Consider the following 90,950-nt stretch of genomic DNA (forward strand, 5'->3'; position numbering starts at 1 on the left):
CTGCTGCTGAAATTACTGGCGCAGTGGCTATCCACCCGGGATACGGCTTCCTGTCCGAAAACGCTGACTTCGCTGAGCAAGTTGAGCGTTCCGGCTTTATCTTCATCGGCCCGAGAGCCGAAACTATTCGCCTGATGGGTGACAAAGTTTCTGCAATCAACGCGATGAAAAAAGCAGGCGTACCTTGCGTACCTGGCTCCGACGGTCCGTTGACCGATGACATGGATAAGAACCGCGCTTTCGGTAAGCGCATCGGTTATCCGGTTATCATCAAAGCGTCCGGCGGCGGCGGCGGTCGCGGTATGCGCGTTGTTCGCGCAGAAAAAGACCTGGAACAGTCCATCAACATGACGCGTGCTGAAGCCAAAGCGGCTTTCAACAACGACATGGTTTACATGGAAAAATACCTGGAAAACCCACGCCATATCGAAATTCAGGTATTGGCTGACGGTCAGGGCAACGCCATCTATCTGGCTGAACGTGACTGCTCAATGCAGCGTCGTCACCAGAAAGTCGTTGAAGAAGCGCCAGCACCAGGCATCACTGCCGAAATGCGTCGCTACATCGGCGAACGTTGTTCTAAAGCCTGCGTAGACATCGGCTATCGCGGCGCGGGTACTTTCGAGTTCCTGTATGAAAACGGCGAGTTCTATTTCATCGAAATGAACACCCGTATTCAGGTTGAGCATCCGGTTACCGAGATGATTACCGGCGTTGACTTGATCAAAGAGCAGCTGCGCATCGCCGCTGGCCAACCTTTGTCAATCAAGCAGGACGAAGTGCGTATTCAGGGGCACGCGGTTGAATGTCGTATCAACGCCGAAGACCCGAATACCTTCCTGCCGAGCCCGGGCAAAATCACCCGCTTCCATGCGCCTGGTGGTTTCGGGGTTCGCTGGGAGTCTCATATCTACGCGGGCTACACTGTGCCTCCGTACTATGACTCCATGATCGGTAAGCTTATCACTTACGGTGAAAATCGCGATGTGGCGATTGCCCGTATGAAAAATGCTCTGGCTGAGCTGATTATCGATGGCATCAAAACCAACGTTGATCTGCAACTGCGCATCATGAACGACGAGAACTTCCAGAACGGTGGCACCAACATCCACTACCTGGAGAAGAAACTCGGACTTCAGGACTAATAAGTCCTTGTAATGCAAGAGCTTACAATAAGGCCGGATATTCCGGCCTTTTTTCGTTTTTGAGGATTGCGCGTGGATAAACGCTTTTTACAGGCTAACCGCGAGGCACGCTGGGCTTTTGGCCTGACGATAGCCTACATGCTGGCCTGGGCGCTGGCCGCCTATCTGCCGAACGATGCCCAGGGGATAACCGGCCTTCCCCACTGGTTTGAAATGTCCTGCCTGCTGATCCCGCTTATCTTTGTGCTGCTGAGCTGGCTGATGGTGCGCGTCATCTATCGTGATATCCCGCTGGAGGACCCGCATGCAGACTGAAGTCCTGCTCCCGCTTATCGCCTATCTGCTGGTGGTGTTTGGCCTGTCGGTTTTTGCCTACACCCGCCGTCAGCAGGGCAGCTTTTTGACCGAGTATTTCCTCGGTAACCGTTCGATGGGCGGCTTTGTATTGGCCATGACCCTTACTGCGACCTACATCAGCGCCAGCTCGTTTATCGGCGGGCCGGGTGCAGCCTATAAATACGGGTTGGGCTGGGTGCTGCTGGCGATGATTCAACTGCCTGCGATGTGGCTGTCGCTTGGCGTATTGGGCAAGAAATTTGCGATTCTGGCGCGCCGTTACAATGCGGTCACGCTTAACGACATGCTTTACGCTCGCTATCAGAGCCGCCTGCTGGTGTGGTTTGCCAGCCTGAGTCTGCTGGTCGCCTTTTTGGGGGCGATGACCGTGCAGTTTGTGGGCGGCGCGCGCCTGCTCGAGACGGTTGCAGGCATTCCCTACGACAGCGGCCTGCTGATTTTTGGCGTCACTATCGCGCTCTACACCTCGTTTGGAGGATTTCGTGCCAGCGTTTTAAACGATGCAATGCAGGGGCTGGTCATGCTACTGGGCACCGTCCTGCTGCTGGTCGCGGTGATTCATGCGGCGGGCGGCTTGCACGGCGCCGTGGACAAGCTGCGGCACATCGATCCCAACCTGGTGTCGGTGCACGGCGCAGACAATGTCCTTTCGCTGCCGTTTATGACCTCGTTCTGGATTTTGGTCTGCTTCGGAGTCATTGGTCTGCCGCACACGGCGGTACGCTGCATTTCTTATCGCGACAGCAAGGCGGTGCATCGGGGTATCGTGCTTGGCACGCTGGTAGTGGCCATCCTGATGTTCGGCATGCATCTTTCCGGCGCGTTGGGTCGGGCTATCCTGCCCGATCTCAAGGTGCCGGATCAGGTCATCCCCACGCTGATGATCACCGTGCTGCCGCCGTTTGCCGCCGGAATCTTCCTGGCTGCGCCAATGGCCGCCATTATGTCGACGATAAACGCGCAGCTGCTACAGTCTTCGGCTACCATCGTTAAAGATCTCTATCTCGGCGTGCGTCCTGCCCAATTGCGCAACGAACGTATGCTGAAACGCTTTTCGAGTCTGGCGACGCTGGTGATTGGGCTGCTGGTGGTACTGACCGCCTGGCATCCTCCGCAGATGATAATCTGGCTCAACCTACTGGCCTTCGGCGGCCTTGAGGCCGTGTTCCTGTGGCCACTGGTGCTCGGACTCTACTGGGAGCGCGCTAACGCAACGGGCGCACTGTGTTCGATGATCGTCGGCGCAGTTTGTTATACCCTATTGGCCACTATCGATCTGCATATTGCAGGTTTGCACCCGATTGTTCCGTCACTGCTGCTCAGCCTGCTGGCTTTTTGCATCGGCAACAAAATGGGTGAGCAACGCCGCGAAAACGCACTGACGTCTTCCTGAGACGCCAGACAAAACACCTTGTTAGAAGAGAATGGTTATGCCTTGGATCCAACTGAAAATTAACACTAACGCTCAGGATGCTGAAACGCTGAGCGATGCGCTGATCGAGAGCGGCGCGGTCTCTGTGACCTTCCAGGATACCCATGATAATCCGGTATTTGAGCCGCAGCCGGGCGAGACTCTGCTGTGGGGCGATACCGACGCGATTGGCCTGTATGACGCCGAAACCGACATGGAGACGGTGGTCGCTATTCTGGAAAACGAGCCGCTGCTGGGTCAGGGTTTTGCCCATAAAATCGAGCAGCTCGAAGACAAGGACTGGGAGCGCGAGTGGATGGATAACTTCCACCCGATGCGATTCGGCCAACGTCTGTGGATCTGCCCGAGCTGGCGCGACGTGCCGGACCCAACGGCGGTTAACGTGATGCTCGACCCGGGTCTGGCGTTCGGCACCGGCACGCATCCCACGACGGCAATGTGTCTGGAATGGCTCGACGGCCTGGACCTCGAAGGTAAAACGGTTATCGACTTCGGCTGTGGCTCTGGCATCCTGGCCATCGCTGCGCTGAAACTGGGCGCGGCTAAAGCTATCGGTATCGACATCGACCCACAGGCAATTCTGGCAAGCCGCGATAATGCGCAGCGTAACGGGGTCTCAGAGCGTCTGTCGCTCTACCTGCCTAAGGACCAGCCTGATAACCTTTCTGCCGACGTGGTGGTTGCCAACATCCTTGCTGGCCCTTTGCGCGAGCTCGCGCCGCTCATCAGCGTGCTGCCGGTTACAGGCGGTCATCTCGGTCTGTCCGGCGTGTTGGCGAGCCAGGCGGCGGGCGTGGCGGAGGCCTATCAGGATCTGTTCTTGCTTGACCCGGTTGCCGAGAAAGAAGAATGGTGCCGCATTACCGGTGTCAAAAAAGGCTAATCCCCAGCGGTCTCTTAAGGGGGATTAGTTCCCCCTATGACCTCTTGCCTGATTATTTCCCAGCACCGTTCTTTTTTTGAGCCACAGTTTGTTATCAAATTTTACTTAAATTTGTTCATTTTTTAACAAAACTGACGGTTGCATCACGGAAATGGTGCGGTTATTGCTACTTAAAACCGCAATTTTCGCCTTAGAATCGCCTGTTATTCGCCTGATAACTAGCGATAAGTAAGTAAATTATACAAGCGCACAATTTGAGCATTTGCAATTAACCTTCTGTTTTAAATAAAAAAAATTAATTTTAGCGATGTAATCTTATCGTAAAGGCCATTTTTCTTGAGCAATTGCTCAAAGTTTGGCCTTTCATATCCTGCAAAAAATGCGTAATATACGCGCCCTTGCGGACTTCAGTATGGTCTTTCCTAGCATGCGCATTGGACACCACCAGCTTACAAATTGCCTGATTGCCGCCCCGATGGCCGGTATAACAGACCGACCGTTTCGAGCCTTATGTCATTCAATGGGGGCTGGAATGGCAGTATCCGAAATGCTCTCCTCTAATCCAGAGGTGTGGCGCACGGATAAGTCGCGTTTGCGTATGGTACATAGTGATGAATCAGGGATACGCGCCGTGCAGATTGCCGGCTGTGACCCTGAAGATATGGCCGCCGCCGCACGTATTAACGTGGAGGCAGGTGCTCAGATCATTGACATTAATATGGGTTGCCCAGCCAAGAAAGTGAACCGCAAACTGGCAGGCTCTGCGTTGCTTCAGTACCCGGATCTGGTCGAACAGATTTTGCGGTCAGTGGTTAATGCAGTTGATGTGCCAGTCACGTTGAAAATTCGTACTGGTTGGGCTCCGGAACACCGTAATTGTGTACAAATTGCCCAATTGGCTGAAGACTGTGGTATTCAGGCCCTGACGATTCATGGCCGAACCCGTGCCTGCCTCTTCAATGGAGAAGCAGAGTACAACAGTATTCGGACAGTTAAGCAGAGTGTCTCTATTCCGATTATCGCGAATGGCGACATAACTGACCCGCATAAAGCCAGAGCGGTGCTCGACTACACTGGAGCTGATGCTCTGATGATAGGCCGTGCCGCTCAGGGGAGACCCTGGATCTTCCGGGAAATCCAGCATTATCTGGACACAGGGGAGCTGTTACCGCCGCCAACACTTGGGGAAGTACAGCGCTTGATGATAGGGCACGTACGGGAACTGCACGACTTTTATGGTCAAGGCAAGGGATTCCGTATCGCTCGTAAGCACGTCTCCTGGTATTTACAGGAACATGCCCCGAATGACCAGTTTCGGCGCTCCTTCAACGCCATAGAGGATGCCAGCGAACAGCTGGAGGCGTTGGAAGCATATTTCGAAAATCTTGCGTAACAAAAAAGAGCTGACAGAACTATGTTCGAACAACGCGTGAATTCTGATGTACTGACCGTTTCTACCGTTAATTCTCAGGATCAGGTAACCCAAAAACCCCTGCGTGACTCGGTAAAACAAGCACTTAAGGGCTATTTTGCTCAACTGAATGGTCAGGACGTCAATGACCTGTATGAGCTGGTACTGGCTGAAGTTGAACAGCCACTGCTGGACATGGTGATGCAGTACACCCGTGGCAACCAGACTCGTGCAGCCCTGATGATGGGTATCAACCGCGGTACTCTGCGTAAGAAATTGAAAAAATACGGCATGAACTGATACTAGTCAGTTAATGCATTGAAAAAAGGCGCCTTTATCGAAAGATAAGGCGCCTTTTTCTTTGGCGTGAAATCAGGACTGCGTTTTTCGCCATATTGTATGACGTTGATTAACCGTGGCGAATCGGCTCGTGACGCAGCGGTTCATGGTGACGTGGCAGTGGATGATGCACAACGCGGTGTACTGGGTGGTGTACCACGTGGTGGCGCGGTGGAACCGGGTGGTGAATTGGGCCTTCCGCATGCGCGGTGGCTAATACGGCGTTGCTTGCCAGAACGGTGAACATGATTGCGAGCGCTGTCTTTTTCATAATATTATCCTTCGAGTTATTTGCTGTGGCAGGTGCACACCACGAATATCTGCCACAGCATGCAGAACTAACATCATGAAATATCCTAAAAAACTTCGCCTTACGCTATTTTTACACTAAGCAAACGGATCCATTACTCGACAGAAAAACCTGTTACAGGACGTCTATATAAAGAATGACTCTGGTTAAGGTAATGAAAGTCGGAACATTTACAATCGGACATAAACGGTGCGTAAACTTTGCACGATTCGGATGAATCCTTCCACATTATGATTTGTTGAACGTGATACAATGTACGCATAGAGTCGAATTCGCCCCGCCAATCGCCTACGGAAAGCCTTTTAGCCCCGCGATGCCCGCCTTTAAATGTAAAGATTCGAGAAGATTGTGATTTCTCACAACTAAATCCCAAAACGGGAGTCCGAATAATTGCAAACCAAGCCTGTATCGCGATTGAGCTACTCCTTACGCGCTACGCAAAATTCACTCACTTTGATGATTGAAATTACATGACCGCACCCACTCAATGCTTTAAGAAGTCTTTTTTACACCCTCGTTATTGGCTGACCTGGTTTGGCCTTGGCGTCCTCTTCCTGCTGGTCCAACTGCCTTATCCGGTCCTGTATCGTCTTGGCGTTTGGCTCGGTCGCACCTCAATGCGTTTTCTAAAGCGTCGTGTTTCTATCACGCGTCGCAATCTCCAGCTGTGCTTCCCCGATATGGACAGCGATCAGCTCGAGCGCAGAATCGTCGGCAATTTTGAATCTCTCGGCATGGGTCTGCTGGAAACCGGCATGGCCTGGTTCTGGTCCGACGCACGGGTCAAACGTTGGTTCGACGTCAGCGGTCTTAACTACCTCAAACTCGCGCAGCAAAATAAACAGGGCGTGCTGATCATCGGCGTTCACTTTATGTCGCTCGAACTCGGTGGCCGTGCCATGGGTCTGTGTCAACCGATGATGGCGATGTATCGCCCGCACAACAACAAGGTGATGGAGTTTGTACAGACTTGGGGTCGCATGCGCTCCAACAAGGCGATGCTTGACCGTAAAGATCTGCGCGGCATGGTACACGCCCTGAAGCGTGGTGAAGCCGTATGGTTCGCCCCGGATCAGGACTACGGCCCACGTGGCAGCGTATTCGCGCCGCTGTTTGCCGTCGATCAGGCTGCGACCACCAGCGGAACCTATATGCTGGCCCGTCTGGCTAAACCGGCGCTGGTTTCCGTGGTTCTGGTGCGCAAAGATAAAGGTAAAGGCTATGACCTGGTTATCCAGCCTGAGCTGCGTGACTACCCTATCGATGACGAACTCGCCGCTGCCGCCTATATGAACCGCGTAGTCGAGAAAGAAATCATGCGTGCGCCAGAGCAATATCTTTGGCTGCACCGCCGCTTCAAAACCCGCCCAGAGGGTGCTCCTTCCCTCTATCTTTAGCGGCGTTTGATAGCGATAAACCCGGCCTTTGCGCCGGGTTTTTTATTTCCCTTTTCATAGAAACGATAAAAAGTTAGCGACAGAAAAACGGTTTTTCTATAACCTCTTTTTTTACCTGCCCAGGAGAGAAGTGATGAAAACCACCGTTCGTCTGGCGCTGGTCGGGGATTACCATCCCTCGATAACAGCCCACCAGGCTATCCCCAAAGCCGTAGAACTCGCCGCACAACGCTTCAACATCAGCATCCACGCCGACTGGCTCGCCACAGAAACCATTACCGACGATCCCGCTTCGCTGTCGCATTTTGACGCCTTCTGGTGTACTCCGGGCAGCCCCTATCGTTCAACCGAAGGAGCGATACGCGCTATCCGTTTTGCCCGTGAACAAAACAAACCATTCCTGGGTACCTGCGGTGGATTCCAACATGCAATCATCGAGTACGCCCGTAACGTGATGGATTGGCAGGACGCAGGCCACGGCGAAACGGATACCGAAGGACGCCTGGTTATCGCCGCACTGGCCTGTGAAATGGTCGAGAAACAGGGCAGCGTCACGCTCCTTGAGGGCAGCATCCCTGCCAAGGCCTACGCAAGGCTGGAGATTGAGGAGGGTTACCGCTGCCGCTATGGGATTAACACTGAATTCCAATCGGCACTGGCCGGGCAGTCGCTTAAGATGGTCGGTCATGATGCCGCAGGGGAAGTGAGGGCTATCGAGCTGCCGGGACATCCTTTCTATGTCGCCACCCTTTTCCAGCCTGAACGTGCCGCGCTGAAGGGTGAGCTTCCTCCGTTGGTCGCTGCCCTGATTCAGGCGGCAAGTATTTAAAAACTTTTCATAATGTCTCTCGGTCCTTCGGGGCCGAGAAATCCCGTCATATTCTCAATTCATTTATCGTCTGAATATTACCGAATGTTATAAAAATCACTAAACCGGTAAACATCCCTCACCAAAATCCGAATACTGCGCACCATTTTAAAGCAATGCCGTTTGCCCCGCCCCAAAACAGGTCAATAAATCTACATCATCTCATTATTGTTACTGGTCAATCCCCCCCCGGTATTTGATTACTAAGCATTTTCAATGTTGGCATTCCCTTTGCTTTAGCCGTTTTGCTCGCATGTTTTTGAGCTGCGGGCTTTGCCCCATAAACAGACAGGGTGCTCCGGCACTCACAAAATAATAATGTTCGCTCTCGCCTCACAGGACGATTTATGAAAAAAATACTGCTCTCAACGCTGATTGCCGCGGCAAGTTTTGTCACCCTGATTGGACAAGCTCACGCGGGCACGACTCTGGACGCAATTAAGAAAAACGGCTTTATCAAATGCGGGATCAGCGATGGCTTACCTGGCTTCTCGTCCAAAGATGACAAGGGAAACATCACCGGACTCGACGTTGACGTGTGCCGCGCGATTGCCGCAGCCGTCTTCGGCGATGCAACCAAAGTAAAATACACCCCGCTGACGGCGAAAGAGCGTTTCACGGCACTGCAATCGGGTGAAGTCGATATCCTGTCGCGCAACACGACCTGGACTTCATCCCGCGATGGCGGCATGGGGATGATCTTCGCTGGCGTCAACTATTACGACGGCATCGGCTTCCTGACCCACAAGAAAGCCGGTCTGAAAAGTGCTAAAGAGCTCGACGGCGCGACCGTCTGTCTGCAGGCCGGTACCGACACCGAGCTAAACGTGGCCGACTATTTTAAAGCCAACAAAATGTCCTTCACGCCGGTCACCTTTGACCGTTCAAGCGACAGCGCCAAGGCGTTAGAGTCAGGCCGCTGCGACACCCTTTCTTCCGACCAGTCTCAGCTTTACGCCCTGCGCCAGTCACTGGGCAAACCGGATGACTATGTCGTTCTGCCTGAAGTTATCTCCAAAGAGCCGCTGGGCCCGGTAGTACGTCGCGGTGACGAAGACTGGCTGGAAATCGTGCGCTGGTCGCTTTTCGCCATGCTGAACGCCGAAGAGATGGGCGTGACCTCTAAAAACGTTGATGCGATGGCTGCTAACCCGACCACGCCTGATATGAGCAATCTGTTGGGTAAAACTGGCAAGTACGGTGAAGATCTGAAATTGCCGAATGATTTCGTAGTGAAAATCGTTAAACAGGTCGGTAACTACGGCGAAAGCTTTGACCGCAATGTCGGTGAAGGCAGCCCGCTGAAAATCGCGCGCGGCCAGAATGCACTGTGGAACAAAGGCGGCATCCAGTACGCACCACCCGTTCGTTAATTCCTGCCGCATGGCGACACGTCAGTCCAGGGCGTGTCGCCTCAACCAAGACCTGTAACACTCGAATTACCGCATACTGAGGCTGTCTCTTATGTCGCAACGCCCAACCGAAAAAGTCGCGTTCTCTCTGCGTAACCCTGCGGTTCGCGCCTGGCTGTATCAAATTTTCGCGGTGGTGTTGCTGGTTGCCTGTCTGGGCTACCTGTTACACAACACCATTACCAATCTAACGACGCGAGGGATCACCTCGGGATTTGATTTCTTGAGCCGCGGTGCCGGATTTGGCATCGTCCAACACCTGATTAGTTACGATGAAGGCGACACCTACGCCCGCGTCTTCTTCATTGGGCTGCTAAATACCCTGCTGGTCTCGGCACTGTGCATCGTCTTTGCGTCGATTCTTGGCTTCGTGGTCGGATTAGGGAGACTCTCCGACAACTGGCTTATCCGCAAGCTGTGCACCGTCTACATCGAGACCTTCCGTAATATTCCGCCGTTGCTGCAAATCTTCTTCTGGTACTTTGCCGTTTTGCGCAACCTGCCGGGTCCAAGACAGAGCCTGAACGCCTTCGACACGGTCTTTGCCAGCAACCGCGGTCTCTACCTGCCGTCTCCAGAGATGTCGTCAGGATTCTGGGCCGCGCTGGTTGCCCTGCTGTTGGCGGTCGGTGGCATTCTGTTTTTGAAACGCTATAACCATTTTCGTCAGATTCATACCGGTCTGGTGTGGCGCATCTGGCCGTGGTGCGTCGCGATGCTCATTCTGTTCCCGGCTTTGGCGCAGCTGATTTTCGGCCCGGCATTGCATTGGGACATTCCAAAGCTGAAAGGATTTAACTTCGGCGGCGGCGTGGTGCTTATCCCCGAGCTAGGGGCGCTGACGCTGGCGCTGTCGGTCTATACCTCAACCTTTATTGCCGAAGTCATTCGCTCCGGCATTCAGTCAGTATCTTATGGACAGCACGAAGCGGCGCGATCGCTTGGACTGCCGAATCCGGTCACGCTGCGTCAGGTTATTTTGCCGCAGGCGATGCGCGTCATTATTCCGCCGCTGACCAGCCAGTATCTCAACATCGTCAAAAACTCCTCCCTGGCAGCGGCCATCGGGTATCCAGACATGGTGTCTCTGTTTGCCGGCACGGTACTCAATCAGACCGGACAGGCGATTGAGACGATTGCCATGACGATGTCAGTTTATCTGGTTATCAGCCTGGTAATTTCGTTCTTGATGAACATTTATAACCGCCGCATCGCGCTGGTTGAGCGTTAAGGGAAGCGAATGACGATGACAACACTCCCGCACTCTGTAAGGGGCGCCAAGCCCGGCACCCCCTTCGGCAACGCCGTACTTTGGGCGCGTAAAAATCTGTTCTCCAGCGGGTTCAACAGCCTGCTGACCCTGCTGTTCCTCTGGCTGCTGTGGGAACTGGTCCCGCCGCTGCTGAACTGGGTTATTTTTCAGGCCAACTGGGTCGGCACCACCCGAGCAGACTGTACAAAACAGGGAGCCTGCTGGGTGTTTATCCACGCCCGCTTCGGCCAGTTTATGTATGGGCTTTATCCAACCGACCAGCGCTGGCGCATCAATACCACGCTGATTGTCTGTCTGCTTTCGCTGGTGCCGATGTTTACCGCGAAGATGCCGCGCCGTGGGCTGTACGTCGCATGCTGGGCCGTGGCCTTCCCGGTCTTTACCTGGTTCATGCTCTACGGGGGATTCTTCGGCCTGAGTCGCGTCGAGACCTATCAGTGGGGCGGGCTGACCTTGACGCTAGTCATTGCCGCCGTCGGTATCGCGGGTGCGCTGCCGCTGGGCATTCTGCTGGCGCTGGCTCGACGATCTTCTCTACCGATCGTGCGCGTGCTGTCGGTGATTTTCATCGAATTCTGGCGCGGCGTGCCGCTCATTACCGTGCTGTTCATGTCCTCGGTCATGCTGCCGCTGTTTATGAGCGAAGGCACCAGCATTGACAAGCTGGTCCGCGCGTTGGTCGGCGTGGTGCTGTTCCAGTCGGCCTATGTCGCGGAAGTGGTGCGCGGCGGCCTGCAGGCGCTGCCGAAAGGGCAGACCGAGGCGGCACAATCGCTGGCGCTTGGCTACTGGAGAACGCAGATGCTGGTCATTCTGCCGCAGGCGCTGAAGATGGTGATACCGGGTCTGGTCAACACCATCATTGCGCTGTTCAAAGACACCAGCCTGGTGATCATCATCGGTTTGATGGACTTTTTCAGCAGCGTGCAGCAGGCGACCGTCGCTCCCGAATGGCTAGGCATGTCGACCGAAGGCTATGTCTTCGCCGCCGCCGTTTATTGGATTTTCTGTTTTAGCATGTCGCGTTATAGCCAGCATTTGGAAAAACGCTTCCACACCGGGCATTCAGGACACTGAGGTAAACAATGAGCGACTATAACGTCACCGAAACTAAAAAAATGATGATTACGCTGGAAGACGTTAACAAGTGGTACGGGCAGTTCCACGTGTTGAAAGGCATCAATCTGAACGTAACGTCAGGCGAACGAATCGTTTTATGCGGGCCATCCGGCTCGGGTAAATCGACCACCATTCGCTGCATCAACCATCTTGAAGAGCACCAGCAGGGACGTATCGTCGTGGACGGCACCGAACTGAACGACGATTTGCGCAACATTGAGCGCATTCGTACCGAGGTCGGCATGGTGTTCCAGCACTTCAACTTGTTCCCGCATCTGACGGTGCTTCAGAACTGCACGCTGGCACCTTGCTGGGTGCGCAAGATGCCGAAGAAGGACGCGGAAGAGCTGGCGATGAAATACCTCAAGCGCGTGCGCATCGCCGAGCATGCCCACAAGTTCCCGGGACAGCTTTCAGGCGGTCAGCAGCAGCGCGTTGCCATCGCCCGTTCGCTGTGTATGAAACCGAAAATCATGCTGTTTGACGAGCCTACCTCGGCCCTTGACCCAGAGATGGTCAAAGAGGTGCTGGATACCATGATTGGTCTCGCCGAAGAAGGGATGACGATGCTTTGCGTGACCCACGAGATGGGCTTTGCACGCACCGTGGCGGACAGGGTTATCTTTATGGACAGGGGGGAGATTGTAGAGCAGGCACCGCCGGAAGAGTTCTTCGCGAATCCTAAGTCAGCCAGGACGCGCGAGTTCCTGGCGCAAATTATTCACTAACTTACCGGCCAACCGGCGCACCTCACGGGTTGCGCCGGTTGGCCGCAGTATCACCACATATAGCGGCCAATCAAGGGCGCGATCAGTACCGTCATCACCCCCGCTAGCATCATCACCAGACTCGAGACCACGCCCTCTTCGGCGCCCATTTGGTAGGCCTTGGCCGTCCCCGCACCGTGTGATGCCGCACCCAGCCCGGCCCCTTTCGCCAGCGCGCTGCGCACCGCGAGACGCAGGAACAGCAGGTCGCCAACCGCCATGCCGAATACACCGGTTATCACCACAAACAGCGCCACCAGATCAGGCTGACCGCCCTCCTGTTTCGCCGCCGCCAACGCAAACGGTGTGGTGATCGAACGCACGGCAAGACTGCGCTGTATTTCTTCCGGCAGCATCAGCACCCGCGCCAACCACACCGAGCTAAACACCGCGACGGTAATTGCCGTCACCACGCCCGCGCTCAGGGAAATCCAGTGACGACGAATAATAGCCATGTTCTCATACACCGGCACCGCGAAAGCGATAGTCGACGGTCCCAGCAACCACAGCAGCCAGTGGGTTTCGCCGATATAGTCTTTATAGGAGACGCGCGTCACCACCAGCAGCACCACCAGTACCACCGGGGTAAACACCAACGGCATAAACAGCAAGCTTCGACGCCAGCGATAGAGCCTTTTGTTGGCGTAATACAGCACCAGCGTGATGGCGAAACAGAGAATACTGATCGATAAATCAATCATGTTCGGCCTTCTGCAACGCTTGTGCGTTTTTTCTCTCCGCCATCCTCAGTTCCAGCTTATAGACTTTATCGACCACCACCGCCGTCGCCCCCAGTGTCAAAATAGTGCTAATACCAATCACCAGAAAAATCTTCCATCCCTCGACCATCAACAGCTGGGCGTAGTTGACTACCGCGACCACAGCAGGCACGAAAAACAGCAGCATTTCGGCCAGCAGCCAGCGAGAACCGGCCTTTACCCAACTCAGTGGCAGTACGCGAAAGGCGATAAGCAGCAACATCATCAGCATACCGACAATATTGGCGGGCAGCGGCAGATGCAGCGCACCGACCAAGCGGTCTGCGACCATAAAAAGTAACGCGTACAGCACAACCTGAATCGGTACCTGAAAGCGCGTGAGCAACGACGGCGCTTTCAGGCGCAACGCCAACATCATGGGGTCTGACCTCGGGGGACGAATAATTAGAGATTTCAGTATACGGCGAGGAGAAACCCGTTAAGAAATGAATTAAAATTATCCAAATGATTCCAAATTGGAATGTTAGGTCACTGGAGCCTTATGGACGTTCGCACCCTGCGCTATTTCGTTGAAGTCGTTCGCCAGCAGAGTTTTACCCGCGCGGCGGAAAAACTGTTTGTCACTCAGCCGACCATCAGCAAGATGCTACGCAATCTGGAGGAGGAGCTGGAGTGTACGCTGCTCATCCGCGAAGGGCGTCGCCTGCGGTTGACCGACAGCGGACAAGCGCTTTACCAGCGCGGCCTGAATATCCTGGAGGAGTTTCGTCAGCTTGAGGCCGAGTTGGAAGACATTAATGACGTCAAACGTGGCCTGCTGCGGCTCGGCGTACCGCCGATGGTGGGCACGCAGATGGCTCCCCTGATTGGTGAGTTTCGTCAGCATTATCCTGGTATCGAACTGATTATTTCAGAGTTTGGCGGCCTGACCGTGCAACAGGCAGTGCTTTCAGGCGAGCTGGATCTGGCGCTCACTGCCCTACCCATCGACCCCGCGCTGCCGATTACCTCACAGCTGCTGTTTAGCCATCCTTTATGCGTGGTGGTGCCGAAAACCGCCTGTTGGCTCAACCGCAGCAGCGTGACGCTCAGCGAACTGAGCGATGAAAGCATATTGATTTATAACGAAGATTTTGCGCTTTATCGACAGTTGCTGGACGCCTTTAGCGCCCACGGTTTCACGCCGAAGATAGCCGCACGCAGCGGCCAATGGGATTTTCTTGCCGCGATGGTACAGGCCGGAATGGGTATTGCCATCCTGCCCGAGCCAGTGTGCCAGCGTCTGGACGGCGAGAAGCTACTTTGGCTGCCGCTGACCCCAACCCTGCTGTGGCAGTTAGGTCTCATCTGGCGGCAGGGCAGCTATCTGTCGCAGAGCGCACAGGCGTGGATAGCACGCAGCCGAGAGTTTTGGCCAGAGAGCCTTATTCCTGAGCCAAGACCATAAAAAAGGCCCACGGGCGTTAACCGGCGGGCCTTTCAAGCGGTTCAAAGGCAGGGATTACACCTCTTTTTCGACCAGCAGCGCCTCCAGTAAATCGAGGTCATGAAGCAGTTTTTGCAGCGTCTCGTTGCTAATACGCTGGGTGGCACGCAGGTGATAAAGCTCGCCCCGCTCCGCACGCAGCGCCGTCAGGCGGAAACGTCGCTCAAGGTTTTCCAGCATCAGCGCGTGTTCGATGTCGTCTTTACCGACCGTGCGTCGGCGCAGATTTCCCACCACCCGCGAACTGATTTCCTTCAGCGTTTGCTCGTCAATATTCTCTTCCGAATCGGCGGCAAGACGCTCTTCCATCTTGTGCAGGCTCTCAATCGCGACCTCAGCAGCCACGGCGCGAGCCATACGTTCTTCTTCGCGGTAGGAGGACTTGTCCACAACCACGCCGCGCAGCAGGAAAGGCAACGCCACCACACCGGCAATCAGCGAGAACAAGATCACCCCAGCGGCCAAAAAGACCAGCTGATAGCGCGACGGGAAGGCCGAACCATCGGCCAGGAACAGGGGAATCGACAGCACACCGGCCAGCGTAATCGCGCCACGAACGCCCGCAAACGAGGCAACCCACAGCTCACGCGTCGAGAAACTGCCAAAGGTCAGCGGACGCTTCTTCAGCAGGCGGTTGCTGAAGTTCTTCATCAGCCACAGCCAGGCGAAACGCAGCAGCAACAGGGCGAAGTAGATGACGGCAACGTCGGCGAACAGGTGCCAGGTGACGATGCTCGGGTCATGCGTTGCCTGGTCCAGCGAGCTCTCGAGAATGCCCGGCAGCTGCAGGCCCAACATGATAAACACCATGCCGTTAAACACAAATTCGAGCATCGCCCAGACGCTGTTTGCGCGCAGGCGCATCGCCAGCGGTGCATTGCGAATAATGCCCGACTGACTGATGGTCATACCGGCGGCCACGGCGGCCAGAATGCCTGAAACGCCAATGTGTTCGGCAATCAGATAGGAGGCAAACGGCAGCAGGAGCAGCAGAACGATTTGCGTCGCCGGGTCGTCGCCGCTCCAGCGGCTCATGATGCGCAGCGACTTACTGTACAGCCAGGTCACGGCGACGCCGGCCAACAGACCGCCGATGGCCACTTTGAGGAACTCGACCGTCGCACCCGGCACAGTGAAGACCATAGTCCCCATCGCCACCGCGATGGCGAACTTCAACGATACCAGGCCCGACGCGTCATTCATCAGCGCCTCGCCTTCGAGGATACCCATGATCGATTTCGGAATACGCCCCTTACCGACGATACCCGACAGGGCCACGGCGTCCGTCGGTGACAGTACGGCGGCCAGCGCGAAGGCGGCGACCAAGGGAATATTCGGCACCATCATGTAAATCAGATACCCCACCCCAACTACGGTGACCAGCACCAATGCGAGCGCCAGCCCAAGGATCTCTCGCCCTTTGTGCAGGAATTCGCGCATCGGCGTCTTCCAGCCATCGGCGAACAGCAACGGCGGAATGAACAGCACGAGGAACAAGTCAGGATCGAAATCGACGTGTAAACCAAAGTTGGGCCACGCGAGCAATGCCCCCACGGCGATTTGCATAAGAGGAAGTGGAACCTGGAACGGCAACATCCTGGTAACGACACCGGAGAGCGACACCACCAGAATCAAAATAAGGATGGTAAAAAATATTTCCATGCTTTCCTTAGACTCTTGTTATTAGGTTAATGCTTAAAGCTGGACGCAGGCCGGGCCTGCACGACAATTTGATAGTAAAACATTTTAACAATGGATAAAAATTGCAGACGTCTGAAAGTGAAGTGTAAATGTTGTTAACAAACTTTGTTGGTTTATGAATGCGGGGGAAGAAGAAACAAGCGACTTTCCCCCGCGACAGGCGCGGGGGAAGCGTGAGAGAGGACGTTAAAGCGCCCAGCCGCCGGCGTAGAACACCACCAGCGCAACGGCGATAACTACCGTGCCAAGGTTCAGCTTGCGCCACTCGCCTGAGCAAATACGACCCACGACCAGCGAGCTAAAGCCCAGCATAATGCCGGTCACGATGTTACAGGTCAGCACGATAAATACCGCACACAGCAGCCCCGACATGGCGTCAACAAAGTCGGTGAAGTCCAGCTTGGTCACGTTGCTGAGCATCAGCAGGCCAACGTACATCAGCGCAGGCGCGGTCGCATAGGACGGCACCAGATAGGACAGAGGAGAAAGGAACAGCATCAGCAGGAACAGCACCCCGACCACCGTGGCGGTTAGACCGGTTTTGCCGCCCGCTGCCGTACCTGCCGCAGACTCAATGTACACCGCAGCGGGTGCCGCACCGACCAGACCGGCGAAAATGCTGCTGACCGAGTCCGCCGTCAGTGCCCTGCCAGCGTTGATAATCTGGCCGTCTTTATCCAACAGGTTAGCCTGCCCCGCTACTGCGCGAATGGTGCCCGTGGCGTCGAACACCGCGGTCATCACCAGCGCCAGCACGCTCGGTAACACGGCGGCTTTCAGCGCGTCTTTAATATCAAGATTAAAGAACAACGAATGACCGCTCGCGTCAGACAGTGAAGGCATCGCAAACAGGCCGTGATATTTCACCGCCGGATCGAAAATCAGGCCAATCACGGAAATGGCGATAATCACCAGCAAAATGCCACCCGGCACACGCAGTTTCTCCAGACCAAAAATCACCGCCAGCCCGAGCAGCGTCATCACCACCGGGAAGGAGGTAAAAGCGCCGAGCGCGACAGGCAGGCCGTCGAGCGGATTCTTGATAACCAGCCCCACGCCGTTAGCCGCCACCAGCAGTAGGAACAGGCCGATGCCTATCCCCGTACCGTGCGCAACACCGGTCGGCAGATTGCGCAAAATCCAGGAGCGAATGCCGGTCACCGAGATAACGGTAAACAGCACGCCCATCAGGAATACCGCCCCGAGCGCCACCGGCACGGGGATGTGCTGACCAATAACCAGGCTAAACGCGGTAAACGCCGTCAGGGAGATAGCACAACCAATCGCCAGCGGCAGGTTTGCCCACAGCCCCATCAGCAGAGAGCCAAATCCGGCCACCAGGCAGGTTGCAACGAACACCGCCGCCGCAGAAAAACCGGCTTTGCCGAGCATCGAAGGCACGACTATCACGGAATAGACCATGGCTAAAAAGGTGGTGAGACCGGCGATCACTTCCTGGCGAACGTTACTGCCACGCGCAGAAATAGAAAAGAAAGCATCAAGCGATCCTTTAGGCGTCACGCTGCCGCCCGCTTGAGACTGTGGTTGAGACATGGTGGATCCTCTGAGTGTGCTACTGAAATGCCTGCGTGGTCATTATGAAATCGTTTCGTGTTGTTCGCTTCCCTACCCGGCTAAAGGATGTGCGCCGACGTTCAACGATGATAAACACCGTTGAATTATCGGCAAAAAGCCAGGGCAAACGTTTAACTCACATCGCGTACGGCGGTTCTAAAAGTCGTAGGTACGGCTAAGCAAACGATTATCCAGCTATTAATACTCTGGTTTCAACTCCGTTTAGCGATGTTTTTGTCATTTTTGTACATTTTAAAGACATTTAATCTAAAAAAAGCGAGTCGATCAATTTTTACTCAGGATCCTATTTGATAAGGCCCACCCTGTTTTAACGCCTGTTGATAGGCCGGTCTTGCCTGAATCTTAGCCAGCCACTGTTTCAGGTGCGGGGTTTTATCGGTGGGAAAACGCGAGGCCAGCGCCTCGATTGGAAAGCTCATCTGAATATCTGCGGCGCTGAAGGTTTCACCGGCAAACCAGGCATTTTTAGTCAAGTGATCTTCAATGTAGGCGGCATGCGTCGCCAGCTGTTTGTCGATGTAATTCTGCTGCACGCCTTTACCTATCGCCCCGGCTATCGGGCGGATCAACCACGGCATGGGCGGTTTGCCAAGACGCCCGAAGATAAGTTTCATTACCAGCAGCGGCATCAGCGATCCTTCGGCATAGTGCATCCAGTAACGATACTGCAAACGCGACGAAGGATCCGCTGGCTTGAGAAGACCCTGAAGATCGTAGGTTTCCTGTAAATATTCGAGGATAGCACCCGATTCAGCGATGATAAGATCGCCATCCTGCAACACCGGCGACTTGCCCAGCGGATGGATCTTCTTAAGCGATGCCGGGGCCAGCATCGTTTTTTCGTCACGCTGATAGCGTTCGATGGTGTACGGCAGTTGCAGTTCTTCAAGCATCCACAAAATGCGTTGGGAACGCGAGTTATTGAGGTGGTGAAGGATTATCATGCATACACTCCAGAGTAGTCATACTAATTGATTGTTAACTATAGACTACTGAAGAGACGCTAACCTGCGGTAATAAAAGATTACATCAACGATTGACAAGTTTCGGACAATGCCTCATGTTTGAATTTAAATTCATTAAATGTGAATTTAAATTCAAATTATAAACACGCGTTTTATTCGCAATCTAAAAGGGATTAACACCATGTCCGACGTTTTAGCCGCAGTAGAACAACAATTTTACGCTTACAATCAGCACGACCTGGAAAAATTCGTTTCCTGTTTTAGCGAAACCTTTATTGCGTATCGTATGCCTGCCACCGCGCCTTCCATGCAGGGCAAACAGCAGCTGCGCGAGTTTTACGCCCAAAACCGATTTAACAACCCCGCACTGAAAGCCGAACTCATATCGCGTAGCGTATTGGGTAACAAGGTCTTTGATCTGGAAAGGATCCACGGTCTGAACGAACAACCTATCGAAAGCATGGCGGTATTCGAGGTGAAAGACGGTCTCATTGAGACCGCCTGGTTTTACTTCGCTTAACGAGGTGACAGGTCGGGCCAAAGTGGCCTGACCGCGTCCATGAGCGCGGGTGTCCCCGTCGCCACCGACAGGTGACGAATCCCTTCCCCACCGAAATTTACCACCGTTTCCAGCCCGGCTTCCTGACACAGCACCGCGCCACCAGCGATGTCCCACAGCGTGGTGCGGCGTTGCAGGTGGCCGTCGAGAATACCTTTCGCCGCAAACACCATACCCACGGTGGTACAGCGATAGCAGTGTACCGACCAGTCTGCCTCACGCAGACCCCGATAAAATGCCGACGCCTCACCAAGCTGATCGTCTGCGCTATCGCCCAGAGAAACGACCTGAACGTCAGAGAAACGGTTATCGCGCGTAAAAGGTTTGCCGTTAAGGAAGATGCCCTTGCCGGTCTCTGCGGCAAAAAGTTCGTTAAGCACCGGCAGCGCGACTATCCCAATCACCGGACGATGCCGCTCGACCAGTCCTAATGAAACGCCCCAAAGCGGCGAACCGCGTAAAAAGTTAGACGTGCCGTCGATCGGGTCAATCACCCAGCACGCGCCTTCGCTCAGCTGGCCGCCCATCTCTTCACCAATAATCGGGTCGTTGGGGAAATGCTGTTGCAGCTGCTGGCGGATAAAGTTTTCAACCGCGACATCGGCTTCTGAAACAAAGTCCTGGGTGCGTTTGCTGCTGACATCAATCTCGCTGCGTCGCGCAAAGAAGCTCAGCGCCAGTTCGGCGGCCTGTGCAGCAATTTGGCTGGCGATGCGCAGCCTGTCGGAAATCTCGTTTTTCATTGTTAGCGTCCTTTGTCCTTTAACCAACGGCGCAGTTGACTGACGTTATCAGTCTGAATTGCGCCAAATCCAGCGTCAACCAACGTGCCCCAGACCTGCGTCGGATGCTGATGGGCGTGGCTATCACAGTAGTCCAGCGAGTGAGAGACATCCAGCGTGTTCACCCATAGGCGAATGCCCAACCGTTGCAGCTCCTCTCGCGCCTCGATGACGTCGTGCAAATCGCTAAAATAAAGCGCCATCATCTGCGCGCCAAAGTCTTCTATCTTGCGCAAATCTTCGGCAAACTTTCCGGGTCTGGCGTGCACAATCGGCATGTAGGGAATACGTCGCCGGGCGTCAGTCATGTCCAGCGGGAAGGACTGTGCATTGAGCTCAATCTTGCTTTTAAGCAGCACGCCGTCGGCCATGTTCATGTTGAGCACCAGGTCTATCACGCGCTGGCGATCGCGGGCAAATTTGATATCAATATTCACCACGATCCGGCCACGTGCCTCCTCGAGAAAAGCTTCCAGAGAAGGCACACGATCTTCAGTCACCACCATGCCGGGGCGTCCGTCGCTGCCCTTGAGTCGCGCACGGCGCACTTCAGAGAAGGGCATACGCTGAATTTCGCCCTGATGGTCAGAGGTTCGGTCCAGCCTTGCGTCGTGCACGACCACCAGCTGAGAGTCCGCAGTACTCTGGGTATCAATTTCGATGATGTCAGCGCCTGCGGCAATCGCGTCTTCGAGCGCAGACAGCGAGTTTTCCGGTGCGCGGGTCCATACGCCCCGGTGGGCCACAATCAGCACTGACGGGTTTTGCAGTGAAATCAGTTTTCGGGTATCGACGTACATGTCCTCTCCGGTAAAGGTTTAACTCACACGGAAAGTAACATTGCACGGGTTTATGACTGTTTGACCCAAAAGCCGTGAACAAAATATGACAACCCCTTGCTTAATAACCCTTAAAAGCTCTATATCTTGTAGGAGATTTTTTCGTCAATCATACTCGGAGAATGTCATGCCTGATGCCGCTCATTTGCTGCCTTTTATGTTAATCGCCCTCGGAATGGTGCTCACCCCCGGGCCGAACATGATTTACCTGATTTCGCGCTCTCTCTGTCAAGGCCCAAGGGCCGGACTTATCTCACTCGGCGGCGTCGTGGTCGGCTTCCTGTTTTATATGGTTTTCTCCGCACTCGGTATCACTGCCCTGTTAATGGCCGTGCCGTTTGCCTATGACACCCTGCGATTCTGCGGCGCACTTTATCTGCTGTATATGGCGTGGCAGGCTATCCGCCCCGGCGGTCGTTCGCCGTTTCAGGTGCGTGAACTCGCCAAAGACAGCCCGCGTAAACTCTTCACCATGGGGCTTTTTACTAACCTACTTAACCCCAAGGCCGCCGTGCTGTATCTCTCTCTTTTACCGCAGTTTATCGTGCCTGCGCAGGGTCACGTTCTGATGCAGTCGATGGTGCTGGGCAGCACGCAGATTGCCGTGAGTTTCTGCGTCAATGCGCTGATTGCACTCTCGGCCGGTTATATCGCGGCATTCCTGGCAGGGCGTCCGTTTTGGACCCTGGTGCAACGCTGGCTGATGGCGACCGTACTCAGCGGCCTTGCGGTGCGCATGCTGATTGAAGGGCGTAAATAATCGTCGAGATGTTCAGTTAAGGCACACCGCTATATACTGGGAAATACAACGTATAACGAGGTTTTCCCTGTGCACACTTTTCTAAAATTTTCGCTATCCAGGTCGAATACTTTCAACATCCTGATGCTCGGCGCGGTGCTGAGCATGTCATCCTTTGGCGCGATCGCCTCACGACAAATCACCGACCAGCTTGGCCGTCAGATAACGATTCCCGATCAGGTCGACAGAGTTGTCGTACTTCAGCATCAGACGCTTAATCTTCTCGTGCAGCTCGACGCCAGCAGCAAGATTGTTGGCGTGCTGGCAAACTGGAAACAACAGTTGGGCGACAGCTATGTGCGCCTCGCACCGCAGCTGCTAACAACACCTGCGCTGGGCGATTTGACGCACGTCGATGTGGAGAGTCTGGTTGCGCTGCATCCGCAGGTCGTCTTCGTCACAAACTATGCGCCAAAGGAGATGATTGACCAGATTAGCAACGCAGGCATCGCGGTAGTGGCTATTTCGCTGCGCGACGACAGGCCTGGAGAAGCGGGCAAAATGAATCCGCAGATTAACGACGAGGAGCAGGCCTACAACGACGGGCTAAAAACCGGTATCAGGCTGATTGGTGAGGTGGTGAATCGCCAGAAGCAGGCTGACGCGCTTATCGATTACACCTTTGCCCAGCGAACTCTGGTGAGCAGCCGCCTGAAGGACGTTGCACCCGACCAACGCGTCCGCGTTTATATGGCAAACCCTGACCTCACGACCTATGGCTCCGGCAAATACACTGGCATGATGATGAATCACGCGGGCGCACTTAACGTGGCTGAATCCACGGTGAAAGGCTTTAAACAGGTGAGTATGGAGCAGGTCATCGCCTGGAACCCGCAGGTGATTTTTGTACAGGACCGCTATCCGCAGGTGGTGGGTGATATCGAACGCGACCCTAACTGGCAGGTCATTGACGCCGTAAAGCATCACCGCGTTTATCTGATGCCGGAATATGCCAAGGCCTGGGGTTATCCAATGCCCGAAGCGCTGGCCATCGGTGAGCTGTGGATGGCGAAAAAACTCTATCCGCAAAAATTCAGCGATATCGATATGCAGAAACAGGCCAATGCCTACTATCAGCGTTTCTATCGCACTGACTATGTCGCGCCTAAACCCGCGCCAGCCGAGCCTAAAGCCTGATGACCCGGCAGCTCAACGTTCTGGCTGCGGGCAGCCTGAGAGCCGTTTGGCCGCCTTTAATGGCACATTTTACCCGACAGAGCGGGATAGGGGTCTCGACGCAGTTTGGCCCCGCCGGGCTGCTGCGCCAGCGCATTGAAGCGGGAGAACAGCCTGATCTGTTCGCCTCAGCCAACGTATCACATCCGCAGCGCCTGCTGGCGCTCGGCCGTGCTCAGCGCGTTGAGACCTTTACCGGCAACAGGCTTTGTCTGACGGTGCATGAAAATCGGGTAACCGAACACCCCTCATGGTTAGCGTTGCTGAATGACCCCGGGCTGCGGCTCGGCACCTCGACGCCGCTTGCCGACCCTTCGGGTGACTACACCTGGCAGCTGTTTGAAAAGATAGAGAGGCGTCACCCCGGCATGGGCGAAAGGCTGCGTCAGTCGGCTTTGCCACTGGTCGGCGGCGCCGAGAGCCAGCCCGTACCAGCGGGCGAGCTGGCCGCGGCGTGGCTTATCCGCACCGGACAGTGCGAGCTTTTCATCGGCTATGTGAGTTACGCGCGTCGGCTCGCAGAGTGTGACGGTCTGCGGGTGATTGAAATACCTGAGGATTATAATATTCGAGCGGATTATGCCTTTGCGCAATGCCACGCACGAGCAGAACCGCTGTCAGATTTTTTGCTCTCGACAGCGGCGCAGGGGTACTTAACGCGGGAAGGATTTACCGAGAGGGATTAGTCCCTCTCTTTCAGCGCACGCTGACGGTCATAGTACTCGTCTTCTGCGGCAGTAATTTCATCGAGCAGAGAGTCCACGTCAGCCTTGTGCGTGTCTTCGGCAAATTGGCCGGTCAGCACGCTTTCCGGGGTCAATTTACCCTCTTCATACAGCGCCCAGATCTCTTTCGCATAGCGCGTTTCCAGCAGCGCTGGCGCGAATTGCCCGTAGAAATCGGTCATGTTGTTCACGTCACGCTCGAACATAGATTCGGCATGGTTATTGGCTGAGGCATCAACGGCCTGCGGCAAGTCAATGATAACCGGCCCCTGTGCGTCAAGCAGCACGTTGAACTCCGAGAGGTCACCATGCACGATACCAGCGCAAAGCATGCGGACGATGTTGCGGATCATGATGTCATGCCCCTCAATCGCCTCCTGCTCGGTAAATATAACGTCGCTCAAACGCGGTGCTACCAGCCCTTCACCGTCGGTAATAAGCTCCATCAGCAGCACACCGTCGAGGCAGATATAAGGTTGCGGGACCCGCACGCCGGCGTTTGCCAAACGAAACAGCGCGTCAACTTCGGCCGTCTGCCAAGTCTCTTCCTGCTGCTTGCGCCCAAACTTGGAGCCTTTTTGCATCGCACGTGCGCTGCGGCTGTTACGAACCTTGCGCCCTTCCTGATACTGAACGGCCTGCTTAAAGCTACGCTGCGTTGCTTCCTTATAAACCTTGGCGCAACGAATTTCCTCACCGCATAAAACGGTGTACACGTCGGCTTCTTTGCCACTTTTCAGTCGACGGACCACGTCATCGATTAGGCCGTCATCCACCAGAGGTTGGATTCTATTTGGGATTTTCATGCAGCCTTGTACCTTATTTATGCGCGCGAGGGAATCACCCCGCACAAAATTCCTTTAACCGTGCTCTGTCGCCATCCTGTTAGGTGGCCTATGCCTCAGTTTATCTTAGTCATACCTCACTGCATACTTTCCAGACAGAGATCTTTGAGGGTAGCGCGGAACCCTACGCTAGTTTATCCATTTATCTCAGCGCAAAGGACGCAGGATCAAGAATGAAAAGTGGGATGCCTGTGGCAAAAAATGGGATGGGTCTTTTAAAAATAGTTAGCGGAGGTATTATTAATAGCGATGAATTGCTTCCTTTTTTAAACGAAATTAAAACGAAAACTAATGACAAATTAAGATTCAAAGGACTGTTTAAAAAAGCCCCTAAGCCGTTTAGCTTCCGTTTATGTTACCCAGAATTTAGTATAAGAATGGTTTAAGAAGCAGGTGGTACTGTGCAGCCACTGTAACCTGCTGAGATTCTATTTATGCCAAGCATTCTAATTACAGGCGCCTCCGGCTTCGTGGGTGGTGCCGTTGTCGAACATTTTTTACGTCAGTATCCAAAAAACGAAATCAACCTTCTGTTATTAGTCCGCGCTGAAACAACGGCTGCCGGTTTATTGAGAATAAGAACCAATTTAGAAAAATTTGGTTTAAATTCGCAGCAGCTTGCTTCTATTAATGAAGAAAATATTTTAATCGGTGACCTGTCCGAGCCTGAAGCATTTACTCAGGACCCACGTATCGATAATGTCACGCACGTTATTAACTGTGCTGCAATTGCCTCCTTCGGAAATAACCCGGCGCTGTGGCGCGTTAACGTCGACGGCTCTTTAGCTTTTGCTCAGCGGATGGCAAAAGTAAAAAGCCTACAGCGCTTTGTTCACGTTGGCACCGCCATGGCGTCAATGCCGGACAAAGACAGCGTTTTCTATGAAGATATGCCCGATAATGCGCACAATGAGGACCTGGTGCAGTACACCGCCTCCAAACGCGCTATCGAAAATCTGATCCGCGAACACTGCCCGGACCTGCCTTTTGTGGTGGCACGTCCCTCCATTATCGTCGGTCATACTCAGTACGGATGCCGTCCATCGAGCAGCATTTTCTGGGTATTCCTGATGGCGCTCAAGCTGAAGAAATTTACCTGTCAGCTTGACGATAAAATTGACGTTATTCCAGTAGACTATTGTGCCATGGTGCTGGCGAATCTTTGCCTGAGCGAAGAAGTTAAACATAACTTCTACCATATTTCTTCGGGTGAAGAGATGTGTACGCCTTTTTCTGCTATCGATGAATCTGTCGCCAAAGCAAATAACACCTCAGCAATTGTTAACGATTATCAGCAAATTAGTTATCAAGAGTTCACAGGAATTCGGAAACAATTTAAAGATATTCTTGGCCCCTGCAATGACAAGATTATTCTGCGCGCAATTAAATTATACGGCGGCTTTGCAGAATTAAACGTTAAGTTCGATAATCAGCGTTTATTGGACATGGGCATTCCGCGCCCTATGGCATTTACGCGTTATATCGATAAATGCGTCAGCACCACGCAGGGTCTTTCAATTCCTGAATTGATGATGGTCGACTTTAAGTAATAATATTCGTCCTGATACGACTGCCCCCTCGCTTAATAAAAGGGGGCATTTTTGCGCTATACGCTGCCGTTACGACCAAATAATTGATAACCTTCGCGTTGATTCAAGCGCTCATAGTACGAAAAAACGGCAGAAAGCGTAGGGCGAGTGATTGGCGTCATCACCCAGCGATTTACCGACATGCCAATCACTATGTCGGCCAGCGTAAAGCGGTCACCCAATATATAGTCTCCCGCCTGCTGTAATTGACCGTCAACAATCTCCATTAATCTATTCCATTCTGCGATGCTGATTGCGAGCAATGCCGGGTCCTGATGCTGCGGGCTTTGACGCGCAAGAGACATAAAGGCATAGCGCCAGGCATTATTCAGATCGCCGAGCTGCCAGTCCATCCACTGCTCTACCTTCGCTCTTTCACGCGGCGTTGGCGGTAAGAGATCGTCTCGCCCCTCTTTAGCCACCAAATAGCGGCAGATAGTGTTGGATTCCCACAGGACATATTCATCATCAATAATGACCGGCACCAAAGAATTCGGGTTCAACGCCTTAAACTCTGCCGTTTGCGTCGATTTGAAATCGCCGCCGTACTCTTCATGGCGGTAATCCAACCCCAGCTCATGGCAGGTCCAGAGCACTTTACGCACATTAATTGACGTCGATTTGCCTAATATTTTCAACATAGTCTGTCTTCTCCACCAGCATACTGCGCTGCCTATTTTTCGGTGCCGGGACGGCTATACAAGCGAACGGGACTGTCTTGATAAGTCGTATCAATCTGATGAATAAATCCATGCTTCTCGGCCAGCCGGATTGACGGCGTATTTTCCGGAGCAATGATGCAGCAAACGGGACGCTCGAGGTGCGCGGCGGCCCAATCGAGTACGGCTTTTGCCGCCTCGCTGGCGTAGCCTTTGCCGTGAAATTCTGGGCTTAATACCCAACCCATCTCCGCCTTATTCTCCAGAGAAGGCTGCATATTTCGCTGAAAGTCGGCAAGCCCGATCTCGCCGATGAAGCGGCCAGACTCTTTTTCTTTCACCACCCAATAGCCAAAACCCAGCAGTTGCCAATGGCCGACATAGCGTAAAAGCCGGGTCCAGCTCGCCTCGCGCGTGGAGGGCGTGCCACCGATAAAGCGGACCATTTCAGGATCGGCCCACAGCGCCGCGATGACGTTGAAATCATCAACGGTGTGGCCGCGCAGAATCAATCTTGGCGTTTCTATTTGTGGTGCAGCGTTGAGCATAGTAGTGATAACCCTCAGTAATCCGACAGGAATAACCTAGCACCGAATGTCGGCTAATGGGATGGTGGGAAAGTTATTTTGAGAAATAGCGCGAGGAATACGTTAGCGCAAAAGGTTCTGGCGAACGGCAGAAGGCGCGACGCCGCGCAGCGACTTAAAGCGGTTGCTGAAATGGCTGGTTGAACTGAACCCACAGTCCAACGCGATAGTAGTGATATCCAGACGGGTATTACGCAATAAATTCTCGGCGCGGATAATACGCGCGTTCATGACGTACTGGTGTGGCGCAACGCCCATCGACTGCTTAAACATCCGCGCAAAATGATACTCACTTAGCCCAGCAATCTCGGCCAACTGCTGCAACTGTAGCGGCGTCGACAGATGGCCGTGAATATATTCCTTCACGCGGTTCAGCACCGTCGGCGACAGACCGCCACGCACGGTCGGCAGCGCCCACTGCAAATGGGTATAGTGGCGCACCAGATGCGTCACCAGTAGATTGGTGGCCGTACTAAGCATCAGCTGATTGCTGCTTTCCTGCCACTGGCAACTGAGCAGAAAGTGACGATAAAGCTGAGTAATATGCTGATCTTCTTCGAACGTGAGTTCATCGACCAGAATACTCGCCGGGCTACGGTCCCAGGTCTGTTCTATGACCTGGCGCAGATGTTCGTCGGTGCAATACATATGTACAAACGACAAGTCGCCCCGCACGTCCCAGCTCGAGACGTTGTGTTTCGGCATCAGACAGAAGCGATCCGGCCCGCCACCGTTTTGCCAGCCTGAACGCGTTTTGTGGTAGCACTCGTAGCCGTCGGCGATATACAGGCTGAGCGTATGGTGATCCGGGTCTTCCTGCGTCACGCAGTCGTTTTTATTCGACCACGCGGCCAGCTGCATACCCGACCCCAGATGCACGGTATCGTGCAACACGGCATGGTGCTTCTGGAGCGTTTCGAAGGCCTGATAACGATTTGGCATGGCGCGGCTTCCCGGTGAATGAATAGCGCTATTGTAGTGTTTTCCCCGCGTTGAGGGCGAGTATTGACTGCACTATCACTTTAAAAAAACCGCAAGAATATACAACTGACCGCAAGCCCATGAATGCCCAAATCTTATTGAGGGTCGATAATCCACGCAGAATTCTCTTTTTTAGCGCTGGATACCATTATGAACGCATTGCTGTATATCTCCGTGATCCTGATTTGGGGCACTACCTGGTTTGCCATCTACCTGCAACAGGGTGTAGTGGCCGTAACAGTCTCCATTTTCTACCGCTTTTTGCTCGCCTCGCTGCTGATGATGGTAGTGCTATTGATTGCTCGCCGTTTGCGCAAGCTGGCGTTGAAAGACCACATTTATTGCGTGGCACAAGGCTGCTGCGTTTTTGCCTTCAACTTCTATTGTTTCTACCACGCGGCGGCCTATATCAGCAGCGGGCTGGAATCGGTGATTTTCTCGATGTCAGTGCTGTTTAACGCCTTCAACGGCATGCTTTTCTTCCGTCAGAAAATGTCACCGGCGTTGATTCCGGCATCGATTCTGGGTCTGGTAGGCATTGTTACCCTGTTTTGGCACGACCTTAGCGCGAATCACGTTGCGCCTGAGTTGTTGAAAGGCATAGGTCTTAGCATGCTGGGCACCTACGGTTTCTCGTTGGGCAATATGATCAGTACGCGCCACAAAAAGCACGGACTGGACGTGGTTAGCACCAATACCTACGCGATGGGATACGGTGCTGCTGTGATGGCGTTGCTGAGCCTGGCACAGGGAGCGTCCTTTGCCATCGAATGGACATCCGCCTACGTCGGCTCGCTGGTCTATCTGGCGGTATTTGGCTCGGTGCTCGGATTCGGGATGTATTTCAGCCTGGTAGGACGTATCGGCGCAAGCCAGGCCGCCTACAGTACGCTACTGTTTCCACTCGTCGCGCTGACGGTATCGACCTTCTATGAAGGTTATCAATGGCATACCAACGCGGTGATTGGGTTGGGGCTTATCCTGCTCGGTAATCTGGTGATGTTCTATCGTCCGCGCTGGCTGTCGGAATGGAAAAAAACGAAACCCGCGCTGAGCTAATCAGGCATCGTCAAATGATTCACTCTGCCAGTCGAAAGACGAGAGCGTATCGCTGACGATCTCTTTCAATTTCATCACCGCCGGGTCGCGCAGCGCATCACGCCGCCAGCCAAGATTAATTGAATAGGCCGGCATGGCGACCGGCGGCAGCAATAATCGCAAGGGATGAAACGCCGCCAGTTGACGGGCGGCGTGCAAAGGAATGGTCGCCAACGCCGGGCTGCCCAGCAGCAGATAAGGCAAGGCCGAGAAATGGGTTGTTGATGCCATCACCGTCCGCTTAAGCCCCTGCGGGATAAGTACCTCATCCACCATGCCTATAAACCCGCCCGATGAGACCAGCAGATGCCGACGGCTTAAGAAAGCCGCCAGCGTCAGGTGATGTTGATGCTCGACTTCATGCTCTGCCAGCGGCTGAGTCACATCAATCAGACAGGCATAGCGCCCTTCTCCCAATGTTTCACTGCCGATAGCCGCCGAGGTGAATCCTCCTGAGGCAATCGCGACATCGATTTCGCGATTCATCAGCATCTCTTCCACGATGCGGCTGTGAGTCTGACGGAAGACCACCCGCAGCCCCGGCATGTCGCGTTCAAGCCGGTCAATCAGACGCTTGCCCAACGCGAGCTCAAAGTCATCCGAGAGTCCGATGCTCAACGACCGACCCGCATAGCCGGCCCGCGCGCCAGAAACCAGCAGCAAACTCTGCCGACATTTATCCAGCGCCTCGCTGACCAGCGGTTTCAGCTCATTGGCGCGCAGCGTCGGCGCAAGCCCGCGTCCGGTGCGCACAAACAGGTGATCGTCATACAGGCGGCGAAGACGGCCAAGCGCGGCGCTCACCGCCGACTGCGTCAGCCCAAGCCGCACGGCGGCGCGGCTCGCACTGCCCTCTTCATATAAGGCCTCGAGGACTTTAAGCAGGTTGAGATCGACCGTCTCGATATTAATTCTATCAATATCACTCATAAATGGATGGGCATGGATTAATGTCAGGATTCGAGCAGAATAGAAATTCATCCCCGCTGAGTCGAGAGAAATTTATGCCTGCTTCAATCGTTGCTGCCCTGCAAATAGGCTCTTCCCCACAGGGAAAAGCCGCTACGCTGGAAAATATTTTGTCCTGGGAGACGGAGATTACTGCCTCTGGTGCCCGCCTGGTCGTCATGCCGGAAGCGCTATTGGGGGGCTATCCGAAAGGCGAGATCTTTGGCACCCGTCTGGGCTATCGCCTGCCCGAAGGCCGTGAAGATTTTACCCGTTACTACAATAACGCCATTGAGGTCCCCGGTGAGGAAACGCAGGCGCTGGCAGACCTCGCAACCCGCACCCAGGCTAGCATCGTAATCGGCGTGATTGAACGCAGCGGTTCAACGCTCTACTGTACTTCGCTGTTTATCGAACCGGCTCAGGGGGTGGTTGCCAGGCACCGCAAGCTGATGCCAACCGGCACCGAACGGTTGATCTGGGGACAGGGTGATGGTTCGACGCTGCCCGTGGTGAACGCCGCCGCAGGCCGTCTCGGCAGCGCAATTTGCTGGGAAAATCACATGCCTCTGCTGCGCGTGGCAATGTATGGTAAGGGCGTTGAGGTCTGGTGCGCTCCGACGGTAGACGAGCGAGAAATCTGGCAATGCTCGATGCGCCACATCGCTCACGAAGGCCGAATGTTCGTGGTAAGCGCCTGCCAATATCAGCCCTCACCTGCACAGCAGGGAATCGAGGTGGCGCACTGGGAAACTAACCGGCCGGTGATTAACGGGGGTTCGGTGATTGTGGGTCCGTTGGGCGACGTGCTGGCCGGACCGCTGAAGGGAGAAACCGGCCTGTTGACCGCGGAAATCAATACCGACGACCTGGTGGGCGCCCGCTATGATTTCGACCCGGTCGGGCACTATTCAAGGCCGGATATTTTTAGCCTTGAGGTCGATCAGCGCGCAAAAAAGAATCTGCGATTTATTGAGGACTAGGCAGGATTGCGTCAGGCGGCGAATCGGGGGTAAGTTAAGGCATCACTCATCGTTTTAACGAGTTATCCTTTTCGAGGCGAAAACAGTATGACGCAGTCTCCTTCAGCGGTTCTTTTGCATATTGGCAGTGAAGAAACACAGGTCACGATCGACGGCAAGACGCATCGGTTAACGCTGGGCTCACAGCTCACCTCGTTAGGCTATTTCAGACACCAGCCCCCGACGCCCGCCGAGATGGAAAACGCCATCATGGTCGTTGAAGACGAGGTGACAGGCCTGCGCCACGACATCACGCCGGGGGCGAGTCTTCATAGCCAAGATAACGATATTCGCGCGATCGCTCGCCTCGCTGGCGTCGCAGAAAACGAGCAGATGTCGCTCTCACTGGACGCCGTCGAGCGGACCTTCGACCGCCTCGCGCTGGTGATCAATGGCCGCCCCGCGCACTTTGAAGGCATTCCTGAAGGTAACGATTTCGCCGCAACGCTGCTTATATTGAGAGAGTTTATGCATCATCTGCAGTTCGATGAAATCGTCGTCAAAGGGGCACGATTCGAGATGCTCAATAGCCAGCCATAGTCCGGCTCTCTCAGCTTAAATAGCGCAAGATAAGCATGCTGCCCGAGGCGAGCAGGATAAGGTTGATAAGCTTGAGAAACTGCTCACGCGACATTCTGAGCGTGAGATGGCGGCCGAGTGTTATCCCCAGCAGCATACCCGGCAGGAGAATCAGCGCCAACAGCCACAGGTTGGCATCAAGATAAACTCCCGCCAGCGCAAAAATAACGACCCGCGTTAACGTGCTCAAGCCAATAAGCGTGGTTTGTGTGATACGAAATGCGTCTTTTTTCTCAATACGGCCGCCGAGATAAATGGCGTAAATAAATCCGCCGCTGCCAAAAAGTGCACTAAATACGCCGCCGACCAACCCAAAAGGCACCGCCGCCTTCGGTGAAAAGGTGCGCTGCGGCTTGAGTCCGCTAAGCGAATACAGGGCGTAGAACACCACAAATAGGCCCAACGCCAGCAGAAGGATATCGGGCCGCGCCCTGAGCAAAATCGCCGCCCCAATCAGACTGCCCATGACCATCAGCGGAATCAGCCGTTTTAACTCGGGCCACTGCGCATTGCGTCCGTCACGGCTGACATTGACCACTGCGGCACAAAGGTCGAGCAGCGCCAGCAAGGGAACAATGTCCGCCAGCGGGATATAGAGCGCCATCACCGGGCTAGCGACCAAGGCTGACCCGAAACCCGCAATCCCAAAAATAACGTAGGCCACCAGCAGCGTGACACCCAGTACCAGATAATGCGTTAACGTGAGTGTTTCGAGCATTTTTTGCGCCTTTCCTTAGCGGATGTTGATGCAATCGCGTTCAAAAAACATACAAAAATGAGATCTGGAACACAGTTCTAACTAAAAGGCCGTCAGGTTCCCCCGTTGGATGGATAAAACGTCATCTTTGATTACATTCAATATACACATTTGTGCAAATGTGTTTAATCATATTTAAAAGGGTGAATAAATGAAAAAAATTCTCGTCACTGCTGCTGTCGCTCTTTCGCTGTTTTCTTTAACCGCGTCTGCTGCTGAGCTGATCTCTAAAGATGAAGCTCATCACTTTAAATATCACTATGTGGGCAAAATTAGCGTAGGTGCAACTTCTGGGGAAGTCTCATCCCCCTCTGATTTGCATAAAAAACTTTCTGACGAAGCCGATAAAAAAGGCGGTAAATACTACGTCATCATCGCGGCCAGAGAGCATGGACCTAACTTCGAAGCGAATGCGGAAGTCTTCAAATAATAATATTTTGACACCCGCAGTCGAGACCACCTGGCCCCTTTCGGCAGGTGGTTTTTTTTTATCCTATGAATTCGCCTTTTTTGTCTACTCTTTGTAAGGGCTTTGCTCTTATTTTGTTGATGATTCAATTGTGTTAAGGGAAGTGAGTTAAAAAAGATTCCGGATTGGCAGGCGCCATTTTTTCAGCCAGAGGGGAATATCGGGGGTTGTGTATCCGAGGGTTACACAGAACATTGGCCTAAATTTGAAGTGATTCAATAATGAAATACATCATTCTTATTTTATTCATTTTATGCGTTATCTATGTGCACTACCGTGGAAAGGTTCGCTATAACTTCTGGCGACAGCTTTCCGATCATTCTACTTTTACCGCACCGATGAACGTCTTTATGTACCTGTTCTCCCGTGCCCCGACGACCCCCTATTTGCAGCCCGAACAATTCCCGGAACTCAGAGTGTTGAGAGAAAACTGGGAGGCCATTCGTGATGAAGGCCAACGGCTGATGGAAATTCAGCAGATTAAAGCGTCCGATAAGTTTAACGACGCCGGATTTAACTCGTTCTTTAAAACCGGTTGGAAACGTTTTTATCTGAAATGGTATGACGACAGCCATCCTTCCGCGATGGATTTATGCCCGCATACGACGGCACTCCTGCGCAGTCTGCCTTCGGTGAAAGCGGCTATGTTCGCCGAACTTCCTCACGGCAGTCGTTTACCCCGGCACCGTGACCCGTACGCGGGATCGTTGCGTTATCATCTGGGACTTATTACCCCCAATGACGATCGCTGCTTTATCGAGGTTGATGGCGAGCGCTACAGTTGGCGTGACGGCGAAGGTGTGATGTTTGATGAAACGTATCTGCACTATGCCGAAAACCAGAGCGGTGAAAATCGGTTGATTCTGTTTTGTGATATTGAGCGACCAATGCGTTATCGCTGGGCACAGAGCATCAATCACTGGCTGGGCAAGAACCTGATGAGCGCGGCGACCGCGCCAAACGACGAGAACGATCGCACCGGCGGCGTAAACAAAGTCTTCAAGCACATTTATTCGATTCGTAAGGTCGGTAAGCGCCTCAAGGCGTGGAATCGCACCGGCTATTACATCATTAAATGGATTGTCTTTGCTGGCATCGCCGCCGCTATCTTCTTCTCTATCTAAACGTAATTTTTAAGCTGGCTGAGGCGGCTGCGGGTTCGTTGAATATCCTCTTGTTCAACGTCCCGGGTCATCTCATCCAGCCCGTATTCACTGAATAAATACAATCGACATTGCCGCTCGTAAAGCACGTCAATAACGTTGATAAAGCGTTGCTGCGTAGCACCCGACTGGCCGGCGAGCTTCGGCACCCCTTCTATTATCCAGCAATCACAGCGATCGCAAAGCGCCAGATAATCCATCACTGCGGTGGGCGCAACGCACAGCGCCTCAAAGGAAAAATGCAGAAAGTCGCCCGGCGCAGAGAGTAGCTCGAGAGTACGCGACCCCATATTTAAGGATTGCCTCCCGATGCCCGGCTGCGGAAGCCCACATTCGCGGCGCTGAAGGTCATTACCAGGACACAGAAAAACCCCTTCACAGAACGGCGTGAGATCATTGCTGCCCAGTTGGCGATAGTCCTGAGTTCCCCCGAGCGCCACCACCTCGAGATGCTTTTCGATGAGTTTTATCGAAGGCACGAAACGCGCGTGATAAAGCGGATGCGAGAGAAGCTGCTCTGGCGGATAGTTCGAGGTCGCCACGAGGACAGTGCCACTGCTGATGACCCAGGCAAGCAGCCCTTTTACTAGCATCGCATCGCCAACGTCGTGAAGGTGTAGCTCATCGAAGCACAGCAAGCGGCAGTCACCGAGCAGCGTACCAAGGGCGGTTTCCAGCGTATTATCAGCGGCCTGAGGGGCATTCATTTGCCGATGCAGGTCTCGCAAAAAATCATGGAAGTGCACACGCATCTTGCTGCTAACGGGTGCGGCAGCAAAAAAGCTGTCGACGATGAAACTCTTGCCGCGCCCCACTTTCCCCCAGATATAAACGCCGCCGGTTTTCTTGCCGCCGAGACCAAAAATCCCTTTTGCGGCTTTTTTGGGGGCGTTGAGCGTCTTACCCAACGCATGCAGGCTTTGAATTACCTGACGCTGTTGCTCATCCAGAACGAACTGATTCAGTTGGGCTTTATCGTCCATAATGCGACGAAAATCAAAACCTCTGACCGCCTGTTTCATATTTTATTCCCGCTGGGTGGAAAGTCCCTTTTACGGCCATTATCCGCGCGAAAAAGGAGATGATGCAACGCCGACGCAAAAAAAACCCCGCCTAGGCGGGGTCAGTGTTCTTGATGTTTGCCAGACTCAGGGTATCCGTCGCGGCTACTTTCAGAACGTGCGTTCGTGGAAGAATAATTCTTAGAACGGGATATCGTCGTCGAAATCCATTGGGGGTTCGTTGCTTTGCGCAGGCGCATTGTTCTGTGCCGCAGGACGAGACTGCTGACCGCCGCTGAACTGGTTGCCGCCCTGTGGCTGCTGAGGTTGACCCCATCCGCCCTGCTGGCCGCCTGAAGCCTGACCGCCGCCTGCTGGAGCACCGCCGCCAGCACGACCACCCAGCATCTGCATGGTGCCACCAACGTTTACCACGATTTCGGTGGTGTATTTTTCAACACCGGCCTGATCGGTCCACTTACGGGTTTGCAGTGCGCCTTCAATATAAACCTGAGAGCCTTTACGCAGGTATTCGCCCGCGACTTCTGCGAGTTTGCCGAACAACACAACGCGGTGCCATTCAGTTTTCTCTTTCTGCTCGCCGGTCGCCTTGTCGCGCCAGCTTTCAGAAGTTGCCAGGGTGATATTGGCAACAGCACCGCCGTTAGGCATATAGCGGACTTCGGGATCCTGACCCAGATTCCCAACCAGAATCACTTTGTTTACGCCTCTGCTGGCCATGTCGACTCTCCTGATGAGTTAATTTTATACAGTATAAACCATGAATTTTAGCATGGGCGGATTCCAGATAACACCTACAATACCGATTCCAGAAATGTTTACAGAGCCAACAATTTTGCAGCCAGGCACTGGATATCCATTCAGGTTTTTTTGTGTCATACTTGTTCGTTTCGTACTTTCTGTGCCCAATTTTCTGATTCAGATGCAGTGACTGGGGCGGATATACCCGAATCAATCGCAGAACGGGTATGCACATCCTCACGCGCATCACGGACAGTCACCGGCACGGTGAGCTTTCAAGTTATTCCGGGAATGATGAATGGATAAGATAGAAGTTCGGGGCGCACGCACCCATAATCTCAAGAATATCAACCTGATTATTCCGCGCGACAAACTGATCGTTGTCACCGGATTATCCGGATCTGGCAAGTCCTCACTGGCTTTTGACACCCTGTATGCCGAAGGTCAGCGTCGCTATGTCGAGTCGCTTTCAGCCTATGCACGCCAATTTTTGTCTCTGATGGAAAAACCGGACGTCGACCACATTGAAGGGTTGTCACCGGCGATTTCAATCGAGCAAAAATCAACTTCGCACAACCCGCGTTCTACGGTCGGTACCATTACCGAGATCCACGACTACCTTCGTCTGCTGTTTGCCCGCGTCGGTGAGCCGCGCTGTCCCGATCACGGGGTTCCGCTAGCGGCACAGACCGTGAGCCAGATGGTCGATAACGTGCTGGCACAGCCGGAAGGTCAGCGTCTGATGCTGCTCGCGCCGATCGTCAAAGATCGCAAAGGGGAACACACCAAGACGCTGGAAAACCTGGCGGCGCAGGGTTATATCCGCGCCCGTATCGACGGTGAAGTTTGCGATCTTTCCGATCCACCCAAGCTTGAGCTCCAGAAAAAACACAGCATCGAGGTGGTGGTCGATCGCTTTAAAGTGCGCGACGATCTCGCCCAGCGTCTGGCCGAATCCTTTGAAACGGCACTGGAACTCTCCGGCGGTACCGCCGTGGTTGCCGACATGGACGACCCTAACGCCGATGAAATGCTGTTCTCGGCCAACTTTGCCTGCCCGGTCTGTGGATACAGCATGCGTGAGCTTGAACCGCGGATGTTCTCGTTCAACAACCCGGCGGGTGCCTGTCCAACCTGTGACGGGCTGGGGGTACAGCAGTTCTTCGATCCGGAACGCGTTATTCAGAACCCCGAGCTTTCACTGGCCGGTGGTGCGATTCGCGGCTGGGACCGTCGTAACTTTTACTATTTCCAGATGCTGCGCTCACTCGGCGAGCACTACAAATTTGACGTGGAATCTTCCTTTAACGCGCTGAGCGAGGACGTGGTTCACGCCATCATGCACGGCTCAGGCAAGCAGACCATCGAATTCAAATATATTAATGACCGTGGGGATACCTCGGTCCGCCGCCATCCGTTTGAAGGCGTGCTGCACAATATGGAACGTCGCTATAAAGAGACGGAGTCCAGCGCGGTGCGTGAAGAGCTGGCGAAATACATCAGCAATCGCCCCTGTGCGTCCTGTAAGGGCACGCGCCTGCGCGAAGAAGCACGTAACGTGTTCGTTGAAGAGACTACGCTGCCTGAAATCTCCGACTTCAGCATCGGTCACGCAATGGAGTTCTTCCTGAGCATGAATCTCAGCGGTCAGCGTAAGCAGATTGCCGAGAAGATCCTCAAGGAAATCGGCGATCGCCTGAAGTTTCTGGTCAACGTCGGACTCAACTACCTCTCTCTGTCACGTTCAGCGGAAACGCTATCTGGCGGTGAGGCGCAGCGTATCCGTCTGGCGAGTCAGATTGGTGCCGGTCTGGTCGGGGTCATGTACGTGCTGGACGAACCTTCCATCGGCCTGCATCAGCGTGATAACGAGCGCCTGCTCGAGACGCTGATTCACCTGCGCGACCTCGGTAACACGGTTATCGTGGTCGAACACGACGAAGACGCCATCCGCGCCGCCGACCATATCATCGATATCGGTCCCGGTGCGGGCGTGCACGGCGGTCAGGTAGTGGCAGAAGGTACCGCAGAAGATATTATGGCTAAAGAGGACTCCCTGACCGGGCAATACCTCAGCGGCAAACGTGAAATCTCCGTGCCAGAACAGCGCGTTCCCGCTGATGCGGCGAAGGTGCTGAAACTGATTGGCGCAACGGGCAACAACCTGAAAGACGTCACCCTAACGCTGCCGGTTGGCCTGTTTACCTGCATTACCGGTGTGTCCGGTTCGGGTAAATCGACGTTGATTAACGACACGCTGTTCCCACTGGCGCAGCGTCAGTTAAACGGCGCAACCATCGCCGAAGCCGCGCCTTATCGCGACATTCAGGGACTTGAGCATTTCGATAAGGTTATCGATATCGACCAAAGCCCTATCGGTCGCACGCCGCGTTCTAACCCTGCGACCTACACCGGCATCTTTACTCCGGTGCGCGAGCTGTTCGCCGGTGTTCCCGAGTCGCGTTCGCGCGGCTACACGCCGGGGCGGTTCAGCTTTAACGTCAAGGGTGGGCGCTGCGAAGCCTGTCAGGGCGATGGCGTGATTAAGGTCGAGATGCACTTCCTGCCGGACATCTACGTGCCTTGCGATCAGTGCAAAGGAAAACGCTATAACCGTGAAACGCTTGAGATTAAGTACAAAGGCAAGAGTATTCACGAGACGCTGGACATGACCATCGAAGAAGCGCGTGATTTCTTCGATGCCGTTCCGGCGCTGGCGCGCAAGCTGCAAACGCTGATGGACGTGGGTCTTTCGTACATCCGTCTGGGTCAGTCGGCAACCACGCTGTCCGGCGGTGAAGCGCAGAGGGTCAAACTGGCGCGTGAGCTGTCTAAACGCGGAACCGGCCAGACGCTGTATATTCTCGACGAACCGACTACCGGTCTGCATTTCGCCGATATCCAGCAACTGCTCGAGGTGCTGCATCAGCTACGCGATCAGGGCAACACCATCGTGGTGATTGAGCACAATCTTGATGTGATTAAAACCGCAGACTGGATTGTCGATCTCGGCCCTGAAGGTGGCCACGGCGGCGGACAGATTCTGGTCTCCGGCACACCAGAAACGGTCGCGGAGTGCAAAGAATCGCACACCGCCCGTTTCCTGAAACCGCTGCTTGAGCGTCATACGCACAAAGCCAAAAAATCAGCCTGATCGATAGGTTGACGTCAATGAAAAAGCGAGCCTTTAGGCTCGCTTTTTTTATGATCTCATGAAGAGAGTTTGACGTGTCTACCGCCGGGTCATTCACTCCTTGAGGAATGAATCTGTGGCAGTTGGCTCAATTTTTCTCGCGAAAAGTCCCAAAAAGCTCTGACTTTTATCGGCATACGCTGGATATTCTGCACCACCAGTTGAACCGGCAGCGGCAGCGGTTCAAATTCCGGCAGCAGTCGCACCAGCGTGCCGTTAGCCAGCTCATCGGCGACCTGATACGACAGGAGTCTGGCAATTCCCTTTCCGGCTATCACCGCCAGCCTTCGGGTTTCAACGTCATTGAACAGCAAATGCGGCGAAAGCCTGACACGGGGTCCCTCTTCGTGCGGCCCAAAGCGCCATTCATTAAAGGCATCATTGCTGCTGAGAATGATTTGATGCGCCGCCAAATCAGCCGGATGGCAGACCGGCGTTTGGTACTCCAGGTATTCAGGGCTGGCGACCACCACCACGCTGACTTCCCCGAGACGCCTCGCGACCTTGGACGAATCAGCCAGGTTGCCAATGCGAACGGCGACGTCGATCCCCTGGTCAATCATCTCGAGGTTACGATCGTTGAGGATCAGCTCGATCTGGATCTCGGGATGCAGCGCCTGAAACTCCATGACCAGCGGCGCGACATGGCGGCGTCCGAACAGCACCGGCGCGGTGATACGCAGCAACCCTTTAAGCTGCGCCGATACGGTATCCTGCACCGCATCATTATAGGCGCTCAAGACCACCGCCGCGCGCTCGGCAAGCCGTAAACCTGCCTCCGTCGGTGCCAGACGTCGCGTCGTGCGCTCCACCAGCCGTGCGCCGAATCGCTGTTCCAGCGAGGCAATCGCGCGCGTAACCGCGGGAGCCGAACGACGCAGCTTTCTTGCCGCCGCCGCCAGGCTACCGTGCTGCAACACCTCGAGAAAAATAGCCAGCTCGTCGAGACGATCCATTGATTGTTCCACTTTTCGAAATTATCAATTTCAATATAACCGGATTTCATTCATCGATTGCAAGAGTAATCTGGCTACAGCAAATCTGAATCAACACCGGAGAAATCAATGAACAGAATAACGCTTTATGGCACCCCGCTCTCAGGCCACACACACCGCGTTGCGCTACTGCTAAAAATGTTGAACCTGCCGCATGACTCTATAGAAGCGGGTGCCGACGTGCGCGCCAGCGAAGCGTTTCAGGCCATGAATCCATGGGGACAGATCCCGGTCCTGGTGGACGGCGAGACGGTGATTAGCGACAGTAACGCTATCCTGATTTATTTAGCGAAAACTTACGCGCCTGACAGCCACTGGCTGCCGCAGGACGCACTTGGCGCGGCGCACACCCAACAGTGGCTGTGCAAGGCTGCCGGTGAGGTGCGCTATGGTCCGGCGTCGGCGCGGCTTATCGCCCAGTTTGGCACCAAAGAGGATTATCAGTCCGCGCTTAAGGTGGCGGAAAAATTCTTGCCGCAGCTTGAGCAACATCTGTCACCGCGTCAGTTCCTTGCCTCAGAGCAAGCGCCTACGATTGCCGATCTGGCCTGTTACAGCTATATCGCGCTCGCGCCGGAGGGCGGTATTTCGCTAGAAGCCTATCCTTCCATCAAACAATGGCTGAAGCGCATCGAGCAGTTACCGGGCTTCTTCTCTACGCCTCCACTGCCCTTACCCGAACCGGCAAAAGCCTAAGGTGCCATGATGGATATCTTCCATGCTGATGAAAAACGGGCACAAATGCTGGCCGGATTTAATGTTGGCGCGGCCGGTATTTATCCCACCATGCCACAGCAGCACCGCGATTTTTTTGCCGGATTGCGGTCGTTTTATATCGCCACTCTGGACGAGCGCGGGTGGCCGGTCGCAACCGTGCTCAATGGTCCGCCTGGGTTTATCAGCTCGGTGGATAATTCGCATCTGCGCATTAATGCACCGCGCCGCGAGGACTGCCCCGCACTCTCGTCAATCGCCTGCGGACAGGTTCTAGGTGCGCTGGGGCTGGATTTCACCAACCGGCGAAGAAATCGGGTGAATGGCGTCATAAGCCGGATGGACAAGAATCGGTTAGAGATTGCGGTGCAACAGAGCTTCGGCAATTGCCCGAAATACATTCAGCGCAGGCAGATTTCTCCGGTCGAGCGCCACGCCGGGCCGATTGTGCGCCTGAGCTTGCTGGACGCCGCGGCCCGAGAGCTTATCCACAGCGCCGACACCTTTTTCGTTGCCACTCACGCACACAGTGATGTGGCAAACGGCGGTGCAGATATGTCCCATCGCGGCGGGAACCCCGGCTTCGTAAAATTGGTGGGCGATACGCTATGGGTGCCGGATTTTAGCGGCAATCGCTATATGAACACGCTGGGGAATATGCTGGCAGAACCTCGAGCCGCACTGCTGTTTCTGGATTTTAACAGTGGCGACGTATTACATCTTCAGGGCAATACCGAGATAAGCTGGCAGGACAATGCTCAGCACGGACTGCAAGGTGCCGAGCGCTATTGGTGCCTGCATATTTCCACGGCGTGGCGCTTTCCGGCGCTGCTGCCCTGGCGGGGAACCGACATTGAATACTCACCGGCGACGTTAAGCACCGGCGTTTGGGCGTAACCCAAGGTTAACGTCAATCGCCTATTTCCTGCCGTTTTTCCTCGGGGAGGCCTTCGAGAACCAGCTGATAGGAGCTGTCGATCAGATTATAAAATTGGGAATCCGGCAAATTTCCGTCCAGCAGGACGCAGTTCCAGTGTGCTTTGTTGAGGCAATCGCTTGGCAAAATTTCGGGATGTTGATGGCGCAGACTGGCGGCGGTTTGATGACTAGTTTTTAACGAAATGGCTGGATGTCCTTCTTTATCACGCAGCATGGCAAACATCACACCCGCCACTTTTATCTGATTGGCCTGCCAAAGATTTTCGTTACTTTGATGAGCGCCGGGCTTTGAAAGACAATAATCGAGCAGTTGATCATTATTCATATTGATAATCCTTCCACAGGGAGTGAGCATAGAGGAAGAAGTATATCTGGGCAAAAAACAACCAACTGCAATCAAGTTAACAGTTTTAAAAGCCATTCAGAATTAATGACCATTCAGGGTAATGACCAGCCTTCTTGAACCGCCGTGATTGCGATGCTCGCAAAGATAGATGCCCTGCCAGGTGCCAAGATTCAGCCTGCCATTAGTGACAGGAATACTCAGGCTGCACCCTAAAATACTGCTCTTGAGATGCGCAGGCATGTCGTCACTGCCTTCGTAATCGTGCTGATACCAAGGCTCGTCCTCTTTCACCGCACGATTGAAATAGCCTTCGAAATCCTGCCGCACGGTCGGATCGGCGTTTTCATTAATGGTTAATCCCGCCGAGGTATGCTGAATAAAGACGTGGCAAATCCCAACGGAAAGCTGTCTGATTTCAGGAACCTGCCGCAGGATTTCCTCGGTGACCAAATGAAAGCCGCGCGGCCGCTGCTTAAGACTAAGCTCTTTTTGAAACCACATAATCCCCCCTTTTTTTGATTAAAGTCATTAAAAGTATAACTTCATTTAAGCGGCTTTTGATTTAACAAGACGCTCGGTCTATATTTGTTTAATGACGACTGACACCTTAAAACCACGCCGTGGTCGTCCGCCAAAGGCCGGACGTGAAAACGCAGACACCCGCGAAACGCTGATCCGCAGCGGTACCGCTGTCCTCACAGAACAAGGCTTTGCCGCCGCCGGCATCGACGGCATCCTCCGTCAGGTCGGCGTTCCTAAAGGCTCTTTCTACTACTATTTCGACAGTAAAGAGTCCTTCGGTCAGGCAATTATCGAAAACTACGCGCAGTTTTTTGCTCATCGGCTGGACAAAAGCCTGCTTGACGAAAGCCTCACTCCGCTGCAACGCCTTCAGGCGTTCGTCAATCACGCCGCAGAGGGCATGGCGAAATACGCCTTCACGCGCGGCTGCCTGGTAGGAAATCTGGGGCAGGAAATCGCCAATCTTCCAGTGAACTACCGTGAACAGCTGATAACTATCCTGCAAAGTTGGGAACGGCGCGTGAGTCAGTGTCTGGCCCAGGCGCAACAACGCGGCGAGCTCTCGACTGAGGCCGACTGCGACACGCTGGCCGCCTATTTCTGGGCCGGTTGGGAGGGCGCGGTAATGCGCGCCAAGCTCAACGGCAATGCGATGCCGTTGCATAACTTTATCCGCTATTTCCTTGCCGGGCTGCCCAAGCCGCCTGCCGATACCTTTCCTTCTGGAGCCGACAATGTTTAAAGCCATTCTGATTGAGAAAAATGACGATCGCTATCAGGCCACGCTGAAAGCGCTGGATGACAGCAGCCTGCCCGAGGGCGAGGTGCTGGTTGATGTGCACTATTCCACGCTGAACTACAAGGATGGGCTGGCGATTACCGGCAGTGGCCCGATTGTACGCAGCTTCCCGATGGTGCCCGGTATCGACTTCTCGGGTGTGGTAGCGAGAAGCCGCAACCCGCAGTTTTCGACGGGTGACCGAGTGTTGCTCAACGGCTGGGGATTCGGCGAAAAAGCCTGGGGTGGGCTGGCGCAAAAAGTCAGTATCGACGCCCAATACCTGACGCCGGTTCCTGCGGCACTCAGCCTAAAAGACAGCATGATTATCGGCACCGCGGGTTATACCGCCATGCTGGCCATCATCGCGCTTGAGAAAAATGGCCTTACGCCCGAGCAAGGACCGGTGCTGGTTACCGGAGCCAACGGCGGCGTCGGCAGCTTTGCCATCGCGCTGCTCTCGCGGCTAGGCTATCAGGTCACGGCCTCGACCGGACGCCCCGATGAGGCCGCCTACCTGACCGAAAAACTGGGCGCCAGCGAAATCATCGATCGCCACACGCTGAGTGAGCCAGGCAAGCCGCTGCAAAAAGAACGTTGGGCTGCCGCCATTGATTCCGTGGGCAGCCACACGCTGGCCAATGTCTGCGCCAGCATCAAAGAAAATGGCACCGTCGCGGCCTGCGGCATGGCACAGGGGCTGGATTTCCCGGCCAGCGTCGCGCCGTTTATTCTGCGCAACGTGACGCTGGCGGGTATCAACAGCGTCACCCGCCCGGCAGAAGAACGCAGGATGGCATGGTCGCGACTGGCCGAACTGGTTGACTCGACCCTGCTTGAGACCGTGAGTCAGGAGATAACGCTTGAAGAGACTCTCGCTGCTGCCGAAAAGCTGATGAAAGGCGAGATTCGCGGACGCGTGGTGGTGCGGGTCAAAGAGGCCTAAAAAGGCAAAAAAAAACGGCGTGATAAACTATCACGCCGAGATATTATCTTGACTGATAGCGATTACTGTACGGCAGCAAACGCCGCGGCAACCTGTTCCACGTTGTGGTGATTCAGGCCGGCCATGCAAACACGGCCGCTGGCAATCAGGTACACGCCAAACTCTTCACGCAGTCTGTCAACCTGAGCGGCGCTGAAACCGGTGTAGCCGAACATCCCACGCTGTTGCAGCAGATAGTCGAAATCGCGACCCGGCAGGGCTTTCTTCAGGCTGTTTACCAGCACCTGACGCATTTCGATAATACGTGTGCGCATGGTTTCAACTTCTGCCAGCCACTGTGCCTTCAGCGCAGCGTCATTCAGCACGGTCTCAACCACTTTTGCGCCAAAGTTTGGCGGGCTTGAGTAGTTGCGACGTACGGTCGCTTTCAGCTGACCCAGCACGCGGCCCGACGCTTCGCTGTTTTCACAGACCACGGACAGTCCACCCACGCGCTCGCCGTACAGCGAGAAGATTTTAGAGAACGAGTTGCTGACCAGCATGTTCACGCCCGCAGCAGCCATCGCGCGAATCGCGTAGGCGTCTTCATTCATGCCATCGCCAAAGCCCTGATAGGCAATGTCGAGGAACGGAATGAGTTCACGCTGCTTCACCAGCTCAATCACCTGGTCCCACTGGGACTGCGTCAAATCAGAACCGGTCGGGTTATGGCAGCAAGGGTGCAACAGCACGATGCTTTGCGCGGGCAGGGTCTGCAGGGTATCGATCATACCGGCAAAGTTAACGCCCAGCTTTTCGGCATCAAAGTAAGGATAGGTGTGCACCTTGAAACCTGCGCCAGCGAAAATCGCGACGTGGTTGTCCCAGGTCGGATTACTGACCCAAACTTCTGAATTTGGGAAGTAGTGCTTCAGGAAGTCAGCACCCACTTTCAACGCACCCGAGCCACCCACGGTCTGAATAGTGGCGATACGCTGCTGCTGCAGTGCGGTATGTTCAGCACCAAACAACAGTTTCTGGATGCTGCTGCGATAGCCTGCAAGGCCTTCCATCGGCAGATAAACCGAGGCGGTCTGAGGCTGCGCATTCAGTTGGTTTTCAGCGGCTTCGACAGCACCAAGCTGTGGGATAATCCCTTTATCGTCGTAATACAGACCGATACTCAGGTTGACCTTTTTCTCTCTCGGATCGTTCTTGAAGCTTTCCATCAGCGACAGAATTGGGTCACCGGCATAAGCATCAACATGTTGGAACACGGTATATTTCTCCTTGGAATTGTATCTTGGACAAGCGTCAGAGCCCGGTTCAAGGGGATCTGTTATGTCGAAGCACCGACTTTTACTGCTGTTTTTATTATCACGTAGACTAACAAATATCGCTCAACAAGATCACATTAATGTTGTGATCTTTTTAAACCCTATAGCGGCCCGGACGGTGGTTCATCGCGATGATCAGATTCAGCACGAACGCGCCAAGAATCGAGGCGATCAGCATCGGAATACTCACCACAAACAGCGACGCAAGCACTATCACGAAATCCACGCCCATCTGCAGTTTACCGGCGCGAATGCCGTATTTGTCCTGCAAATACAGCGAGAGGATATTCATGCCGCCCAGGCTCGCCTTGTGGCGGAACAGCACGATAAATCCCATTCCCATGATAACGTTACCGAAAAGCACCGCATAAAAAGGCTCGAGATGGTCGAAATGGATGAAGAGCGGATGCAGACTGGTGAATAAGGAAACCAGTGCCACGGCGCAAAACGTCTTGATAGTGAATGGCCAGCCCATGCGACGGATCGAGAGCCAGTAAAACGGCAGATTAATGGTGAAAAACACTGCGCCAAAGGAGTAATGCGTCAGATAGTGAATCAGAAATGCCATGCCCGCGGTGCTCCCGGTCAATGCGCCCGACTGGCGTAACATCATCACGCCAAAAGAGACCATCAGGGTGCCCATAAGAATGGCCAGCACGTCTTCGAGCCAGGTATGCTCAACGCGAGGCTGTGTGATGCTGTCGATGTTATCCATAGAATGCCTGTCGCCTATAAAAATAAAAATGCCGTGCGGGCTATGCATGCCCGCTGGGATCGCTGAATTTTTATAGATAATTAACGACAGCACGCAAGAAGGCAATCGTTTTCGCACAAATCAACCACAATAAATCGTAATTTTACTCAACTCACGCAAATTTTGGTTTTAAGTGGATATTTTCGTGCATAAAACGCGTTAATAATGCACCAGGTTAGTGAAATTGCACCAATCTGGTTCATCTTCAGGCTACCGGTAGTCGGCTTAATATTCTCTGCTAAGCCGGGGTCGTCAGCAGGCCATTCTCTTTTATACGATTCAGCACCACGGAGGTTTTAATATGGGCAACGCTTTTGTGGACTGAGAGAATATGGCTTATCAAAGTGCTTAAACCCGCTAAGTCTGCCACCGCAACCTTCAACAAATAGTCGGCATCACCGGTCGTTTTATAAGCATCGATGACCGCATCCACCTGCTCCAGCATTTTATGAAAATCTTCAACATTTTCAGGCAAATGATTGATTAACCTAATTTCTATCAGGCCAATCATGCCCAACCCCAGCGCCTCGGGCGCAAGACGGGCGTGATAGCCCATGATCATCTGTTGCTGTTCGAGGCCTATTCTTCTGCGCGAACACTGGGACGCAGACAGCCCCACAATTTCGCTGAGTTCCTGGTTGGTTAACCTGCCGTTAGCCTGTAATAAGGTCAAGATTTTCAAGTCGTAATCATCAATGCTGTACATGGCTGCTCACCTGCTTATCGATTTTATTCATAAACACACTACCAGTTTTTTTAGGGCCGAACTTTCCCTTTATGACGTGACGGGCGTTTTTTCCATTCAAACCTCTGTTTACTTTGCATTAACCCTGCCATTTTGGCGAATATGGATGCGCAGTTTTATCAAACAAGGAAAAATAATGAAAAAGATGCTTCTGACCCTTAGCCTGCTGATAGCAGGAACCGCTGCGGCGCAGGCTGAAGGCACCTCTTCCCATCTCGACAGAGTGCTGCAGAAAGGCTCCCTCAACGTTTGCACCACCGGTGACTACAAGCCTTATACCTATTTACGCCCGGACGGACAGTATGAGGGGATAGACGTCGCCATGGCGCAGTCACTGGCCGCAAGCCTCGGGGTGAAGGTCAACTGGGTAAAAACCACCTGGAAAACAATGATGGACGATATGACCTCAAACCGGTGCGATATCGCCATGGGGGGCATTTCCGTCACACTGCCACGCCAGCAGAAAGCCTGGTTTGCCAACGTGCTCGATCAGGATGGCAAAATCCCTTTGGTACGCTGCGAAGATGCGCATAAATATCAGACCATTACCCAATTAAACCGACCTGAAGTACGCCTTCTCGAACCGGCCGGCGGCACCAATGAAGCCTTTGTACACGCCTATCTGCCGCAGGCCCATCTCGAGCTCTCGCATGACAATCTGGCTATCTTCCAGCGGTTAGTCGACAAAAAAGCTGACGTGATGGTCACCGACGCCTCGGAGGCGCTGTTCCAGCAGAAACACTATCCGAAACTGTGCGCAGTCAACCCTAAAAAGCCGTTACAGTATGGCGAGAAGGCCTACCTGCTGCCGAAGGATGATATTAGCTGGAAGATGTACGTCGATCAGTGGCTGCATCTGAGCAAGGCTAACGGCGATTATCAAAAGATCATTGGCCAATGGCTGGCGTCAGGCAAGAAGTCCTGAAACAGAAAGGGCCGCTGAGAATGGGGCGGCCCTTGAAGCGTTAGTCGCCCGTGTAGGTACGAACGACCCTTGAGGTAAGCGTGGTGATGAGCTCGTAGGCGCTAATACCGGTGGCAGCCGCGATGCGTTCAACCGGCAACGCGGGCCCCCATAGAATTGCCTCGTCACCAACCTGGTCCTGCGCGTTGGGTCCTAAATCAACCGAGAGCATGTCCATCGAGACACGACCGACTATCGGCACACTACGGCCGTTGACCAAAACGGGTGTACCGCTTGGCGCACTGCGCGGATATCCGTCGCCATACCCGATAGCGACCACGCCTAAACGCGTGTCGCGTGGGCTTACCCAGGTGGCGCCGTAACCCACCGGCTCTCCTGCACGATGTTCACGTACCGCTATCAGGCTCGAGGTCAGCGTCATCGCTGGACGACAACCGTATTCTCTCGCTTCGGTACTGGCCATCGGCGATACGCCATAAAGGATAATGCCTGGACGCACCAGATCCAGATGGCTCGCAGGCCACAGCAGCGTACCGCCCGAGGCCGCAATCGACTTTATGCCCGGTTTAGCCTGGGCAAACGCCTGAAAGCACTGAAGCTGCTTCAGGGTGTAATCATTTTCAGGCTCGTCTGCACAGCTGAAGTGACTCATCATATTCACCGGCTGAATCACATTGGCGCACTGGCTGAGACGCTGATAGAACGCTTCGGCGTTCTCCGGCAACACGCCCAAACGGTGCATGCCGGTGTCGAGTTTCATCCATACCTTAAGCGGCGCACTCAGCTGCGCGCGCTCGAGCGCCTCAAGCTGCTCAACGCTGTGCACCGCCGTATCCAGACCATTTGCTACCAGCAGAGGTAAATCCTCGGCGGAGAAAAAACCTTCCAGCAATAAAATCGGCTTGAGAATACCGCCAGCACGCAGCGCCAGCGCCTCGCTCAAACGGGCCACGCCATAACAATCGGCATCCTGCAAACTGCGCGCCGCCTCAAGCAGCCCGTGCCCATAGGCGTTTGCTTTTACTACTGCCACCACCCGACTCTGCGGCGCAATATGCCTAATGCGCTGTAAATTATGACGCAGGGCGCTGCTATCAATCACAGCCGTAGCCGCCTTCATTGCGTGTCCTTATGAAGAAATTGATGAAAAGGTTTTAGCTTGTTCTTTTAACTCGAAATCAGGGGCAAGCACGCTAGCCAGCCTAAGCATTAGTCTTCGTCGTATTGCGGGCCGCCGTAGTTATCGAATCGCGACCACTGACCGTTAAATGTGAGGCGAACCGTGCCTATCGGACCGTTACGCTGTTTGCCGAGAATGATTTGCGCGATCCCCTTTTCTTCGCTGTTGTCGTGATAGACCTCGTCGCGATAGATAAACATGATCAAGTCGGCGTCCTGCTCGATGGAACCAGATTCACGGAGGTCGGAGTTGACCGGGCGCTTATCGGCACGCTGCTCCAGGCTTCGGTTCAGCTGAGAAAGCGCCACCACCGGCACCTGCAGCTCTTTCGCCAACGCCTTGAGCGAGCGTGAAATCTCGGCGATTTCCAGGGTACGGTTGTCAGACAGAGAAGGCACGCGCATCAGTTGAAGGTAGTCAATCATGATGAGGCTCAGGCCGCCGTGCTCACGGAAGATACGGCGCGCACGTGAACGTACCTCGGTTGGCGTCAGGCCGGAGGAGTCATCGATATACATGTTACGTTTTTCGAGCAGGATCCCCATGGTGCTGGAAATACGCGCCCAGTCTTCATCGTCAAGCTGACCGGTACGGATACGGGTCTGGTCAACGCGGGACAGCGAGGCCAGCATACGCATCATCAGTTGATCGCCGGGCATCTCGAGGCTGAAGATAAGCACCGGTTTTTCCTGCATCATCGCGGCGTTTTCGCACAGGTTCATGGCGAAGGTGGTTTTACCCATCGACGGACGAGCTGCGACGATGATTAAGTCGGACTTCTGCAAGCCAGCCGTTTTCTTGTCGAGATCGCTATAGCCGGTCGACACGCCGGTTACGCCGTCGTGTGGGCGTTGGAACAGCTCTTCGATACGCGCAACGGTGCTTTCCAGAATGCGGTCGACGCTTTTCGGGCCTTCATCTTTATTGGCGCGGCTTTCTGCAATCTGAAAGACGCGGGACTCGGCCAGGTCCAGCAGGTCTTCGCTGCTGCGGCCCTGCGGATCGTAACCCGCATCGGCAATTTCGTTAGCAACAGAAATCATCTCGCGCACAACTGCACGTTCACGCACGATGTCGGCATATGCGCCGATGTTTGCCGCACTTGGCGTATTTTTTGACAGCTCTGCCAGATAGGCAAAACCGCCCACCGAGTCCAGATCCCCTTTCTGCTCGAGAGACTCTGACAGCGTGATAAGGTCGATAGGCTTACTCATCTCGAGCAATCGCTGCATCTCGGTGAAAATCAGGCGATGCGGACGGCTGAAGAAGTCATTGCTGACCACGCGTTCGGCGACGTTGTCCCAGCGTTCGTTGTCCAGCATCAGGCCACCCAGCACAGACTGCTCGGCCTCCAAAGAGTGTGGCGGAAGCTTTAGCCCTTCCATCTGACGATCGCGTGGTTCGTTCGGTTTGTTGGTTGGTTTGTTGTTTCCGGCCATGGGTAAATGCTTTCCTACTATGAATAACTGGCTTGGCAGAGCTTGCGTGAGGTTCGAGGTGAACCCTGATAACGCGTCAGTATACCGAATTATAATTCCTTGTGATGCCTCATTTCCAAACGGTCTTAGCACAGCACGTCCGTCACTAGGAAAGGCAAATTAATTAGCGTAGGGTGAAATCCATCACTTAAAACGAGGAAAGAAAATGGCTAAGCGTATCCAGTTCAGCGCAACAGGCGGTCCGGAAGTTTTAGAGTATGTTGATTTTGAACCTAAAGATCCCGCTGCGGGCGAAGTCCAGGTCGAGAACAAGGCGATTGGTATCAACTATATCGATACCTATGTGCGCAGCGGCCTCTATCCCGCGCCGCTGCCTTCCGGGCTAGGCAGCGAGGCGGCTGGTGTCGTGACCAAAGTGGGCACTGGAGTCAGCCATATCAAGGTCGGCGATCGCGTAGTTTATGCGCAGTCTTCACTGGGTGCCTACAGCGAGTATCACAACGTGCCTGCGCAGAAGGTTGCTGTCCTGCCTGAGGGCATCAGCTTTGAACAGGCCGCGGCCTCCTTCCTTAAAGGCCTGACCGTACAGTATTTATTCCGCCAGACCCATAAAATCAAAGCCGGTGATATCTTCCTGTTCCATGCCGCCGCCGGTGGCGTTGGGCTTATTGCCAGCCAGTGGGCCAAAGCGCTGGGGGCAAAACTGATTGGAACCGTCGGCTCTGACGAGAAAGCCGCACTGGCGAAAGAAGCCGGTGCATGGGCCACGATTAACTACCAGACTGAGGATATTGCTGCGCGCGTCGCTGAGCTGACACAGGGCGAAAAAGTCTCAGTGGTCTACGATTCGGTTGGCAAGAGCACCTGGCTGGCTTCGCTCGACAGCCTCAAACGCCACGGTTTGCTGGTGAGTTTTGGTAATGCATCGGGTCCGGTGAAGGACGTCGATTTGGGCATTCTGAACCAGAAAGGCTCACTGTTTGTCACCCGCCCTTCTCTGAATGGCTATATCACAACGCAGGAAGAGCTGGCTGCGGCAAGCGAAGAGCTGTTCTCGCTAATTGCCAGCGATGCCATCAAGGTCGATGTCAAAGACGCACAGAAATTCCCGCTGTCACAGGCACGCAGAGCCCATGAGACGCTGGAAAGCCGCGCCACTACCGGCTCAAGCCTGCTCATTCCGGGTTCATAAGTCTGTAAATGCAAAGAGGGCTCCGGTTAAGGAGCCCTCTTATGCTGTTCTTTCGTCAATCACGTTGAGTTCAGAACGGTACTGCCTGTAGGTTACTGCAAGGTAAATCTGGGGACGATGTCGCTTGAGCAACTATTTTTGGCCGCACCAGATCGGATGAAATTTTTTCGTAAATACGATGCATTCATCCTAACAGCGTGCCATGTTAAAAAATATGATTAATTCGCATGGAAAGCATTTTATCGCTCAACCTGTGATCGAGCCCACATAAGTAAAAGTTATGCCTGCACAATTACATTTACAATGTTGAGGCGTTTCACCTATATCCATGAAAATAATGACGTTTATATTTTAATCATCCATTTGACTGGCTTAAGGTAATCTTCTGTTTCTATATCGTGACTTATAAACAGGTTTTTCTGGCTGTTTTACGGCGCGATAAATCCACACCGCGACCACCGCCAAAATCAGCCAAGGCAACATTTTAATAACAAACGTCAACAATCCGCCCAGCATCATCAGCGCAAACGCAACCACCAGCGCCGCAACCATCCCCAGTAAAGAGATGCCGGTCAGCAACAGCATAAAGAAAAAACCCAGCACGAATAATACTGCCAACATGATATGACTCCTCGGGCAAGAATGGCGGGCCGCAATCTGCCCGTTAACAGGCAAAATCGGCACCAGGAAGTGCTTTCAACACAGGGATATATCAAGAAACGTGCCAGAGAAGAGGGTTTTTTAATACGTTGATATTCAATGGGTTATTTCACCCACCGCCACGGCGGGTGAAATAATGTGGTCAGAAAGACTAACTATTGGTTAATTCTCGCTACCCTTAAGCTTCGCTGGCTGCCATCTGCGGACGTGTCACCAACGACAGTGCCTGCTCGACTACCTCAACGCCTGCACCCGGCTTGTGCGCGTTCTCGCTTAAATGTCTGCGCCATTGGCGTGCCCCCGGTATCCCCTGGAAAATGCCGAGGATATGGCGAGTAATATGGCCAAGATAGGTCCCTTTCGAGAGCTCGGCTTCAATATACGGATACAGCGCGCGGATCACGTCAGGCCCGGTCAACCCTGACGCCTCGCGACCAAACAGACGTTGGTCAACGTCGAGCAGAATAGACGGATTTTGATAGACTTCACGTCCGATCATCACGCCATCCATGTGCTGCAGATGCGCTTGTGCTTCGTCGAGACTTTTAATCCCCCCGTTAATCGCCATCGTCAGATGCGGAAAATCACGCTTGAGTTGATAGACCCGAGGGTAATCCAGCGGCGGCACTTCACGGTTTTCTTTTGGGCTAAGCCCCGACAGCCATGCCTTGCGCGCGTGAATGATAAAGGTGTCGCATTCGCCACGTTCGGAGACCTGCTGCACGAAATCACACAGGAATGCGTAGCTGTCCAGCGTGTCGATGCCAATGCGCGTCTTGACGGTGACAGGAATGGACACCACGTCACGCATTGCCTTGATGCAGTCCGCAACCAGAGAGGCCTGAGCCATCAGGCAGGCACCGAACATGCCGTTCTGCACTCGATCCGACGGGCAGCCAACGTTGAGATTGATTTCATCATAGCCACGCTGCTCGGCCAGTTTGGCGCAGGTTGCCAGGTCTTGCGGATTGCTGCCGCCCAGCTGAAGCGAAACCGGATGTTCCTGCTCACCAAAAGCCAGATAATCCCCTTTACCATGGATAATCGCTCCAGTTGTCACCATCTCGGTATACAGCAGCGTATCGCGGCTCATCAGGCGATGGAAATGACGACAGTGGCGGTCGGTCCAGTCCAGCATTGGCGCGATAGAAAAGCGCTGAGCGGAAAAACGTGAAGGACTCGCATCAGCATTCGCTGATTCTGGGGAAGGCTTTCCTGGATGATTAATCTCTGACATCGACCTGAAATTCGCTGAAAATGGGCTTATGGCGTACCAACGCTTTATAGGATAACGCGGCTAAAAGCACCGAAATCGTGATAAAGGCTGGAATATGATGGGTGATTATATCACAGAACAAAGATTCGGCATCTCATAGACCCAACGGCAACTGCGGCATAGCTCTCGGCGATTGTCCAGAAGCGTGATAAAATCAGCATTCTATTTATGCAGAGACGTCGCGATGAACTCAACCACTACGGAAAATATCCTCACTCAAGCTGAGCATTTGTGCCAGCAACGTAGCGTTCGGCTTACCCCGCAGCGGCTTGAAGTGTTGCGTCTGATGACGGAACAACCTGGCGCCATCAGCGCCTACGACCTGCTCGATCTTCTGCGAAAAACTGAGCCTCAGGCCAAACCGCCTACGGTTTACCGCGCACTGGATTTCCTGCTCGAGCAAGGCTTTATTCACCGCGTTGAATCAGCAAACAGCTATGTGGTCTGCCACCATTTCGAAGAGCCTAGCCACACTTCCGCGCTGTTTATCTGTGACCGCTGTGGACTGGTTACAGAGATAACCACTGACGGGATTGAAGAGCGACTCGGCAAGTTGGCGAAAGACTCCGGTTTTGCGCTGCGCCATTCTGTCGTGGAAGCACATGGTCTCTGCGCCGAGTGCGCCATCGTTGAATCATGCGAAAGTCATGACCACTGCGAACACGATCATACTATTGCAGTAAAAAAGCGTTAAAAGAACGGTTATTCCAATCATCCATTGAGGTCTTTGGGATCTCATCAGAGGTCTTGCAGAGGGTTTACTGAGGGAGTTCTTATGAAAGACGTTTTCAATGCGAGCTGTCACTGCGGTGCGGTTAAATTCACCGTGAAACTGACAGACGGGTTTAACACCATCCGCCGCTGCGATTGCTCGCTTTGCCGCATGCGCGGTGCCGTGGTGGTATCGGCCGATCTGCAGGATATCACCATTACTGAAGGTCAGGAAAAACTGACCGAATATCGCTTCAATACCCAAACCGCGAAACACTTTTTCTGCTCCGTTTGCGGGATCTACACCCACCATCAACGGCGCTCAAATCCGACCCAGTATGGCGTGAATACTGCCTGCCTCGAGGGTGTCTCTCCGTTTGATTTCCCGGAAGTGGTCGTGATGAACGGCAAGACGCATCCTAAAGATACGCAGACCGCGGCGAAGATAGCAGGTTACTTGCGGTTCAGTCCGACGCAGGAATAACGTTTCATCAAACGCTGACCCGTTTTTCTAAGGGGATTGGGTGAGATAGGTTTGAACAACGGAGTGGGTACTTCCTTGTACCCTGCATCCTGAAAAGCGTCTTGGGTAGGAGCAGCTTTAATTCTCAGGATGCACATTCGGGGGGAGTCACCGATTACCAGTGGTATTTATGGTCAGATTCCCAGGACTTAACCTCTTTTTCAGCCTGCTCTTTCTGATATCCGTATCTTTCCTGAATCTTGCCGACCAGCTGATCGCGCTTACCTTCAACAACAGTCAGGTCGTCGTCGGTTAGCTTACCCCATTTTTCTTTCACTTTGCCTTTGAACTGCTTCCAGTTACCGTCTGCTTGGTCCTTATTCATAATCAACTCTCCTGTTTAGCTTAGGTGTTACTGCATTTGATAAATGCTTATCAACAGTTCTAATTGTAGTCGCTAATTTCAGCATTTCAGGCTTAAACAGGAATTAAGAGCATAACTAGGATTAATCCAAAGCATTTAAATCCAGGTGCCTTTTTGCCAGTGGCGTCGCCAAATCCAGCCTAACGCCACGCCCCGCAGCGACAGAAAGACCGCCACGGCGAGCCAGAGAGCGTGGTTACCCAGCGTGGGTAACGCCAGTAATGTCAACGCGTAACCTGCGGCGGCGACCGCCATGCTGTTGCGCATTTCTTTTCCACGCGTTGCGCCAATAAACATGCCATCGAGCAGATAACACCATACGCCCACCAGCGGTAAGATAATCTGCCAGCCAAGATAGCGGTCGGCCAGCGTTCTTAGGTCGGCAATTGAGGTGAGCAGATTGACAATTTGCTCACCGGCCAGCGCATACACCACAGCGAAGCCAAGCGCGACCAGTCCGGCCTGTCGACAGGCCGCGTGCCACACGTGCAGCAGCTTACTCTCGTCTTTCGCGCCAAACGCCTCCCCGGAATGTGCCTCGACCGCGTAGGCAAAGCCGTCGAGCGCAAAGGCGGTGAAGGTGAGCAGGTTCATCAGCACGGCGTTGACGGCAACGATCTCCGTCCCGAGTCGCGCACCGATGATAGTAAGGGAAGAGAAGCACAGCTGCACCAGCAGGGAACGCAGCATAATGTCCCGATTAAGCGCGATCAGCTGGCGCAGATTGCCGCGCCATGCGTCTTTCAGCAGCTCAATACTTATTCCGTGTCTTCTCATCACAATGGAAACTAGCCACAGTCCCAAAGCCAGCGTGGCATATTCGGAGCAGGCGGTAGCAACGGCCGCACCCTTGACGTTCCATCCCAACCCGACCACCAGCCACAGGTCAAGAATAACGTTAAGCAGATTGCCTACTATCAGCATGATGACCGGCGCACGCACATACTGGGCCCCCAGCAACCAGCCGAGAATCACTAGGTTCGCCAGCGACGCAGGGGCGCTATACCAGCGAATCGAGATGAATATTTGCGCCTGCTGGAGCACCGCCTGACTGCCGCCCACGATGTGCAATGCGGCGGAAATCAACGGCTGGCGAAACAGGAAAATGAGCGTACCGGCAATCAGTGCCAACAAAAACGGCTGCACGAACGCGCGGGCCAGCAGAAGGTTATTACGCGCCCCCAGCGCCTGCGCGGTCATTCCGGTGGTGCTCATACGCAGGAAGAGCAATAGCATAAATAGGAAGCTGGTGACCATTGCCCCGACGGCGACACCGCCAAGATAATCAGGGCTATCAAGATGACCAATCACTGCTGTATCAACCAAACCCAGCAAGGGCACGGTAATGTTGGAGAAGATCATCGGGAGGGCGAGAAGCCAGAGCGCCTTGTCGGCAGGGCTTAGAAAGGTTTTTCTTAAAGCAGGCAAAGAGAAAAGCGATCGCATAATGGTGTGAGAGCCCAGGCTGTGATGACGATTCGTGGTTTAACGGATTATATAAACAACAACGGCTTATGAATAACAGGTCTTCGTGTGACAGAAACAATATCGCCCCAATGAAGGGGCGACAGGCAAAACGAGACTGTGTAAATGGCTAACGCCAAAAGCGGAGGCTGATTAGATCCAGTCGCCGTTGCGGATAACGCCGACCGCCAGTCCTTCAATGCTAAAGTTTTGCTCGCGAAGATCGACCACAATAGGTTCGAACTCGCTGTTTTCAGGCAGCAGCTGCACGGTATTGCCCTGCTTTTTAAGACGCTTAACGGTCACTTCGTCGTCAATGCGTGCGACAACAACCTGCCCGTTACGGACGTCCTGCGTTTTGTGAACCGCCAGAAGGTCGCCGTCTAAAATACCAATATCACGCATCGACATGCCGCTGACACGCAGCAGGAAGTCGGCGCTCGGTTTGAACATACCTGGGTCAACCTGATAGTGCCCTTCAATATGCTGAGTCGCCAGTAATGGCTCACCGGCGGCCACGCGGCCAATCAGCGGTAGCCCGGCTTCTTCTTCCATCAGCAAACGAATGCCGCGAGAAGCGCCGGAAACAATCTCGATAACGCCTTTACGTGCCAGCGCTTTCAGGTGTTCTTCAGCGGCGTTAGGCGAGCGGAATCCCAGACGGGTGGCAATTTCTGCACGTGTTGGCGGCATACCCGTGGTCGAAATATGATCGCGTATAAGGTCATAGACCTCTTGTTGTCTGGTCGTTAAAGCTTTCATTCCGCCCCCTGGTTGTTTATACAGTCCAGCTGTGAGTATATACAGGTACTGGCGGAATTAAAACCTAAGAATCTGCAAAAACAGACATTAAGAAGTATGAAATATTCAAAGCCAGTGCGGCACCAGGATGACTGCCCAGGTGAAAAGCGCAAAGCCAATGGTGATTGAAACAGCAGCGGAACCCATATCCTTCGCACGCCCAGAAAGTGGGTGTATTTCAGAGCCAATTCGGTCGATTGCCGCTTCTACCGCACTGTTCAGTAATTCAACAACCAGCACTAAAATGAGTGCGCCAACCATTAATATTCGTTCGATGCTGCTAACATCAAGGTAAAATGCCAGTAAGATGGCGGGGACAACGACGATAGCTTCCTGACGGAATGCGGCTTCATGCTTCCAGGCGGCGGTAATTCCCTTGATAGAATAGCCGGCTGCCTTATAAATTCGGGTAAACCCAGTGACCTGATTTGCCATTATTTTTAAGTCTTAATGTGATTTTTAGGCATTTTAGCCTGAATTCGTTGTCCTATCACCACAGATCTCATACCTGCTTTCTGGTATCCTTGCGGCGAATTGCTAACAAGAGGCTTTACGTTTTTTATGTCAGGATGGCGTAGACTTTATTATACCTTACTGAATTTACCGCTAAATTTGCTGGTAAGAAGCAAGGTCATTCCTACAGATCCCGTGACGGAGTTGCGTTTAGATCCAACGCGTCCAATTCTGTATGTTTTGCCGTACAACTCCAAGGCCGATCTTCTGACACTGCGGGCACAATGCCTCGCGCAGAATCTGCCCGACCCGCTCATTCCTCTGGAAATAGACGGCGTTCAACTGCCAAGTCACGTTTTCATCGGTGAAGGGCCACGTGTTTTCTCCTATTATCAGCCTAAACAGGAATCGGTGAAGCTGTTCCATGACTATCTGGACCTGCACCGAAATAATCCGAATCTTGATATTCAGATGCTGCCTGTTTCGGTGATGTTTGGCCGCGCGCCGGGCCGTGAAGGTCAGGAAACTCCGCATCTGCGCGTGTTGAACGGCATTCAGAAATTCTTTGCCGTGCTGTGGTTAGGCCGCGACAGCTTTGTTCGCTTCTCTAACACCGTGTCGCTGCGCGATATGGCTACCCAACACGGTACCGACAAAACCATCGCCCACAAGCTCGCCCGCGTTGCGCGTATGCATTTCTCGCGTCAGCGTCTGGCCGCAGTCGGCCCCCGTCTTCCGGTTCGTCAGGACTTGTTCAACAAGCTGCTGGCCTCCAAAGCGATTGAAAAAGCCGTTGAAGATGAAGCACGTAGCAAAAAAATCTCCCACGACAAGGCCCAGCAAAACGCCATTGACCTAATGGAAGAGATTGCCGCCGACTTCAATTATGAAGCGGTTCGCCTTTCTGACCGCGTGCTGAGCTGGACCTGGAACCGTCTGTATAAAGGGATCAACGTTCATAACGCCGAGCGTGTGCGTCAGCTGGCTCTGGACGGTCAGGAGATTGTTTATGTGCCTTGCCACCGCAGCCACATGGACTACCTGCTGCTGTCTTACGTGCTCTATCATCAAGGCTTGGTGCCTCCGCACATCGCGGCAGGGATCAACCTGAACTTCTGGCCGGCCGGACCTATCTTCCGCCGCCTGGGCGCGTTCTTTATTCGTCGTACCTTTAAAGGCAACAAACTCTATTCGACGGTGTTCCGGGAATATCTCGGCGAGCTGTTCAGCCGCGGTTATTCGGTCGAATACTTCGTGGAAGGTGGACGTTCGCGTACCGGTCGCCTGTTAGAGCCAAAGACCGGCACGCTCTCCATGACGATTCAGGCGATGCTGCGCGGCGGCTCTCGTCCTATCACGCTGGTCCCTATCTACATCGGTTACGAGCACGTGATGGAAGTCGGTACCTACGCGAAAGAGCTGCGCGGGGCGACCAAGGAGAAAGAAAGCTTCCTACAGATGATCAACGGCTTGCGTAAACTGCGCAACCTGGGTCAGGGCTATGTCAACTTCGGCGAGCCGCTGCACCTGACGCCTTATCTGAACCAGAACGTCCCGCAATGGCGTGATTCGATTGACCCTATCGAAGCGCATCGCCCAAGCTGGCTGACGCCGACGGTGCAGGATATCGCCGACAAGATCATGGTGCGTATCAACAACTCGGCGGCCGCCAATGCCATGAACCTGTGTTCAACGGCGCTGCTGGCTTCGCGTCAGCGATCGCTGACCCGCGAACAGCTGATTGAACAGCTCGACTGCTACCTGCAATTGCTCCGCAATGTGCCCTATACCGCAGATTCTACGGTGCCGGACCTGACCGCTGACCAGCTGCTCGACCACGCCTTGAACATGAACAAGTTCGAAGTCGAGAAGGACAATATTGGCGATATCATCATTCTGCCTCGCGAGCAGGCCGTGCTGATGACCTACTATCGCAACAATATTCATCACCTGTTGGTCATGCCTTCTCTGATTGCCAGCATCGTGATGCACCATAGTCAGGTAAGCAAAGCCGAACTGCTGCGTCAGGTCGAGCTGATTTACCCGATGATGAAGGCCGAGCTCTTCATGCATTACGATAAAGCGCAGCTGTCTGAGGTACTTGAAGCCCTCACGGCGGAACTGGCACGTCAAGAACTGATTCTGGTCGAAGATGACCAACTGCTGCTTAACCCGCTGCGCAGCCGACCGCTTCAGCTGTTGGCAGCAGGCGTTCGTGAAACGCTGCAACGCTATGCGATTACCCTGTCGCTGCTGAGCAATAATCCTAGCATCAGCCGTGGGGCGCTGGAGAAAGAGAGCCGTATCATGGCACAGCGTCTGTCGGTGCTGCACGGCATTAACGCACCGGAGTTCTTCGACAAAGCGGTATTTACTACGCTGGTCGGTACGCTGCGTGATGAAGGCTATATCAATGATATTGGCGACGCTATCCCTGAACATACCCGTGAGATTTACACCATTCTCAGCGACCTCATCACGCCGGATATTCGACTGACGATTGAGAGCGCGGGCATGCCTTCAGAGTTACCGGCAGCCACCGAACCCCCGGCAGAGCCGAAAATCGACGTCAGAGACACGGACCACTAATCTCCGTATTAAGGCATAAAAAAACCCCGGTCATCGTGAGAGGACCGGGGTTTTTCTTTGGCTCATGCCATGGCGCTTAGACCGCGGTCATGGTGTAACTCAGCAGGATGCCGATAAACATCACCATCCCTACATAGTTATTATTGCGAAACGCCTGGAAACACGACTCACGCTGACGTTTTGCGGTGATTTTTTGCTGATGCACGAACAGGCATCCGGCCAGCAGTAGCGACCAATAGAAAGGCGCACCGAGATGATTAAGATGCCCTACCGCCGCCATCAGAGCCAGCGTGGCTAACTGTAACAGACCGATAATCAGGTTGTCGTGGCGACCAAACAGAATGGCGGTCGACTTGACGCCAATCTTCAGGTCATCGTCACGGTCCACCATGGCATACTGGGTGTCGTACGCCACGGTCCAGCAAATATTGGCGAGGAACAGCAGCCAGCAACTCAACGGCACCGTCTCCCCCACCGCCATAAAGGCCATCGGGATTGCCCAACCGAACGCCGCGCCCAGAACGACCTGCGGCAGATGGCTGACCCGCTTCACGAACGGATAACTCCACGCCAACGCCAACGCCACCAGCGAGAGCAGAATGGTTTTATAATTCAGCAACAGCGCCAGACAGAACGAGATAAACACCAGCCCGCCAAACAGCATTTTCGCCTGCTTGCTGGTGATAGAGCCGCTCGGTAATGGGCGACCGGCGGTGCGCTTCACGTGACCGTCTACTTTTCTGTCGGCATAGTCGTTGATGACACAGCCTGCCGCACGCATGAAGAATACGCCCAGAACGAAAATAATCAGAATCTTGAGTGGTGGCGTGCCGTCGCTGGCCAGCCAAAGTGCCCATAGCGTCGGCCACATTAACAGCAGTGATCCGATCGGCTTGTCTATTCGCATCAGACGACAATAATCGCGCCATTGTCCCTGCTTCATCGTCCCCATCAACTTGGTATTCTCCCTTGAGGCATTACTGCTCTGTTGTAGATTTTAGGTCTTTTGTGTTACTGGCGTCATACACCGGCGAGGCCGGCAGGAAAATCTCGGTCAGCAGCAGCGGTTTATCGGAAAGCCGCAGACGAGAGCGACGGACCCAGTGCTGCGCCTGCTGCCCCAGATGGATATAGTCGCGGCTAAGCGCGTTGCCACCAAACAGATAGCGCCCAAGCGGCAACGTGCCCAAGTCTACCAAGGCGTTTTCAGGACCGGTAAGGGTTTCGAGCGGGATTATCGTTCTGCCGAGCAGCCAAGGCACGTCGTCTCCAAACAGGACAATTTCACGCAGCCAGTAACGCTCGCTCTCAGGCAGTTGTTCCGCCTCTTCAGGAGTCAGTTCGGCGCGAGAGACGAAGCATTCCCGCTGCGGGGTGACGCTGACCTTGGCGCAGTGCTGTTCAAACCGGCGGGTCATCGAACCCATCTCCAGCAGCCAGTCTACAACCTCGGGCGGCACATCAGACGCGTAGTCAAACCAGTGGATAGCATCGGGAAAAGGCACATAAGACTCAGACATGACAGACTCCGAGTGGGCAGCGGTGGCTACCAAAAAGAATTCAGGGGGGCATTCTAACGCAGATTGCCCCGGCGGTAATCCCGCCGGGGACAAGATTTACTCACGTTTCAGGCGTTCGCCGTTGGCAAGATAGAGGGTCACCACCAGCACCAGAATAGCGGCGGTGTAGAGCAGCGTATCGATCGGGCTCTTATGGTCGACGATGATAAAACGAATAATCGCCGTGATGCCGATGTAGACGAAATAGCGCAGCGGGAAGTGATAGCCCGACGCAAAGTACTTAACAATCAGCGCGATAAATTCGAAATACAGGAAGTAAATAACAATCCCTTCAATCAGCATGTAGGAAGATGATTCGTCGTTGTTGACGAAGAGCACCAATGCCAGATGATAGGTTTCCCGCCCCAGGAACAGCATCAGAATAGCCGCTAACCCCAAAAGAAAAATGTTTAAAATACGCTGCATGATGGTCGCGACCATCGTTGCCTTTTTAGATCCTGCCATGTGATGTACATCCCACTTTTATTGTTCAATGGCAGAAGAATACCACAGCGCCAAGGCCGCGAAAGGCGCTTGTTTCATGTGGAATAGACATTTTTTGTTATGGCGTTTTTCATAATAAAAAAGGGCCAACCGACAAGCGGTTAGCCCCTATCACCGTCACAGTTAGCGCAGCAATTTAGAAAGAGCTGCGGCTAAACTATTCTCAGGCACGCCAGTTTTTGAAGCGGTTGATTAAACCGTTGGTTGAACTGTCGTGGCCGGTGACCTTCTCGCTGCCTTCAAGCTCAGGCAGGATACGGTTTGCCAGCTGTTTGCCCAATTCCACGCCCCATTGGTCGAAGGTGTAGATATTGAGGATAGCGCCCTGAGTAAAGATTTTGTGCTCATACAGCGCAATCAGCGCACCCAGGCTGAACGGGGTGATTTCACGCAGCAGGATTGAGTTGGTCGGACGGTTGCCTTCGAAGACCTTGAACGGCGCAACGTGTTTAACGTCTTCAGGTTTTTTACCCTGAGCCGCGAACTCTTCTTCGACCACTTCCAGCGATTTACCAAATGCCAGCGCCTCGGTTTGCGCGAAGAAGTTAGACAGCAGCTTGGCGTGGTGATCGCTTAACGCGTTGTGGCTCACCGCAGGCGCAATAAAGTCACAAGGAACGATTTTAGTGCCCTGGTGGATAAGCTGATAGAACGCGTGCTGGCCGTTGGTACCAGGCTCACCCCAGATGATTGGGCCAGTCTGGTAGTCAACCGGTGAACCATTGCGGTCAACGTATTTACCGTTGGATTCCATATTTCCCTGCTGGAAATAGGCCGCGAAACGGTGCATATACTGGTCATATGGCAGGATAGCTTCGGTTTCGGTGCCGTAGAAATCATTATACCAGATACCGATCAGCGCCAGAATGATGGGCAGGTTTTTCTCAGCCGGCGTGTTAGCGAAGTGGTTGTCCATCGCGTGCGCGCCGCTCAGCAGCTGCTCGAAGTTCTCGAAGCCCACAGACAAGGCAATCGACAGGCCAATCGCAGACCACAGAGAGTAACGACCGCCGACCCAGTCCCAGAACTCGAACATGTTGTCGGTATCGATACCAAACTCGGCAACCGCTTTACCGTTGGTAGACAACGCGGCGAAGTGTTTTGCAACGTGCTGGTCATCGCCGGCCGTTTTCAGGAACCAGTCACGCGCGCTGTGGGCGTTGGTCATGGTTTCCTGGGTAGTGAAGGTTTTTGAGGCCACCAGGAACAGCGTGGTTTCCGGGTTCAGCGGTTTCAGCGTTTCGGCAATATGGGTGCCGTCAACGTTAGAAACGAAATGCATATTCAGATGATTTTTATACGGACGCAGCGCCTCGGTCACCATGAAAGGACCCAGGTCGGAACCACCGATACCGATGTTGACCACGTCGGTGATGGGTTTGCCGGTATAGCCTTTCCAGCCGCCGCCGATAACGCGCTCGGTGAAGCCTTTGATTTTCGCCAGCACGGCGTTGACTTCAGGCATGACGTCTTTGCCATCAACCACGATAGGAGTGTTGCTGCGGTTACGCAGAGCAACGTGAAGCACGGCACGGTCTTCGGTGCGGTTAATCTTCTCACCTGAGAACATCGATTTAATGGCTTCTTGCAGCTCGGTTTCTTTGGCAAGCGCCTGCAGTTTTTCCAACGTTTCTGAGGTGATGCGGTTCTTGGAGAAGTCGACAAGAATCTGATCGTCAAAAGTGGCAGAGAATTTGGAGAAACGATCGCTATCTTCAGCAAACAGCTGGCTGATGGTCACATCTTTAACTTTATCGAAATGCTGCTGCAGGGCTTGCCAGGCAGCGGTCTGAGTTGGATTGATATTTTTCATAGCAATGCTCTTAGGCTGAGAATGTAAGGTGACATCTTGACTATTATTTAGCGCAACTGCCTTGATTGTATCCGGTATTTTACAAGTTGAGATGCCTTTTCTTGCGTTTCTTGCAATAGGCAATAACTGTTGGCAATGCGCCTGATAGACAAATACCGCACTGAATAATAGATGACATTCATTCAAAATGTGAGTCAGAGGCCGCGCGATCGTTGACAGATGGCACAGAACCGGTGATCCTAGGCGCCTAACTTATACGCGTCCGCGCGGGTAAGCCAGAAGAGGCGCGTCGCCCAGGCAATGTATCGGAGGAACCGTATCCGACGAAGGTGCATTATGGGGTGCGACGCCGAGGTCAGACACCCAACGGTTGGGAAAAGATCGACTACAGGGGCTGAATCCTCTGGGTTGTCACCGCTATAGCTCGATGAGCTATTGGCATGGTGGGGCGCTTCTGGGTGTATCGTAGCATCTCTACGTCTGCTCCCGTTTCCCGCTCTACCCTTGTGCCATGGAATATGCAATTAAAAAGGCCGTCTGAAAATGACGACCCTGACACGAGGTTTTAAATGAATCAAGCAACATCCCGCATCGCTGACCAACCGCCTCTGAACAACACGGTCATTGCCAAATTTGGTGGCACCAGTGTGGCAGATTTCGACGCCATGAACCGAAGTGCCGATGTGGTACTCTCCAATCCTGACGTTCGCGTGGTGGTCCTTTCCGCCTCCGCTGGCGTGACCAATCTGCTGGTTGAACTGGCAGAAGGCCGCGAAACTGAGCGTCGTGATTTCCTGCTGAGCGAAATTCGCCGCATCCAGACCGCTATCATTGACCGTCTCGAGCAACCGGACGTTATCCGCGAAGAAATCGAACGCATGCTGGAAAATATCAGCACGCTGTCAGAAGCGGCAAGCCTGGCTACCTCGACCGCGCTGACCGACGAGCTGGTCAGCCACGGTGAGATTATCTCGACGCTGCTGTTCGTCGAGATCCTGCGCCAGCGCCACGTGTCTGCAGAGTGGTTCGACGTCCGCAAAATCATGCGCACCAATGACCGCTTTGGCCGCGCTGAGCCAGACACCCAGATTCTACTGGAACTGGCCGAGCAGCAGCTATTACCTCGTCTACAGGAAGCACTCATTATCACTCAGGGCTTTATCGGCGCTGAGCCAAAAGGTCGCACCACCACACTGGGCCGCGGCGGCAGCGATTACACGGCTGCCCTGCTTGGTGAAGCGCTGCACGCCAGCCGCGTGGATATCTGGACCGACGTTCCGGGCATTTACACCACCGATCCGCGTCTGGTGCCGGGTGCTAAACGCATCGATCGCATTGCCTTTGAAGAAGCGGCCGAGATGGCGACCTTCGGCGCGAAAGTTCTGCATCCAGCGACCCTGCTGCCTGCGGTGCGTCGCGGTATTCCGGTGTTCGTCGGCTCGAGTAAAGACCCGTCTGCGGGCGGCACGCTGGTTTGCGATACCACAGAAAACCCGCCGCTGTTTCGCGCGCTGGCGCTGCGTCGTAAGCAGACCCTGCTAACCCTGCATAGCCTCAGCATGCTGCATTCGCAAGGTTTCCTCGCTGAACTGTTCAATATTCTGGCGCGCCACAATATTTCGGTGGACCTGATTACTACCTCCGAAGTGAGCGTGGCCCTGACGCTGGACACCACAGGTTCAACCTCTTCCGGTGACAGCCTGTTGACCACCTCGTTACTGACCGAGCTTTCTTCACTGTGTCGCGTTGAGGTCGAGGAAAATCTGGCATTGATTGCCATCATCGGCAACAAGCTGTCCCAGGCCTGCGGCGTGGGCAAAGAAGTCTTCGGCGTGCTGGATCCGTTCAACATCCGCATGATTTGCTACGGTGCGAGCAGCTATAACCTGTGCTTCCTGGTGCCGGGCGACGATGCCAACCAGGTCGTGCAGAAGTTACACCACAATCTATTCGAGCAGGATTAATCGATTTTCGATTCCAGCAGATAGATAAATAAGCCGGGTCGATAGCCCGGCTTTTTTTATGCCTGCATGTTTATTAATTCTCCGCAGAGGGTTGCCTGAAATACACAGAGAAGATAAAACTGTTTGGCTTTAAAAATTACTTAATAAAAAAATTAAATACACAACAACACAATAAAATGACAAGACGCTGAGGATTTCCCTGCATGTTAGCCAAGATCACACGCCTGTTCCCGCTGTGGGCCTTATTACTGGCGGTTGCCGCCTATTATACGCCGTCCACGTTTACCCCGATTGGCCCTCACGTCAGCGGCCTGCTGATGCTGATTATGTTTGCGATGGGCGTTACCCTGGAATTTGGCGATTTTAAACGCGTACTTTCACGCCCTGCGCCGGTTGCCGCCGCAACCTTCCTGCACTATCTGGTGATGCCTCTTGCTGCCTGGCTGTTGGCCAAACTTTTCCACATGCCTGACGACCTCGCCGCCGGTATGATTCTGGTGGGAAGCGTTGCCAGCGGTACTGCATCTAACGTAATGATTTATTTAGCCAAAGGCGACGTGGCACTGTCAGTGACCATCTCCTCCGTTTCCACGCTGGTCGGCGTTTTTGCAACCCCACTGCTCACCCGCCTGTATGTCGATACGCACATCAAGGTCGATGTCGAAGGCATGCTGTTGAGTATTCTGCAAATTGTCGTGTTCCCTATTCTCGCGGGACTGATTATTCATCATCTGTTTACTCATGCGGTCAAACGTATCGAGCCTTACCTGCCGGTATTCTCAATGGTCTGCATTCTCGCCATCATCAGTGCCGTTATCGCTGCAAGCCAGAGTCTGATTAGTTCGGTCGGTCTGGTGGTGGTGGCAGCGGTTATTCTGCACAACGCCATCGGGCTGCTCAGCGGCTACTGGGGCGGCAAGCTGTTTGGTTTTGATGAGACGACCTGCCGCACCATCGCGCTCGAAGTTGGCATGCAGAACTCAGGCCTTGCGGCCACGCTTGGCAAGCTTTACTTCACGCCGATTGCTGCCCTGCCGGGTGCGATTTTCTCAGTTTGGCATAACTTCTCCGGCTCGCTCCTGGCCGGTTACTGGTCGGGTCGTCCGGTGAAAAAAAGCGAAAAATTAGCGCAGAAGTAATCTGTACCGATCGGGCAAAAAAGAAAGGCCGCGAGAATATCGCGGCCTTTTTGTTTGCGGCGGTCACGGCGTTATTTTGCTATTCCCGGCACATCATCGAGCTCTTCGCGCTCGTCTTCTTTCTCGTCCTTATCCAGCACGTTGTACGCCACGGCACAGAACAGCGAGTTAAGGCGCTTCATGTCACCCAGTAAACCAAGGTGCAGCGAGCTGGTTTCAATACTTTGAACGTTGTGCTGATGCAGCCTGTCAACGTGGGCGTGGGCGTAGCGGCGGTCAAGCAGGCGGAAGCGATGCTTGGAACGACGCAGACGCTTGGCGCTGGTCAGATCGTTTGACAGGAATACCGACAGGCTAAGACGCAGGTTATCGACCAGTTTCTCATGCAGATTGTCCAGCTCAGACAGCCCCTCGGCCGAGAAGGCACGCCGCGTATCGTGCGACTTGGCGGTGATATCGCCGGTCATGCGCTCGATAATGTCGCCGGCCTGTTCAAGGTTGAGCGCCATCTCGATAATCTCCGCCCAACGACGCGAATCGTCCTCGCCCAAATCCTCTTTATGGATCTGCGCCAGATAAAGTTTGATGGCGGTGTAAAGCACATCGACGTCATCATCGAGGCGGCGTACTTCACGATCCTGGGTAATTTTACCGTGCATGACCTCATGCTGAAGGATAAGCATGTGCTCAACCACATCGCCCATGCGCAGCGTCTCGCGTGCTGCATTGGCCAGCGCCAGCGTCGGCGTGTCGATAGCACTCACGTCGAGATGACGCGGACGCAGACGTGGGTCATCCTCAGGGACATCGGCAATCCACAGCTCACAAATACGCGCCATCATGCCCGCCGCAGGCACCAGTGCCAGACAGCGAATCAGGTTGTAGAACACGTGGAAATAGATCACCAGCTCTTCATCAGGAATGCCAATGCGCGCCAGCAGCCCCGTCAGCGGTCCGATAAACGGCAAGACAATCACACAGCCAATCAGCTTGAACAGCAGGCTACCCAAGGCAACCCGACGCCCCGCCGCATTTTGTTTGCTGGCGTTGATCATCGCCAGAATACCGCTGCCGAGGTTGGCACCGATCACCAGACACAGCGAGACTTTGAGCGAGATAACGCCGGTCGCGGCAAGCGTGGCGGTCAGCAGCACTGCGGCCAGACTGGAGTAGCTGATGATGGCGAAAACGGCACCGGTCAGGGCATCAAGAATGGTATCGCCGGTCAGCGACGAGAATAGTACCTTAACGCCCGACGCCTGCGTGATTGGCGTGGCCGCACTGACAATGAGCTCGAGGGCCAGCAGAATCAGCCCCAGACCAATCCCGACGCGCCCCATCTGCCCTGCCCGCGTCTGCTTGCGGCTCAGGAAGAAGGCCACGCCAACAAAAATCAGCAGCGGAGAAAGCCACGAGAGGTCGAAGGTCAGCACGCGCGCCATCAGCGCGGTACCGACGTCGGCCCCCAGAATTATCACCAGCGCGGGAGAGAGCGCCACGAGTCCCTGGGCAACGAAAGAGGTGACCAGGAGCGCCGTTGCGTTGCTGCTTTGTACCAGCGCAGTCACGCCGATACCGGAAACAAACGCCAGAGGTTTCTTTTCAACACTGCTGCTGAGAACGCGGCGCAAATTGGCACCAAACACACGCATGATGCCAGTACGCACAATGTGCGTACCCCATACGAGTAATGAAATAGCTGAAAGCAAATGAAGAAGAGTTAACACTAAAAAAGAGCTCCTTTAGCGCCAGGCGCAAACAGGCCATCCTGCCTGCCTGGCGTGTTGGAGCAGGATAGCATCCGGATTCACTGCGACAGGGCTGGCGACTTTAATAAGCAGCGGCAGATCGTTGTGCGAATCCGAATAAAAACAGGCGCGCTCGAGCTGACTGGCATCCTGATTTAACAGCGCCATCAGCCGCGTTACTTTTCCTTCACGGAAAGTCAGCACGCCTTCAGTAAAACCGGTATAGAGACCGTTAATTTTCTCGACGCCGATAGCCAGCGTCTCGTTTACGCCCAAAAACTTCGCAATCGGCGCGACCAGGTGCTCACCCGAGGCGGAAATTATAAGGGTGCGATCGCCTTTAGCCTGATGGTCACTCAGGCATTCTCGTGCTTTGGCGTAAACCCTGTCGGCAATGACTTCGTTAACGAAGCGCGCAACCATCGCGGCAACATCGGCCTCGGTGCGGCCTTTGAGCGGGCTCAGGGTCCAGTTCATATATTCGGTCATATCCATCTGACCTATGGCATACAGACGCATCATCTCGGCGTCCTGCTGCAAAAATACGTCGGGATCGGCGACCCAGCCTTGCTTGACCATAAAGGCCGACCACAGGCTGGAACAGTCACCGCCGATCAGCGTTTCATCCAAATCGAACAGCGCCAGATTCATGCAACTTCCCGTAAGGTATCAAGATCTAACTGTAGACCAATATCAGTGCCATCAATATATAGAGAGTCAACGGAGCGGTTTAAAACATCCACGGATAACTCGACATTGTGAGCCACGACACGATAACGAACAACGTTACCTAACAGGCTGTGATTGATGATGCGGGCTGGAATTCCCTGCTCTGGCGCGCAAAGCGCGATGGACTCAGGCCTGACGGCCACCTGAGAAGGATAACTCTGTCCGGTTAGTGCGTAGGCCTGCTCGGCGGTCAGCAGATTGTAGCTGCCGATAAATCCTGCCGCGAAGGCATTAACCGGGGCAGTATACAGCGTTTCAGCGTCGCCATTCTGTACGATTTGTCCTTTATTCATTAAAACAATGCGATCGGACATGGTCAGCGCCTCTTCCTGATCGTGAGTGACGAAGATAGCAGTCAGGTTCATTTCACGCTGAATACGGCGAATTTGCTCACGAAGATGTTTGCGAATACGGGCGTCTAGCGCCGAAAGTGGCTCATCGAGCAGCAGAAGACGCGGCTGGGTCACTAAAGAACGGGCCAACGCCACGCGCTGACACTGACCACCGGAAAGCTGATGCGGATAACGGCGCGAAAACTCGTCCAGCTCAACCAGCTTCAGCACCTCCGCGACTCTTCGTTTGGTCTCACTGGCCGAAATATTTTGCATCTTCAGGCCGAAGGCGACGTTACCCTCGACGGTCATGTTAGGAAACAGCGCATAGCTCTGAAACACCATGCCGATGCCGCGCTTTTGCGGCGTCAGGGGAACAATGTCCTGCCCCTGTAGCAGAATTTTTCCGCTATCGACCGAGGTCAGGCCCGCTAGACAGCGCAGCAGTGTCGATTTTCCGCAGCCGCTTGGCCCGAGCAGCGTCACGAACTCGCCCTCTTTAGCGCTGAAATCGATGTTATTGAAAATCTGCGTCTGGCCGTAATGCTTGTTGAGCTGAGTGACTTGCAGGTAGGACATAATCAGCGTTTCCCTTTATTCAACACGTTCGCCACCCAGGTGAAGACCAGGACGACCACGAAATAGGAGATGACCAATGCGCTGGTAAAATGGCCGCTGCCATTACGCATATTGTAGAGATAGACCTGCAGGGTTTCATAGCGGCTGCCCACCAGCAGGTTAGCGAATACAAACTCACCAATCAGGAACGAGAAGGACAGCAGTACCGCAATGGTGGCCCCCTTGCGTAAATTCGGCAAAATCACCAGCAACGCGGCTTTCCAGGTGCTCGCTCCGAGCAGATGCGCTGCATCCATCAGGTCACGCATATTTATCGCCTGAATGTTGTTGGAAATCGCGCGGTAGATGAACGGCAGGGCGATAGTGAAATAACAGCCGATCAAAATCCACGGCGTACCGGTTAATTCGAACGGGGGTGAAGAATAGAGCTCCATCAGCCCAACGGACGAGACGACTGGAGGAACGGCAAACGGCAACAAAATAAGGACGTTCATTAAGGCATCGAGCCTTGGAAAATAGTAAGCAATCACAAACATAAGCGGCAGGATGAGCACCATCGAGAAGAACAGTGTCCCAAGGCAGATTAGCAGTGAGTGCCCCAGCGCCACCAGAAAACGCGGGTCGCTCCACAGCGCTATCAGCCACTTCATGGTGAATCCACTCGGCAGAATCGTCGCTCCCCAGTCTTCCACGAGCGCATATATCAGCGTTGCAGCCAGCGGCAGCACCAAAATGATGAATAATACCCAGACAACCAGGCGATGATAGACGCTTTCAGCACGTGACATAGCTCGCCCCCCTTCTGCGGTTAATCAAAAAATAAGTCCTAGCGAACATTGAGATAGCTCCTGCGCAACAGCCACTGATGCACCAGCGTGATGACCGCCATTAACAGCACCAGCAGAATCGCCAGCGCACTGCCCATATTCGGGTCGAGAGAGATATCGCCCGACACCAGTGCCGCAATACGCACCGGCACGACGTTAAAGTTGCCGGTGGTTAACGCATAAACCGTGGCATAGGCACCCAGGGCATTTGCCAGCAGAATCACGAAAGTCCCCATCAACGCGGGCGCCAACACCGGCAGGCCGATGTAGCGCCAGAAACGCCATTTCCCCGCCCCCAGCAACGCCGCAGACTCTTTCCAGTCTTCGCGCAGTCCGTCAAAGGCTGGGTAAAGCAGCAGAACACCGAGCGGGATCTGGAAATAGGTATAGAGGACAATCAGACCGTCTTTGGAGTACAGATTGAAGGTGCTCATCAGGCCATATTTGCGCATGACGAGCGTCAGCGTACCGTTGAGACCGAGCAGAATGACGAAGGCAAAAGCCAGCGGTACACCGGCAAAGTTGCTGGTCATGTTGGTGAATGACATGACGAAATCATGCAGTTTTGTTGGGCCCAGCTGGCGAAGTGAGTAACTACCAACCAAAGCGATGAGCAAACCGTACAAACTCGACCAGACCGAGATATCCAACGAAAATTTCATCGCCTGGAGATAAAACGGCGAGGTCAAAATATCGCTGTAGTTGCCGAATCCCCACGCCTCATAGGTATCGCTGTAAAAACTGCTCACGGCGACCCACACCAGCGGCGCAAGCTGGAACGCAATAAAGAACACTGCAAAAGGGAGTACAAACAGCAGTGCGAGCCACTTAGCTTTCATCCGTTATCCTCAACCTCTCGCGTTTCAGGCCAGCAAATCCGCGCAGTGCGGTTTGTCGTGGCTGACATTAAGCAGCTGGCATACCGTACCGCACAGCTCCGTTTGTAGCGGCTCAGCCTGTTGCAGGCTAAAAGCACTGCCAAAGACGAACATCGGCACCTGACGCTCTTCTGCCAGAATGCCGCCGTGGCTACGGTCGTTGTTCATGCCATGGTCCGCGGTCACAATCACCTGATAACCCTCATCGAGCCAGGTGCCGAGATAGTGCGACAAAATGCCGTCTGCCACGCGCGCCTTGTTGCGATACTGCATCGAATCGAGGCCAAACTTGTGGCCCGCATCGTCAATATTCATAGGGTGGATCAGCAGGAAGTCCGGGTGATGCTTCAGACGCAAACTTTCTGCATCATCAAACAGATGAGAGTCCGGATAAGCATCGTCGTAATAAAAATGCCCGTGCTGGATAGCCAGACTCTTGTCGTCAGTGTGGCGGTCACGCGCAGGGTCAAACGGCGTGCGGTTATAGAGTTCACTCACCCAGTGATAGGCGGCTGCCGCCGTGGTCAAACCGGCATCGCGCGCGTAGTGAAAAATACTCTGTCCGGTAGAGAGACGGTCAACGTGGTTATGCACAATCCCGCTTAACACCGGCGTCACACCGGTCAGAATGCATTCGTACAGCGGGCGTGACAGTGAAGGCAGCTCGCACTCCAGTTGATACAAGCGCCCGCGTCCCGCAGCACACTGTGCCTGTAAATAACCCATTGCATCGCGGGCAACCTGAAAGTTCAGACCGTCCAATACCACCAGAATACTTTTCATTACGTATGGCCCTGATAAAATTAATATTAATTTCAATAACTTATTTAAAATTTCAAAGCTGGGAAATTAATCCTCTAGAGATCTCGCGTGTCAGGAAGACGGCGACCAAGTGTTTCCCGGCAGCTTACTGAAGTAAGTGACCGGAAACGGCTGAGAAGCCACCGCCCCCTCAAACACGCGAGATGACGAGGATTTTATTGTTGGAGGTTGATCATGACCTGCTCTTGCCACAGGCGTGGAAGCGTCTTGGCACTCTTGGTCCAGGCGTCCGGATCGGCAATCGGATGCGCATTGGCGTATTCGCTGTTTGGCAGCAGCTTGGCCTTCACGTCATCCGGCAGGGTCAGATGTTCTGCGCGAATAGGACGAGCATAACCACGCGCCAGGTTGATTTGGCCCGCGTCAGAGAAGATGTACTCACGCGCCCATTTCGCAGCGTTTGGATGCTTGCCGTATTTGTTAATAATGGTTGAATAACCAGAGGTGATGCTGCCGTCTGAAGGGATAACCACGTCGAAACGGGTTTTATCAATCTGGTCGCGATAGTTAAGGCCGTTGAAGTCCCAGACCACACCGACCTGCACTTCCCCTTTCTCCAGCGAGGCAATAACCGGGTCGGTCAGGCTCAGACGACCGGCCTTAGCCAGTTTAGCGAAATACTCCAGACCCGGCTTGAGGTTTTTCTCGTTGCCACCCATCGCATAGGTGGCCGCCAGCACGCCGTTTGCGGCCTGTGCGGCGGTGCTCACGTCACCAATGGTGACTTTATATTTACCCTTCAGCAGGTCGGCCCAGCTGTGTGGCTCGTCTTTAACCTGTGATTTATCAATGATAAACGCGATAGTTCCGGTGTAAGCCAGAGCCCAATTTCCGTCTTTGTCTTTCGCCCAGGCAGGAACCTGATCCCAGGTGCTTGGCTTGTACGGCAGTGTAACGCCCTCTTTTACCGCAACCGGACCGAATGCTGCACCCACGTCGCCGATATCCGCACTGGCGTTATTTTTTTCCGCCAGAAACTTCGCTATCTCCTGAGCTGAACTCATATCGGTATCACTGTGTTTGATGCCGTATTTGGTATTCAAATCATTCCAGGTATCTTTCCAGTTAGCCCACGAATCAGGCATCCCGACGCTGTTGACCGTGCCTTCGGCTTTAGCGGCTTTTTCCAGATCTGCCAGAGACTCGGCGGCAAACGCCGTGGTCGTGGTCATAACGAGCGCGGTGGTTAACACAGTAGCGAACAACTGTTTCATAACTGATGCTCCAGATGATAGTGTGTGTGAGTGCTGGTCTAGTCCAGCAAGAACCAAGCCAATCTAAAGATCGTTTGTGATAATTATATGACAGCGCGAAAAAGCGGCATTTTTAAGCTAATAGCTGTTAACAAGTGCACAAATTTTCAACCTTTATTGGTCATTGTGGTGCAAAAATGCACTGAAATGAGGCTGAAGACTGATGAGTGAATCGCAAACTACCGTTGCAGCTATCTGCCAGACATTGAGTGAAAAGATAGCCGCAGGGTTTTATCGCACCGAAGGACGCCTGCCTTCAGAGAGAACGCTAAGTGAGGAGTTCTCCACGACGCGAATCACTCTGCGCGAGTCTCTGGGGCAGCTCGAGGCGCAAGGACTTATTTACCGGGAGGTCAGGCGGGGATGGTTTATTTCACCGCCGCGTATCCTCTATAACCCGCTTCAGCGCAGCCACTTCCACGCGATGGCAAAGGAGCAAGGGCGCATTGCCCAGACGGAGCTGCTCGACGCAAGCCAGATAAAAGGCAGCGACGTACTGTGTCAGAGGCTCAATCTGCCACCGCAAAGTGACATTTATTGCATCCGCCGTTTGCGGTACATCGATGGACGCGCGGTGCTCTACGTTGAGCATTACCTCAATCCGAAGTTCTTCCCCGATATCATTCACGATGACCTGACGCAGTCCCTGACTGACCTGTATTTCTCCCGCTATGGGGTGAAATATGGTCGGGTGCGTTTTGATATGGTGCCGACGCGACTGCCAGAACAGGCGTCTACTGCTCTGAAAGTCGCGGCGGGTAGCCCGGCGCTGTTTATTACGCGGATCAACCGCGATCGACAGGATCGCGTAATTGACTGTGATTTAGAATATTGGCGCTACGATGCGTTACAGATTGATGTGGAGGTAGGGTGAGGAATTCCCTCCTCCTGTTTAAAAGGAGAAGGGAGAAGAAGAGATTAATCTGCGTCGTAGCCGAGGTTGGGGGCCAACCAGCGCTCGACGTCGGCTATCGGCATCCCTTTACGGGCCGCGTAGTCCTCAACCTGATCGCGTTGAATCTGCGCCACGGCAAAGTATTTACTTTCCGGATGGCTGAAATACCAGCCTGAAACGGCCGCCCCCGGCCACATTGCGAAGGATTCGGTCAACTGCATGCCGGTATTCTCCTCGACATTCAACAACTTCCAGATCTGTCCTTTCTCGGTATGTTCCGGGCACGCCGGATAGCCCGGTGCCGGTCGGATACCCTGATAATTTTCGCGAATCAGTTCTTCATTACTGAGATTTTCGTTAGCCGCGAAGCCCCAATAAACCTTACGCACTCGTTCATGAAGATATTCTGCAAACGCCTCGGCCAGACGGTCTGACAGCGCCTTGACCATGATTTTATTGTAATCATCGTGCTGTTTGTCATAGGCCTCGGCCAGCGCATCTTCCTCCAGCCCGCCGGTCACGGCAAAAGCGCCAATATAGTCAGCTTTGCCGCTGGTTTTTGGCGCGACAAAATCGGCCAGGCAGTAGTTGGCAAAATCGGTTTTTTCGGTTTGCTGACGCAGATGGTGGCTGACCACCAGCACGTCATCACGACGTTCATCGCTATAGATTTCAATGTCATCGCCGACTCGATTAGCCGGAAATAAACCGACCACGCCGCGCGGATGCAGAAGCCGTTCTTTGGAGAGTTTATCCAGCATGTCGTTGGCATCTTTGAACAGGCGTTTAGCCTCTTCGCCGACAATTTCATCTTCAAGAATACGAGGATACTTACCGGCCAGCGACCAGGTCATGAAGAACGGCGTCCAGTCGATGTAATTACGCAGCGTCTCGATGCTAGCCTCAACCTTTTGAATACCCAAACGATGCACCACAGGCGGCGTATAGCTTTCCCAGTCCAGCACGGTCGCGTTTTCACGCGCCTTCACCAGGCTGACGGGCGGCGTGCGCGGTTTTTTACGCCCATGCTGAATACGCACGGTTTCGTACTCTCTACGGGTTCTTTCGATAAAGGCATCTCGTTGCGTGTCGGACAACAGCGCTGACACCACGCCGACCGAGCGCGAGGCATTTTGTACGTAGGTTGTCGGCCCCTGGTAGTTCTGCTCAATCTTGACCGCCGTGTGCGCCTTCGAGGTAGTTGCCCCGCCAATCAGCAACGGAATGGTGAAACCACGGCGCTGCATCTCTTTCGCCACGTTGACCATTTCGTCAAGCGACGGCGTAATCAGGCCAGAAAGCCCAATGATATCAACGTTCTCTTCGATGGCCGTTTTCAGAATTTTGTCGGTCGGGACCATCACGCCCAGATCGATAATTTCATAGTTATTACACTGTAGCACCACGCCCACGATGTTCTTGCCGATGTCGTGCACGTCGCCTTTTACCGTCGCCAGCAGGATTTTGCCGTTAGTCTTACCCTTTTCTTTACTGGCCTCGATGTAGGGCTCGAGATAAGCCACCGCCTGTTTCATAACGCGTGCTGATTTCACCACCTGCGGCAGGAACATTTTTCCTTCACCAAACAGGTCACCCACCACGTTCATGCCGTCCATCAGCGGACCTTCGATGACCTCAATCGGTCGCGTCGACAGTTGACGAGCCTCTTCGGTGTCGAGCTCAATGAACTCGGTAATGCCCTTCACCAGCGAATATTCAAGGCGCTTTCTGACGTCCCAGCTGCGCCACTCGGCCTGCTGTTTGTTCGCCTCACCGTCGTCTTTGCTGCCGCGATATTTCTCTGCCAGATCTAAAAGCCGCTCGGTGCCGTCATAGCGACGATTAAGGATGACGTCCTCCACCGCCTCGCGCAGCTCGGGCGTTAAGTCATCATAAATGGCCAACTGACCCGCATTGACTATGCCCATGTCCATGCCGTTGCGAATAGCGTGATAAAGGAACACCGCGTGAATCGCCTCACGGACCGGCTCGTTGCCACGGAATGAGAAAGAGACGTTGGACACCCCGCCCGAAATCAGGGCATGAGGCAGCTCGCTCTTGATATCGGCACAGGCTTCAATGAAGTCAACGGCGTAGTTGTTGTGCTCTTCGATACCGGTTGCGACGGCAAAGATGTTCGGGTCAAAGATAATATCTTCCGGCGGAAACCCCACCTCTTCGGTCAACAGCCTGTAGGCGCGACGGCAAATCTCGATTTTACGGGCGCGAGTGTCTGCCTGTCCGACTTCATCAAAGGCCATGACCACCACGGCAGCACCGTAGCGGCGCACCTTGCGGGCGTAGTTGAGGAAAGACTCTTCGCCCTCCTTCATGGAAATCGAGTTAACGATGCCTTTGCCCTGAATGCATTTCAGGCCTTTTTCGATAACGTCCCACTTTGAAGAGTCAATCATGATGGGCACGCGGGCGATGTCTGGCTCGCCGGCGATCAAATTGAGGAATTTGACCATCGCCGCTTCGGCATCCAACATGCCCTCGTCCATATTGATATCAATAATCTGCGCCCCGCTTTCAACCTGCTGGCGGGCCACCTCGAGCGCCTCTAAATATTTTTCTTCTTTAATCAATCTTTTGAAGCGAGCCGACCCCGTTACGTTGGTACGTTCACCCACGTTAACAAACAGCGTCTCGGGAGAAATCGTTAACGGTTCAAGACCCGCTAAACGACAGGCGACCGGAATTTCGGGCAATTTGCGTGGTGCAACGCCGTCGAGGACCAGCACTATCTCGGCGATATGCGCTGGGGTAGTACCACAGCAGCCGCCCACAATATTGAGGAAGCCGGAGCGTGCCCATTCGCCGATGTGTTCAGCCATTTCTTTGGCTTCAAGGTCGTATTCCCCAAAGGCGTTAGGCAGACCGGCGTTAGGGTGAGCGGTGACGTAACATTCGGCGATACGGGAAAGCTCGGCGACGTATTGACGCAGCTCGTCGGGGCCAAGTGCACAGTTCAGACCAAAGGTCAGCGGCTTGACGTGGCGCAGCGAGTTATAGAATGCTTCCGTCGTTTGGCCTGACAGCGTGCGACCAGAGGCGTCGGTAATCGTGCCGGAAATCATCACCGGCAGCAGGACGCCCATCTCTTCAAACACGGTTTCGATAGCAAAGGTCGCCGCTTTGGCGTTCAGGGTATCGAAGATCGTTTCAACCATGATCAGATCCGCGCCGCCTTCGATCAAGGCACGGGTCGATTCGCGATAGGCTTCCACCAGCTGATCGAAGGAGACGTTACGGAATGCAGGATCGTTGACGTCGGGAGAGATCGAGGCGGTGCGGTTGGTTGGCCCTAGCACACCCGCCACATAGCGCGGTTTCTCTGGCGTGCGTGCAGTCCATTCATCAGCGCAGATACGCGCCAGTCGGGCCGCCTCATAGTTTATCTCGGCCGAGAGTGACGCCATGTGGTAGTCGGCCATGGCGATGGTCGTCGAGTTGAAGGTGTTAGTTTCGAGAATGTCCGCCCCAGCCTCGAGATAGCCGTAATGGATGGCGGTAATAATCTCGGGCTTGGTCAGCACCAACAGGTCGTTATTGCCCTTGAGATCGCTTTCCCAATCAGCAAAACGTTCGCCGCGATAGTCTTCTTCTTCCAGACGATAGCTTTGGATCATTGTCCCCATGCCACCGTCGAGAACTAAAATCCGCTTCGCCAGCTGTTCATGCAGTGCTTCAACTCGATTAGTCACTTTCACCTCATCACCCATTGCTTGCAAAATTCTGCTACTTTCACGTTTGGCCGGTCTTCAGCACCCTACTTTAATCATAATTTATGAAAACCTGCTTCAAAATCCGCCAATAATCCTAGCATACCTTGCTCAGGCCCAGTGCCGGCAGCAACCTGAGTCTTTTTCATCAAATCCTCGAGGCACATTCCAGAGTCGATGCAACACATCGGATGAGCGCAAAACTTGTTTGCGATCCATACTGTAAAAACGAAAACCAATTCCAAAATAATATTTTCTCGCCGTTATAGTGGCGACGCTGACAAGGGAAAGCACGATGGTGACCTCTTCTGCCACGGCAGCAAAACGCACTAAAAAGGGCAAAGGCACAACGGCCAGTGCCAGCACAGCAACCGGACAGGTTCAATCGTTAACCCGCGGTCTGAAGTTGCTTGAATACATTGCCGAAGCTCAGGGCAGCGTGGCGCTCACCGACCTGGCCCAGCAGGCCGGACTGCCCAACTCGACAACGCACAGGCTCCTGACCACCATGCAGCAACAGGGTTTCGTTCGTCAGGTTGGCGATCTGGGTCTGTGGACAATTGGCTCCCACGCTTTCGTGGTCGGCAGCAGCTTTCTGCAAAGCCGCAACCTGTTAGCCATGGTTCATCCCATGCTGCGCCGATTAATGGAAGAATCTGGCGAGACAGTGAACCTTGCGGTGCTCGATCACAGCGATTACCAGGCGATCATTATCGATCAGGTACAGTGCAATGCGCTGATGCGGATGTCGGCACCCATTGGTGGCAAGCTGCCGATGCATGCTTCTGGCGCAGGCAAAGCATTCCTGTCCACGCTGCCCGAAGAGCGTCTCGTTAAACTGCTACACAAAATTGGGCTGCACAGCTACACGCCGATGACCCGCAGTTCACCGGCGAATCTCAAGCAGGAGCTGGCCGAGACCCGCAAGCGCGGCTATGCCTTTGATGATGAAGAACATGCGTTAGGACTGCGCTGCGTGGCGACCTGTATTTATGACGAACACAATGACGCCTACGCGGCAATTTCGATTTCGGGGCCGGTTTCAAGGATTACTGACGATCGCGTTACCGAGCTCGGGGCGCTGGTTATCCATGCGGCGAAAGAGATAACCCAGGCCTACGGCGGCGGCAAGCATTAAAAAGCGGGGCGAGATTAGCTCGCCTCAGCGTTGGGCTTCTGCGACGTTCTGGCGCTAAACCGCTGTCGGCGGCGGTAGGCATAAACGTCTTCAATGTGACCCGCGAGAATACGCTGTTGCAGCCCGCGCCAATAGTCAGGGCAAAACAGGTCGCCGTGCAGCGCATCAAATAGCGGCCGAAGTCGTGCGTCGCTGCACAAGAAATGCCGAAATTCCTCCGGGAAGACGTCGTTCTCGGACACGCTGTACCAGGGTTCGCTCGCCAGTTCCTCCTCGGGAAAGCGCGGCAAAGGCAGGTCACGGAAATTAACCTGCGTCATATAACAAATCTCGTCATAGTCGTAGAACACCACCCGACCATGGCGCGTCACACCAAAGTTTTTAAACAGCATATCCCCCGGAAAAATATTTGCGGCGGCCAGCTGCTTAATTGCGTTACCGTACTCTTCTATCACGTCATGCAGCTGCTCGGGCGTTGCCTGTGCAAGGTAGAGGTTTAGTGGGCTCATTCGCCGTTCAATGTATAAATGGCGTATTGCGATGCTGTCGCCGAGATCTTCTATTTTATTGACGGCTTCGCACTGTAGCTCGGCCATCAACTCGGCACTGATGCGATTTTTGGGCAGGATAAAATGCTCGAACTCCTGCGTATCGGCCATTCGCCCTACCCGGTCATGCTCCTTGACCAACTGGTAGCAGTCCCTGACTCGCTGCTCGGTAACCTGCTTGGGGGGCGCAAATCGGTCCTTGATGACTTTGAAAACGCGGTCACTGCCTGGCAGGGTAAATACCAGCATAACCATGCCTTTAACGCCGGGAGCGATGATAAAAGGCTCGGTGCTTGAGGCCATATAGCGCAGATGCTCACGGTAACATTCTGTTTTCGCATGCTTCTGACAGCCTATGGCGCTGTAAAGCTCTGCCGTGGTCTTGTGGGGAAGAATTTCGCGCAGCCATTCGACCAATGCACCGGGATGTGGCGCATAAACCATGAAATAGGAGCGGGCGAAACCGAAAACAATGCTGGCATCGTCCTGCTCGGTGAGGCACGTATCAACGAAGAGTCGTCCCTGTCGGCTTTGATGGACAGGTAACAGGAAAGGCTGTGCCCTGCCGGCCAGACGAATCTTGCCGACCAGCCACGCCGCTTTGTTGCGGTAAAAAAGCTCGTTGGCCATTTCGAATTCTGCGTTGTCGAGCTCACCGTCAGGAAAAGAAACGTTCAGGGCATCAGCAATGGCGTGCGCGTCCCTTGTAATGTCCTCCCACGGCAGGCGCAGCGGCAGTTCCATTAACAATTTTTGCAGCATGTCCCGCAGGCTAGGGCCAGGCGCAAAGAGTCGTGCCAGAGGTCTCTGTGGCGGTTTAGCGCTTTGCGGCAGTTGTTCGCTAAAGACAAACAGCCTGTCGTCGGCTAAATCACGATGTTTGAAGATGCGGCAATAGACTGAATTAAAAAAGCTTTCGGCAATTTCACCGCGCGGATAATCAGGCAACAGGCTGCTGAAGCAGGCTTTGATACGCGCATTGAACGTCGCATCATAAAAGCGTGGACCGGTAATACACTTCAGCTGGCTGACCACCAGCCCAACATGATGATCATAAAGATGAATACGCTGCTTCATTGCCTGCTGAACGGCAGCCCAGTCAGCTTGTTCAAAACGCCGCTGAGCGCCGGAAGTAATTTCCAGAAAGCGCCCATACTGTGCATCGAATCCCTGAAGAATGGTTTGGGCAATCAACAGTTCTGTCTTCATCACTCTGCTCTCTGACTTACGCGGGGTCCAAATGGCCCGTATGATTCGGGCCATTGCGTTCTCAGGAAAATTGCTGTTCTTCCGTCGAGCCGGTCAGAGCCGTCACCGAGGAGCGTCCGCCCTGAATAATGGTGGTGACCTTATCGAAATAACCGGTGCCAACCTCTTGCTGATGCGAGGCGAAGGTATAGCCACGTTTTACGGAGTCAAACTCCGGCTGCTGGACTTTTTCGACGTAGTGTTTCATGCCCTCGCCCTGCGCATAGGCATGGGCCAGATCGAACATGTTGAACCACATACTGTGAATACCGGCGAGAGTAATAAACTGGTACTGATAACCCATCGCTGCCAGTTGATCCTGGAAGCTCGCAATGGTCTGGTCATCGAGGTTTTTCTTCCAGTTAAACGACGGCGAGCAGTTGTAGGCCAGCAGTTTTCCCGGGAAACGCTGATGAATTGCCTCGGCAAAGCGCTTCGCCAACGCCAGATCCGGCGTCGAGGTTTCGCACCAGACAACGTCTGCATAAGGCGCATAGGCAAGCCCGCGCGAGATGGCCTGTTCAATACCGGCATGAGTGCGGTAAAAGCCTTCATGGGTGCGTTCGCCGGCGATAAACGCGCTGTCATAGGGATCACAGTCAGAGGTCAGCAGGTCGGCCGCATCCGCATCGGTCCTGGCGACCAGTAAAGTAGGTACGCCCAAAACGTCTGCCGCCAGACGAGCAGAAACCAGCTTTTGCACTGCCTCCTGCGTCGGAACCAACACTTTTCCGCCCATGTGCCCGCACTTCTTCACGGCGGCCAGCTGGTCTTCAAAATGCACCGCCGCCGCGCCTGCCTCAATCATAGATTTCATCAATTCAAACGCGTTCAGCACGCCACCGAAACCGGCCTCTGCATCGGCAACAATCGGCAAGAAATAGTCGGTATAACCCGGCTGGCCCGGTTCGATGTTGTTTGCCCATTGAATTTGGTCCGCCCGGCGAAAGGTATTGTTGATGCGTGATACCACTTCGGGAACGGAATTCACTGGATACAAAGACTGATCGGGATACATGCTCGACGCGGTGTTGGCGTCGGCGGCAACCTGCCACCCAGACAGATAAATCGCCTCAATACCGGCCTTGGCCTGTTGCAGCGCCTGCCCACCGGTGAGTGCACCGAGGCAGTTGACATAACCTTTGCGTGACCCGCCGTGCAGCAGCTCCCACAGTCGGCTCGCGCCATGCTGCGCCAGCGTACATTCGGGATTCACAGAGCCGCGCAGGCTAATAACTTCTGCGGCCGTGTATGGACGAGTGATCCCTTTCCAGCGCGGCAGTGACCATGATTCTTCGAGTTGTTGTATTTGTTGGGTACGGGTAATTTTCATGACGGTGACTCCGATTTCTTATCAGGGTTTATCAAGCCAGCAGCGCATAGCCAGGCAGCGTGAGGAAGTCGATCAGTTCATCCTGGGTGGTGATTTTTTCCATCAGCGCTGCGGCTTCGTGAAAACGCCCAGAGCAAAACCGCTGGTCACCTAATTCTTGTTGAATGACCTGCATCTCCTCCGCCAGCAGCTGGCGGAAAAGCTCTTTGGTCACCTTTTGTCCGTCGTCTAGCGTTTTGCCGTGATGGATCCACTGCCAGATTGAGGTACGGGATATTTCCGCCGTGGCGGCATCCTCCATCAGTCCATAGATTGGCACGCAGCCATTGCCTGAAATCCATGCTTCGATGTATTGCACCGCGACGCGGATGTTGGCGCGCATCCCCTCCTCTGTTCTCGCTCCCTGACATGGCGTAAGCAGAGTTTCGGCGTAAATCGGTGCATCTTCCTCACGCGTAACGTCAAGCTGGTTGGGACGTGAACCTAGTGCCTTGCTGAATACTGACATGGCGGTATCGGCGAGGCCGGGATGCGCAATCCAGGTGCCGTCATGGCCGTTCGCCGCCTCAAGCTCCTTATCCTTGATCACCTTATTGAGCACCCACGCGTTGCGCTGCGGGTCCTTGCTCGGAATAAATGCCGCCATGCCGCCCATCGCGAACGCCCCTCGGCGATGGCAGGTTTTGATAAGCAGACGGGAATAGGCGCTGAGGAAAGGCTGATCCATGGTCACAACCTGGCGGTCAGGTAAGACGCGATCGCCGAAGTTCTTTAATGTTTTGATATAGCTAAAGATATAGTCCCAGCGCCCGCAGTTGAGCCCGACGATATGTTCGCGCAGGTGATAAAGGATTTCGTCCATCTGGAATACCGCAGGCAATGTTTCAATCAGTACCGTGGCCTTGATAGTGCCGCGCGGCAGCCCGACGCTGTCTTCGGCGAAGGAAAATACCTGACTCCACCACTGCGCCTCTTTGTAAGACTGCATTTTGGGCAGATAGAAGTAAGGGCCGCTGCCTTTGGCCAGCAGTTCGCGATAGTTGTGGAAGAAATACAGCGCAAAATCAAACAGGCCGCCCGGGATAGGCTCACCCTGCCAGGTCACGTGTTTCTCGGGCAAATGCAATCCTCTGACTCGACAAACCAGTACGGCCGGGTCAGGTTTAAGTTGATAAATCTTACCTGCCTCATTGGTGTAGCTGATGGTGCCGCGCACCGCGTCGCGCAGATTAACCTGCCCTTCAATCACTTTGCTCCAGTTAGGCGCAAGTGAATCCTCGAAGTCTGCCATGAAGACTTTAACGTTGGCATTCAACGCATTGATGACCATCTTACGTTCGACAGGCCCGGTTATTTCGACTCGCCTGTCGAGCAGGTCATCAGGAATATTTTGGATGCGCCATTCAGTATCTCTAATGGAAAACGTTTCCGAAATAAAGTCCGGCAGCTTACCGGCATCAATATCCGACTGAATATATCGCCTTTCTGTCAGTAGCTGCTGGCGTACAGGGGCGAATTGGCTTACCAAATCAGCCAAAAAGTCGATGGCGGGTTCGGTCAGAATGCTGGATGCCTGTTCTGAAAATTGGCGTGTAAAGTCGAGTGGGCTGTGGGTTATCTGCTGTGACATCTACATTCTCCTGACTTTTCAATGAGCTCATTAAACATCTGCCTGAGCTGGACGCGTTGATCACGGCGACGATCCGAGGCGTAAAAAGATCGCATAACTTGAAATGACCAGACTGGTTATTTACTAGCCGATAGACTTAAGCGTAATCAAGAAAATGATAAAATCAAAAACGATTTCCATTTTTATTTTAAATAAAAATAAAGTCTTTTTGATTCAACTAAATAGAGGGTGAAATATTTTTATAGAAACAGGATCAATTTCCATAATTTTTGCAATCGAACAAGGATCGGCATTGGCAGGAACAAAATAAAAACGCCCACGATCGGAGAAGTGATCGTGGGCGTTCAGACTTGTATTACCGAGACAGGCTAAGAGCTCATTCCAGCGTAGGATTCATCTGGCGAAGATCGAATGGCGTTATCTGGTAGACGTAGTAGTTTAACCAGTTGGTGAATAACAGATGGCCGTGGCTGCGCCAGCTGGCTTTCGGTGCCAGATCCGCATTGTCTTCAGGGAAGTAGTTGTAAGGCATGTCCGGTGAAAGGCCTGCGTCAAGGTCACGCAGATACTCGCCTGCCAGCGTACCGGCATCGTATTCTGGATGGCCGGTGACGAACGCCATGCGCTTGTCCTTTGTCGCGAACAGATAAGCACCCGCATCTTCCGATTCGGCGAGAATATCCAGATCGCTGTATTTGCGCAGTTCTTCAATCGGGAAGTCCGCATAGCGCGAGTGTGGCGCCAGGAATGACTCGTCAAATCCACGGGTCAGAAGCGCCAAAGGCTGTAGCGTCTGATGCGCATATACGCCGGAGAGTTTGGTCTCGCGGGTCATTTTCGGCATGCCATAAAGCACGTTCAGCGCGGCCTGTACGGCCCAGCAGACAAACAGCGTTGAGGTGACATGTTCTTTTGCCCAATGAACGATACGCTCAATCTGCGGCCAATAGGCGACGTCGCAGAAGTCCACCAGACCCAGCGGTGCACCGGTCACGATCAACCCGTCGTAATTATCGTGTTGGATATCTTCAAAATCGCAGTAGAAGTTATTCAAATGCTCGGCAGGCGTGTTCTTGGACTCACGGCTGTCGATACGCAGCAGCTGAACATCAATCTGCAAAGGGGAATTGGAAAGCAGGCGAAGAAACTGATTCTCCGTCTCGATCTTCTTCGGCATCAAATTGAGTATCAGCACTTTCAATGGACGAATTTCTTGAGTTTTTGCACGTGAAGACGTCATCACAAAGACGTTTTCATTGCGCAAAAAGTTCACGGCTGGTAACTCATCTGGAACCCGAATTGGCATAACAACTTCCTCACTACATCCGCTTATACGTTTAGACATCTAGATGCCCGAAGATAACGGTTTTCAGCGGCTATGTCGAGCTTGTAAAGCCTAGGTGAAAATTATTCAGCTTAAGGCTATATGCTCATAACATTTAGTTATTTATATCTGTTTGATGAAGAGTTTTAGCTATTTAGAAGGAGGCAAAAAGGGTTAAAAATGGTCAGTAAACGCGCACAAAAAAGCCCCTGTCGTCAGACAGGGGCCTTCTCTTGAACTGGAATTTCTTAAATTACCGACGAGAAAAAGCCCCAGTCTTTCGACTAGGGCTTGTTCTTTATTTGATGCCTGGCAGTTCCCTACTCTCGCATGGGGAGACCCCACACTACCATCGGCGCTACGGCGTTTCACTTCTGAGTTCGGCATGGGGTCAGGTGGGACCACCGCGCTACTGCCGCCAGGCAAATTCTGTTTCATTCCAACCGCTTTCCACATTCCTGCAGGCCGCCATCAGAACCAATCTTTGAACAAGCTGATTTCTTGAAACTTTCGTCTCGTCTCTCTAAAACACCTTCGGTGTTGTAAGGTTAAGCCTCTCGGGTCATTAGTACTGGTTAGCTCAATGCATCGCTGCACTTACACACCCAGCCTATCAACGTCTTAGTCTTAAACGTCCCTTCAGGGAGCTCGAAGCTCCAGGGAAGACTCATCTTGAGGCAAGTTTCGCGCTTAGATGCTTTCAGCGCTTATCTTTTCCGCATTTAGCTACCGGGCAATGCCATTGGCATGACAACCCGAACACCAGTGATGCGTCCACTCCGGTCCTCTCGTACTAGGAGCAGCCCCTCTCAATCTTCCAACGCCCACGGCAGATAGGGACCGAACTGTCTCACGACGTTCTAAACCCAGCTCGCGTACCACTTTAAACGGCGAACAGCCGTACCCTTGGGACCTACTTCAGCCCCAGGATGTGATGAGCCGACATCGAGGTGCCAAACACCGCCGTCGATATGAACTCTTGGGCGGTATCAGCCTGTTATCCCCGGAGTACCTTTTATCCGTTGAGCGATGGCCCTTCCATTCAGAACCACCGGATCACTATGACCTACTTTCGTACCTGCTCGAGCCGTCACTCTCGCAGTCAAGCTAGCTTATGCCATTGCACTAACCTCACGATGTCCGACCGTGATTAGCTAACCTTCGTGCTCCTCCGTTACTCTTTAGGAGGAGACCGCCCCAGTCAAACTACCCACCAGACACTGTCCTCACCCCGGATTACGGGGCCGAGTTAGAACATCAAACATTAAAGGGTGGTATTTCAAGGTTGGCTCCACGCAGACTGGCGTCCACGCTTCAAAGCCTCCCACCTATCCTACACATCAAGGCTCAATGTTCAGTGTCAAGCTATAGTAAAGGTTCACGGGGTCTTTCCGTCTTGCCGCGGGTACACTGCATCTTCACAGCGAGTTCAATTTCACTGAGTCTCGGGTGGAGACAGCCTGGCCATCATTACGCCATTCGTGCAGGTCGGAACTTACCCGACAAGGAATTTCGCTACCTTAGGACCGTTATAGTTACGGCCGCCGTTTACCGGGGCTTCGATCAAGAGCTTCTCCTTGCGGATAACCCCATCAATTAACCTTCCGGCACCGGGCAGGCGTCACACCGTATACGTCCACTTTCGTGTTTGCACAGTGCTGTGTTTTTATTAAACAGTTGCAGCCAGCTGGTATCTTCGACTGTCTTCGGCTCGGGAAGCAAGTTCCTCCACCTAGCGACAGCGTGCCTTCTCCCGAAGTTACGGCACCATTTTGCCTAGTTCCTTCACCCGAGTTCTCTCAAGCGCCTGAGTATTCTCTACCTGACCACCTGTGTCGGTTTGGGGTACGATTTAATGTTACCTGATGCTTAGAGGCTTTTCCTGGAAGTGCGGCATCAACTACTTCATCACCGTAGTGACTCGTCATCACGCCTCAGGGTTACAGTAAACCGGATTTACCAGGTCTACACCCCTACACGCTTAAACCGGGACAACCGTCGCCCGGCTAGCCTAGCCCTCTCCGTCCCCCCTTCGCAGTAACACCAAGTACAGGAATATTAACCTGTTTCCCATCGACTACGCTTTTCAGCCTCGCCTTAGGGGTCGACTCACCCTGCCCCGATTAACGTTGGACAGGAACCCTTGGTCTTCCGGCGTGCGGGTTTTTCACCCGCATTATCGTTACTTATGTCAGCATTCGCACTTCTGATACCTCCAGCAAACCTCACAGTTCACCTTCTACGGCTTACAGAACGCTCCCCTACCCAACAACGCCTAAGCGTCGCTGCCGCAGCTTCGGTGCATGGTTTAGCCCCGTTACATCTTCCGCGCAGGCCGACTCGACCAGTGAGCTATTACGCTTTCTTTAAATGATGGCTGCTTCTAAGCCAACATCCTGGCTGTCTATGCCTTCCCACATCGTTTCCCACTTAACCATGACTTTGGGACCTTAGCTGGCGGTCTGGGTTGTTTCCCTCTTCACGACGGACGTTAGCACCCGCCGTGTGTCTCCCGTGATAACATTCTTCGGTATTCGGAGTTTGCATCGAGTTGGTAAGCCGGGATGGCCCCCTAGTCGAAACAGTGCTCTACCCCCGAAGATGAGTTCACGAGGCGCTACCTAAATAGCTTTCGGGGAGAACCAGCTATCTCCCGGTTTGATTGGCCTTTCACCCCCAGCCACAAGTCATCCGCTAATTTTTCAACATTAGTCGGTTCGGTCCTCCAGTTAGTGTTACCCAACCTTCAACCTGCCCATGGCTAGATCACCGGGTTTCGGGTCTATACCTTGCAACTTGACGCCCAGTTAAGACTCGGTTTCCCTACGGCTCCCCTATACGGTTAACCTTGCTACAAAATATAAGTCGCTGACCCATTATACAAAAGGTACGCAGTCACCTAACAAGTAGGCTCCCACTGCTTGTACGTACACGGTTTCAGGTTCTATTTCACTCCCCTCGCCGGGGTTCTTTTCGCCTTTCCCTCACGGTACTGGTTCACTATCGGTCAGTCAGGAGTATTTAGCCTTGGAGGATGGTCCCCCCATATTCAGACAGGATGTCACGTGTCCCGCCCTACTCATCGAACTCACAATTTATGCGCTTTTGTGTACGGGACTATCACCCTGTACCGTGCGACCTTCCAGACGCTTCCACTAACACACAAACTGATTCAGGTTCTGGGCTGTTCCCCGTTCGCTCGCCGCTACTGGGGGAATCTCGGTTGATTTCTTTTCCTCGGGGTACTTAGATGTTTCAGTTCCCCCGGTTCGCCTCGCATGGCTATGTATTCACCATGCGATAATGTGACGTATCACATTGGGTTTCCCCATTCGGGTATCGTCGGGTATAACGGTTCATATCACCTTACCGACGCTTTTCGCAGATTAGCACGCCCTTCATCGCCTCTGACTGCCTAGGCATCCACCGTGTACGCTTAGTCGCTTAACCTCACAACCCGAAGGTGTCTTATAAACTCATAAAGAGTGACAACATTCGAGGCTGCGATTATTTGAGAGACTCTAATACAGGTGCGCATAACTCAGTACTTCTACGGAGAGTTATGTTCAGCTGTATCATTTCAATTTTTCAGCTTGTTCCAGATTGTTAAAGAGCAA

The 90,950-nt window shown here is 53.7% G+C and carries 84 protein-coding genes, 2 rRNA genes and 1 riboswitch (1 of these 87 only partly in view); of the genes, 38 read left to right on the forward strand and 48 right to left on the reverse strand.

Translation table 11 applies throughout. The features are described 5' to 3' along the window. The 6 genes from accC to fis form a co-directional block, all read left to right on the forward strand. Window positions 1-1,145: the 3' portion of an acetyl-CoA carboxylase biotin carboxylase subunit gene (gene accC / locus BS640_RS02900; RefSeq protein WP_017490736.1), read on the forward strand. It extends 199 nt beyond the left edge of the window; only the last 1,145 of its 1,344 coding nucleotides appear in the window; its start codon lies beyond the left edge, outside the window; its stop codon occupies window positions 1,143-1,145. Window positions 1,146-1,217: 72 nt separating this feature from the next. After that, window positions 1,218-1,460, forward strand: a complete 243-nt coding sequence (locus BS640_RS02905; RefSeq protein ID WP_017490737.1) for a YhdT family protein — start codon at window positions 1,218-1,220, stop codon at window positions 1,458-1,460. Next, window positions 1,450-2,895, forward strand: a complete 1,446-nt coding sequence (gene panF / locus BS640_RS02910) for a sodium/pantothenate symporter (RefSeq protein ID WP_084911842.1) — start codon at window positions 1,450-1,452, stop codon at window positions 2,893-2,895. The genes BS640_RS02905 and panF overlap by 11 nt, the downstream gene beginning before the upstream one ends. Window positions 2,896-2,932: 37 nt before the next feature. After that, entirely contained in the window at window positions 2,933-3,817 is an 885-nt protein-coding gene (gene prmA, locus BS640_RS02915; RefSeq protein WP_017490739.1) for a 50S ribosomal protein L11 methyltransferase, read from the forward strand. Between the two features lie 427 nt (window positions 3,818-4,244). Beyond that, entirely contained in the window at window positions 4,245-5,210 is a 966-nt protein-coding gene (gene dusB / locus BS640_RS02920) for a tRNA dihydrouridine synthase DusB (RefSeq protein ID WP_038327765.1), read from the forward strand. Between the two features lie 21 nt (window positions 5,211-5,231). Further along, window positions 5,232-5,528: a DNA-binding transcriptional regulator Fis gene (fis, locus tag BS640_RS02925; RefSeq protein ID WP_004097144.1), complete on the forward strand. Its 297-nt coding sequence runs from the start codon at window positions 5,232-5,234 to the stop codon at window positions 5,526-5,528. Window positions 5,529-5,637: 109 nt separating this feature from the next. On the opposite strand, the gene BS640_RS02930 is transcribed toward fis, so the two are convergent. Then, on the reverse strand, window positions 5,638-5,838 hold the full coding sequence (locus BS640_RS02930; RefSeq protein WP_017490742.1) for a hypothetical protein: 201 nt from the start codon (window positions 5,836-5,838) through the stop codon (window positions 5,638-5,640). 509 nt (window positions 5,839-6,347) lie between these two features. On the opposite strand from BS640_RS02930, the gene lpxP reads away from it, so the two are divergent. From lpxP to BS640_RS02960, 6 genes are all read left to right on the forward strand, one after another. Further along, window positions 6,348-7,274, forward strand: coding sequence for a kdo(2)-lipid IV(A) palmitoleoyltransferase (lpxP, locus tag BS640_RS02935; protein WP_017490743.1), 927 nt, complete (start codon window positions 6,348-6,350; stop codon window positions 7,272-7,274). A 133-nt stretch (window positions 7,275-7,407) separates the two neighbouring features. After that, complete coding sequence (locus tag BS640_RS02940) at window positions 7,408-8,103, forward strand: CTP synthase C-terminal region-related (seleno)protein (protein ID WP_084911844.1); 696 nt, start codon at window positions 7,408-7,410, stop codon at window positions 8,101-8,103. A 386-nt stretch (window positions 8,104-8,489) separates the two neighbouring features. Beyond that, window positions 8,490-9,515, forward strand: coding sequence for an amino acid ABC transporter substrate-binding protein (locus BS640_RS02945; protein WP_017490745.1), 1,026 nt, complete (start codon window positions 8,490-8,492; stop codon window positions 9,513-9,515). Window positions 9,516-9,606: 91 nt separating this feature from the next. Beyond that, window positions 9,607-10,785 carry an amino acid ABC transporter permease gene (locus BS640_RS02950; protein WP_017490746.1) on the forward strand — a complete coding sequence of 393 codons (1,179 nt, stop codon included), beginning with the start codon at window positions 9,607-9,609 and terminating at the stop codon, window positions 10,783-10,785. Window positions 10,786-10,794: 9 nt separating this feature from the next. Then, window positions 10,795-11,904, forward strand: coding sequence for an amino acid ABC transporter permease (locus BS640_RS02955; RefSeq protein WP_084911846.1), 1,110 nt, complete (start codon window positions 10,795-10,797; stop codon window positions 11,902-11,904). 8 nt (window positions 11,905-11,912) lie between these two features. After that, on the forward strand, window positions 11,913-12,674 hold the full coding sequence (locus tag BS640_RS02960; RefSeq protein WP_017490748.1) for an amino acid ABC transporter ATP-binding protein: 762 nt from the start codon (window positions 11,913-11,915) through the stop codon (window positions 12,672-12,674). A 50-nt stretch (window positions 12,675-12,724) separates the two neighbouring features. On the opposite strand, the gene BS640_RS02965 is transcribed toward BS640_RS02960, so the two are convergent. Both BS640_RS02965 and BS640_RS02970 read right to left on the reverse strand, forming a co-directional pair. Next, window positions 12,725-13,414, reverse strand: coding sequence for an LrgB family protein (locus BS640_RS02965; protein WP_017490749.1), 690 nt, complete (start codon window positions 13,412-13,414; stop codon window positions 12,725-12,727). Continuing rightward, window positions 13,407-13,850, reverse strand: a complete 444-nt coding sequence (locus tag BS640_RS02970; protein ID WP_084911848.1) for a CidA/LrgA family protein — start codon at window positions 13,848-13,850, stop codon at window positions 13,407-13,409. Before BS640_RS02970 ends, BS640_RS02965 begins: the two co-directional genes overlap by 8 nt. 123 nt (window positions 13,851-13,973) lie before the next feature. Between BS640_RS02970 and BS640_RS02975 the strand changes: the two genes are divergently transcribed. Then, entirely contained in the window at window positions 13,974-14,879 is a 906-nt protein-coding gene (locus BS640_RS02975; RefSeq protein WP_017490751.1) for a LysR family transcriptional regulator, read from the forward strand. 54 nt (window positions 14,880-14,933) lie between these two features. Here the strand turns inward: BS640_RS02975 and BS640_RS02980 are convergent, their stop codons facing one another. The 3 genes from BS640_RS02980 to BS640_RS02990 form a co-directional block, all read right to left on the reverse strand. Further along, window positions 14,934-16,580, reverse strand: coding sequence for a Na+/H+ antiporter (locus BS640_RS02980; protein ID WP_017490752.1), 1,647 nt, complete (start codon window positions 16,578-16,580; stop codon window positions 14,934-14,936). Between the two features lie 225 nt (window positions 16,581-16,805). Then, complete coding sequence (locus tag BS640_RS02985; protein ID WP_017490753.1) at window positions 16,806-18,173, reverse strand: NCS2 family permease; 1,368 nt, start codon at window positions 18,171-18,173, stop codon at window positions 16,806-16,808. Between the two features lie 317 nt (window positions 18,174-18,490). Then, window positions 18,491-19,159 (reverse strand): glutathione S-transferase family protein, encoded by a 669-nt coding sequence (locus BS640_RS02990; RefSeq protein ID WP_017490754.1) that lies wholly within the window; start codon window positions 19,157-19,159, stop codon window positions 18,491-18,493. A gap of 202 nt (window positions 19,160-19,361) precedes the next feature. On the opposite strand from BS640_RS02990, the gene BS640_RS02995 reads away from it, so the two are divergent. Continuing rightward, on the forward strand, window positions 19,362-19,700 hold the full coding sequence (locus BS640_RS02995) for a nuclear transport factor 2 family protein (protein ID WP_017490755.1): 339 nt from the start codon (window positions 19,362-19,364) through the stop codon (window positions 19,698-19,700). Here the strand turns inward: BS640_RS02995 and BS640_RS03000 are convergent. Beyond that, a complete protein-coding gene (locus tag BS640_RS03000) occupies window positions 19,697-20,482 on the reverse strand; it encodes an inositol monophosphatase family protein (protein ID WP_017490756.1) in 786 nt (261 codons plus the stop codon). The two genes, BS640_RS02995 and BS640_RS03000, sit on opposite strands and share 4 nt — an antisense overlap. A 2-nt stretch (window positions 20,483-20,484) precedes the next feature. Next, window positions 20,485-21,321 carry a glycerophosphodiester phosphodiesterase family protein gene (locus BS640_RS03005; protein ID WP_017490757.1) on the reverse strand — a complete coding sequence of 279 codons (837 nt, stop codon included), beginning with the start codon at window positions 21,319-21,321 and terminating at the stop codon, window positions 20,485-20,487. A 166-nt stretch (window positions 21,322-21,487) separates the two neighbouring features. Here BS640_RS03005 and BS640_RS03010 point away from each other — a divergent pair, with 166 nt between their 5' ends. The 3 genes from BS640_RS03010 (at window position 21,488) to BS640_RS03020 (ending at window position 24,021) form a co-directional block, all read left to right on the forward strand. Beyond that, on the forward strand, window positions 21,488-22,120 hold the full coding sequence (locus tag BS640_RS03010; protein WP_017490758.1) for a LysE family translocator: 633 nt from the start codon (window positions 21,488-21,490) through the stop codon (window positions 22,118-22,120). Between the two features lie 123 nt (window positions 22,121-22,243). Beyond that, complete coding sequence (locus tag BS640_RS03015; protein WP_084911850.1) at window positions 22,244-23,296, forward strand: ABC transporter substrate-binding protein; 1,053 nt, start codon at window positions 22,244-22,246, stop codon at window positions 23,294-23,296. Further along, entirely contained in the window at window positions 23,296-24,021 is a 726-nt protein-coding gene (locus BS640_RS03020) for a substrate-binding domain-containing protein (RefSeq protein ID WP_017490760.1), read from the forward strand. The genes BS640_RS03015 and BS640_RS03020 overlap by 1 nt, the downstream gene beginning before the upstream one ends. Here the strand turns inward: BS640_RS03020 and BS640_RS03025 are convergent. Continuing rightward, window positions 24,018-24,866, reverse strand: a complete 849-nt coding sequence (locus BS640_RS03025) for a PA4780 family RIO1-like protein kinase (RefSeq protein WP_017490761.1) — start codon at window positions 24,864-24,866, stop codon at window positions 24,018-24,020. The genes BS640_RS03020 and BS640_RS03025 overlap by 4 nt on opposite strands. 212 nt (window positions 24,867-25,078) lie before the next feature. Here BS640_RS03025 and BS640_RS03030 point away from each other — a divergent pair, with 212 nt between their 5' ends. Together BS640_RS03030 and BS640_RS03035 are read left to right on the forward strand one after the other, a co-directional pair. Next, the gene (locus tag BS640_RS03030; RefSeq protein ID WP_017490762.1) at window positions 25,079-25,291 is read left to right on the forward strand and encodes a hypothetical protein; all 213 of its coding nucleotides are present in this window, start codon (window positions 25,079-25,081) and stop codon (window positions 25,289-25,291) included. Window positions 25,292-25,339: 48 nt separating this feature from the next. After that, window positions 25,340-26,455: an SDR family oxidoreductase gene (locus BS640_RS03035; protein ID WP_017490763.1), complete on the forward strand. Its 1,116-nt coding sequence runs from the start codon at window positions 25,340-25,342 to the stop codon at window positions 26,453-26,455. Window positions 26,456-26,511: 56 nt separating this feature from the next. On the opposite strand, the gene BS640_RS03040 is transcribed toward BS640_RS03035, so the two are convergent. The 3 genes from BS640_RS03040 to BS640_RS03050 form a co-directional block, all read right to left on the reverse strand. Then, window positions 26,512-27,135, reverse strand: coding sequence for a glutathione S-transferase family protein (locus tag BS640_RS03040; protein ID WP_017490764.1), 624 nt, complete (start codon window positions 27,133-27,135; stop codon window positions 26,512-26,514). Between the two features lie 32 nt (window positions 27,136-27,167). Then, entirely contained in the window at window positions 27,168-27,701 is a 534-nt protein-coding gene (locus tag BS640_RS03045; protein ID WP_017490765.1) for a GNAT family N-acetyltransferase, read from the reverse strand. A 102-nt stretch (window positions 27,702-27,803) separates the two neighbouring features. Beyond that, window positions 27,804-28,682, reverse strand: coding sequence for a helix-turn-helix domain-containing protein (locus BS640_RS03050; protein WP_084911852.1), 879 nt, complete (start codon window positions 28,680-28,682; stop codon window positions 27,804-27,806). 189 nt (window positions 28,683-28,871) lie between these two features. Between BS640_RS03050 and BS640_RS03055 the strand changes: the two genes are divergently transcribed. After that, complete coding sequence (locus tag BS640_RS03055) at window positions 28,872-29,780, forward strand: DMT family transporter (RefSeq protein WP_017490767.1); 909 nt, start codon at window positions 28,872-28,874, stop codon at window positions 29,778-29,780. On the opposite strand, the gene BS640_RS03060 is transcribed toward BS640_RS03055, so the two are convergent. Further along, window positions 29,781-30,749: a LysR substrate-binding domain-containing protein gene (locus BS640_RS03060; RefSeq protein ID WP_084911854.1), complete on the reverse strand. Its 969-nt coding sequence runs from the start codon at window positions 30,747-30,749 to the stop codon at window positions 29,781-29,783. It lies immediately after the preceding gene. 74 nt (window positions 30,750-30,823) lie between these two features. Between BS640_RS03060 and BS640_RS03065 the strand changes: the two genes are divergently transcribed. Together BS640_RS03065 and BS640_RS03070 are read left to right on the forward strand one after the other, a co-directional pair. Continuing rightward, window positions 30,824-31,750, forward strand: a complete 927-nt coding sequence (locus BS640_RS03065; RefSeq protein WP_017490769.1) for a carbon-nitrogen hydrolase family protein — start codon at window positions 30,824-30,826, stop codon at window positions 31,748-31,750. Between the two features lie 87 nt (window positions 31,751-31,837). Next, window positions 31,838-32,329: a hypothetical protein gene (locus tag BS640_RS03070; RefSeq protein ID WP_017490770.1), complete on the forward strand. Its 492-nt coding sequence runs from the start codon at window positions 31,838-31,840 to the stop codon at window positions 32,327-32,329. A gap of 10 nt (window positions 32,330-32,339) precedes the next feature. Here the strand turns inward: BS640_RS03070 and BS640_RS03075 are convergent, their stop codons facing one another. Next, a complete protein-coding gene (locus BS640_RS03075; RefSeq protein WP_084911856.1) occupies window positions 32,340-33,086 on the reverse strand; it encodes a sulfite exporter TauE/SafE family protein in 747 nt (248 codons plus the stop codon). A gap of 190 nt (window positions 33,087-33,276) precedes the next feature. Here BS640_RS03075 and BS640_RS03080 point away from each other — a divergent pair, with 190 nt between their 5' ends. Continuing rightward, window positions 33,277-33,555 (forward strand): YdgH/BhsA/McbA family protein, encoded by a 279-nt coding sequence (locus BS640_RS03080; protein WP_017490772.1) that lies wholly within the window; start codon window positions 33,277-33,279, stop codon window positions 33,553-33,555. Window positions 33,556-33,815: 260 nt separating this feature from the next. Further along, on the forward strand, window positions 33,816-34,718 hold the full coding sequence (gene lpxO, locus BS640_RS03085) for a lipid A hydroxylase LpxO (RefSeq protein ID WP_084911858.1): 903 nt from the start codon (window positions 33,816-33,818) through the stop codon (window positions 34,716-34,718). Here the strand turns inward: lpxO and zapE are convergent. Together zapE and ssb1 are read right to left on the reverse strand one after the other, a co-directional pair. Then, window positions 34,715-35,779 (reverse strand): cell division protein ZapE, encoded by a 1,065-nt coding sequence (gene zapE / locus BS640_RS03090; protein WP_017490774.1) that lies wholly within the window; start codon window positions 35,777-35,779, stop codon window positions 34,715-34,717. The two genes, lpxO and zapE, sit on opposite strands and share 4 nt — an antisense overlap. 180 nt (window positions 35,780-35,959) lie before the next feature. Continuing rightward, window positions 35,960-36,499 (reverse strand): single-stranded DNA-binding protein SSB1, encoded by a 540-nt coding sequence (gene ssb1 / locus BS640_RS03095; RefSeq protein ID WP_017490775.1) that lies wholly within the window; start codon window positions 36,497-36,499, stop codon window positions 35,960-35,962. Window positions 36,500-36,818: 319 nt separating this feature from the next. Between ssb1 and uvrA the strand changes: the two genes are divergently transcribed. Continuing rightward, entirely contained in the window at window positions 36,819-39,674 is a 2,856-nt protein-coding gene (gene uvrA, locus BS640_RS03100; RefSeq protein ID WP_017490776.1) for an excinuclease ABC subunit UvrA, read from the forward strand. A gap of 89 nt (window positions 39,675-39,763) precedes the next feature. Here uvrA and BS640_RS03105 read toward each other — a convergent pair whose 3' ends face one another. Further along, on the reverse strand, window positions 39,764-40,669 hold the full coding sequence (locus tag BS640_RS03105; protein ID WP_017490777.1) for a LysR family transcriptional regulator: 906 nt from the start codon (window positions 40,667-40,669) through the stop codon (window positions 39,764-39,766). 108 nt (window positions 40,670-40,777) lie between these two features. Here BS640_RS03105 and BS640_RS03110 point away from each other — a divergent pair, with 108 nt between their 5' ends. Both BS640_RS03110 and BS640_RS03115 read left to right on the forward strand, forming a co-directional pair. Further along, entirely contained in the window at window positions 40,778-41,404 is a 627-nt protein-coding gene (locus BS640_RS03110; protein ID WP_084911861.1) for a glutathione S-transferase, read from the forward strand. A 9-nt stretch (window positions 41,405-41,413) separates the two neighbouring features. Continuing rightward, window positions 41,414-42,319 carry a pyridoxamine 5'-phosphate oxidase family protein gene (locus BS640_RS03115; RefSeq protein WP_192504333.1) on the forward strand — a complete coding sequence of 302 codons (906 nt, stop codon included), beginning with the start codon at window positions 41,414-41,416 and terminating at the stop codon, window positions 42,317-42,319. A 13-nt stretch (window positions 42,320-42,332) separates the two neighbouring features. On the opposite strand, the gene BS640_RS03120 is transcribed toward BS640_RS03115, so the two are convergent. Further along, window positions 42,333-42,686, reverse strand: coding sequence for an MmcQ/YjbR family DNA-binding protein (locus BS640_RS03120; RefSeq protein ID WP_017490780.1), 354 nt, complete (start codon window positions 42,684-42,686; stop codon window positions 42,333-42,335). Between the two features lie 102 nt (window positions 42,687-42,788). Beyond that, the gene (locus BS640_RS03125) at window positions 42,789-43,208 is read right to left on the reverse strand and encodes a secondary thiamine-phosphate synthase enzyme YjbQ (protein WP_017490781.1); all 420 of its coding nucleotides are present in this window, start codon (window positions 43,206-43,208) and stop codon (window positions 42,789-42,791) included. A 91-nt stretch (window positions 43,209-43,299) separates the two neighbouring features. Between BS640_RS03125 and acuR the strand changes: the two genes are divergently transcribed. After that, window positions 43,300-43,971: an acrylate utilization transcriptional regulator AcuR gene (gene acuR, locus BS640_RS03130; protein WP_084911865.1), complete on the forward strand. Its 672-nt coding sequence runs from the start codon at window positions 43,300-43,302 to the stop codon at window positions 43,969-43,971. After that, on the forward strand, window positions 43,964-44,953 hold the full coding sequence (gene acuI / locus BS640_RS03135; RefSeq protein WP_017490783.1) for an acrylyl-CoA reductase (NADPH): 990 nt from the start codon (window positions 43,964-43,966) through the stop codon (window positions 44,951-44,953). Before acuR ends, acuI begins: the two co-directional genes overlap by 8 nt. Before the next feature lie 62 nt (window positions 44,954-45,015). On the opposite strand, the gene BS640_RS03140 is transcribed toward acuI, so the two are convergent. The 3 genes from BS640_RS03140 to BS640_RS03150 form a co-directional block, all read right to left on the reverse strand. After that, window positions 45,016-46,209 (reverse strand): amino acid aminotransferase, encoded by a 1,194-nt coding sequence (locus BS640_RS03140; RefSeq protein WP_084911867.1) that lies wholly within the window; start codon window positions 46,207-46,209, stop codon window positions 45,016-45,018. A gap of 154 nt (window positions 46,210-46,363) precedes the next feature. Then, window positions 46,364-46,984 carry a YitT family protein gene (locus BS640_RS03145; RefSeq protein ID WP_084911869.1) on the reverse strand — a complete coding sequence of 207 codons (621 nt, stop codon included), beginning with the start codon at window positions 46,982-46,984 and terminating at the stop codon, window positions 46,364-46,366. A gap of 277 nt (window positions 46,985-47,261) precedes the next feature. After that, window positions 47,262-47,729: an Lrp/AsnC family transcriptional regulator gene (locus BS640_RS03150; RefSeq protein WP_017494012.1), complete on the reverse strand. Its 468-nt coding sequence runs from the start codon at window positions 47,727-47,729 to the stop codon at window positions 47,262-47,264. Between the two features lie 175 nt (window positions 47,730-47,904). Between BS640_RS03150 and BS640_RS03155 the strand changes: the two genes are divergently transcribed. Further along, entirely contained in the window at window positions 47,905-48,693 is a 789-nt protein-coding gene (locus BS640_RS03155; RefSeq protein ID WP_084911888.1) for a transporter substrate-binding domain-containing protein, read from the forward strand. 40 nt (window positions 48,694-48,733) lie between these two features. Here the strand turns inward: BS640_RS03155 and alr are convergent, their stop codons facing one another. Continuing rightward, a complete protein-coding gene (alr, locus tag BS640_RS03160) occupies window positions 48,734-49,813 on the reverse strand; it encodes an alanine racemase (RefSeq protein ID WP_017494014.1) in 1,080 nt (359 codons plus the stop codon). Window positions 49,814-49,902: 89 nt separating this feature from the next. After that, complete coding sequence (gene dnaB / locus BS640_RS03165) at window positions 49,903-51,312, reverse strand: replicative DNA helicase (protein WP_017494015.1); 1,410 nt, start codon at window positions 51,310-51,312, stop codon at window positions 49,903-49,905. A gap of 205 nt (window positions 51,313-51,517) precedes the next feature. On the opposite strand from dnaB, the gene BS640_RS03170 reads away from it, so the two are divergent. Then, window positions 51,518-52,504: a quinone oxidoreductase gene (locus tag BS640_RS03170; RefSeq protein WP_017494016.1), complete on the forward strand. Its 987-nt coding sequence runs from the start codon at window positions 51,518-51,520 to the stop codon at window positions 52,502-52,504. Between the two features lie 372 nt (window positions 52,505-52,876). Here the strand turns inward: BS640_RS03170 and pspG are convergent, their stop codons facing one another. Next, window positions 52,877-53,125, reverse strand: a complete 249-nt coding sequence (pspG, locus tag BS640_RS03175) for an envelope stress response protein PspG (protein ID WP_017494017.1) — start codon at window positions 53,123-53,125, stop codon at window positions 52,877-52,879. Between the two features lie 217 nt (window positions 53,126-53,342). Beyond that, window positions 53,343-54,401, reverse strand: a complete 1,059-nt coding sequence (dusA, locus tag BS640_RS03180) for a tRNA dihydrouridine(20/20a) synthase DusA (RefSeq protein WP_017494018.1) — start codon at window positions 54,399-54,401, stop codon at window positions 53,343-53,345. 223 nt (window positions 54,402-54,624) lie between these two features. Between dusA and zur the strand changes: the two genes are divergently transcribed. Further along, a complete protein-coding gene (gene zur, locus BS640_RS03185; protein ID WP_017494019.1) occupies window positions 54,625-55,134 on the forward strand; it encodes a zinc uptake transcriptional repressor Zur in 510 nt (169 codons plus the stop codon). 81 nt (window positions 55,135-55,215) lie between these two features. After that, window positions 55,216-55,635, forward strand: coding sequence for a GFA family protein (locus BS640_RS03190; protein ID WP_017494020.1), 420 nt, complete (start codon window positions 55,216-55,218; stop codon window positions 55,633-55,635). Window positions 55,636-55,789: 154 nt separating this feature from the next. On the opposite strand, the gene BS640_RS03195 is transcribed toward BS640_RS03190, so the two are convergent. The 4 genes from BS640_RS03195 to BS640_RS03210 all read right to left on the reverse strand — a co-directional run bounded on the left by BS640_RS03195 (window position 55,790) and on the right by BS640_RS03210 (window position 58,738). Then, window positions 55,790-55,999, reverse strand: a complete 210-nt coding sequence (locus BS640_RS03195) for a CsbD family protein (protein ID WP_017494021.1) — start codon at window positions 55,997-55,999, stop codon at window positions 55,790-55,792. Window positions 56,000-56,134: 135 nt separating this feature from the next. Next, window positions 56,135-57,484, reverse strand: coding sequence for an MATE family efflux transporter DinF (gene dinF, locus BS640_RS03200; protein ID WP_038328398.1), 1,350 nt, complete (start codon window positions 57,482-57,484; stop codon window positions 56,135-56,137). A 171-nt stretch (window positions 57,485-57,655) separates the two neighbouring features. After that, complete coding sequence (gene lexA, locus BS640_RS03205) at window positions 57,656-58,264, reverse strand: transcriptional repressor LexA (protein ID WP_026110852.1); 609 nt, start codon at window positions 58,262-58,264, stop codon at window positions 57,656-57,658. Window positions 58,265-58,369: 105 nt separating this feature from the next. After that, entirely contained in the window at window positions 58,370-58,738 is a 369-nt protein-coding gene (locus BS640_RS03210) for a diacylglycerol kinase (protein ID WP_017494321.1), read from the reverse strand. Between the two features lie 126 nt (window positions 58,739-58,864). Here BS640_RS03210 and plsB point away from each other — a divergent pair, with 126 nt between their 5' ends. Then, window positions 58,865-61,345 (forward strand): glycerol-3-phosphate 1-O-acyltransferase PlsB, encoded by a 2,481-nt coding sequence (gene plsB, locus BS640_RS03215; RefSeq protein ID WP_084911871.1) that lies wholly within the window; start codon window positions 58,865-58,867, stop codon window positions 61,343-61,345. Between the two features lie 76 nt (window positions 61,346-61,421). On the opposite strand, the gene ubiA is transcribed toward plsB, so the two are convergent. The 4 genes from ubiA to pgi form a co-directional block, all read right to left on the reverse strand. Continuing rightward, window positions 61,422-62,288, reverse strand: coding sequence for a 4-hydroxybenzoate octaprenyltransferase (gene ubiA, locus BS640_RS03220; protein WP_017494319.1), 867 nt, complete (start codon window positions 62,286-62,288; stop codon window positions 61,422-61,424). 34 nt (window positions 62,289-62,322) lie between these two features. Then, window positions 62,323-62,865 carry a chorismate lyase gene (ubiC, locus tag BS640_RS03225; RefSeq protein ID WP_084911872.1) on the reverse strand — a complete coding sequence of 181 codons (543 nt, stop codon included), beginning with the start codon at window positions 62,863-62,865 and terminating at the stop codon, window positions 62,323-62,325. Window positions 62,866-62,961: 96 nt separating this feature from the next. Continuing rightward, window positions 62,962-63,369: a phosphate-starvation-inducible protein PsiE gene (gene psiE / locus BS640_RS03230; protein ID WP_026110739.1), complete on the reverse strand. Its 408-nt coding sequence runs from the start codon at window positions 63,367-63,369 to the stop codon at window positions 62,962-62,964. 202 nt (window positions 63,370-63,571) lie between these two features. After that, on the reverse strand, window positions 63,572-65,221 hold the full coding sequence (gene pgi, locus BS640_RS03235) for a glucose-6-phosphate isomerase (RefSeq protein ID WP_084911875.1): 1,650 nt from the start codon (window positions 65,219-65,221) through the stop codon (window positions 63,572-63,574). A 271-nt stretch (window positions 65,222-65,492) separates the two neighbouring features. Continuing rightward, a riboswitch (Lysine riboswitch) is annotated at window positions 65,493-65,683 on the forward strand. A 107-nt stretch (window positions 65,684-65,790) separates the two neighbouring features. Here pgi and lysC point away from each other — a divergent pair. Next, complete coding sequence (gene lysC / locus BS640_RS03240) at window positions 65,791-67,185, forward strand: lysine-sensitive aspartokinase 3 (RefSeq protein ID WP_017493377.1); 1,395 nt, start codon at window positions 65,791-65,793, stop codon at window positions 67,183-67,185. Between the two features lie 203 nt (window positions 67,186-67,388). Beyond that, complete coding sequence (panS, locus tag BS640_RS03245; protein WP_017493376.1) at window positions 67,389-68,324, forward strand: ketopantoate/pantoate/pantothenate transporter PanS; 936 nt, start codon at window positions 67,389-67,391, stop codon at window positions 68,322-68,324. A 71-nt stretch (window positions 68,325-68,395) separates the two neighbouring features. On the opposite strand, the gene BS640_RS03250 is transcribed toward panS, so the two are convergent. From BS640_RS03250 to BS640_RS03280, 7 genes are all read right to left on the reverse strand, one after another. Further along, window positions 68,396-70,051: a Na/Pi cotransporter family protein gene (locus BS640_RS03250; RefSeq protein WP_084911877.1), complete on the reverse strand. Its 1,656-nt coding sequence runs from the start codon at window positions 70,049-70,051 to the stop codon at window positions 68,396-68,398. A gap of 15 nt (window positions 70,052-70,066) precedes the next feature. Continuing rightward, window positions 70,067-70,723 carry an HAD family hydrolase gene (locus BS640_RS03255; protein WP_017493374.1) on the reverse strand — a complete coding sequence of 219 codons (657 nt, stop codon included), beginning with the start codon at window positions 70,721-70,723 and terminating at the stop codon, window positions 70,067-70,069. Next, on the reverse strand, window positions 70,720-71,712 hold the full coding sequence (locus BS640_RS03260) for an ABC transporter ATP-binding protein (protein WP_017493373.1): 993 nt from the start codon (window positions 71,710-71,712) through the stop codon (window positions 70,720-70,722). Before BS640_RS03260 ends, BS640_RS03255 begins: the two co-directional genes overlap by 4 nt. Window positions 71,713-71,714: 2 nt before the next feature. Beyond that, window positions 71,715-72,500: an ABC transporter permease gene (locus tag BS640_RS03265; RefSeq protein ID WP_017493372.1), complete on the reverse strand. Its 786-nt coding sequence runs from the start codon at window positions 72,498-72,500 to the stop codon at window positions 71,715-71,717. Window positions 72,501-72,538: 38 nt separating this feature from the next. Then, window positions 72,539-73,378, reverse strand: coding sequence for an ABC transporter permease (locus BS640_RS03270; protein WP_017493371.1), 840 nt, complete (start codon window positions 73,376-73,378; stop codon window positions 72,539-72,541). A gap of 24 nt (window positions 73,379-73,402) precedes the next feature. Continuing rightward, on the reverse strand, window positions 73,403-74,200 hold the full coding sequence (locus BS640_RS03275; RefSeq protein WP_017493370.1) for an alkaline phosphatase family protein: 798 nt from the start codon (window positions 74,198-74,200) through the stop codon (window positions 73,403-73,405). A 194-nt stretch (window positions 74,201-74,394) separates the two neighbouring features. After that, a complete protein-coding gene (locus BS640_RS03280; RefSeq protein ID WP_017493369.1) occupies window positions 74,395-75,453 on the reverse strand; it encodes an ABC transporter substrate-binding protein in 1,059 nt (352 codons plus the stop codon). A 202-nt stretch (window positions 75,454-75,655) separates the two neighbouring features. On the opposite strand from BS640_RS03280, the gene BS640_RS03285 reads away from it, so the two are divergent. After that, window positions 75,656-76,366: a UTRA domain-containing protein gene (locus BS640_RS03285; protein ID WP_017493368.1), complete on the forward strand. Its 711-nt coding sequence runs from the start codon at window positions 75,656-75,658 to the stop codon at window positions 76,364-76,366. A gap of 44 nt (window positions 76,367-76,410) precedes the next feature. Here the strand turns inward: BS640_RS03285 and metH are convergent, their stop codons facing one another. Continuing rightward, complete coding sequence (gene metH, locus BS640_RS03290) at window positions 76,411-80,112, reverse strand: methionine synthase (RefSeq protein WP_084911879.1); 3,702 nt, start codon at window positions 80,110-80,112, stop codon at window positions 76,411-76,413. A gap of 295 nt (window positions 80,113-80,407) precedes the next feature. Here metH and iclR point away from each other — a divergent pair, with 295 nt between their 5' ends. Next, on the forward strand, window positions 80,408-81,250 hold the full coding sequence (iclR, locus tag BS640_RS03295; RefSeq protein ID WP_017493366.1) for a glyoxylate bypass operon transcriptional repressor IclR: 843 nt from the start codon (window positions 80,408-80,410) through the stop codon (window positions 81,248-81,250). A 14-nt stretch (window positions 81,251-81,264) separates the two neighbouring features. Here the strand turns inward: iclR and aceK are convergent, their stop codons facing one another. The 6 genes from aceK to BS640_RS03325 form a co-directional block, all read right to left on the reverse strand. Beyond that, complete coding sequence (gene aceK, locus BS640_RS03300) at window positions 81,265-83,007, reverse strand: bifunctional isocitrate dehydrogenase kinase/phosphatase (protein ID WP_084911882.1); 1,743 nt, start codon at window positions 83,005-83,007, stop codon at window positions 81,265-81,267. 61 nt (window positions 83,008-83,068) lie between these two features. Then, window positions 83,069-84,379 carry an isocitrate lyase gene (aceA, locus tag BS640_RS03305; RefSeq protein ID WP_017494280.1) on the reverse strand — a complete coding sequence of 437 codons (1,311 nt, stop codon included), beginning with the start codon at window positions 84,377-84,379 and terminating at the stop codon, window positions 83,069-83,071. 31 nt (window positions 84,380-84,410) lie between these two features. Next, a complete protein-coding gene (gene aceB / locus BS640_RS03310) occupies window positions 84,411-86,009 on the reverse strand; it encodes a malate synthase A (protein ID WP_017494281.1) in 1,599 nt (532 codons plus the stop codon). Between the two features lie 376 nt (window positions 86,010-86,385). Beyond that, on the reverse strand, window positions 86,386-87,315 hold the full coding sequence (gene metA / locus BS640_RS03315; RefSeq protein WP_017494282.1) for a homoserine O-acetyltransferase MetA: 930 nt from the start codon (window positions 87,313-87,315) through the stop codon (window positions 86,386-86,388). A 325-nt stretch (window positions 87,316-87,640) separates the two neighbouring features. Further along, window positions 87,641-87,756: ribosomal RNA gene (gene rrf, locus BS640_RS03320) — 5S ribosomal RNA — on the reverse strand. A gap of 121 nt (window positions 87,757-87,877) precedes the next feature. Beyond that, window positions 87,878-90,783: ribosomal RNA gene (locus BS640_RS03325) — 23S ribosomal RNA — on the reverse strand. Window positions 90,784-90,950: the final 167 nt, after the last annotated feature.

Origin of the sequence: Rouxiella badensis (genome assembly GCF_002093665.1) — a bacterium.
In the GTDB taxonomy this organism is placed as follows: Bacteria; Pseudomonadota; Gammaproteobacteria; order Enterobacterales; family Enterobacteriaceae; genus Rouxiella; species Rouxiella badensis.

What these genes read in the sequence shown, in the direction of transcription:
- panF (WP_084911842.1), top strand. Translation starts at nt 1,450, where the DNA reads ATGCAGACTGAAGTCCTGCTCCCGCTTATCGCCTATCTGCTGGTGGTG.
- prmA (WP_017490739.1), top strand. Translation starts at nt 2,933, where the DNA reads ATGCCTTGGATCCAACTGAAAATTAACACTAACGCTCAGGATGCTGAA.
- dusB (WP_038327765.1), top strand. Translation starts at nt 4,245, where the DNA reads ATGCGCATTGGACACCACCAGCTTACAAATTGCCTGATTGCCGCCCCG.
- fis (WP_004097144.1), top strand. Translation starts at nt 5,232, where the DNA reads ATGTTCGAACAACGCGTGAATTCTGATGTACTGACCGTTTCTACCGTT.
- BS640_RS02930 (WP_017490742.1), bottom strand. Translation starts at nt 5,838, where the DNA reads ATGAAAAAGACAGCGCTCGCAATCATGTTCACCGTTCTGGCAAGCAAC.
- lpxP (WP_017490743.1), top strand. Translation starts at nt 6,348, where the DNA reads ATGACCGCACCCACTCAATGCTTTAAGAAGTCTTTTTTACACCCTCGT.
- BS640_RS02940 (WP_084911844.1), top strand. Translation starts at nt 7,408, where the DNA reads ATGAAAACCACCGTTCGTCTGGCGCTGGTCGGGGATTACCATCCCTCG.
- BS640_RS02945 (WP_017490745.1), top strand. Translation starts at nt 8,490, where the DNA reads ATGAAAAAAATACTGCTCTCAACGCTGATTGCCGCGGCAAGTTTTGTC.
- BS640_RS02950 (WP_017490746.1), top strand. Translation starts at nt 9,607, where the DNA reads ATGTCGCAACGCCCAACCGAAAAAGTCGCGTTCTCTCTGCGTAACCCT.
- BS640_RS02955 (WP_084911846.1), top strand. Translation starts at nt 10,795, where the DNA reads ATGACGATGACAACACTCCCGCACTCTGTAAGGGGCGCCAAGCCCGGC.
- BS640_RS02960 (WP_017490748.1), top strand. Translation starts at nt 11,913, where the DNA reads ATGAGCGACTATAACGTCACCGAAACTAAAAAAATGATGATTACGCTG.
- BS640_RS02965 (WP_017490749.1), bottom strand. Translation starts at nt 13,414, where the DNA reads ATGATTGATTTATCGATCAGTATTCTCTGTTTCGCCATCACGCTGGTG.
- BS640_RS02970 (WP_084911848.1), bottom strand. Translation starts at nt 13,850, where the DNA reads ATGATGTTGGCGTTGCGCCTGAAAGCGCCGTCGTTGCTCACGCGCTTT.
- BS640_RS02975 (WP_017490751.1), top strand. Translation starts at nt 13,974, where the DNA reads ATGGACGTTCGCACCCTGCGCTATTTCGTTGAAGTCGTTCGCCAGCAG.
- BS640_RS02980 (WP_017490752.1), bottom strand. Translation starts at nt 16,580, where the DNA reads ATGGAAATATTTTTTACCATCCTTATTTTGATTCTGGTGGTGTCGCTC.
- BS640_RS02985 (WP_017490753.1), bottom strand. Translation starts at nt 18,173, where the DNA reads ATGTCTCAACCACAGTCTCAAGCGGGCGGCAGCGTGACGCCTAAAGGA.
- BS640_RS02990 (WP_017490754.1), bottom strand. Translation starts at nt 19,159, where the DNA reads ATGATAATCCTTCACCACCTCAATAACTCGCGTTCCCAACGCATTTTG.
- BS640_RS02995 (WP_017490755.1), top strand. Translation starts at nt 19,362, where the DNA reads ATGTCCGACGTTTTAGCCGCAGTAGAACAACAATTTTACGCTTACAAT.
- BS640_RS03000 (WP_017490756.1), bottom strand. Translation starts at nt 20,482, where the DNA reads ATGAAAAACGAGATTTCCGACAGGCTGCGCATCGCCAGCCAAATTGCT.
- BS640_RS03005 (WP_017490757.1), bottom strand. Translation starts at nt 21,321, where the DNA reads ATGTACGTCGATACCCGAAAACTGATTTCACTGCAAAACCCGTCAGTG.
- BS640_RS03010 (WP_017490758.1), top strand. Translation starts at nt 21,488, where the DNA reads ATGCCTGATGCCGCTCATTTGCTGCCTTTTATGTTAATCGCCCTCGGA.
- BS640_RS03015 (WP_084911850.1), top strand. Translation starts at nt 22,244, where the DNA reads ATGCTCGGCGCGGTGCTGAGCATGTCATCCTTTGGCGCGATCGCCTCA.
- BS640_RS03020 (WP_017490760.1), top strand. Translation starts at nt 23,296, where the DNA reads ATGACCCGGCAGCTCAACGTTCTGGCTGCGGGCAGCCTGAGAGCCGTT.
- BS640_RS03025 (WP_017490761.1), bottom strand. Translation starts at nt 24,866, where the DNA reads ATGAAAATCCCAAATAGAATCCAACCTCTGGTGGATGACGGCCTAATC.
- BS640_RS03030 (WP_017490762.1), top strand. Translation starts at nt 25,079, where the DNA reads ATGAAAAGTGGGATGCCTGTGGCAAAAAATGGGATGGGTCTTTTAAAA.
- BS640_RS03035 (WP_017490763.1), top strand. Translation starts at nt 25,340, where the DNA reads ATGCCAAGCATTCTAATTACAGGCGCCTCCGGCTTCGTGGGTGGTGCC.
- BS640_RS03040 (WP_017490764.1), bottom strand. Translation starts at nt 27,135, where the DNA reads ATGTTGAAAATATTAGGCAAATCGACGTCAATTAATGTGCGTAAAGTG.
- BS640_RS03045 (WP_017490765.1), bottom strand. Translation starts at nt 27,701, where the DNA reads ATGCTCAACGCTGCACCACAAATAGAAACGCCAAGATTGATTCTGCGC.
- BS640_RS03050 (WP_084911852.1), bottom strand. Translation starts at nt 28,682, where the DNA reads ATGCCAAATCGTTATCAGGCCTTCGAAACGCTCCAGAAGCACCATGCC.
- BS640_RS03055 (WP_017490767.1), top strand. Translation starts at nt 28,872, where the DNA reads ATGAACGCATTGCTGTATATCTCCGTGATCCTGATTTGGGGCACTACC.
- BS640_RS03060 (WP_084911854.1), bottom strand. Translation starts at nt 30,749, where the DNA reads ATGAGTGATATTGATAGAATTAATATCGAGACGGTCGATCTCAACCTG.
- BS640_RS03065 (WP_017490769.1), top strand. Translation starts at nt 30,824, where the DNA reads ATGCCTGCTTCAATCGTTGCTGCCCTGCAAATAGGCTCTTCCCCACAG.
- BS640_RS03070 (WP_017490770.1), top strand. Translation starts at nt 31,838, where the DNA reads ATGACGCAGTCTCCTTCAGCGGTTCTTTTGCATATTGGCAGTGAAGAA.
- BS640_RS03075 (WP_084911856.1), bottom strand. Translation starts at nt 33,086, where the DNA reads ATGCTCGAAACACTCACGTTAACGCATTATCTGGTACTGGGTGTCACG.
- BS640_RS03080 (WP_017490772.1), top strand. Translation starts at nt 33,277, where the DNA reads ATGAAAAAAATTCTCGTCACTGCTGCTGTCGCTCTTTCGCTGTTTTCT.
- lpxO (WP_084911858.1), top strand. Translation starts at nt 33,816, where the DNA reads ATGAAATACATCATTCTTATTTTATTCATTTTATGCGTTATCTATGTG.
- zapE (WP_017490774.1), bottom strand. Translation starts at nt 35,779, where the DNA reads ATGAAACAGGCGGTCAGAGGTTTTGATTTTCGTCGCATTATGGACGAT.
- ssb1 (WP_017490775.1), bottom strand. Translation starts at nt 36,499, where the DNA reads ATGGCCAGCAGAGGCGTAAACAAAGTGATTCTGGTTGGGAATCTGGGT.
- uvrA (WP_017490776.1), top strand. Translation starts at nt 36,819, where the DNA reads ATGGATAAGATAGAAGTTCGGGGCGCACGCACCCATAATCTCAAGAAT.
- BS640_RS03105 (WP_017490777.1), bottom strand. Translation starts at nt 40,669, where the DNA reads ATGGATCGTCTCGACGAGCTGGCTATTTTTCTCGAGGTGTTGCAGCAC.
- BS640_RS03110 (WP_084911861.1), top strand. Translation starts at nt 40,778, where the DNA reads ATGAACAGAATAACGCTTTATGGCACCCCGCTCTCAGGCCACACACAC.
- BS640_RS03115 (WP_192504333.1), top strand. Translation starts at nt 41,414, where the DNA reads ATGGATATCTTCCATGCTGATGAAAAACGGGCACAAATGCTGGCCGGA.
- BS640_RS03120 (WP_017490780.1), bottom strand. Translation starts at nt 42,686, where the DNA reads ATGAATAATGATCAACTGCTCGATTATTGTCTTTCAAAGCCCGGCGCT.
- BS640_RS03125 (WP_017490781.1), bottom strand. Translation starts at nt 43,208, where the DNA reads ATGTGGTTTCAAAAAGAGCTTAGTCTTAAGCAGCGGCCGCGCGGCTTT.
- acuR (WP_084911865.1), top strand. Translation starts at nt 43,300, where the DNA reads ATGACGACTGACACCTTAAAACCACGCCGTGGTCGTCCGCCAAAGGCC.
- acuI (WP_017490783.1), top strand. Translation starts at nt 43,964, where the DNA reads ATGTTTAAAGCCATTCTGATTGAGAAAAATGACGATCGCTATCAGGCC.
- BS640_RS03145 (WP_084911869.1), bottom strand. Translation starts at nt 46,984, where the DNA reads ATGGATAACATCGACAGCATCACACAGCCTCGCGTTGAGCATACCTGG.
- BS640_RS03150 (WP_017494012.1), bottom strand. Translation starts at nt 47,729, where the DNA reads ATGTACAGCATTGATGATTACGACTTGAAAATCTTGACCTTATTACAG.
- BS640_RS03155 (WP_084911888.1), top strand. Translation starts at nt 47,905, where the DNA reads ATGAAAAAGATGCTTCTGACCCTTAGCCTGCTGATAGCAGGAACCGCT.
- alr (WP_017494014.1), bottom strand. Translation starts at nt 49,813, where the DNA reads ATGAAGGCGGCTACGGCTGTGATTGATAGCAGCGCCCTGCGTCATAAT.
- dnaB (WP_017494015.1), bottom strand. Translation starts at nt 51,312, where the DNA reads ATGGCCGGAAACAACAAACCAACCAACAAACCGAACGAACCACGCGAT.
- BS640_RS03170 (WP_017494016.1), top strand. Translation starts at nt 51,518, where the DNA reads ATGGCTAAGCGTATCCAGTTCAGCGCAACAGGCGGTCCGGAAGTTTTA.
- pspG (WP_017494017.1), bottom strand. Translation starts at nt 53,125, where the DNA reads ATGTTGGCAGTATTATTCGTGCTGGGTTTTTTCTTTATGCTGTTGCTG.
- dusA (WP_017494018.1), bottom strand. Translation starts at nt 54,401, where the DNA reads ATGTCAGAGATTAATCATCCAGGAAAGCCTTCCCCAGAATCAGCGAAT.
- zur (WP_017494019.1), top strand. Translation starts at nt 54,625, where the DNA reads ATGAACTCAACCACTACGGAAAATATCCTCACTCAAGCTGAGCATTTG.
- BS640_RS03190 (WP_017494020.1), top strand. Translation starts at nt 55,216, where the DNA reads ATGAAAGACGTTTTCAATGCGAGCTGTCACTGCGGTGCGGTTAAATTC.
- BS640_RS03195 (WP_017494021.1), bottom strand. Translation starts at nt 55,999, where the DNA reads ATGAATAAGGACCAAGCAGACGGTAACTGGAAGCAGTTCAAAGGCAAA.
- dinF (WP_038328398.1), bottom strand. Translation starts at nt 57,484, where the DNA reads ATGCGATCGCTTTTCTCTTTGCCTGCTTTAAGAAAAACCTTTCTAAGC.
- lexA (WP_026110852.1), bottom strand. Translation starts at nt 58,264, where the DNA reads ATGAAAGCTTTAACGACCAGACAACAAGAGGTCTATGACCTTATACGC.
- BS640_RS03210 (WP_017494321.1), bottom strand. Translation starts at nt 58,738, where the DNA reads ATGGCAAATCAGGTCACTGGGTTTACCCGAATTTATAAGGCAGCCGGC.
- plsB (WP_084911871.1), top strand. Translation starts at nt 58,865, where the DNA reads ATGTCAGGATGGCGTAGACTTTATTATACCTTACTGAATTTACCGCTA.
- ubiA (WP_017494319.1), bottom strand. Translation starts at nt 62,288, where the DNA reads ATGAAGCAGGGACAATGGCGCGATTATTGTCGTCTGATGCGAATAGAC.
- ubiC (WP_084911872.1), bottom strand. Translation starts at nt 62,865, where the DNA reads ATGTCTGAGTCTTATGTGCCTTTTCCCGATGCTATCCACTGGTTTGAC.
- psiE (WP_026110739.1), bottom strand. Translation starts at nt 63,369, where the DNA reads ATGGCAGGATCTAAAAAGGCAACGATGGTCGCGACCATCATGCAGCGT.
- pgi (WP_084911875.1), bottom strand. Translation starts at nt 65,221, where the DNA reads ATGAAAAATATCAATCCAACTCAGACCGCTGCCTGGCAAGCCCTGCAG.
- lysC (WP_017493377.1), top strand. Translation starts at nt 65,791, where the DNA reads ATGAATCAAGCAACATCCCGCATCGCTGACCAACCGCCTCTGAACAAC.
- panS (WP_017493376.1), top strand. Translation starts at nt 67,389, where the DNA reads ATGTTAGCCAAGATCACACGCCTGTTCCCGCTGTGGGCCTTATTACTG.
- BS640_RS03255 (WP_017493374.1), bottom strand. Translation starts at nt 70,723, where the DNA reads ATGAATCTGGCGCTGTTCGATTTGGATGAAACGCTGATCGGCGGTGAC.
- BS640_RS03260 (WP_017493373.1), bottom strand. Translation starts at nt 71,712, where the DNA reads ATGTCCTACCTGCAAGTCACTCAGCTCAACAAGCATTACGGCCAGACG.
- BS640_RS03265 (WP_017493372.1), bottom strand. Translation starts at nt 72,500, where the DNA reads ATGTCACGTGCTGAAAGCGTCTATCATCGCCTGGTTGTCTGGGTATTA.
- BS640_RS03270 (WP_017493371.1), bottom strand. Translation starts at nt 73,378, where the DNA reads ATGAAAGCTAAGTGGCTCGCACTGCTGTTTGTACTCCCTTTTGCAGTG.
- BS640_RS03275 (WP_017493370.1), bottom strand. Translation starts at nt 74,200, where the DNA reads ATGAAAAGTATTCTGGTGGTATTGGACGGTCTGAACTTTCAGGTTGCC.
- BS640_RS03280 (WP_017493369.1), bottom strand. Translation starts at nt 75,453, where the DNA reads ATGAAACAGTTGTTCGCTACTGTGTTAACCACCGCGCTCGTTATGACC.
- BS640_RS03285 (WP_017493368.1), top strand. Translation starts at nt 75,656, where the DNA reads ATGAGTGAATCGCAAACTACCGTTGCAGCTATCTGCCAGACATTGAGT.
- metH (WP_084911879.1), bottom strand. Translation starts at nt 80,112, where the DNA reads ATGGGTGATGAGGTGAAAGTGACTAATCGAGTTGAAGCACTGCATGAA.
- iclR (WP_017493366.1), top strand. Translation starts at nt 80,408, where the DNA reads ATGGTGACCTCTTCTGCCACGGCAGCAAAACGCACTAAAAAGGGCAAA.
- aceK (WP_084911882.1), bottom strand. Translation starts at nt 83,007, where the DNA reads ATGAAGACAGAACTGTTGATTGCCCAAACCATTCTTCAGGGATTCGAT.
- aceA (WP_017494280.1), bottom strand. Translation starts at nt 84,379, where the DNA reads ATGAAAATTACCCGTACCCAACAAATACAACAACTCGAAGAATCATGG.
- aceB (WP_017494281.1), bottom strand. Translation starts at nt 86,009, where the DNA reads ATGTCACAGCAGATAACCCACAGCCCACTCGACTTTACACGCCAATTT.
- metA (WP_017494282.1), bottom strand. Translation starts at nt 87,315, where the DNA reads ATGCCAATTCGGGTTCCAGATGAGTTACCAGCCGTGAACTTTTTGCGC.